This window comes from Pseudomonas alloputida, assembly GCF_021283545.2.
Classification (GTDB): domain Bacteria; phylum Pseudomonadota; class Gammaproteobacteria; order Pseudomonadales; family Pseudomonadaceae; genus Aquipseudomonas; species Aquipseudomonas alloputida.
Genome location: NZ_CP128540.1, coordinates 3,925,899 through 4,030,358, shown reverse-complemented (window position 1 = coordinate 4,030,358; position 104,460 = coordinate 3,925,899). Strand labels below are relative to the sequence as shown.

General features: G+C 60.7%; 144 protein-coding genes, 1 tRNA gene and 3 pseudogenes (2 of these 148 running past the window's edge). 88 read left to right on the top strand and 60 right to left on the bottom strand.

The window, feature by feature from the left end; genetic code table 11:
- The 6 genes from LU682_RS18675 to LU682_RS18650 all read left to right on the top strand — a co-directional run.
- Positions 1-286, top strand: the final stretch of a protein-coding gene (locus LU682_RS18675) for a sugar ABC transporter ATP-binding protein (protein ID WP_049587670.1). 1,268 nt of this gene lie to the left of the window's left edge; only the last 286 of its 1,554 coding nucleotides appear in the window; its start codon lies off the left edge, out of view; its stop codon occupies positions 284-286.
- The gene (locus tag LU682_RS18670; RefSeq protein ID WP_010953403.1) at positions 283-1,278 is read left to right on the top strand and encodes an ABC transporter permease; all 996 of its coding nucleotides are present in this window, start codon (positions 283-285) and stop codon (positions 1,276-1,278) included. Before LU682_RS18675 ends, LU682_RS18670 begins: the two co-directional genes overlap by 4 nt.
- Positions 1,279-1,282: 4 nt before the next feature.
- Complete coding sequence (locus LU682_RS18665; RefSeq protein ID WP_010953404.1) at positions 1,283-2,305, top strand: LacI family DNA-binding transcriptional regulator; 1,023 nt, start codon at positions 1,283-1,285, stop codon at positions 2,303-2,305.
- Between the two features lie 15 nt (positions 2,306-2,320).
- A complete protein-coding gene (gene rbsK / locus LU682_RS18660) occupies positions 2,321-3,229 on the top strand; it encodes a ribokinase (RefSeq protein WP_010953405.1) in 909 nt (302 codons plus the stop codon).
- Positions 3,226-3,624, top strand: coding sequence for a D-ribose pyranase (rbsD, locus tag LU682_RS18655; RefSeq protein WP_003250646.1), 399 nt, complete (start codon positions 3,226-3,228; stop codon positions 3,622-3,624). Before rbsK ends, rbsD begins: the two co-directional genes overlap by 4 nt.
- Before the next feature lie 64 nt (positions 3,625-3,688).
- Positions 3,689-4,690 (top strand): nucleoside hydrolase, encoded by a 1,002-nt coding sequence (locus tag LU682_RS18650; protein WP_049587632.1) that lies wholly within the window; start codon positions 3,689-3,691, stop codon positions 4,688-4,690.
- Here the strand turns inward: LU682_RS18650 and LU682_RS18645 are convergent.
- A complete protein-coding gene (locus tag LU682_RS18645) occupies positions 4,662-4,874 on the bottom strand; it encodes a hypothetical protein (protein WP_003250649.1) in 213 nt (70 codons plus the stop codon). The genes LU682_RS18650 and LU682_RS18645 overlap by 29 nt on opposite strands.
- Positions 4,875-5,148: 274 nt before the next feature.
- On the opposite strand from LU682_RS18645, the gene LU682_RS18640 reads away from it, so the two are divergent.
- Entirely contained in the window at positions 5,149-5,469 is a 321-nt protein-coding gene (locus LU682_RS18640) for an I78 family peptidase inhibitor (RefSeq protein ID WP_049587634.1), read from the top strand.
- A 200-nt stretch (positions 5,470-5,669) separates the two neighbouring features.
- On the opposite strand, the gene LU682_RS18635 is transcribed toward LU682_RS18640, so the two are convergent.
- A complete protein-coding gene (locus LU682_RS18635; protein ID WP_003250656.1) occupies positions 5,670-5,882 on the bottom strand; it encodes a cold-shock protein in 213 nt (70 codons plus the stop codon).
- A gap of 162 nt (positions 5,883-6,044) precedes the next feature.
- Positions 6,045-6,350, bottom strand: a complete 306-nt coding sequence (locus tag LU682_RS18630; protein WP_012052881.1) for a hypothetical protein — start codon at positions 6,348-6,350, stop codon at positions 6,045-6,047.
- Positions 6,351-6,688: 338 nt separating this feature from the next.
- Between LU682_RS18630 and thrS the strand changes: the two genes are divergently transcribed.
- The 9 genes from thrS (at position 6,689) to LU682_RS18585 (ending at position 14,175) form a co-directional block, all read left to right on the top strand.
- Positions 6,689-8,611, top strand: a complete 1,923-nt coding sequence (gene thrS, locus LU682_RS18625; protein WP_010953409.1) for a threonine--tRNA ligase — start codon at positions 6,689-6,691, stop codon at positions 8,609-8,611.
- The gene (gene infC, locus LU682_RS18620) at positions 8,611-9,162 is read left to right on the top strand and encodes a translation initiation factor IF-3 (RefSeq protein ID WP_012052879.1); all 552 of its coding nucleotides are present in this window, start codon (positions 8,611-8,613) and stop codon (positions 9,160-9,162) included. The genes thrS and infC overlap by 1 nt, the downstream gene beginning before the upstream one ends.
- 60 nt (positions 9,163-9,222) lie before the next feature.
- Positions 9,223-9,417 carry a 50S ribosomal protein L35 gene (gene rpmI, locus LU682_RS18615; protein WP_003250667.1) on the top strand — a complete coding sequence of 65 codons (195 nt, stop codon included), beginning with the start codon at positions 9,223-9,225 and terminating at the stop codon, positions 9,415-9,417.
- Between the two features lie 27 nt (positions 9,418-9,444).
- Positions 9,445-9,801, top strand: a complete 357-nt coding sequence (rplT, locus tag LU682_RS18610; protein ID WP_003250671.1) for a 50S ribosomal protein L20 — start codon at positions 9,445-9,447, stop codon at positions 9,799-9,801.
- Between the two features lie 109 nt (positions 9,802-9,910).
- Positions 9,911-10,927 (top strand): phenylalanine--tRNA ligase subunit alpha, encoded by a 1,017-nt coding sequence (gene pheS, locus LU682_RS18605; protein ID WP_003250674.1) that lies wholly within the window; start codon positions 9,911-9,913, stop codon positions 10,925-10,927.
- Positions 10,928-10,958: 31 nt separating this feature from the next.
- Complete coding sequence (pheT, locus tag LU682_RS18600; protein WP_010953410.1) at positions 10,959-13,340, top strand: phenylalanine--tRNA ligase subunit beta; 2,382 nt, start codon at positions 10,959-10,961, stop codon at positions 13,338-13,340.
- A gap of 4 nt (positions 13,341-13,344) precedes the next feature.
- Entirely contained in the window at positions 13,345-13,647 is a 303-nt protein-coding gene (gene ihfA / locus LU682_RS18595; RefSeq protein WP_003250679.1) for an integration host factor subunit alpha, read from the top strand.
- Positions 13,628-13,984 carry a MerR family transcriptional regulator gene (locus LU682_RS18590; RefSeq protein WP_003250681.1) on the top strand — a complete coding sequence of 119 codons (357 nt, stop codon included), beginning with the start codon at positions 13,628-13,630 and terminating at the stop codon, positions 13,982-13,984. The genes ihfA and LU682_RS18590 overlap by 20 nt, the downstream gene beginning before the upstream one ends.
- 114 nt (positions 13,985-14,098) lie before the next feature.
- Positions 14,099-14,175, top strand: a tRNA-Pro gene (locus LU682_RS18585).
- Positions 14,176-14,257: 82 nt separating this feature from the next.
- On the opposite strand, the gene LU682_RS18580 is transcribed toward LU682_RS18585, so the two are convergent.
- The 10 genes from LU682_RS18580 to LU682_RS18535 are packed head-to-tail and all read right to left on the bottom strand — an operon-like array spanning position 14,258 to position 18,481.
- Complete coding sequence (locus tag LU682_RS18580; RefSeq protein WP_232857009.1) at positions 14,258-15,406, bottom strand: tyrosine-type recombinase/integrase; 1,149 nt, start codon at positions 15,404-15,406, stop codon at positions 14,258-14,260.
- Positions 15,307-15,723: a Ku family protein gene (locus tag LU682_RS18575; protein WP_232856985.1), complete on the bottom strand. Its 417-nt coding sequence runs from the start codon at positions 15,721-15,723 to the stop codon at positions 15,307-15,309. The genes LU682_RS18580 and LU682_RS18575 overlap by 100 nt, the downstream gene beginning before the upstream one ends.
- A gap of 10 nt (positions 15,724-15,733) precedes the next feature.
- A complete protein-coding gene (locus tag LU682_RS18570) occupies positions 15,734-15,910 on the bottom strand; it encodes a hypothetical protein (protein WP_177332250.1) in 177 nt (58 codons plus the stop codon).
- Positions 15,911-15,924: 14 nt separating this feature from the next.
- Entirely contained in the window at positions 15,925-16,662 is a 738-nt protein-coding gene (locus LU682_RS18565; RefSeq protein ID WP_060489006.1) for a metallophosphoesterase, read from the bottom strand.
- Positions 16,663-16,712: 50 nt separating this feature from the next.
- Positions 16,713-16,913 (bottom strand): hypothetical protein, encoded by a 201-nt coding sequence (locus LU682_RS18560; RefSeq protein WP_060489008.1) that lies wholly within the window; start codon positions 16,911-16,913, stop codon positions 16,713-16,715.
- A gap of 43 nt (positions 16,914-16,956) precedes the next feature.
- Complete coding sequence (locus LU682_RS18555) at positions 16,957-17,175, bottom strand: hypothetical protein (RefSeq protein WP_060489010.1); 219 nt, start codon at positions 17,173-17,175, stop codon at positions 16,957-16,959.
- On the bottom strand, positions 17,165-17,503 hold the full coding sequence (locus LU682_RS18550; protein WP_060489012.1) for a DUF2591 family protein: 339 nt from the start codon (positions 17,501-17,503) through the stop codon (positions 17,165-17,167). The genes LU682_RS18555 and LU682_RS18550 overlap by 11 nt, the downstream gene beginning before the upstream one ends.
- A gap of 56 nt (positions 17,504-17,559) precedes the next feature.
- Positions 17,560-17,895: a hypothetical protein gene (locus LU682_RS18545; RefSeq protein WP_232856978.1), complete on the bottom strand. Its 336-nt coding sequence runs from the start codon at positions 17,893-17,895 to the stop codon at positions 17,560-17,562.
- Positions 17,892-18,155, bottom strand: a complete 264-nt coding sequence (locus tag LU682_RS18540; protein ID WP_232856969.1) for a hypothetical protein — start codon at positions 18,153-18,155, stop codon at positions 17,892-17,894. Before LU682_RS18540 ends, LU682_RS18545 begins: the two co-directional genes overlap by 4 nt.
- Positions 18,152-18,481 (bottom strand): hypothetical protein, encoded by a 330-nt coding sequence (locus tag LU682_RS18535; protein ID WP_013971285.1) that lies wholly within the window; start codon positions 18,479-18,481, stop codon positions 18,152-18,154. Before LU682_RS18535 ends, LU682_RS18540 begins: the two co-directional genes overlap by 4 nt.
- Before the next feature lie 182 nt (positions 18,482-18,663).
- On the opposite strand from LU682_RS18535, the gene LU682_RS18530 reads away from it, so the two are divergent.
- The gene (locus LU682_RS18530; protein ID WP_232856967.1) at positions 18,664-18,963 is read left to right on the top strand and encodes a hypothetical protein; all 300 of its coding nucleotides are present in this window, start codon (positions 18,664-18,666) and stop codon (positions 18,961-18,963) included.
- A 12-nt stretch (positions 18,964-18,975) separates the two neighbouring features.
- Here LU682_RS18530 and LU682_RS18525 read toward each other — a convergent pair whose 3' ends face one another.
- The 5 genes from LU682_RS18525 to LU682_RS18505 all read right to left on the bottom strand — a co-directional run bounded on the left by LU682_RS18525 (position 18,976) and on the right by LU682_RS18505 (position 21,193).
- On the bottom strand, positions 18,976-19,518 hold the full coding sequence (locus LU682_RS18525; RefSeq protein WP_050592038.1) for an NUMOD4 motif-containing HNH endonuclease: 543 nt from the start codon (positions 19,516-19,518) through the stop codon (positions 18,976-18,978).
- Positions 19,515-20,141: a hypothetical protein gene (locus LU682_RS18520; protein WP_232856965.1), complete on the bottom strand. Its 627-nt coding sequence runs from the start codon at positions 20,139-20,141 to the stop codon at positions 19,515-19,517. The genes LU682_RS18525 and LU682_RS18520 overlap by 4 nt, the downstream gene beginning before the upstream one ends.
- A 29-nt stretch (positions 20,142-20,170) precedes the next feature.
- Complete coding sequence (locus tag LU682_RS18515) at positions 20,171-20,347, bottom strand: hypothetical protein (RefSeq protein WP_160320187.1); 177 nt, start codon at positions 20,345-20,347, stop codon at positions 20,171-20,173.
- Between the two features lie 4 nt (positions 20,348-20,351).
- Positions 20,352-20,537, bottom strand: a complete 186-nt coding sequence (locus LU682_RS18510; protein ID WP_054572430.1) for a hypothetical protein — start codon at positions 20,535-20,537, stop codon at positions 20,352-20,354.
- Between the two features lie 74 nt (positions 20,538-20,611).
- A complete protein-coding gene (locus LU682_RS18505) occupies positions 20,612-21,193 on the bottom strand; it encodes a phiTE_072 family protein (RefSeq protein WP_100413188.1) in 582 nt (193 codons plus the stop codon).
- Here LU682_RS18505 and LU682_RS18500 point away from each other — a divergent pair.
- Positions 21,192-21,626, top strand: a complete 435-nt coding sequence (locus LU682_RS18500) for a hypothetical protein (RefSeq protein WP_232856963.1) — start codon at positions 21,192-21,194, stop codon at positions 21,624-21,626. The two genes, LU682_RS18505 and LU682_RS18500, sit on opposite strands and share 2 nt — an antisense overlap.
- Here LU682_RS18500 and LU682_RS18495 read toward each other — a convergent pair whose 3' ends face one another.
- From LU682_RS18495 to LU682_RS18390, 21 genes are all read right to left on the bottom strand, one after another.
- A complete protein-coding gene (locus tag LU682_RS18495) occupies positions 21,627-22,142 on the bottom strand; it encodes a hypothetical protein (RefSeq protein ID WP_232856954.1) in 516 nt (171 codons plus the stop codon).
- On the bottom strand, positions 22,117-22,482 hold the full coding sequence (locus tag LU682_RS18490) for a DUF7740 domain-containing protein (protein WP_232856929.1): 366 nt from the start codon (positions 22,480-22,482) through the stop codon (positions 22,117-22,119). The genes LU682_RS18495 and LU682_RS18490 overlap by 26 nt, the downstream gene beginning before the upstream one ends.
- An 81-nt stretch (positions 22,483-22,563) precedes the next feature.
- Positions 22,564-22,752 (bottom strand): hypothetical protein, encoded by a 189-nt coding sequence (locus LU682_RS18485; RefSeq protein ID WP_232856917.1) that lies wholly within the window; start codon positions 22,750-22,752, stop codon positions 22,564-22,566.
- A gap of 2 nt (positions 22,753-22,754) precedes the next feature.
- Complete coding sequence (locus tag LU682_RS18480; protein WP_232856915.1) at positions 22,755-23,291, bottom strand: single-stranded DNA-binding protein; 537 nt, start codon at positions 23,289-23,291, stop codon at positions 22,755-22,757.
- Complete coding sequence (locus tag LU682_RS18475) at positions 23,288-24,055, bottom strand: lambda exonuclease family protein (protein WP_232856914.1); 768 nt, start codon at positions 24,053-24,055, stop codon at positions 23,288-23,290. Before LU682_RS18475 ends, LU682_RS18480 begins: the two co-directional genes overlap by 4 nt.
- Positions 24,052-24,813 carry an ERF family protein gene (locus LU682_RS18470; protein WP_232856912.1) on the bottom strand — a complete coding sequence of 254 codons (762 nt, stop codon included), beginning with the start codon at positions 24,811-24,813 and terminating at the stop codon, positions 24,052-24,054. The genes LU682_RS18475 and LU682_RS18470 overlap by 4 nt, the downstream gene beginning before the upstream one ends.
- Before the next feature lie 10 nt (positions 24,814-24,823).
- Positions 24,824-25,948 (bottom strand): coiled-coil domain-containing protein, encoded by a 1,125-nt coding sequence (locus tag LU682_RS18465; RefSeq protein WP_232856901.1) that lies wholly within the window; start codon positions 25,946-25,948, stop codon positions 24,824-24,826.
- Between the two features lie 52 nt (positions 25,949-26,000).
- Positions 26,001-26,540: an HNH endonuclease signature motif containing protein gene (locus tag LU682_RS18460; protein WP_232856899.1), complete on the bottom strand. Its 540-nt coding sequence runs from the start codon at positions 26,538-26,540 to the stop codon at positions 26,001-26,003.
- A gap of 27 nt (positions 26,541-26,567) precedes the next feature.
- Positions 26,568-26,699: a hypothetical protein gene (locus tag LU682_RS18455; protein WP_256245962.1), complete on the bottom strand. Its 132-nt coding sequence runs from the start codon at positions 26,697-26,699 to the stop codon at positions 26,568-26,570.
- Positions 26,700-27,033: 334 nt separating this feature from the next.
- A complete protein-coding gene (locus LU682_RS18445) occupies positions 27,034-27,255 on the bottom strand; it encodes a hypothetical protein (protein WP_232856897.1) in 222 nt (73 codons plus the stop codon).
- Positions 27,252-27,455, bottom strand: coding sequence for a hypothetical protein (locus LU682_RS18440; protein WP_060489037.1), 204 nt, complete (start codon positions 27,453-27,455; stop codon positions 27,252-27,254). The genes LU682_RS18445 and LU682_RS18440 overlap by 4 nt, the downstream gene beginning before the upstream one ends.
- Complete coding sequence (locus LU682_RS18435; protein ID WP_060489039.1) at positions 27,452-27,871, bottom strand: hypothetical protein; 420 nt, start codon at positions 27,869-27,871, stop codon at positions 27,452-27,454. The genes LU682_RS18440 and LU682_RS18435 overlap by 4 nt, the downstream gene beginning before the upstream one ends.
- Positions 27,872-27,883: 12 nt before the next feature.
- Complete coding sequence (locus LU682_RS18430) at positions 27,884-28,132, bottom strand: hypothetical protein (protein ID WP_060489040.1); 249 nt, start codon at positions 28,130-28,132, stop codon at positions 27,884-27,886.
- A gap of 20 nt (positions 28,133-28,152) precedes the next feature.
- Positions 28,153-28,374, bottom strand: coding sequence for a DUF551 domain-containing protein (locus LU682_RS18425; RefSeq protein WP_060489042.1), 222 nt, complete (start codon positions 28,372-28,374; stop codon positions 28,153-28,155).
- Positions 28,371-28,622, bottom strand: a complete 252-nt coding sequence (locus tag LU682_RS18420) for a hypothetical protein (protein WP_232856888.1) — start codon at positions 28,620-28,622, stop codon at positions 28,371-28,373. Before LU682_RS18420 ends, LU682_RS18425 begins: the two co-directional genes overlap by 4 nt.
- A gap of 441 nt (positions 28,623-29,063) precedes the next feature.
- A complete protein-coding gene (locus LU682_RS18415) occupies positions 29,064-29,708 on the bottom strand; it encodes a DUF1281 family ferredoxin-like fold protein (protein ID WP_060489051.1) in 645 nt (214 codons plus the stop codon).
- A gap of 63 nt (positions 29,709-29,771) precedes the next feature.
- Complete coding sequence (locus LU682_RS18410) at positions 29,772-30,224, bottom strand: hypothetical protein (RefSeq protein WP_232856886.1); 453 nt, start codon at positions 30,222-30,224, stop codon at positions 29,772-29,774.
- Between the two features lie 1,182 nt (positions 30,225-31,406).
- A complete protein-coding gene (locus tag LU682_RS18405; protein WP_049696245.1) occupies positions 31,407-31,943 on the bottom strand; it encodes a type II toxin-antitoxin system VapC family toxin in 537 nt (178 codons plus the stop codon).
- A 2-nt stretch (positions 31,944-31,945) separates the two neighbouring features.
- Positions 31,946-32,656: a hypothetical protein gene (locus LU682_RS18400; RefSeq protein WP_049696244.1), complete on the bottom strand. Its 711-nt coding sequence runs from the start codon at positions 32,654-32,656 to the stop codon at positions 31,946-31,948.
- Between the two features lie 64 nt (positions 32,657-32,720).
- Positions 32,721-32,960 carry a hypothetical protein gene (locus LU682_RS18395; RefSeq protein WP_198748549.1) on the bottom strand — a complete coding sequence of 80 codons (240 nt, stop codon included), beginning with the start codon at positions 32,958-32,960 and terminating at the stop codon, positions 32,721-32,723.
- A gap of 2 nt (positions 32,961-32,962) precedes the next feature.
- On the bottom strand, positions 32,963-33,703 hold the full coding sequence (locus LU682_RS18390) for a S24 family peptidase (protein ID WP_198748550.1): 741 nt from the start codon (positions 33,701-33,703) through the stop codon (positions 32,963-32,965).
- Positions 33,704-33,805: 102 nt separating this feature from the next.
- Between LU682_RS18390 and LU682_RS18385 the strand changes: the two genes are divergently transcribed.
- The 12 genes from LU682_RS18385 (at position 33,806) to LU682_RS18330 (ending at position 39,031) form a co-directional block, all read left to right on the top strand.
- Positions 33,806-34,039: a helix-turn-helix domain-containing protein gene (locus LU682_RS18385; protein WP_049696242.1), complete on the top strand. Its 234-nt coding sequence runs from the start codon at positions 33,806-33,808 to the stop codon at positions 34,037-34,039.
- Positions 34,027-34,353, top strand: coding sequence for a CII family transcriptional regulator (locus LU682_RS18380; protein ID WP_230852950.1), 327 nt, complete (start codon positions 34,027-34,029; stop codon positions 34,351-34,353). The genes LU682_RS18385 and LU682_RS18380 overlap by 13 nt, the downstream gene beginning before the upstream one ends.
- Before the next feature lies 1 nt (position 34,354).
- Entirely contained in the window at positions 34,355-35,338 is a 984-nt protein-coding gene (locus tag LU682_RS18375) for a phage replication protein (protein ID WP_198748551.1), read from the top strand.
- Positions 35,328-36,131, top strand: coding sequence for a hypothetical protein (locus LU682_RS18370; protein WP_198748552.1), 804 nt, complete (start codon positions 35,328-35,330; stop codon positions 36,129-36,131). Before LU682_RS18375 ends, LU682_RS18370 begins: the two co-directional genes overlap by 11 nt.
- Complete coding sequence (locus tag LU682_RS18365) at positions 36,128-36,361, top strand: hypothetical protein (RefSeq protein WP_232856884.1); 234 nt, start codon at positions 36,128-36,130, stop codon at positions 36,359-36,361. Before LU682_RS18370 ends, LU682_RS18365 begins: the two co-directional genes overlap by 4 nt.
- Entirely contained in the window at positions 36,361-36,666 is a 306-nt protein-coding gene (locus tag LU682_RS18360) for a hypothetical protein (RefSeq protein ID WP_232856882.1), read from the top strand. The genes LU682_RS18365 and LU682_RS18360 overlap by 1 nt, the downstream gene beginning before the upstream one ends.
- Positions 36,663-36,956, top strand: coding sequence for a hypothetical protein (locus LU682_RS18355; RefSeq protein ID WP_232856880.1), 294 nt, complete (start codon positions 36,663-36,665; stop codon positions 36,954-36,956). Before LU682_RS18360 ends, LU682_RS18355 begins: the two co-directional genes overlap by 4 nt.
- Entirely contained in the window at positions 36,949-37,365 is a 417-nt protein-coding gene (locus LU682_RS18350) for a recombination protein NinB (RefSeq protein WP_232856878.1), read from the top strand. Before LU682_RS18355 ends, LU682_RS18350 begins: the two co-directional genes overlap by 8 nt.
- Positions 37,365-37,943 (top strand): recombination protein NinG, encoded by a 579-nt coding sequence (locus LU682_RS18345; protein WP_232856876.1) that lies wholly within the window; start codon positions 37,365-37,367, stop codon positions 37,941-37,943. The genes LU682_RS18350 and LU682_RS18345 overlap by 1 nt, the downstream gene beginning before the upstream one ends.
- Positions 37,940-38,071, top strand: coding sequence for a hypothetical protein (locus LU682_RS18340; RefSeq protein ID WP_269805820.1), 132 nt, complete (start codon positions 37,940-37,942; stop codon positions 38,069-38,071). Before LU682_RS18345 ends, LU682_RS18340 begins: the two co-directional genes overlap by 4 nt.
- The gene (locus tag LU682_RS18335; protein ID WP_232856874.1) at positions 38,062-38,652 is read left to right on the top strand and encodes a hypothetical protein; all 591 of its coding nucleotides are present in this window, start codon (positions 38,062-38,064) and stop codon (positions 38,650-38,652) included. The genes LU682_RS18340 and LU682_RS18335 overlap by 10 nt, the downstream gene beginning before the upstream one ends.
- A 166-nt stretch (positions 38,653-38,818) precedes the next feature.
- A complete protein-coding gene (locus tag LU682_RS18330; RefSeq protein ID WP_232856872.1) occupies positions 38,819-39,031 on the top strand; it encodes a hypothetical protein in 213 nt (70 codons plus the stop codon).
- On the opposite strand, the gene LU682_RS18325 is transcribed toward LU682_RS18330, so the two are convergent.
- Positions 39,008-39,310, bottom strand: a complete 303-nt coding sequence (locus LU682_RS18325) for a hypothetical protein (RefSeq protein WP_103462644.1) — start codon at positions 39,308-39,310, stop codon at positions 39,008-39,010. The two genes, LU682_RS18330 and LU682_RS18325, sit on opposite strands and share 24 nt — an antisense overlap.
- 139 nt (positions 39,311-39,449) lie before the next feature.
- On the opposite strand from LU682_RS18325, the gene LU682_RS18320 reads away from it, so the two are divergent.
- The 23 genes from LU682_RS18320 (at position 39,450) to LU682_RS18210 (ending at position 56,252) form a co-directional block, all read left to right on the top strand.
- Entirely contained in the window at positions 39,450-39,782 is a 333-nt protein-coding gene (locus tag LU682_RS18320) for a phage holin, lambda family (RefSeq protein ID WP_054904549.1), read from the top strand.
- 57 nt (positions 39,783-39,839) lie between these two features.
- Positions 39,840-40,070, top strand: a complete 231-nt coding sequence (locus LU682_RS18315) for an Acb2/Tad1 domain-containing protein (RefSeq protein WP_019751353.1) — start codon at positions 39,840-39,842, stop codon at positions 40,068-40,070.
- A gap of 14 nt (positions 40,071-40,084) precedes the next feature.
- Positions 40,085-40,342 carry a hypothetical protein gene (locus LU682_RS18310; protein WP_232856871.1) on the top strand — a complete coding sequence of 86 codons (258 nt, stop codon included), beginning with the start codon at positions 40,085-40,087 and terminating at the stop codon, positions 40,340-40,342.
- Positions 40,339-40,773 (top strand): Ntn hydrolase family protein, encoded by a 435-nt coding sequence (locus tag LU682_RS18305; protein WP_023661589.1) that lies wholly within the window; start codon positions 40,339-40,341, stop codon positions 40,771-40,773. The genes LU682_RS18310 and LU682_RS18305 overlap by 4 nt, the downstream gene beginning before the upstream one ends.
- A 9-nt stretch (positions 40,774-40,782) precedes the next feature.
- A complete protein-coding gene (locus LU682_RS18300) occupies positions 40,783-41,400 on the top strand; it encodes a hypothetical protein (protein WP_103444635.1) in 618 nt (205 codons plus the stop codon).
- Positions 41,401-41,402: 2 nt separating this feature from the next.
- A complete protein-coding gene (locus tag LU682_RS18295) occupies positions 41,403-42,890 on the top strand; it encodes a terminase large subunit (protein ID WP_232856869.1) in 1,488 nt (495 codons plus the stop codon).
- Positions 42,891-42,895: 5 nt separating this feature from the next.
- The gene (locus LU682_RS18290; RefSeq protein WP_232856866.1) at positions 42,896-44,269 is read left to right on the top strand and encodes a DUF4055 domain-containing protein; all 1,374 of its coding nucleotides are present in this window, start codon (positions 42,896-42,898) and stop codon (positions 44,267-44,269) included.
- A 1-nt stretch (position 44,270) separates the two neighbouring features.
- The gene (locus LU682_RS18285) at positions 44,271-45,386 is read left to right on the top strand and encodes a structural protein (RefSeq protein WP_232856864.1); all 1,116 of its coding nucleotides are present in this window, start codon (positions 44,271-44,273) and stop codon (positions 45,384-45,386) included.
- Between the two features lie 99 nt (positions 45,387-45,485).
- Positions 45,486-46,232, top strand: a complete 747-nt coding sequence (locus LU682_RS18280) for a DUF6651 domain-containing protein (protein WP_232856856.1) — start codon at positions 45,486-45,488, stop codon at positions 46,230-46,232.
- 13 nt (positions 46,233-46,245) lie between these two features.
- Complete coding sequence (locus tag LU682_RS18275; RefSeq protein WP_232856854.1) at positions 46,246-47,214, top strand: major capsid protein; 969 nt, start codon at positions 46,246-46,248, stop codon at positions 47,212-47,214.
- A gap of 42 nt (positions 47,215-47,256) precedes the next feature.
- Entirely contained in the window at positions 47,257-47,526 is a 270-nt protein-coding gene (locus LU682_RS18270; RefSeq protein WP_232856852.1) for a hypothetical protein, read from the top strand.
- 3 nt (positions 47,527-47,529) lie between these two features.
- Positions 47,530-47,907, top strand: coding sequence for a hypothetical protein (locus tag LU682_RS18265; protein WP_232856850.1), 378 nt, complete (start codon positions 47,530-47,532; stop codon positions 47,905-47,907).
- A gap of 1 nt (position 47,908) precedes the next feature.
- Positions 47,909-48,292 carry a glutamate 5-kinase gene (locus LU682_RS18260; RefSeq protein ID WP_232856848.1) on the top strand — a complete coding sequence of 128 codons (384 nt, stop codon included), beginning with the start codon at positions 47,909-47,911 and terminating at the stop codon, positions 48,290-48,292.
- On the top strand, positions 48,292-48,843 hold the full coding sequence (locus LU682_RS18255; protein WP_232856846.1) for a hypothetical protein: 552 nt from the start codon (positions 48,292-48,294) through the stop codon (positions 48,841-48,843). Before LU682_RS18260 ends, LU682_RS18255 begins: the two co-directional genes overlap by 1 nt.
- Positions 48,843-49,265 (top strand): DUF4128 domain-containing protein, encoded by a 423-nt coding sequence (locus LU682_RS18250; protein ID WP_232856844.1) that lies wholly within the window; start codon positions 48,843-48,845, stop codon positions 49,263-49,265. The genes LU682_RS18255 and LU682_RS18250 overlap by 1 nt, the downstream gene beginning before the upstream one ends.
- Positions 49,266-49,386: 121 nt before the next feature.
- Positions 49,387-49,908 (top strand): KilA-N domain-containing protein, encoded by a 522-nt coding sequence (locus tag LU682_RS18245; protein WP_232856842.1) that lies wholly within the window; start codon positions 49,387-49,389, stop codon positions 49,906-49,908.
- A 64-nt stretch (positions 49,909-49,972) separates the two neighbouring features.
- Positions 49,973-51,133: a phage tail tube protein gene (locus LU682_RS18240; RefSeq protein ID WP_232856839.1), complete on the top strand. Its 1,161-nt coding sequence runs from the start codon at positions 49,973-49,975 to the stop codon at positions 51,131-51,133.
- An 81-nt stretch (positions 51,134-51,214) separates the two neighbouring features.
- On the top strand, positions 51,215-51,628 hold the full coding sequence (locus LU682_RS18235; RefSeq protein WP_232856837.1) for a phage-derived protein YdaY family protein: 414 nt from the start codon (positions 51,215-51,217) through the stop codon (positions 51,626-51,628).
- 74 nt (positions 51,629-51,702) lie between these two features.
- A complete protein-coding gene (locus LU682_RS18230; RefSeq protein WP_232856835.1) occupies positions 51,703-51,942 on the top strand; it encodes a hypothetical protein in 240 nt (79 codons plus the stop codon).
- Positions 51,943-51,992: 50 nt separating this feature from the next.
- On the top strand, positions 51,993-52,451 hold the full coding sequence (locus tag LU682_RS18225) for a hypothetical protein (RefSeq protein ID WP_232856833.1): 459 nt from the start codon (positions 51,993-51,995) through the stop codon (positions 52,449-52,451).
- A gap of 57 nt (positions 52,452-52,508) precedes the next feature.
- Positions 52,509-55,652, top strand: a complete 3,144-nt coding sequence (locus LU682_RS18220; RefSeq protein WP_232856831.1) for a phage tail length tape measure family protein — start codon at positions 52,509-52,511, stop codon at positions 55,650-55,652.
- 29 nt (positions 55,653-55,681) lie between these two features.
- On the top strand, positions 55,682-55,813 hold the full coding sequence (locus tag LU682_RS18215; protein WP_269805819.1) for a hypothetical protein: 132 nt from the start codon (positions 55,682-55,684) through the stop codon (positions 55,811-55,813).
- Positions 55,814-55,829: 16 nt separating this feature from the next.
- A complete protein-coding gene (locus LU682_RS18210) occupies positions 55,830-56,252 on the top strand; it encodes a hypothetical protein (RefSeq protein ID WP_232856829.1) in 423 nt (140 codons plus the stop codon).
- On the opposite strand, the gene LU682_RS18205 is transcribed toward LU682_RS18210, so the two are convergent.
- Positions 56,240-56,455, bottom strand: a complete 216-nt coding sequence (locus LU682_RS18205; RefSeq protein ID WP_064614191.1) for a hypothetical protein — start codon at positions 56,453-56,455, stop codon at positions 56,240-56,242. The two genes, LU682_RS18210 and LU682_RS18205, sit on opposite strands and share 13 nt — an antisense overlap.
- 134 nt (positions 56,456-56,589) lie before the next feature.
- On the opposite strand from LU682_RS18205, the gene LU682_RS18200 reads away from it, so the two are divergent.
- The 5 genes from LU682_RS18200 to LU682_RS18180 are packed head-to-tail and all read left to right on the top strand — an operon-like array spanning position 56,590 to position 63,692.
- Positions 56,590-57,042: a transposase gene (locus tag LU682_RS18200; protein WP_223625695.1), complete on the top strand. Its 453-nt coding sequence runs from the start codon at positions 56,590-56,592 to the stop codon at positions 57,040-57,042.
- A complete protein-coding gene (locus LU682_RS18195; protein WP_029885997.1) occupies positions 57,039-57,524 on the top strand; it encodes a DUF1833 family protein in 486 nt (161 codons plus the stop codon). Before LU682_RS18200 ends, LU682_RS18195 begins: the two co-directional genes overlap by 4 nt.
- 2 nt (positions 57,525-57,526) lie before the next feature.
- Entirely contained in the window at positions 57,527-57,904 is a 378-nt protein-coding gene (locus LU682_RS18190) for a hypothetical protein (protein ID WP_232856827.1), read from the top strand.
- On the top strand, positions 57,901-60,957 hold the full coding sequence (locus LU682_RS18185; protein WP_232856825.1) for a host specificity factor TipJ family phage tail protein: 3,057 nt from the start codon (positions 57,901-57,903) through the stop codon (positions 60,955-60,957). Before LU682_RS18190 ends, LU682_RS18185 begins: the two co-directional genes overlap by 4 nt.
- Positions 60,958-61,013: 56 nt before the next feature.
- The gene (locus LU682_RS18180; RefSeq protein WP_232856814.1) at positions 61,014-63,692 is read left to right on the top strand and encodes a hypothetical protein; all 2,679 of its coding nucleotides are present in this window, start codon (positions 61,014-61,016) and stop codon (positions 63,690-63,692) included.
- A 78-nt stretch (positions 63,693-63,770) separates the two neighbouring features.
- Here LU682_RS18180 and LU682_RS18175 read toward each other — a convergent pair whose 3' ends face one another.
- Positions 63,771-64,130: a YceK/YidQ family lipoprotein gene (locus LU682_RS18175; RefSeq protein ID WP_060495491.1), complete on the bottom strand. Its 360-nt coding sequence runs from the start codon at positions 64,128-64,130 to the stop codon at positions 63,771-63,773.
- Between the two features lie 365 nt (positions 64,131-64,495).
- On the opposite strand from LU682_RS18175, the gene LU682_RS18170 reads away from it, so the two are divergent.
- The 6 genes from LU682_RS18170 (at position 64,496) to LU682_RS18145 (ending at position 68,200) form a co-directional block, all read left to right on the top strand.
- The gene (locus LU682_RS18170) at positions 64,496-64,984 is read left to right on the top strand and encodes a glycoside hydrolase family 24 protein (RefSeq protein ID WP_054830735.1); all 489 of its coding nucleotides are present in this window, start codon (positions 64,496-64,498) and stop codon (positions 64,982-64,984) included.
- Complete coding sequence (locus LU682_RS18165; RefSeq protein WP_060495490.1) at positions 64,981-65,517, top strand: DUF2514 family protein; 537 nt, start codon at positions 64,981-64,983, stop codon at positions 65,515-65,517. Before LU682_RS18170 ends, LU682_RS18165 begins: the two co-directional genes overlap by 4 nt.
- A 144-nt stretch (positions 65,518-65,661) precedes the next feature.
- On the top strand, positions 65,662-67,110 hold the full coding sequence (locus LU682_RS18160; RefSeq protein WP_177342815.1) for a sialidase family protein: 1,449 nt from the start codon (positions 65,662-65,664) through the stop codon (positions 67,108-67,110).
- Between the two features lie 202 nt (positions 67,111-67,312).
- A complete protein-coding gene (locus LU682_RS18155) occupies positions 67,313-67,537 on the top strand; it encodes a hypothetical protein (RefSeq protein ID WP_060495495.1) in 225 nt (74 codons plus the stop codon).
- Positions 67,538-67,610: 73 nt separating this feature from the next.
- Positions 67,611-67,904, top strand: coding sequence for a hypothetical protein (locus LU682_RS18150; RefSeq protein ID WP_060495488.1), 294 nt, complete (start codon positions 67,611-67,613; stop codon positions 67,902-67,904).
- Positions 67,901-68,200: a hypothetical protein gene (locus LU682_RS18145; protein ID WP_020193597.1), complete on the top strand. Its 300-nt coding sequence runs from the start codon at positions 67,901-67,903 to the stop codon at positions 68,198-68,200. Before LU682_RS18150 ends, LU682_RS18145 begins: the two co-directional genes overlap by 4 nt.
- Positions 68,201-68,699: 499 nt before the next feature.
- Here the strand turns inward: LU682_RS18145 and LU682_RS18140 are convergent, their stop codons facing one another.
- Positions 68,700-69,626 carry a LysR family transcriptional regulator gene (locus LU682_RS18140; protein ID WP_010953436.1) on the bottom strand — a complete coding sequence of 309 codons (927 nt, stop codon included), beginning with the start codon at positions 69,624-69,626 and terminating at the stop codon, positions 68,700-68,702.
- 113 nt (positions 69,627-69,739) lie between these two features.
- Here LU682_RS18140 and LU682_RS18135 point away from each other — a divergent pair, with 113 nt between their 5' ends.
- The 4 genes from LU682_RS18135 to LU682_RS18120 all read left to right on the top strand — a co-directional run bounded on the left by LU682_RS18135 (position 69,740) and on the right by LU682_RS18120 (position 71,620).
- Complete coding sequence (locus tag LU682_RS18135; RefSeq protein ID WP_060495487.1) at positions 69,740-70,471, top strand: SDR family NAD(P)-dependent oxidoreductase; 732 nt, start codon at positions 69,740-69,742, stop codon at positions 70,469-70,471.
- Between the two features lie 69 nt (positions 70,472-70,540).
- Positions 70,541-70,750: a tautomerase family protein gene (locus LU682_RS18130; protein ID WP_010953438.1), complete on the top strand. Its 210-nt coding sequence runs from the start codon at positions 70,541-70,543 to the stop codon at positions 70,748-70,750.
- On the top strand, positions 70,747-70,959 hold the full coding sequence (locus LU682_RS18125) for a hypothetical protein (RefSeq protein ID WP_061405625.1): 213 nt from the start codon (positions 70,747-70,749) through the stop codon (positions 70,957-70,959). Before LU682_RS18130 ends, LU682_RS18125 begins: the two co-directional genes overlap by 4 nt.
- 142 nt (positions 70,960-71,101) lie before the next feature.
- Positions 71,102-71,620: a DUF1993 domain-containing protein gene (locus tag LU682_RS18120; protein ID WP_049587643.1), complete on the top strand. Its 519-nt coding sequence runs from the start codon at positions 71,102-71,104 to the stop codon at positions 71,618-71,620.
- A gap of 204 nt (positions 71,621-71,824) precedes the next feature.
- Here LU682_RS18120 and LU682_RS18115 read toward each other — a convergent pair whose 3' ends face one another.
- Complete coding sequence (locus tag LU682_RS18115; RefSeq protein ID WP_010953439.1) at positions 71,825-72,862, bottom strand: sensor domain-containing diguanylate cyclase; 1,038 nt, start codon at positions 72,860-72,862, stop codon at positions 71,825-71,827.
- Between the two features lie 371 nt (positions 72,863-73,233).
- On the opposite strand from LU682_RS18115, the gene LU682_RS18110 reads away from it, so the two are divergent.
- Both LU682_RS18110 and LU682_RS18105 read left to right on the top strand, forming a co-directional pair.
- Positions 73,234-73,719 carry a DUF2165 domain-containing protein gene (locus LU682_RS18110; RefSeq protein ID WP_049587645.1) on the top strand — a complete coding sequence of 162 codons (486 nt, stop codon included), beginning with the start codon at positions 73,234-73,236 and terminating at the stop codon, positions 73,717-73,719.
- 45 nt (positions 73,720-73,764) lie between these two features.
- A complete protein-coding gene (locus LU682_RS18105) occupies positions 73,765-74,481 on the top strand; it encodes an SDR family NAD(P)-dependent oxidoreductase (RefSeq protein WP_010953441.1) in 717 nt (238 codons plus the stop codon).
- A 171-nt stretch (positions 74,482-74,652) separates the two neighbouring features.
- Here the strand turns inward: LU682_RS18105 and LU682_RS18100 are convergent, their stop codons facing one another.
- Together LU682_RS18100 and LU682_RS18095 are read right to left on the bottom strand one after the other, a co-directional pair.
- Complete coding sequence (locus LU682_RS18100) at positions 74,653-74,916, bottom strand: DUF3077 domain-containing protein (protein ID WP_049587647.1); 264 nt, start codon at positions 74,914-74,916, stop codon at positions 74,653-74,655.
- A gap of 149 nt (positions 74,917-75,065) precedes the next feature.
- A complete protein-coding gene (locus LU682_RS18095) occupies positions 75,066-75,308 on the bottom strand; it encodes a hypothetical protein (protein ID WP_060495175.1) in 243 nt (80 codons plus the stop codon).
- Positions 75,309-75,607: 299 nt separating this feature from the next.
- On the opposite strand from LU682_RS18095, the gene LU682_RS18090 reads away from it, so the two are divergent.
- The 3 genes from LU682_RS18090 to LU682_RS18080 all read left to right on the top strand — a co-directional run bounded on the left by LU682_RS18090 (position 75,608) and on the right by LU682_RS18080 (position 78,423).
- The gene (locus LU682_RS18090; RefSeq protein ID WP_180689090.1) at positions 75,608-76,591 is read left to right on the top strand and encodes an IS5-like element IS2000 family transposase; all 984 of its coding nucleotides are present in this window, start codon (positions 75,608-75,610) and stop codon (positions 76,589-76,591) included.
- Positions 76,592-76,896: 305 nt separating this feature from the next.
- Entirely contained in the window at positions 76,897-77,064 is a 168-nt protein-coding gene (locus LU682_RS18085; protein WP_061405626.1) for a hypothetical protein, read from the top strand.
- A 900-nt stretch (positions 77,065-77,964) separates the two neighbouring features.
- On the top strand, positions 77,965-78,423 hold the full coding sequence (locus LU682_RS18080; protein WP_082412209.1) for an HIT family protein: 459 nt from the start codon (positions 77,965-77,967) through the stop codon (positions 78,421-78,423).
- A gap of 687 nt (positions 78,424-79,110) precedes the next feature.
- Here LU682_RS18080 and LU682_RS18075 read toward each other — a convergent pair.
- Positions 79,111-79,290 carry a hypothetical protein gene (locus LU682_RS18075; RefSeq protein WP_049587653.1) on the bottom strand — a complete coding sequence of 60 codons (180 nt, stop codon included), beginning with the start codon at positions 79,288-79,290 and terminating at the stop codon, positions 79,111-79,113.
- A 200-nt stretch (positions 79,291-79,490) separates the two neighbouring features.
- Between LU682_RS18075 and LU682_RS18070 the strand changes: the two genes are divergently transcribed.
- From LU682_RS18070 to LU682_RS18060, 3 genes are read left to right on the top strand one after another with little or no spacing between them, the layout of a single operon-like run.
- Positions 79,491-79,904 (top strand): thiol-disulfide oxidoreductase DCC family protein, encoded by a 414-nt coding sequence (locus tag LU682_RS18070; RefSeq protein WP_010953445.1) that lies wholly within the window; start codon positions 79,491-79,493, stop codon positions 79,902-79,904.
- Positions 79,889-80,449, top strand: a complete 561-nt coding sequence (gene folE, locus LU682_RS18065) for a GTP cyclohydrolase I FolE (RefSeq protein ID WP_010953446.1) — start codon at positions 79,889-79,891, stop codon at positions 80,447-80,449. Before LU682_RS18070 ends, folE begins: the two co-directional genes overlap by 16 nt.
- 35 nt (positions 80,450-80,484) lie before the next feature.
- The gene (locus LU682_RS18060) at positions 80,485-80,943 is read left to right on the top strand and encodes a DUF3429 domain-containing protein (protein WP_049587655.1); all 459 of its coding nucleotides are present in this window, start codon (positions 80,485-80,487) and stop codon (positions 80,941-80,943) included.
- A 23-nt stretch (positions 80,944-80,966) separates the two neighbouring features.
- On the opposite strand, the gene LU682_RS18055 is transcribed toward LU682_RS18060, so the two are convergent.
- Genes LU682_RS18055 through galB form a run of 3 tightly spaced genes read right to left on the bottom strand, consistent with a single transcriptional unit; the run spans position 80,967 to position 83,544 of the window.
- Positions 80,967-82,052, bottom strand: coding sequence for a 4-oxalomesaconate tautomerase (locus LU682_RS18055; protein WP_010953447.1), 1,086 nt, complete (start codon positions 82,050-82,052; stop codon positions 80,967-80,969).
- Between the two features lie 2 nt (positions 82,053-82,054).
- A complete protein-coding gene (locus LU682_RS18050) occupies positions 82,055-82,771 on the bottom strand; it encodes a 4-carboxy-4-hydroxy-2-oxoadipate aldolase/oxaloacetate decarboxylase (RefSeq protein WP_010953448.1) in 717 nt (238 codons plus the stop codon).
- Complete coding sequence (gene galB, locus LU682_RS18045) at positions 82,768-83,544, bottom strand: 4-oxalmesaconate hydratase (protein WP_010953449.1); 777 nt, start codon at positions 83,542-83,544, stop codon at positions 82,768-82,770. Before galB ends, LU682_RS18050 begins: the two co-directional genes overlap by 4 nt.
- Before the next feature lie 117 nt (positions 83,545-83,661).
- Here galB and LU682_RS18040 point away from each other — a divergent pair, with 117 nt between their 5' ends.
- On the top strand, positions 83,662-84,855 hold the full coding sequence (locus LU682_RS18040) for a LysR family transcriptional regulator (RefSeq protein WP_232914934.1): 1,194 nt from the start codon (positions 83,662-83,664) through the stop codon (positions 84,853-84,855).
- Between the two features lie 15 nt (positions 84,856-84,870).
- Here the strand turns inward: LU682_RS18040 and LU682_RS18035 are convergent, their stop codons facing one another.
- The 3 genes and pseudogenes from LU682_RS18035 to LU682_RS18025 form a co-directional block, all read right to left on the bottom strand.
- Positions 84,871-86,103, bottom strand: coding sequence for an OprD family porin (locus LU682_RS18035; RefSeq protein WP_010953451.1), 1,233 nt, complete (start codon positions 86,101-86,103; stop codon positions 84,871-84,873).
- 131 nt (positions 86,104-86,234) lie between these two features.
- Positions 86,235-87,497, bottom strand: coding sequence for a gallate dioxygenase (locus LU682_RS18030; RefSeq protein ID WP_004575382.1), 1,263 nt, complete (start codon positions 87,495-87,497; stop codon positions 86,235-86,237).
- A 21-nt stretch (positions 87,498-87,518) separates the two neighbouring features.
- Positions 87,519-88,869, bottom strand: a pseudogene (locus LU682_RS18025) (MFS transporter).
- A 391-nt stretch (positions 88,870-89,260) separates the two neighbouring features.
- Between LU682_RS18025 and glsB the strand changes: the two are divergent.
- The 4 genes and pseudogenes from glsB to LU682_RS18005 form a co-directional block, all read left to right on the top strand.
- Positions 89,261-90,004 (top strand): annotated as a pseudogene (glsB, locus tag LU682_RS18020) (glutaminase B); the annotation flags it as partial.
- A 108-nt stretch (positions 90,005-90,112) separates the two neighbouring features.
- Entirely contained in the window at positions 90,113-91,414 is a 1,302-nt protein-coding gene (locus tag LU682_RS18015; RefSeq protein ID WP_010952894.1) for an IS4-like element ISPpu8 family transposase, read from the top strand.
- Between the two features lie 8 nt (positions 91,415-91,422).
- Positions 91,423-91,599 (top strand): annotated as a pseudogene (locus LU682_RS18010) (glutaminase); the annotation flags it as partial.
- 344 nt (positions 91,600-91,943) lie between these two features.
- Entirely contained in the window at positions 91,944-92,600 is a 657-nt protein-coding gene (locus LU682_RS18005; RefSeq protein ID WP_010953454.1) for an HD domain-containing protein, read from the top strand.
- Between the two features lie 31 nt (positions 92,601-92,631).
- On the opposite strand, the gene LU682_RS18000 is transcribed toward LU682_RS18005, so the two are convergent.
- The gene (locus tag LU682_RS18000; RefSeq protein WP_010953455.1) at positions 92,632-93,795 is read right to left on the bottom strand and encodes an AAA family ATPase; all 1,164 of its coding nucleotides are present in this window, start codon (positions 93,793-93,795) and stop codon (positions 92,632-92,634) included.
- Between the two features lie 146 nt (positions 93,796-93,941).
- Between LU682_RS18000 and LU682_RS17995 the strand changes: the two genes are divergently transcribed.
- Complete coding sequence (locus LU682_RS17995) at positions 93,942-94,415, top strand: anti-virulence regulator CigR family protein (protein ID WP_010953456.1); 474 nt, start codon at positions 93,942-93,944, stop codon at positions 94,413-94,415.
- An 81-nt stretch (positions 94,416-94,496) separates the two neighbouring features.
- Here LU682_RS17995 and LU682_RS17990 read toward each other — a convergent pair whose 3' ends face one another.
- Both LU682_RS17990 and LU682_RS17985 read right to left on the bottom strand, forming a co-directional pair.
- The gene (locus tag LU682_RS17990) at positions 94,497-95,261 is read right to left on the bottom strand and encodes a hypothetical protein (RefSeq protein WP_049587162.1); all 765 of its coding nucleotides are present in this window, start codon (positions 95,259-95,261) and stop codon (positions 94,497-94,499) included.
- 64 nt (positions 95,262-95,325) lie between these two features.
- Complete coding sequence (locus LU682_RS17985) at positions 95,326-96,603, bottom strand: bifunctional O-acetylhomoserine aminocarboxypropyltransferase/cysteine synthase (protein WP_010953458.1); 1,278 nt, start codon at positions 96,601-96,603, stop codon at positions 95,326-95,328.
- A 223-nt stretch (positions 96,604-96,826) separates the two neighbouring features.
- On the opposite strand from LU682_RS17985, the gene LU682_RS17980 reads away from it, so the two are divergent.
- Positions 96,827-96,985 (top strand): hypothetical protein, encoded by a 159-nt coding sequence (locus LU682_RS17980; RefSeq protein ID WP_004575389.1) that lies wholly within the window; start codon positions 96,827-96,829, stop codon positions 96,983-96,985.
- A gap of 114 nt (positions 96,986-97,099) precedes the next feature.
- Here the strand turns inward: LU682_RS17980 and LU682_RS17975 are convergent, their stop codons facing one another.
- Positions 97,100-98,095, bottom strand: a complete 996-nt coding sequence (locus LU682_RS17975) for a 5'-nucleotidase (protein WP_010953461.1) — start codon at positions 98,093-98,095, stop codon at positions 97,100-97,102.
- Positions 98,096-98,237: 142 nt separating this feature from the next.
- On the opposite strand from LU682_RS17975, the gene LU682_RS17970 reads away from it, so the two are divergent.
- On the top strand, positions 98,238-98,723 hold the full coding sequence (locus tag LU682_RS17970) for a hypothetical protein (RefSeq protein ID WP_049587164.1): 486 nt from the start codon (positions 98,238-98,240) through the stop codon (positions 98,721-98,723).
- Positions 98,724-98,730: 7 nt separating this feature from the next.
- On the opposite strand, the gene LU682_RS17965 is transcribed toward LU682_RS17970, so the two are convergent.
- The gene (locus tag LU682_RS17965; protein WP_010953463.1) at positions 98,731-99,726 is read right to left on the bottom strand and encodes a D-2-hydroxyacid dehydrogenase family protein; all 996 of its coding nucleotides are present in this window, start codon (positions 99,724-99,726) and stop codon (positions 98,731-98,733) included.
- A 159-nt stretch (positions 99,727-99,885) separates the two neighbouring features.
- Positions 99,886-100,785 (bottom strand): LysR family transcriptional regulator, encoded by a 900-nt coding sequence (locus tag LU682_RS17960; protein ID WP_060489578.1) that lies wholly within the window; start codon positions 100,783-100,785, stop codon positions 99,886-99,888.
- A gap of 94 nt (positions 100,786-100,879) precedes the next feature.
- On the opposite strand from LU682_RS17960, the gene LU682_RS17955 reads away from it, so the two are divergent.
- A complete protein-coding gene (locus LU682_RS17955; protein WP_010953465.1) occupies positions 100,880-102,055 on the top strand; it encodes an MFS transporter in 1,176 nt (391 codons plus the stop codon).
- Positions 102,056-102,108: 53 nt separating this feature from the next.
- Here LU682_RS17955 and LU682_RS17950 read toward each other — a convergent pair whose 3' ends face one another.
- Positions 102,109-102,732, bottom strand: coding sequence for a glutathione S-transferase family protein (locus LU682_RS17950; RefSeq protein ID WP_010953466.1), 624 nt, complete (start codon positions 102,730-102,732; stop codon positions 102,109-102,111).
- A 198-nt stretch (positions 102,733-102,930) separates the two neighbouring features.
- On the opposite strand from LU682_RS17950, the gene LU682_RS17945 reads away from it, so the two are divergent.
- The 3 genes from LU682_RS17945 to LU682_RS17935 all read left to right on the top strand — a co-directional run.
- Positions 102,931-103,233: a DUF3077 domain-containing protein gene (locus LU682_RS17945; protein ID WP_003250754.1), complete on the top strand. Its 303-nt coding sequence runs from the start codon at positions 102,931-102,933 to the stop codon at positions 103,231-103,233.
- A 79-nt stretch (positions 103,234-103,312) separates the two neighbouring features.
- A complete protein-coding gene (locus tag LU682_RS17940) occupies positions 103,313-104,035 on the top strand; it encodes a hypothetical protein (RefSeq protein WP_010953468.1) in 723 nt (240 codons plus the stop codon).
- A gap of 126 nt (positions 104,036-104,161) precedes the next feature.
- Positions 104,162-104,460, top strand: the start of a protein-coding gene (locus LU682_RS17935) for a LysR family transcriptional regulator (RefSeq protein ID WP_010953469.1). Its footprint extends 628 nt past the window's final position; 299 of the gene's 927 nt are visible here — the first part of the coding sequence; the start codon lies at positions 104,162-104,164; its stop codon lies off the right edge, out of view.

Sequence of the window (104,460 nt, the reverse complement as noted above, 5' to 3'; positions counted from 1 at the left end):
GCTGTTCGACGAACCCACGCGTGGCATCGATGTGGGCGCCAAGTTCGACATTTATGGCCTGCTGGCCGAGCTGGCGCGCCAAGGCAAGGCCTTGGTGGTGGTGTCCAGTGACCTGCGCGAACTGATGCTGATTTGCGACCGCATCGCCGTGCTGTCCGCTGGCCGCCTGATCGACACCTTCGCGCGTGATCATTGGAGCCAGGACCAGTTGCTTGCCGCCGCCTTCGCCGGTTATCAGAAACGTGACGCGCTGCTGCATGATGCAGCCCCCAGGATGGATGCATGAAAACCACCCCGCTCAACAACCAGGACGCCGCCCCCGTGCGCCGCAGCGGTACGTACTTTGGCCTGGGCACCTACCTGGGCCTGGCTGGCGCCTTGCTGGCGATGATCGTGCTGTTCTCGTTCCTCAGCAGCCACTTCTGGTCGTATGGCACCTTCAGCACGCTGGCCAACCAGATCCCGGACCTGATGGTGCTGGCGGTGGGCATGACCTTCGTGCTGATCATCGGCGGCATCGACCTGTCGGTGGGCTCGGTGCTGGCGCTGGCCGCCTCGACGGTGAGCGTGGCGATACTCGGCTGGGGCTGGGGCGTGCTGCCCTCGGCGCTGCTGGGCATGGCCGTGGCCGCCCTGGCCGGCAGCATTACCGGTGGCGTCACCGTGGCCTGGCGCATCCCGTCGTTCATCGTCTCGCTTGGTGTGTTGGAGATGGCCCGTGGCCTGGCCTATCAGTTCACCGACTCGCGCACCGCCTATATCGGCGACGCCTATGCCTGGTTCTCCAACCCGGTCGCCTTTGGTGTTTCGCCAGCGTTCATCATCGCCTTGCTGGTGATCGTGCTCGCCCAGTTGGTACTGACGCGCACGGTGTTCGGCCGTTACCTGATCGGTATCGGCACCAACGAAGAGGCCGTGCGCCTGGCCGGTATCGATCCGCGCCCTTACAAAGTGCTGGTGTTCGCCCTGATGGGCCTGCTCGCCGGCCTGGCCGCACTGTTCCAGATCTCGCGGCTGGAAGCCGCCGACCCCAATGCCGGCTCTGGCCTGGAGCTGCAGGTCATTGCCGCCGTCGTGATCGGCGGCACCAGCCTGATGGGTGGGCGTGGCTCGGTCATCAGCACCTTCTTTGGCGTACTGATCATTTCCGTATTGGCCGCCGGGCTGGCGCAGATCGGTGCCAGCGAGCCGACCAAACGCATCATCACCGGGGCGGTGATCGTCATCGCCGTGGTGCTCGACACTTACCGTAGCCGGCGCGCAGGCCGGCGGAACTGACAACATGGCAACCATCAAAGACGTCGCGGCACTGGCGGGTATTTCCTACACCACCGTGTCCCATGTACTCAACAAGACCCGTCCGGTCAGCGAGCAGGTGCGGCTGAAAGTGGAAGCCGCCATCATCGAACTGGATTACGTGCCCAGTGCGGTGGCGCGCTCGCTGAAAGCGCGCAGCACGGCCACCATCGGCCTGTTGGTGCCCAACAGCGTCAACCCGTACTTCGCCGAGCTGGCGCGGGGTATCGAAGACGCCTGCGAGCGCAACGGCTATTGCGTGATCCTGTGCAACTCCGACGACAACCCGCAGAAGCAGCGCAGCTACCTGCGCGTGCTGCTGGAAAAGCGCATCGACGGCCTGGTAGTGGCCTCGGTGGGCCAGGACGACGACTTGCTGCAAAGCCTGGCCAGTGTGCGCACGCCAATGGTCATCGTCGACCGTGAGCTGGAAGGCGTCGATGCCGACCTGGTGCGCATTGACCACGAGCAGGGGGCGTACCTGGCCACCCGGCATCTGCTGGAGCTTGGCCATCGCGACGTCGCCTATATCGGCGGCCCCGCCGAAACCGGGGTTACCCAGCTGCGCCTGAGCGGCTTCCGCCGTGCCATGGCCGAAGCCGGTGCGCCCGTGCCGGGCAGCCGTGTACTGCACTGCGACTTCACCAGCCCGGGTGGCCATGCAGCGGCGGCGCAGGTGCTGGAAGGCAAGCGGCCCTCGGCGATTTTTGCCGGCAACGACATGATCGGCTTTGGTGTGCTGCGCGCTGCAGCCGAACGCAATATCAGCGTACCCGGCGAGCTGTCGGTGATCGGCTTCGATGACATCGAACTGAGCCGCTACGTGTACCCATCACTGACCACCGTGGGCCAGTCGATCCGCGAACTGGGCGAGAGCGCTGCCTCGTTGCTGCTGACGCGTATCGCTACGCCCCGGCAAGGCGCGGCGGAGCAGCGCATTGTCGCCCCGCGTATCGTCTTGCGTGAGTCCACCGGGCCGCGCCCGGACCTGTTCAATGATTACCGCTAACGCTAAGGAAACGTCATGAATGCCAAGGTTGTGGTGGTTGGCAGCCTCAACATGGACCTGGTGGTCCGCGCCCAGCGCCTGCCGCGGGCCGGCGAAACACTCCCCGGCGATAGCTTTTTCACGGTGCCGGGCGGCAAGGGTGCCAACCAGGCGGTGGCAGTGGCGCGGCTGGGCGGCAGCGTGGCTATGATCGGCAATGTGGGGGATGACGACTACGGGCGGCAACTGCACCGGGCCTTGTATGTCGAGGGGATCGACTGTCAGGGCGTCAGCACCTGTCCAGCCATGTCCAGCGGTGTGGCGCTGATCACGGTGGATGCTGCCAGCCAGAACTGTATTGTCATCATTCCCGGCGCCAACGGCCTGCTGACGCCGCAGTCGGTGCGGCGCTTCGATGCGTTGCTGCAGGCTGCCGAGGTAATCATCTGCCAGTTGGAAGTGCCAGCCAGCACCGTGGCCTGGACACTGGCCAGAGGGCACGAGCTGGGCAAGCAGGTGATCCTGAACCCAGCACCCGCTACCGGCCCCTTGCCAGCGGACTGGTTTGCGCATATCGATTACCTTACCCCTAACGAAAGTGAGGCCGAAGCCTTGACCGGTGTGGTGGTGACCGACCAGGACAGTGCCCGGCGCGCGGGCGAGCGCTTGCTGCAGCTGGGGGCAGGCAAAGTGATCATCACCTTGGGTGCGCAAGGTGCCTTGCTGGTTACTGCCCAAGGTCATCAGCACTATCCGGCGCCGCACGTGCAACCGCTGGACACCACCGCTGCCGGCGATACCTTCATCGGTGGCTTTGCTGCCGGCCTGGTGCGTGGGCTGGAGGAGGGGGAGGCGATCGCCTTTGGCCAGCGTGCTGCAGCATTGTCGGTTACCCGTGCCGGTGCCCAACCGTCGATTCCCTACCTGGCAGAGCTGACGCCATGAAGAAAACCCCGCTGTTGAATGTTGCCCTGTCGCGGGTCATTGCCGGCATGGGGCATGGCGATATCCTGGTGATTGGCGATGCCGGGCTGCCGGTGCCGCCGGGTGTGGAACTGATCGACCTGGCCATTACGCCTGGCCTGCCGGACTTCGCCAGCGTGCTGCGGGTGGTGCTGAGCGAATTGCAGGTTGAGCGGCATGTGCTGGCTGAAGAAATGCAAAAAGTGGTGCCACCCGCGCTGGTCGAAATCGAGCGACTGAAGGGCAAGCTGGGCAAGCGCGAATGGCTGACCCACGAGGATTTCAAAGTGCTGTCGCGCAGTGCCCGTGCGGTGGTGCGTACAGGCGAGTGCCAGCCCTACAGCAACATTGCCCTCATCTCCGGCGTCACCTTCTAGCCGCTTCCGCAAAGGACGCCGGGCTGTGTAAACGCATGATTCATAGGCAACAGGAGTGCCACCCATGCTCAAGTCCCTGCTACAAGGAGTCGTCTTCATGGCCGCAGCCTCCACCCTCCAGGCCGCACCCATCGATCTGATCATCGACACCGATCCCGGCGCCGACGATGTGGTGGCGCTGTTTCTGGCCATGGCTTCGCCCCACGAACTCAGTATCCGCGCCATCACCACCGTGGCCGGCAACGTTCGCCTGGACAAGACCTCGCGCAATGCCCGCCTGGCCCGCGAATGGGCGGGGCGTGAAGACATCCCGGTGTACGCTGGTGCCGGCCGCCCATTGGTGCGCACGCCGATCTACGCCGCCGACGTTCATGGCGAAGAAGGCCTCACCGGCGTACAGGTGCACGAGCCGAAAGCGCCCCTGGCCCAGGGCAATGCCGTGCAATACCTGGTCGATACCCTCGGCGCAGCCGAACCACACAGCATCACCGTCGCCATGCTCGGCCCGCAGACCAACCTGGCCCTGGCGCTGATCCAGCGCCCGAGCATCGTCAAAGGCATCAAGGAGGTGGTGGTCATGGGGGGAGCGCATTTCAACGGCGGCAACATCACCCCGGTGGCGGAGTTCAACCTCTACGCCGACCCGCACGCCGCCGAAGTGGTGCTGGCCAGCGGCGTGCAGCTGACCTACCTGCCGCTGGATGTCACGCACAAGCTGCTGACCAGTAACGCCCGCCTGAAGCAGTTGGCAGCCGTGAACAACCAGGCGAGCAAGCGCGTGGTGGATATCCTCAATGCCTACATCACCCACGACATGGACGTGTATGGCATACCTGGCGGCCCTGTGCACGACGCCAGCGTCATCGCCTACCTGTTAAAGCCCGAGCTGTTCAGCGGCCGGCGTATCCACATGAGCATCGACAGCCGCGAAGGACCCACTTTCGGCCAGACAATTGCAGACTGGTACGGTGTGCTCAAGCGGCCGGCGAATGTGCTGTGGGTGGAGCAGGGTGATGCCCAGGGGCTGTTCGACCTGCTCAGTGCCCGTCTGGCGCGATTGGAATAGCCGCGTGCGGCGCGTAGCGCTCGAACACCTGGTCGATGAAGCTGCGTGCCGCCTCGGCACCGTTGTCGCGCACCAACAGGTCGATGGCGATCAGCAGCAACTCTTCCGGTGTGCCAGGGCTGTACGCGCTCTGGCCCTCGGCCCATTTGACCTTGATGTCGGCATCGATGCTGTGGGTGCTCATGAAAAGCTCTCGCTAGGGGCCCGGAACGAAGGAGGAACACCTGACCCTGGTGTTCGATGGAGGCGGGATGCGCTCCACTTCTTGCAGCAAATCATGGCTTTGCGCCGGTGACCGTGCGGGCTAAGCATATGGCAAACACAGTACGTTGTGCAAAATCCGGTCACGATTGCTTTTCGCCTCGCTGCTGCAGTTCAGGCAGACTTGACCGGTTTTGCAACAAATGATGAGCGGAGCTGTCGGATCAGGCAGTTCCCGGACCGATTTAGGAGGCTTCATGTTCCGTACCCGTGCTTACCTGGCAACTCTGGCTGTGGCTGCTGTCCTGGCGGGTTGCAGCACTGGTGGCAATGCTGATGGCGGTGGTGCGCCGGCCGCGTCAGCGGGCAACGATGGCCGCTGCGAAGCCAGTGGTGCCGACTTTGCCATGGGCAAGCAGGCCAGCGCCGAATTGCTGGAGCAGGCACGCAAGGCCAGCGGCTCGCAGATGGCGCGCATTCTCAAGCCGCACGACGTGGTCACCCTGGAGTACCGCTCCGAGCGCCTGAACCTGAACGTGGACGAGCAGGGCAGGGTAACCCGCGTCAACTGCGGTTGATGCACGCGGGGGCAACTGCCTTGCGCAAAATGTGAAAAGCCTGCGCGGTCGCCTTGTAGGAGCGGGTTCACCCGCGAACACGGGCAAAGCCCGTGCCATTCACCCTACAGTCGGTTTCGCAGGCAATCCCGCCCCTTCAGATGATGCATCACCCATAAAAAAACCCGCCACAAGGGCGGGTTTTTTTACAGCTATCCGAATTACTCCGGACGAACCTGTGCAGCCTGCATGCCCTTCTGGCCGCGCTCGGCGACGAAGGAAACAGTCTGGCCTTCTTTCAGGCTCTTGAAGCCGTCAGATTCGATGGCTTTGAAGTGTACGAACAGGTCGTCGCCGCCGCCTGCTGGGGTGATGAAGCCGTAGCCTTTCTCATCATTGAACCATTTGACGGTGCCTTGTTGGCGATTGGACATGGGTGAATCTCCAGAACATTTAGTTTTTTCAGTGGTGCAATGCGGCCGAGGCTACGGAGCACGGGATACATCATAGTCTAATTCTGCGCATCTAGCGCCTTTTACCTTCGCAGGATATTGATCCAGCTCAAAGAATGGCTGGCCATCACCGGCTTTAAGGTTTCAGCTCTTCGGTGCGCAGGCCTGTTTCACCACCGACTGCGCCTTCTGCATCAGTTTGGCGTCAACGCCGTCCTTGCTGTCGAGGTCGGCAATCTCGGCGTCGGTGAAATTCTTTTTGATGGCTTGCGCGCCGCAGTCGCAGTGTTTTTTCGCGGTGGCAGCGTCAACGCCCTGGCCGCTGGCCACTTGCGTGCACTGGGTCATGTAGGCGGCCTCCTTCCCGGCTGGGAAGTTGCCGGCGTTCGCAGCCACGGGCAGCAGCAGGGCGCCAGCGGCCGCCAGGGCCAGAAGAGACGGAACTCGCATCACCAGTTACTCCTTGGGTTAAGGTCTCATCAAGAGTAGGTTGCTTCCCAAAGTCTGAGCGGTATTTTTCCGCGTTAGTTCACCGCTGCGGTGCAATTTCCAAATATTTCTGCCTGGGGTGCAACCCGCGTGCTAGCATGCTCGGCTTGCAGTCGCGCTGTTGCCGGCTGCAGCTATCTTTTTTCTTTCCAGTCACTCTGGTTCGTCCCTGACAAGCCGAAAGGCTTCTGCCACTGTGGGGCAGGCTTCCTTTTACCGGAAGGCAGGTCGGATCTTGTACTGGCTCATCCCAACCCACGTGACCTTTGGTAGGGGTCACCACTAGGAGAGGAGGCGCCATGCCCGTTATTACTCTTCCCGATGGCAGTCAACGTTCGTTCGATCACGCCGTATCCGTAGCCGAAGTAGCCGCTTCCATCGGCGCTGGCCTGGCCAAGGCCACCGTTGCCGGCAAGGTCGACGGCAAGCTGGTCGATGCGTGTGACCTGATCAGCAACGACGCCACCCTGCAGATCATCACCCCTAAAGATGAAGAGGGACTGGAGATCATTCGTCACTCGTGCGCCCACTTGGTTGGCCACGCCGTGAAGCAGCTGTACCCGACCGCCAAGATGGTGATCGGCCCGGTCATTGACGAAGGCTTCTATTACGACATCGCCTACGAGCGCCCCTTCACCCCAGAAGACATGGCCGCCATCGAAAAGCGCATGATGGAGCTGATTGAAAAAGACTACGACGTGGTCAAGAAAATGACCCCGCGCGCCGAAGTCATCGATGTGTTCAAGGCCCGTGGCGAAGACTACAAGCTGCGTCTGGTCGAAGACATGCCGGATGAACAGGCCATGGGCCTGTACTACCACGAAGAATACGTCGACATGTGCCGTGGCCCGCACGTGCCGAACACCCGCTTCCTCAAGGCATTCAAGCTGACCAAGCTGTCCGGCGCCTACTGGCGTGGCGATGCCAAGAACGAGCAGCTTCAGCGCGTGTACGGCACGGCCTGGGCTGACAAGAAGCAGCTGGCTGCGTACATCCAGCGCATCGAAGAAGCCGAAAAACGCGACCACCGCAAGATCGGCAAGCAGCTCGACCTGTTCCACCTGCAGGAAGAAGCCCCGGGCATGGTGTTCTGGCACGCCAACGGCTGGACCGTCTACCAGGTACTCGAGCAGTACATGCGTGGCGTGCAGCGCGAAAACGGCTACCAGGAAATCAAGACCCCGCAGGTTGTCGACCGCATCCTGTGGGAGCGTTCCGGCCACTGGTCCAACTATGCCGAAAACATGTTCACCACTTCGTCGGAAAGCCGTGACTACGCGGTAAAACCGATGAACTGCCCGTGCCACGTGCAGGTGTTCAACCAGGGCCTGAAAAGCTACCGCGACCTGCCGCTGCGTCTCGCCGAGTTCGGTGCCTGCCACCGTAACGAGCCGTCCGGCGCCCTGCACGGCATCATGCGCGTGCGTGGCTTCGTACAGGACGATGCGCACATTTTCTGCACCGAAGATCAGGTGAAGAAAGAGGCCGCCGACTTCATCAAGCTGACCCTGGACGTGTACAAGGACTTCGGTTTCAGCGACATCGCCATGAAACTGTCCACTCGTCCGGCCAAGCGTGTCGGTTCCGAAGAGCTGTGGGATCGTGCTGAAACAGCGCTGGCCGACGCCCTGAACGAATCCGGCCTTGAGTGGGAATACCAGCCGGGCGAGGGTGCCTTCTACGGCCCGAAAATCGAGTTTACCCTGCGCGACTGCCTCGGCCGTAACTGGCAGTGCGGTACCCTGCAGTACGACCCGAACCTGCCAGAGCGTCTGGATGCCAGCTATATCGCCGAAGATAACAGCCGAGTTCGCCCGGTCATGCTGCACCGCGCCATCCTCGGTTCGTTCGAGCGCTTCATCGGCATGCTGATCGAGCACTACGCGGGCGTGTTCCCGGCGTGGCTGGCCCCAACTCAGGCGGTGATCATGAATATCACCGACAAGCAGGCCGATTTCGCCCTCGAGGTTGAGAAATCTCTGAACGGAAGCGGTTTCCGTGCCAAGTCGGACTTGAGAAATGAGAAGATCGGCTTTAAAATCCGCGAGCATACTTTGCTCAAGGTCCCGTACCTTTTGGTTATAGGGGACCGCGAAGTCGAAACGCAAACCGTCGCTGTGCGTACTCGCGAAGGCGCAGACCTGGGCTCCATGCCCGTCGCCCAATTCGTTGAGTTGCTGACACAAGCGGTTTCCCGGCGTGGTCGCCAAGAATCGGAGTAATGACTATTAAGCGTGAAATGAGAAACGATAAGCGTGCTGTACCGAAGGCCCCGATCAACGAGAATATCTCGGCCCGCGAGGTTCGGTTAATTGGCGCAGACGGCGAGCAGGTTGGCATCGTCTCGATTGATGAAGCGCTGCGTATCGCTGATGAAGCGAAGCTGGACCTGGTAGAAATCTCTGCAGACGCGGTACCACCCGTCTGCAAGGTCATGGACTACGGTAAGCACCTCTTCGAGAAGAAGAAGCAGGCTAACGAAGCCAAGAAAAACCAGAAACAGATCCAGATCAAAGAAATCAAGTTTCGTCCAGGGACGGAGGATGGGGATTACCAGGTAAAACTACGCAACCTGGTACGTTTCCTTACCGATGGGGACAAGGCCAAGATCTCTCTGAGATTCCGTGGTCGTGAGATGGCCCACCAGGAGCTGGGCATGGAGCTGTTGAAGCGGGTCGAAGCCGACCTCGCCGAATACGGCACCGTTGAGCAGCATCCGAAGATGGAAGGACGCCAGCTTATGATGGTCATCGCCCCCAAGAAAAAGAAGTAATCTCCCGGGCACGGCAGGCCTGATGATTATGTGTAATTTTATCGAATGCGGAGTTCCAACATGCCAAAAATGAAAACCAAGAGCGGTGCTGCGAAGCGCTTCCTGAAGACAGCTTCGGGCTTCAAGCACAAGCACGCTTTCAAGAGCCACATCCTGACCAAAATGTCGACCAAGCGTAAGCGTCAACTGCGCGGTGCCAGCTTGCTGCACCCGTCCGACGTCGCAAAAGTCGAGCGCATGCTGCGCGTTCGTTAATTCTGGTTAAGATAGAGGAAGTTACTCATGGCTCGTGTTAAGCGCGGCGTTATCGCTCGTAAGCGTCACAAAAAAATTCTGAAACTGGCTAAAGGTTACTACGGTGCACGTTCGCGCGTATTCCGTGTAGCCAAGCAAGCGGTCATCAAGGCAGGCCAATACGCCTACCGCGACCGTCGCCAGAAGAAGCGTCAGTTCCGCGCACTGTGGATCGCTCGTATCAACGCCGGTGCCCGCACCAACGGTCTGTCCTACAGCCGTCTGATTGCTGGCCTGAAAAAGGCTTCGATCGAAATCGACCGTAAGGTTCTGGCTGATCTGGCAGTGAACGAAAAAGCGGCGTTTGCTGCGATTGTCGAGAAAGCTAAAGCCGTTCTGGCTTAAGTACCCGCGACAATCACCCGGCGGTGCTAGCGCTGCCGGGCATTGAACGTCATCGATAGGGGAAGAGCCTTCAAAGCTCTTCCCCTATTTTCGTATCTGGAGTCTGTACATGGAAAACCTGGATGCGCTGGTCTCCCAAGCCCTAGAGGCCGTGGAACGCGCTGAAGACATCAACGCCCTGGAACAGATCCGGGTTAATTATCTCGGCAAGAAGGGCGAGCTGACCCAGGTGATGAAGACCCTGGGCAACCTGCCAGCCGAAGAGCGGCCGAAAGTCGGCGCGCTGATCAACGACGCCAAAGAGCGCGTCACCGTTGTGCTCAATGCCCGCAAGGCTGCCTTTGAAGAAGCCGAGCTCAGCGCTCGCCTGGCTGCCGAATGCATTGACGTCACCCTGCCAGGTCGCGGCCAGGCCACCGGTGGCCTGCACCCGATCACCCGTACACTCGAGCGCATCGAGCAGTTCTTCACCCACATTGGCTACGGCATTGCCGAAGGCCCAGAAGTGGAAGACGACTACCACAACTTCGAAGCGCTCAACATCCCTGGCCACCACCCGGCGCGGGCGATGCACGACACCTTCTACTTCAATGCCAACATGCTGCTGCGCACCCACACCTCGCCGGTGCAGGTGCGGACCATGGAGTCCACCCAGCCGCCCATTCGCATTGTGTGCCCGGGCCGCGTATACCGCTGCGACTCGGATATCACCCACTCGCCGATGTTCCACCAGGTCGAAGGCCTGCTGATCGATCGCGATATCAACTTCGCCGACCTCAAGGGCACCATCGAAGAATTCCTGCGCGTATTCTTCGAGAAAGAACTGGCGGTCCGTTTCCGCCCATCGTTCTTCCCCTTCACCGAGCCGTCTGCAGAAGTCGACATTCAGTGCGTGATGTGTTCCGGCAACGGCTGCCGCGTGTGCAAGCAAACCGGCTGGCTGGAAGTGATGGGCTGCGGCATGGTGCACCCGAATGTGTTGCGCATGTCCGGCATCGACCCAGAAGAGTTCCAGGGCTTCGCCTTCGGCATGGGTGCCGAGCGCCTGGCCATGCTGCGCTATGGCGTCAACGATTTGCGTCTGTTCTTCGACAACGACCTGCGGTTCCTAGCCCAATTCCGCTAGGCCCAATCGACGCAACTTTCAGGAGAACAGCATGAAATTCAGTGAACAGTGGCTGCGCGGTTGGGTCAACCCGCAAGTCTCCCGTGACGAACTGGTCGCCCGCCTGTCCATGGCCGGCCTCGAAGTTGACAGTGTTACCCCCGCTGCCGGCCAGTTCAGCGGCATCGTCGTGGGCGAAATTCTCGCCACCGAACAACACCCGGACGCCGACAAGCTGCGCGTGTGCCAGGTAAGCAGCGGCCAGGAAACCTTCCAGGTTGTGTGCGGCGCCCCTAACGCCCGCCCAGGCATCAAGATCCCGTTCGCCATGATCGGTGCCGAACTGCCAGGCGACTTCAAGATCAAGAAGGCCAAGCTGCGCGGTGTCGAGTCCTTCGGCATGCTGTGCTCGGCTGCCGAGCTGCAGATCAGCGAAGAAAACGACGGCCTGCTGGAGCTGGCTGCCGACGCTCCGGTTGGCGAAGACATTCGCACGTACCTGAGCCTGGATGATGCCAGCATCGAAATCGGCCTGACCCCGAACCGCGGCGACTGCCTGTCCATCGCCGGCCTGGCCCGCGACGTCAGCGCCCTGTACGACACCCCGGTCACCCGCCCGGTGGTGCCAGCCGTAGCGGCCGCCCATGACGAAGTGCGCCCGGTCGAAGTCAGCGCCCCGGCTGCCTGCCCGCGCTACCTGGGCCGCGTTATCCGTAACGTCGACCTGAGCAAGCCAACCCCACTGTGGATGGTCGAGCGCCTGCGCCGCAGCGACGTTCGCAGCATCGACGCCGCCGTCGACATCACCAACTACGTGATGCTCGAACTCGGCCAGCCGATGCACGCCTTCGACCTGGCAGAAATCAACGGCGGCATCCGCGTGCGCATGGCCGAAGAGGGCGAAAAGCTCGTCCTGCTCGACGGCCAGGAAGTGGCCCTGCGCGCCGACACCCTGGTCATCGCCGACCACACCCGCGCCTTGGCCATCGCCGGCGTCATGGGTGGCGAGCACAGTGGTGTGAACACCGAAAAAACCCGCGACCTGTTCCTGGAAAGCGCCTTCTTCGAGCCGATTTCCGTCGCCGGTAAAGCCCGTTCCTACGGCCTGCACACCGATGCATCGCACCGCTACGAGCGCGGCGTCGACTCGCAACTGGCCCGCGAAGCCATGGAGCGCGCCACCCAGTTGCTGCTGGACATCGTTGGCGGCGAAGCCGGCCCTGTGGTCGAAGCGGTCAGCGAACAGCACCTGCCACAAGTAGCCCCGGTCACCCTGCGCGCCGAACGCATCACCCAGATGCTTGGCATGGAAATGGACCCAGCCCAGGTCGAGCAGTTGCTCAACGCCCTCGAGCTGACCACGACCAAGAGCGGGGAAGGGCAGTGGACCGTCAGCGTACCAAGCCACCGCTTCGACATCAGCCTGGAAGTGGACCTGATCGAAGAGCTGGCCCGCCTGTACGGCTACAACAACCTGCCGGTTCGTTACCCGCAAGCCCGCCTGGCCCCACAGGGCAAGCCAGAAACCCGCGGTGACCTGCCGACCCTGCGCCGCCTGCTGGTTGCCCGCGGCTACCAGGAAGCCATCACCTACAGCTTCATCGACCCGAAACTGTTCGAACTGTTCAGCCCGGGCGTAGAGCCGCTGCTGCTGGCCAACCCCATCTCCAGCGACATGGCCGCCATGCGCGCCTCGCTGTGGCCGGGCCTGGTCAAGGCTCTGCAGCACAACCTGAACCGCCAGCAAGACCGCGTGCGCCTGTTCGAAAGCGGCCTGCGTTTTGTCGGCCAACTGGGTGATCTGCAGCAGCAGCCAATGATTGCCGGCGTCATCACCGGCAGCCGCCTGCCAGAAGGCTGGGCCAACGGCCGCGACGGCGTCGACTTCTTCGACGTGAAAGCCGACGTGGAAGCCCTGCTGGGTTACTCCGGCGCCCTGAGCGACTTCACCTTCAGCGCCGGCAAACACCCAGCCCTGCACCCAGGCCAGACCGCTGTCATCGAGCGTGACGGCAAGCTGGTCGGCTACCTCGGCGCCATCCACCCGGAGCTGGCCAAAGCCCTGGGCCTGGACCGCCCGGTGTTCCTGTTCGAGCTGGTGCTGGGCGACGTGGTCGAAGGCCGCCTGCCGAAATTCAGCGAACTGTCCAAGTTCCCGGAAACCCGTCGCGACCTGGCTTTGATCGCAGGACGTGATGTAGCTTCTAGCGCGGTGCTTGAATTAATTCGTGACAATGCAGGCGAATGGCTCACAGACCTCAGGCTGTTTGATGTGTACCAAGGTAAAGGCATTGATCCTGATAGAAAAAGCCTTGCCGTCGGCTTGACCTGGCAGCATCCATCGCGCACTCTTAACGACGATGAGGTGAACACTACCCTGCAAAACATCCTCACCTCGCTCGAACAAAGGTTGAACACCACGTTAAGGAAATAACGGCATGGGTGCTCTGACGAAAGCTGAGATGGCCGAAAGGCTGTACGAGGAGCTGGGGCTTAACAAGCGTGAGGCCAAGGAGCTGGTCGAGCTGTTTTTCGAAGAAATTCGGCACGCACTTGAAGAGAACGAGCAGGTCAAGCTGTCCGGTTTCGGCAACTTCGACCTTCGCGACAAACGCCAGCGGCCGGGCCGTAACCCCAAGACAGGGGAAGAGATCCCGATCACCGCACGGCGCGTCGTCACCTTTCGTCCAGGGCAGAAGTTGAAGGCCCGGGTTGAGGCCTATGCTGGAACCAAGCCATAACGACGAACTGCCCCCCATACCGGGCAAACGCTACTTCACCATTGGTGAAGTGAGCGAGTTGTGTGCCGTAAAGCCACACGTGCTGCGGTATTGGGAGCAGGAGTTCGACCAGCTGAACCCTGTGAAGCGGCGGGGGAACCGGCGGTATTACCAGCGCCAGGATGTGCTGATGATCCGCCAGATTCGTGCGCTGCTGTATGACCAGGGGTTCACCATTGGCGGGGCGCGGTTGAGGCTCTCCAGTGATGAGGCTAAAGATGAATCCAGCCAGTACAAGCAGCTGATTCGGCAGATGATTGTTGAGTTGGAGGATGTGTTGGTGGTTTTGAAGAAGTAAGCTGGGTTTCTGATGAGTGGAAAATTTTTTGAGAAAAAGCTTTCATTTATCAGAGGGTTAGGGTACATTCTTCAACGTTCTCGGCAAGATTGAGAACATGCTTCAAAGCCCAGTCGGGGCGTAGCGCAGCCCGGTAGCGCACTTGCATGGGGTGCAAGGGGTCGAGTGTTCGAATCACTCCGTCCCGACCAATATATTCAACAACTTAGCCACCTTCGGGTGGCTTCGTTGTTTCTGGGGCTAGTGACTTTTCGAGTGACTTCGCCTTTTTCCTCATCCGATCCTCCTCTTCAAAATTGTCAGTACCGGTCCCCGCGAGTCGGTGGCCGACACCTTGTTTGCTGCTTCTATCAGCTGACCGAGCTCCGCGCCGGAGTAGTGACTGGTCACGCTGCCGTTCTTGTGACCCAGAAGCGACTTGCGATCTTCTTCTGAAACACCGGCTGCCTTCAGGCGCCTGCCGAAGGTATGCTTAAGGTCGTGAATCCTGATAGAAGCGAACCCAGGATGTGCCGGCCGTAGATGCTGCTCCTGCCAGAGCTTTGCCGCGCGCACCCGCGCTTTCTTCCAGGCCGAATCGTTCATCCGGTGCATCGCGGTGCCGTTGTAGGGGAACACCCATTCCCGCGAAAGACCGCGCTGCTTCTCTATGATCGATCTGGCCACATCGTTCAGCACCACCAGACGCTCGTCCCGGTTCTTGACCCCAGAGTTCTCATGCCTGCCGCCGAACTCGGCCGGTATGAGAAACACGCTGGTGCCAAGCTCTGGCACAGAGATCTCCCAATCCCACCTCAGTTTGCAGACCTCCTGCTCGCGGCAGCCCGTGTTTACCTTGAACAGGGCCATCCGCTGCAAATGGTCTGGCAATTCCCCGAAGAGAACCGATTGCTCCTCCCATGACATGGGATAGGGCTTTCGGCTCGCCTTCTTCTCTTCCAGCTTGGTTAGCAGCGGCACGCTGTCCAGCCACGGCCGGCGCTCCTCGTCCCGCCATTTCCTGCACGCCAGCGATAGAACACGGACCGCTCGTTCGATTGCGATGTTAACTGTCCTGTTGCTCACTCCCTTTTTCACCTTCCCATCCGGTAGCACTACATCGGCCTTCCTGTCGCGAATGAACGGAGCCAGGGCCTCATCATCGATATGCGTCAGCGGCAGATGGCCGATATAGTCGTCCAGCTGGTTCAGGTACAGCGCAGTGATCCTGAATGAGGGCTGATCCTTGTGCTCGACCAAGTATTTGGCCGCTGCGGCGCTGAACGTCTTGACCTCGCGCACACCGTAGACTTTGCGCAGGCGCATCTTCTCTAGTAAATGGATCAGGTATTGCTCTGCTTCTTCCCGGTCACAAGTGCCAGTGCTTTCTTGAATTCGCTCTCCCCTGTAGATTTTGTCGATTTTCCAGATGCCGCTCGGCATTTTCTGGAGGCCTGTGATTGCCTTTTTGGCCATGGATTCTCCTTGGAGGTCACGGCCAGACTCTCGCTGCGAGGCCGATTGTTGTCTTGATCGGCGGCCTTTTCAACGGCCATCGCCTCGATGTACGCGTCGACCCAGGCATCCAGCTCAAGTCGATCAAACCCAATGCCTTGCTTTCCAATCGGAAATTCGCGCACGAATGGGCGGACGGTGTTCTTGAATTCGTCTCTGCACATGCCGAGATATCCGGGCGCATCACCGGCCCGGATGATTCTCGGCAATAAGCCTGGCTGCACTGCAGCGGTGGCGTTTGCCATGTGGGCCTCCTCAGGCCGTGAAGTGATATCCGACCTGCGCCGCCCGTGCGGCTTCCTCGGTACGGAACATGAGTTCTTTGGTTCCAGGCCAGCCCTCGGCCGTGTATTCCACGGATACCCACCAGGCGCCGAACTTGCGGTACGGCTCGCCGAGGATCTTCGTCACGTAGCAGTCGATCAGGTTCATGGATTCCTCCTGGCTCAGTCCCAGCTGAGCTTGGCGGGTGTGGGCGGGATGGTTTCGAGCGTGGCCAGGTTCAGCAGGGTGAAATACCCGCCGTCCTGCGGCCTCCAGCCCATGGTGTCGATATGGATGACGTTGCCGAGCGCCGCCGGCTTGTGCAGCGGGGTGTGGCCCACCACCAGCGCCAGGACGCCCGCAACGCCTTCGGTCTCGCCAAGTTCGATCCGGCTGCGCGACCACATGCAGGTGTTCTGGGTCAGCTTCAGCTGCTTGGCGGTTTCCGGCGCCTCAAGTGCGGCCCGCAGCTCATCCCATGACGGGAATGGGCAGTCGGCGTGCACGACACCGACCAGGCCGCCGGGCGTCTCTACCTCGATGGCGATCGGCAGCTCGCGGAACTGGGCGGCGAACTCACGTTGCTCATCCCAGGCCAGGCCGGCAAACCAGGCTCCGCCGTTGTAGACCCAGTTGTCCACGTCGCAGGTGTCGAACCGGCAGACGTAGTCGTCGTGGTTGCCGCGCACGGCATGGAACCATGGCTTGGCCAGCCAGGTGAGCACGTCGCGGCACTCAGGCCCGCGATCCACCAGGTCACCGACGCTGAACAGCCGGTCAACTGCTGTATCGAAGCCGGCTGCATCCAGGGCAGCCTTCAGCCGGGTGAAGTGCCCGTGAATGTCGCCGACCGCGAAATCGCGGCCAGCCGTGTTTGCGGCGAAGCGCTTGATGCGCATCACCTCGATATTTTCGAGCATGCAGGATCCTCGCCCGCGCATGTCGGCGGGCTTGAGTAGTTGGGTAGGATTTAGGCTTCAGTGATGGGCGCTGGGATGGCCTGGGCCTTCCACTCTGGGTCGATCTTCCAGGCTATGCAGGGTGGCTCTGTCTTGCTCTTGTAGCCGCCAAGCCAGTAGAAGCCGCTGTGCTTGGACGTTCCGCAGATGCTGCAGGTGTGCCAGCTACCGAAGCCTCGAGCAGAGAATGGCTGGTACTGGTGGTTGTTCACTGCGGACCTCGATAGATCAGGTAGGCCATGTAGGCGAGGGCGATCATAGAAGGTGTCCTCCGGCCTCGAGCAGGCTGTCTCGGTCTTCGCGCAAGCTATCGCGGTCCTTGCGCAGCGCCTCGTTCTGGGCGGCGAGCTTGCCCAGCAGGCCGTAGCACTCGGCAAGCAGGTTGTTGGCTTCCTCGATCGCCGCCCCTTTTCCAGCCACACCGCGCTGGCAGGCCTTCATCAGCCCCTGCACGTTGGTTATTTCAGTGCTCATTGATCAGCTCCTTGGGCACCTGGACGATATCGCCGAGCTTGGCTTTGACCAGTCCCCGGCAGAAGGAAATTAGCGCGGTCGGGCCGTAGCACCAGAATCCGGTCCTGCCCGGGCCAGAGCTGTAGCGAAAGTTTGCATCAGCCATATGGGCCTCGTAGTGGAGTCCGCCGTGATGCTTGTCTACTAGCGGACCGCCCTGGCTCCAATCTATCGATGGCGAGTAAATCGAGCGGATGCTTTCGACCAGCTTGATGCCACCGCGATCGTGAACTTTCACCAACTCCCGGCCATACCGCCAGCTCGTCTCGATTCCCTCAACTTGCGCCACGGCCTAGTCAAGCGGTGCGCCGAGGAGGGTGGATACCCTCACTTCGATCAGGTCGGTCATGGCATTTGCTCTCCGCGCTGAGCCGCAACGCTGACGATGGCAGTGCGTGCCGCCTTTCGGCGATCGCCTTGGGCATATTCGCTGTCCACCCAGACCATGGTGTCATCAGCCCAGACGGACTCAGACTCGCCAGACCCTTCAATGTGGATCTGAATGCCCAGGTCAATGGCCAGCTTGAATGCGTCGCCGTCGTTGATGTTGGGATTCCAGTGCGCCCGCGTGCCCGACTGGCCCTTGATGCGCAGAGGCCATTTCGGATCGCGGCAGGTGCAGGGTTCAACTTCAAGCCCGGCGGCTTTGGCAGCCAGCAGCAGCTCTTCAAGTTCGCTCACAGCTCATACCTCTCATCAATCCAGCGCCCAGGCGCCAGAGCGGGTGTAGGTTCGGGTTGGGTTTCGTGCGGGGAGAGCTGGCGCTCGTTGCCAGCCTGCAGCTGGCTGTCGGGGATGCAGCTGATGCCGACCCCATTCAGCAGGTAGCAGGTGACGCCGCGCTGGCTGTCGTGCTGCACGCCGATGATGTTCTCTTGGGGGTGAGGTGCTGCGCTGGCGCCGGTGGCCAGCAGCAGGAGGCAGAGGGCGAGGCGGGTCATGCCGCCACCTTGTGGCGGACCCACACGCAAACAGGGCCGTCTTCGGTGTCGTGGATCGAGAAGGTGAACCAGCCATCACCGACCGGCTTGCTTGGCTGCCAGGGCGTGCAGTCATAGTCGCCGCCGGCGTCGAGCCATTCCGCATTCAGTTCTTCCGGGCCGTCGTTTTCCATCTCGACCACGCAGTACTCCAGGCCGTGGTCGCCGAACCAGCTGAACGGAAGCGCGCATTCGTCGCCGTCGTCCGGCCAGGCCGGGTGGGTCCAGAAGCCGTATTCGTCGCGCTCAACCTGCAGCGGCTGGATCAGTTGCTTTTCTTCAGGCATGACTTCGTCCTTGGCCGCCATATCGCGGCAGTAAGTTGTACATGTGGTTGGGTTCGGTACAAGAAAATCGGCCGGCGGTCCGATTCAGTTATCAAGCTGCGATACCGAGATTGCGTCTCGCCTCGCTTTGGCTATGGTGAGAGTTCACCCGTGGCATACAACTAAAATCGTAGGAGGCCGACATGAGGATTCGCGGTGAAGTTTTCTGGGAGTGGGCTGATCCAACGCTTCACCACCGAACTCATGACGAAGAACTCAAGGATGGAACGGTCATTGATGTTCAGGTGCGATTGTCGCGGACGGGTACGACGCAGATGTTCATCGGCGTGTATTCGCCAAACGGGTTGGCGATCCACGAAGAAGCTTTCGATTCCCGACCTGGCGAGTCAATGACCAGGGCGCTGGCCTGGGGAGTGGGGCGGGCTCGCCGGATCGCCACCGATACCCAGCCGAAATTCGATAAAGTCGCCTGCTCGAAATAGAGGGGACAGGGGCTACAGCTGGGTGTTGATGCGGGAGAAGGTGAAGCCCTTGTGAGTTCGCCGCCGACCCTTCAGGCAGGATGTGACAACAGAAGGGTTCATGCCGATGGCGATCAGGTCTCGATGCCCGCGCAGCATGAGACCGAAGCCGCCGCGCTCTGCCTGAACCCAGCCCTTGTGGGTTCGGCTCTGCAGGCCGGTGCCGTAAACCCTCAATCCCGTTTCAATCGCGTGCCTGACGTTTTCAGATATCGTGCACCACTCAAGGTTCTCGATGCGGTTGTCCGACTTGACCCCATTGAGGTGATTAACCTGAGGAAGGTCAGACTCGCCAAGAAAGGCACAAGCCACCAGCCGATGAACTGTTCGCTGCTTTCGAGTCACGCATACGAGGAGGTATCCATCTTTGTTTGGCTTCTGCTTGAGGATTCGCGGCTGCTTAACCCCAGCAACAATCCGCGCACGAATGAATGATCGAATGCGACCGAGGCTGCTGGCCTCATAACCTGGGAAGCCTGGTATTGGCTCCCAGCGTTCAGCGCTGATAGCGTTCATGACTGGCGCTCCAGAGCAGCACGGGCAACGGTGCCATCTTCGATGAAATCCGGTTCCTCACCACACCAGAGAATGTTCAGCGGCTCGCCGCTCACTGTGTCCCAATTCCCGCTTTCGAAGTGGTAGTGCTCCCGGTCAGCGTAGAACTTCAAGGCAGCGCGCAGCCGCTCAACCTCAGCACGCAGATCGCAGATCTTCTTCCAGTGCTTGGATATGCCCTCCCGGTACCACTCAATTGAGTGTTGGAAATTGGGTTCGCCCATGAAGGTAGCGCCATCCGCTGCAACTGGCTCGCCCTGGTGCTCCTGGGCTGGCGCAGAGCCGGCCATCGGCCCCAGCCCAACAATCGGCAGCCCAGTCTCCGCCGCATCCCTCTCTGCCTCTTCTTTGGTCCACCAGAAGGCAGTACCAACCATCCAGGCAATTGGCTCGGGGTGGGGCTGTGGGGCTGGCGCTTGCTCGGCCATTTCTTCGTCATGCGATTCAAGGCAGTGCTCGCACAGGTTGTGTTCCAGCTCGCGGCGCGTCTCGCACCAGCCGCCGCAGTTGTTGTGGAACTGGCACTCGGTCATTTCGCTTTCGCTGACCATCTCTGTGTTGCTGGATCGGTTTTCTGTGGGCATGGGATACCTCGCCGGGGTGGCGTGACTGGTCAAAGGGTGATTTCGCCGGAGTCGATCTTGCGCAGCTCGACGACCTCGATCTTCTGGGTGCCATCGGTGATCACCCAGCAGGGCAAGTCCAAGTTCTGGAATGTGCCGCGGTAGTTCCGGTATGCGCCAAGTGCTGCCTTGCGGAAGCAACTCGACGCCACCTTACCGATCAGCATCGGCTTACCCCCCCCCTGTGAGCTGGAGGTCGAAAACCTCGATCTTGTCGATTCGCTTGGCCGCCGCTCGGACGGTGTTCGGCGAGAGCCTGAATTCCTCGGCGACCTCGGCCACGCGCTTGTATATCAGGGCGTCGTGTATCGCCTGATCGCGGGCGCCGTTCCGCAGGCCTGCGTAGATGACTTGCATGGGTAAGCCTCCTAGCCTGCGCGGCCTGGTGCGTTATCGTTGAATAGGGGAAGGCGCTGGCGGGCAGCGCGGGGTCAGGCAGCCGCGGATAACGGCTGGGCTAGCGCCTTCTGAACTGCCTCGACGATGCGAAGCAGGTAGGTGTATTCGTGGTTTTCCTCGACCGCCTCTTCCTGGAGGGTGTGCCACCACTCTTCTCCGAAGATATCGGTGAGCAGGTCGTTGTGGTGCCAAGTCTCGTTTGGCACCTCCAGGCCTCCGAGGATCTCTACCTGGTCGAACAGACGTCGCGCCTCGTCCTTGTCCATGGATAGGTCGCGACGCGCTTTAATCACAGTTCTCCTTGCCAGCGCCTCCAGAGCGCTGCCACTGAACCTGGTCGAACTGATGCCACGGTCAAGGCAATTCAGCACGTAGCTGGCATTGCAGTTGGTGACGAACTCGGCAACCGTGCGCGGACCCATGCCACCCCAGTAGGCATTCCAGCTCTTGTCCCAGCAGCTAATGGTGATCTTTCCCTGAGCTGTCTGATAATTCGGATCCTTCTCGGTCGGACAGTCGCGACGACCGAAGTCCTCCAGAAACACACTGATCGGATCAAGGCGCGGAACGTCACTGATGACGAGCTTGGTTACTGTCGAGGTTTCGACCTTCATGTCGATCTCCTGGGCATGCACCGCCCTCCGTGGCCGGATGCGGCATGGTGGCAATTTGGTTTGGGATGGGGTATTACGGGTGACCGGCATGGGGCCGGATCAAAGAGCGGAGTCAGGTATGTCGGTCAAAATCAACCGAAGCGGTTTAGACAAACTGATCAAAAATGCGAATGAGCTCCAAGCCACCAAGCAGGTGAAGCTTGTGGATTTGATGAATCCTTCTTTCCTAGCTGCCCACAGCAAGTTCGAAGATCTCGCCGCGCTGTTCGCAGCATCCGGATTCAAAGTCGATTCCGCTGAAGATTTCGCCGCGATCCCTGACGATGAGTGGGACGCCTTCATATCGGAAAACACCGACTTCGATAACTGGCTGGAAATGCAGAAGGCCGCGCATGCAGAATTCGCCAGGTCCATTCTCAACAAAGGACTTTGATCAAGCAACAGGCCTGATTACCTCGTCGCCCGGGTCCTGCTGAATTATCAGCATGCTCTTCCGGTCGAAGGCCAGGGCCAGGCGCGGCGAGATGCTGATCTCGTGCCGCGGCGGAGCGAGAAACTTCGCCGCGTGCAGCATGCCCAGGGCGTGGATGCCGTGGATCAGCGCCTCGACCATCTGGCTGTATGTGGCGTCTGCCCAGCCGCAGATCGCTCGCAGGTGCTGGCCGGTTCGCTTCCTGGCTGACAGCCGCAGCGGCTCAGTCCGCGCCACAGATCGGTGAGCTTCGATTTCGTGGCGCGCGATCCTGAACAAGGCGTGATGCCCGAGCGCTTCGACGTGATGAATCATCAACGTCATCGCCTCGCCCTGTTCCTCGATCCCAGCCCACTCCATCAGCTCCAGCAGGGCCTGCTTAGTCCCTGGTCGAACCTTCAAGCGCAGGTCTTCTTCCTGCAGGCGCTCGGCCTTGGCGCGGCGCTTCTCGTCACGCTGCTGCTGCGTCAGAGCCATCATCGCCTCCATTGCGCACAAAACTGGTGCCAGGGGCGTACTCCATCAGGTCGCACACCCGGTTGATGATCTTGAGCGCCGCGTCGAACACCTTGGCGTCGTCCGGCTCGCGGGCCAGGCGCTTCATGTTGGGCTGATGCTCCAGGCACACTTTGTCCACCAGGCGCCGGGCCAGCCTGCGCAGGTGGTCGGCGCTGTCGTGGAAGCGCAGGCTCAGCGCGAAAGCCATGGCCACATCATCAGGCCGGTACTGGCCGCCGCTGCGGGTGTTGTACAGTTTCTTGACCGGCCGATTCATCCAGGCCGGCAGGGTTACGACTCCAGAGGGTGCTTTCTGCATTTCGGTGCTCCGATAGGCCGCTGGGCGGCAGGTGGAACTGTTCTTGCCGCCGGCGCTGGCGGACCAGGTTGTTGATCCGCCTCATGCCGCGCGCGCCGCGTCGAGCTGATCGGTGACCTCGACCAGTTGCTGGGTCAGGTTCTCGATGGTGGCGGCGCCGCGCACACGTTCAGCGCGGCCCCACTGGCAGCTGCGGTTGAACAGCAGCTGCAGGTGATGCTCCAGTTCATTTTGGCGCTGGAGCATGTCGAGGATGGTTGCGAGTGGCATGGCTATGCACCTGCGAGATGGTGGAGCGGGGCGAACGGGATGTCGTCGTCGAAGTTATCCGGCGGCGCCGACTGCTGGCTCTGTTGTCCGTAGTTGTCGTTCTGGTTGTAGCTGTGCTGCTGCCGAGGCTGCTGGCGCTGTTGGCGCTGCTGTTGAGGCTGCCGCTGTTGCTGCTGCTGGCCACCGCCTTGGTTGTCAGGCCGGCCGCCCAGCAGCTGCATGGTGCCGTTGATGTCGACATGCACCTCAGTGCTGTACCGCTTGATGCCGTCCTTTTCCCATTCCCGGGTCTTGAGCTTGCCTTCGATGTAGCACTGGGATCCCTTGCGCAGATACTCGCCAGCGATCTCTGCAACCTTGCCGAACAGCACCACCCGGTGCCACTCGGTCTTCTCGATCTTCTGACCGGTCTGCTTATCAGTCCAGGCCTCGCTGGTGGCCAGGCTCAGGTTGGTGACCGCGTTGCCGTTGGGCAGGTAGCGGACCTCGGGATCCTGGCCGCAGGTGCCGACCAGGATGACTTTGTTGATGCCCCTCATGCTGCTTTGCTCCTAAGCTGCTTTTCAAAGCCATCTACCAACAGCTTGAACTCCCACAGGTCCTGCTCAAGCTGCTCGATGTAGTCGTCATCGCGCTTGAACTCACGCCACCAGAGCTGGCGCCCAACGGGCTTGAGGAGGGGGCAGTACATCCCGATGTGCCACCACTTCCGGCCGGTGATCCACATGCAGCCCTGCACCTGGTCGATGACATCACTCGCGTCGTTGTCGATGTGGAAGGCGCGTAGCTTGTCCGGCGCCAGGAAGCACTTGTACTCGCTGCCACCGTCCTCACCGATGAATCCGTCCGCGCTGGCGCCGAACTCTCCATCATCGGTCTTGACCAGACCGACCTGCGTAACGATCAGGCCTGTTTGAAGCTCGTGCTCCATCCGTGCGTCGGGCTCCATCTCGTGCCCTCGACGCATCTGCCAAGTCTCGAATCCCCCGTCGAGCGGAGCGCCGCCGATGCGCTCGACGGCAAGCTCGAAGGCGTAGGTGAGCGCGGCATTTGACGGCTCGCCGACTTTTTCCCCATCAAGTGCCTTCTGGACTACCTCTGCTTTCGGTGCAGCCTTGTAGCCGGCCAAGTCACGCGCCTTGGCTTCGCTGTGGCCCGCAAGAACTGCCTCGACGTAAGTTTTCTGCTGCGCGGTCAGCCCGTTCACTTTGGAGCGAGCAGTGCTGAACATGCTGGCGGTGATCACGCCGGCGCGGGCCTGCAGCCACTCGGGTGAGCCCTGGGTGCAATTGACGATAATCATGGGTTGGCCTCCAGTACTGTTTTCCGTTTGGTCACGGCGATCTTCACCGTGTCGTAACCTGCCTTGTCGCCGCTGGCCTGCAGGACCTTCAGCGAGGCTTGCCAGACATCCTTGAGCTCGTCGGGATTAGCAGCCGCTTCGACCTGAGCAAGAATGTCGGTGACCGCTTGGGCTCGCGCTTCTGCGGTATTGGAGCCATCCGAGGATTGCGCGTCGTCGTCCCTGACGTCGCCGGTTGTGATGTTCAGCAAGGCGCACATCACGTAGCGCTTGCCGTAGGTGGTGGACGAGCCGACCGCTTGAACATCGTTCCGGCCTTTGCCGATGTCGGCCGGCAAGGTCATGGTTGTCTGCTCGCGGTGTCCGTCGCGGTGCATCAGGATGCCGGTGACGCTGATCGACTTGTCCTGGTTCTCCACCTTGAAGGTGATCGCGAACCCGTGCCGCTGCATGATCGGCTTGACGACTCGGGTGATGTCGTCGAGCGTGGCGTAGGCGTTGCCGGTGTGCAGATTCACCGCCGCTTCGAACACGGTCGGGATCTCGCACTGCATCTGGGCCATACCTGCGTTGAAGGCTGCCTCAGCTGTCTTGGCCTGCATGCGTTCATGCATGGCCAGAAGCCGCTCCATCTTCTCGATGTCGCAGGTTGGATCGGCGGCTGCACGACTGATGACCGCCATGATGCTGTTGTCGACGGGCGCTACCGCAGCCACTGCCTGTCGGCGCTGCTCCGGCACGATAATGGTGCTGCTCATGGCGGCTACCTCAGAAGTTGATGGTGATGTTCGGGACTTCGCGGCGGGCGATCTTGAGAACGATGGCCCTGGCCAGCTCCTCGTTGATGTTCAGTGACATCAACGCGGTTTTGGCCTCGCCCATGACCTTTGCCTTGTGGGCCTGGTCGCGCTCGCGGGCTTCTTGCTGGCGGAGGATCTCGGCGGCAGCAGCATCAGCACGGCGGCGCTCGTCCTGGCGGGCTTTCTCGGCTGCCTCCTCAGCTTGGCGGGCGACTGCCTGGCGCTCTACCTCGGCTTGGCGCAGAGCTGCTTGGCGGTCGGCCTCGGCCTGAGCTCGGGCGCGCTCTGCTTGTTCGGCCTGCAACTTGAGCTGGAGGCGCTGGTTCTCGGCTTCGCGCTCTTGCGCAGCGGCCTGGTCAATCAGCTCCTGCTCTCGGCGGGCAGCGGCTTCGCGCTCCGCTTGCTGCTGCTGGGCCACGCGCTGGCGCTCGGCCTCGACGGCGGCCTCCTGTGCCAGACGGATGCGATCTTGCTCGGCGCGCTCTTCTGCTTCGCGGCGCAGGCGGGCCAGTTCTGCTTGCTCAGCCTCGAACTGCTCGCGTTTCTGTAGCGCTGCCCGCAAGGTGGTCAGCACCTTATCCTTGGTGTTGGCCGCTTCTGCCTCGAATTCCTCCCAGTGAGCCCCCAGCTGCATGCCTTCGGCTTCGGCAATCAGGCCTTTGAGTTGCAGGGAGTTCAGTTCGCCCAGGTCGTAGGCCAGAGTCTTCAGCCAGTTCAGGCGGTCGTTGTGGCGGTCGATCCGAGCATCCTCGGCGGCTTCCCACTCGGTGAGCGGCCGGCGCGTCTCGTCCCGTAGCGCGTCCATTTTGGTCACGAACTCGCGCAGCTCGGCCTCAACGACCTTCGGCATTTCCTTGAGCCGGCGCAGGTAGTCGCGGCCAGGCTTCTCGACAGCGGTCTTCGACTTGCTGACTTTGGCGGCCAGGCTGGCGATGCGCTCGCGGCCCTTGCGGGTTTTCAGGTCGGGCACTTCGCCCTCGACTTCACCCTTCACAAGGTCGATGAATTGCTGCAGGCCGCCGGCCACGTAGATGGCCGGGGCGTTCGCCTCGCTGATCTCTTCGATCGCGATCAGTTTCTGTTCTGCGGACATTAGAAAACCTCGCGCCAGGCCGGCGCCGTCAGTTGAATAGGGGAATGCCAGGTCACGCCGCTGGCAGGCGGCCATGGTTGGGATGGAAACCAAGCTCGCGCTCTGCAGCCTCCCTCGCAGCAATGGCGAGGTCTTTTGATTTGAAGCGGCCAAGGATCTTTTGCCGGCCATCAACCTTTATGTGCGCCACCCACTCGGACCTGGCTGAGTACCAGCTAACCCCTACACGGCCACTCTTATTGCTGGCCAAAAGGGGCATGTTCCGATTGTTCTCGAGACTGCTGACATCTCGGAGATTGGTGATTCGGTTGTCCAGCTTGTTGCCATTGATGTGATCGATATGCTGAGTCGGCCACTCACCGTGTGACGCAAGCCAGGCCAAGCGATGGGCCCTGTAGCTCTTTCCGTTGATCTGGATGAGCAGATATCCGTTGCTGTTCACCTTTCCCGCTCGCGAGCCGGCATATCTGGTGTTCCAGGCCTTCATTCGCTCCTCAGACACAAAGTCGCAAAGCGGGCGAGGTAGCCAGGTGAAGGATCCGGTATTTGCGCAGTAAGAAAGGCGAGCGGATAGATACTGTTGATCAATCATGGGTTCCGCCGTGCTCGGCTACGTGATTCAGGAAGTGATGCTGCCGGCCAGTGCGCTGGCGAGCATGAAGAAGGTGCAGGCGAAGAGCATGGAGAAGGAGCCGCGCCAAGCCGCGATGCGGCGGGCCCGCTGGTAGCGGTTCATGGTCTGGCTGCCCATGCGGCTAGCTCGCATTTAGCTGCCAGCTTCAGGAGATTCCGGGAGGTTGCACGGAATCCCTCAGTGTTGGGGAAAAGGGCCAGGTCATGACCGATGGGGTATTCCTCGAAGGGACCATGCCAGGCCCAGTTCAGGCGCCAGTCGCTCCACACTGTGTATGCCTCGCAGCCATCACCCCAGTAGTCCGTGCCGCCGCCTACGCTCAGAACGTGGCTCACGCATGTTCTCTGCTCATACGCCAGTTCCGAGCATTCCCGGTCGACCCATGCACGTCTGTAGATAGTCGGATGAAGCCGGGCAACCTTCTTGCTCAGCTTTTTTTCGATTCGCGCCTTCATGCCCGAACCTCATAGCCGACAGTCCACACGCCGCAGATGCAGGCCCGACACTTCCAAGCCTCTGGGTTCTCGATGCTGGCCAGCGCCGCCTCATTCACCGCGGCGGCGAATGTCGGCCCCTTGAACAGCATCAGCACCCGGTCGGACGGCATGGCCTGAGCCTCTGGCAGTTCGGCGATCTGCTCGTCGATGAGCGTGGTGATCAATGGCGTAGTCATGCAGCCTCCTTGCGCCGAACGGCAATACGCCGGATGCGCTCGCAGTAGTGTTTGAATTCCTCGGCGTCGATGACGAGGATGGAGAAGTAAGCGACGACCATCGTCTCAGCCTTCGCGTCTTCCACCGGGCCAGAGCCCGGCAGAAGCATCGTCTCGATTGCGGCCTCGATGGCGCGAACCGCCACGCTGTGAGGATTCATTCCGAGTCCTCGGCCTGGGCCAGCACTGCTTCCTTGGCGAAAGGAGTGAGTAGCTGCCGGGCGATCTCTTCAAGCTGGACCTCTGGGTTGGCCACGCTCAGGATCTCGTCGGCTGCGGCGGCCGCATCGCTGGTGACCTTGCAGCGCGCGGCCAGGACCAGGCGGCCCAGCACCGACTTGCTGATGTCAGACAGGCCGAGCTGGCCCATCACGAACTCGTCAACTGCGATGGCGAAGCGCTCGAAGGTCACGCCCCGCTGCCGGAAGTTGCGCTGGAACACGAAGTCGCGGCGCGCCATCAGCTCGGCAATGCCGTCGTCGATCCAGCGCGCCTCAGCTTCCTCAGCCGCGCTTTCGCTCACCGCCGGCGGCAACTGGTTGTCGTAGTGCCATTGTGCTGCTCGAAGTGCGCCCATGGTCGCCTCCAGTTACGGTTGGGATGCCCGATAGCGCCGCATGAGGCCTTTCGTCAGGCGCTGCATGATTCGCGGGTATCGGTCGGGGTGGTGAAGGCGGCAGTAGAGGTGCTCTCTGCCATAGCCTTCGTGATCGCAGTAGTCGCAATCGCAGTGCTTCTTGAGCATCGCCCGGGCCTCAGCAGCACAGGCGGCGCGCAGCGTGAACCAGCGACGACCGCCGCCACGGAAGACGGCAGCAGTCTCGACTGTGACGGCCATAGTCGCCTCCAGGTGGTGGGTTATTCGGTGGGTGGAGTGAGGTGTGGCTGCCAGTGGGTTACGCGATGCTCGAAGCGCGAGCCATCGCCGTAACGCCAGTCGATGCCATTCCAGTAGAGGAAGCGGGCGCCGTTGAAGGCGCTTTGCGCTTTTCGCGCTGGTGTGTAGGCGATTACCCAGGCCTTGCCGCCGCCCTTGGGCAGGTCAGGCATGCGCTCAGAGCAATTGATCCAGCCGCTCATGGCTCTTCACCAAGGCGACGGCGCTCGGTTGCCATTTCCATCTCCAAATCGTGCCGCTCCTCGCCGATCAGCTCGGCTACGGCCTTTTCGATTTGATCCATGGCCTGCTGCTCGTCAGCGGCGCGGCGAATCATCACCCGCAGCAGCTGGATGGCCGCATCAAGACGTGTTGGGTAGACCTGAGCCGAAAACCCGCTGGCTAAAGGCTCTTGAATCATGATCTGGCCGGAAATGCTCATTCCGCTCATTTAGTGATCCTCAGGACCGCATTGGTCAGGCGCAGGCGCGGGTGACCAAACCCACCGTGAAAGGTGGCCTGGCGCCTGCCAATGCAGTCGAAGTGAAGGGAAGGAGATGCAGATGCCGGGCGCTACCCCGGCAGCTGGCTTGGCGTGGACCCATCCAGCGGCGCAATTCGTTTACCCTCAGAGCGAGGGAAGGGACGTCCACAGGTGCTTCGGTAACCGCGCCCGGAGCTGGGCGCTTCTCTGCATCGGTGATGTGACTTGGCGGGGATTCGAACCCCAAAGACTTACGCCAGCTTCGGCAGCGCTACCTGACTGGCCGCACCAGCTTGGTGTGGCGCCCCTGATCCGCCGAGGCAAACTACAAGTCACATCACCGATGCAGCCTGCAATGGGGAGCAGGGCATCGGGCAGTTAACGTCAGGCGGACGTGGCGCTGGTTGTTCATTCTTCGTCGGGTTCAGGCTCCCGTCCCGTCACCTCATAAGCGAAAGCCTGCCATTTCTGCTGGTCGGCCTCGGACATCTCGCTCCACCCAGCCGACTCATCACGGGAGATCGCTTCGCCACCCTTGAAGGTGACCGTGCCGCAGTTGCTGCCTATGTCTTCATCGGCGTAGGCAATCTCGATTGTTGCCTCCGGAAACAACTGGCTCAGCTTGAGGAAAACCGGCTCAGGGAAGGACCAGGCGGTGTCGAACTTAGCCTGGCCAGGCTCTTCGATGCTCTGGTCGCAAGCGTTCCACTTGGTGCCCCAGGCGGATCGGGCGAAGTCCATGCTGTGCATGAAGCCGGTCTTCCGGTGGTTGCGCAGCATCTGCACGAACTGCTCGAAGCTTTCATCGCTCAGCTTGGAGATGTCGAAGCGGCTACGACTTTCGCGCTGCAGGCCGCCAACGAGCGGGTGATCGCTCAGCGGCAGCCGCAGCACAGCCTCAGCAGCAGTCTCGGCATCACCGAAGACGCCATTCCACGGAAACTCACCTTCAAACTTGAGGATCTTGCCGAAGTCGATGCGGCCTTCCTCGTTGACCATCGCCTGAATGACTTCCTGCGGCGCCTTGACCTTGTTGGTTACCCAATTTGGCATTTCGTGTTCCTCCAGTGGATTCCCAAAGCACCCGGTCGCCCAGGTGCTTCAGTGAATCGCCGGTCATTTGTGTGCTTCGGGGTCTTTGATGTGCTTGTCGAACAGCTTCTTGTGGCGCCGGGCGAAGCGGGCGACGAACGCAATGGCAAACAGGGAAACGACGAATAGGGCCAGCGCATAAAGCTTGAAGAGGAGGTAAATCGACAGAGGCGTAAAAAGCACCACTAAGAACAAGTCGATAAAGGGGTCCGTTTTTGTCTCCCCTTTTTTGTCTTTCCACCACAGATAAGTGCTTGTAGAGCCTTTCGTTTCGAAGGCTGTCCATCCGCGCAGTCGAGCTATCAGCTCAATAACAGGATTGCGCCCTGGCTCGCTGTCGTCGACCCATCCCCAGGCATGGCGCCATGCTTTTCCAAGCAGGATGATCAATCCGCAAGATACCGCTAGGGCAACCCCAGCGACCGCGCAGGCCAAGAGCTGCGCCGTTATAGACTCAAGAAATGGCGGGATACTCATAAGGTGTTCTCCGGTTGATTTCCCAATGCAGCCTGTCGCCAAGCTGCATCAGTGAAATCTCTTTTCTCCACCACCCACCGCTACCGAGTCGTCTCTCACCGGCGCCGCACATTTCGTGTTCGATGCATTGCCAGTTTGGGCGGGTGATTTCGCGTGCTTGCATGTGGAAGCACGGCAGCTATCCAGAGGCTGCATGGTCGACGGTTTAGCTTGGTTGCCACCGGCGGCTGCCGGTACGTCGAGTGGTTCACGTCAGGTTGTGTAAAGAGCGGTGAGGTTTGAGGGCCTCCCGAGGGGCTGTGTTGCTTGCCGTCTCGATGGACAAAAGATACCCGCAGGTAAAACATTCAGTCAATACCCCTGGGTAAATAATTTCTCGCGCCCACAAAAAAGCCCGCGCTAGGCGGGCTTCGGTAGGTGGTATTTCTATGCTTTATTGGCAGCCACTGAGGGCGAATTGGGTGATGAGGAGCATCAGGGCGGGCTGGTCCTTCGGCTTTAGGTAGACCTTTTCGCCAGCCAGGTCCATTCGGTAGTCCAGCGAAACCGCTCGATCAAATGCCCCGGAAATGTAGATGGATACGGATCCTGTTTTGGACAGAAACCCATCAGTTGATACCTGTACCGAATCGACCCTAGCGTGTTTTTTGCAACCTGTGCTTGATCGGGATAGCTCAGCCACTACCGCATCTCCCATTTCGCGCCCAAGCTTTTCACCGGTGGCCTTTAGGCTCCTGTCTGCCGCCCACATAGTCATGACGTACCAAATGCCGGCGATTATTAGAAGGACCACTAGAAGCCTTCTGATCAGGGCCAAGAAGGAAAACCGGGATCGCCTAACATAGGGCGCATCTACAAGTCGCTCGCTGGCCATTAATGCCATTGGCCTGCCGCATCCAGGGCAGGCCGGTGCTGAGTCTGAAATTTCGCGCTGACAATCAGGGCAGGTGATGAGCGGCATGGGATTCCTTTCGCGGATCTGCTGATGCGCCATCCTACCACTCTGGCCATGAGCCATCACGCAGGCAAAGAAAAGCCCGCACTGCTATGCGGGCTAACGTAGGGATTCGGATGATTCTTCACTGTGCAGGGTAGGGCGTGAAAAAAGCGTGAAGGCGTGAAAAAGCCCGCCGAGGCGGGCTGGTCAAGAGTCAGATTGAGGAGCCACGACCGTTATAGGTATCAGGCGATGGGAGACTGAATTTCGCTGTGGAAATTCAGCTGCTCGGGGTTGGCCTCAATGCTCGCAAGAGATCTGGCCAAAATGCCGACCGTGCCAGCCCTCTTGTAGATCTGCTTGTCGTGCGTCCATATTTCTTTGGCGCCGGCTGCCACTGAGATCGCGAGAATCTGTCGGTCGTACTTTAGCTTGGCCATCGTAGAGTCTGGATCGAGTTGCTTCATCTCCTGGTTGTTTACGAGCATGGCGCACTCAATAGCAGCCAGCTGATCAAATGGAGAGACTTCGATACATTTCACGCTGTTTATGATGTCGAGATGCTGCTGATAGCTGTCACGCCGAATGCCGATCAAGTACTCAGACAAAACCGGGGCGGGCAGCACAACGACGCCTTTTATCGCCTCGATTCGCTCAACCAGGGCTTGGGCCCGCATAAATGCATTGTCTACGACTCGCCCCGTCTCTGGATCATGAAGCTCCTTAGCTCCTTCGTTCTGCATGATCTGGACCAGGACGTTTGTATCAATGACGATCTTCAAGCCTAACCCCTTGTTTCCAAAATACCGGTATGGGCGTCAGACATGTCGTTCCAATCCACCCCTCCAACGGCCTTAAGCCGGGCTATAGCTTCCTTGAAGCCAATGTCTTCCAGCTTTTCGAAGGTGCTGACTTTCAGCTTCACGAGCTTCCATGCGCCGCCCTCGGAGCGAACCCATTCGCCCTTCCCGTGCAGACGCACGGGCTTGAAAAGCAGCTGCGCAAGTCGTTCTGCAACAGCCACATCAGCCTCGCAAAGAAGGCTCTCGTTGTCAGAGCCCTCGATCCTTACTGGCACTGTCTCATCCTTTCCGCCAACGCTATAAAGCCGACCCTGGATGCTGGAGGGCTTAACAAGCCTTAGTGGAGGTTCCTCCGGTTTGACGCGTGGGAACTGGAAGATCTGGGCGCCGCCGGATCGAATAGATGCACCGGTGCCGTCAGCTGCCATATAACCAGCAAGAGTTTTGTAGGCTGTTACTGCTGATTTTTTCCCAAGCCCGCCAGAGACCTCTCGCACCTGATTCATGATCAGTGGGAATGCCTTTTCTTCAACGAATGACTTGAGCTGGGCCGATCCGGTTTCTACGCGATCGAAATGAACGGAATCCTCACAACCATAGAGCGCAGCTAAGGCGCGCAAGTATTCCGCAAGCCGTTTCATTGACAGCTGGCCCGGGGTAAGGTCGTCGAGATAAAGCGTTAACTCTTTCATGCTCTGATTATAGTCACGCGTCCATTTCAATCACTATAGGCATTCGTCATCATCGGCGTGTCGCCTAGCCGGGTTTGGCGCGACGGATGTTGCCCGCCTTCACCTCATCCCCATACCCCACCAGCCGATCCTCCCCAGCCTGCATCACCTGGCAGATCCTAATCACTGCCTGGGCGTCGTGCTCGTTTCCGGCTTCGCTCAGGCGAACCGCGATCCGCATCAGCTCGACGGCTGACCATTTGAGGTCGCTGGCCAGGCCCTGAAGGTCGCGGCGCAGGTCTTGGTTGGGCTTGTTGAGGGGCATGGCTAGAAGCTCCGTCCCGTCCACCAGTAGATGATCTGGGCCAAGATCTTGATGTCATCTTCGCGCTCGCCCGGCACCTCAATTGGCGGGTACTGTCCGTTGTCCGAGATGATCGTCAGGCCGTCCAGCCCTCGCTGGATGCGCTTGATCTGGAGCTTCCCGCGCATGAGGAAGAAGTAGATGGCGTCATCCTCAACTGAGGTAATCCCGGCATCCACCAGCACTGCGTCCCCGCTGCGGATCGTCGGCGCCATGCTGTCTCCCCGGCCCGAGATCAGCTTGAGGTTCTCCAGCTTGGTGTAGGTCAGGTTCTGGCGCACCCAGTTCGCATCTAGGCTCATGTGCTCAACAACCATGTTGATGTCAGGCGGCTCCGAGCCTGGGCCCATGGAGCCCTCTACGTCATAGCGAGGCACGTCCACCAGGTTGCGGTAGCTTTTGATCTTCTGGGCCAGCGGTGCAGGCAGGCCTTCAATGTTGATCGTTTCTGATTCATCCAGGCCTAGCCCTGGCTTGTCCATCGAGTACTGCGGAATCTGAAATTCCTTCTCGATCTCTCTGGCGAAATCCTCACCCACCCCTTTTCCGCCCTTCTTGCCAGGCGGATAAAGGCAGCGCGAGATGTAGTCAGCTTGCTTATCTAGCCGCCTGGCAAACTCGGCCTTGGCGCCATGCTTACCAGGGCCGAATTGGCGGTCGATGAGAAGCTGAAGGTTGGCCTTTCTTACTAGGTTGATATCCATCGAGCAAATATGCTTTCCCGTTACTTGTGGGTAAATGGCCTGCGGGTATTGCTTTGTACTTACCTATGGGTAAGAATTGGCGCATCACAGAGGAGATTCGTGATGCGAACCAAGCACACCAAGTTGTTGGAGTGGCTGAAAACCGCCTCGGATGCGGACGTTGAGAAAACCGGCACGACCCGTGGCTACCTGAAGCAAATTGCATATGGCAACAAGCAGGCGTCGGCGATGCTGGCCTCTTCCCTTGAGCGCGTGAGTCACGGGCTTTTGACCCGTAAGTCGCTGCGCCCAGAGGACTGGGACGTGATCTGGCCTGAGTTGCAGTGGGTAGCCTGATCATGTCTGAGAGCCAATTAAGCCTCAGCGAAGGCGATATCGCCCGAGAGATCGAGACCCTGATCTTGCAGCGGATTGCACAGGTCAGCCAAAAGCGCATTGCCCTGGAAACGGGTTGCAGTGAGTCGACGGTTTCCCGCTGGAATGACGGCGAGTACCAGCGCTGGGCGAAAGTCCTGGCGATGCTGGGGCTTCGTGTTGTTCCGCAGACTGCCGTAGTCGTAACGGCAGAGTACCTGTCCGCATTGGAAACCATGGCCAGGATCGGGCTGAAGGCTGAGAAGAAGCGGCCTGGCCCGCTGGGGTGGGACTGACATGCAATTCACCGTCACGATCAACCAGGCGAAGGCGCTTGACTGGGGGCTGAATGCCCAGCAGGCGCTGCTATTCGCGTTCGTCTACGAGTGCCCAAGCTGGGCCAAGTTGGTCAAGACGGACAAAGGCGATTTCTACGCCTTGAGCAAGGCGAAGATCGTCGAGGAACTGCCGCTGCTCACTGATAAGCCGGACACCGCGTACCGCCTGTTGAAGGCGATTGCAGGGGCCGGCCTGATCAACCTCTCCAGCACCAACAACATCACGCTGGTGCAGCTCACTGCCAAGGGCAAGGAGTGGAACAAGAAGCTCGACGGGTCGGAAAAATATCCGACCAAGAAAGAGAAGGTCGGAAAAAAATCCGATCCCTTGCCTCGGAAAAAAATCCGATCAGGGTCGGAAAAATCTCCGAGCAAGGTCGGAAAAAAATCCGATCCAGGGTCGGAAAAATCTCCGACAAATCAGGATACCAGTAATCAGGATACCAATCAGGGTACCAGTCACAGTGTGCAGGAGGCCCCGGCTGCGCCGTCGCAACCTGCCGGCCAGGTCGTGGTTTCGTCCGCTGCGCCGCGCTGCGAAATCCCAGCCGACATGCCGGGTCCTAAAGACCCATCCTGCAAAACCTTCAAAGCCTGGGCCAACTACGCCATGGCCTACCGCAGCCGCCATGGCGCGTGGCCGGTGTGGAACGCCAAGGCCGGCGGCCAGATCGGCCAGCTAGTCGATCGCCTGGGTGTCGATGTTGCCCACCATGTCGCCGCCTATTTCGTCCGAATCAACGACAGCAAGCTGGTCAGCCGCATGCACAGCCTTGGCGACCTGCTCCAGAACGCCGAGGCATACCACACACAGTGGGTGACCAACCGCCAGATGACCGGCACCACTGCCCGCCAGATCGAGCAAACCCAAGCCAACGTCAGCGCCGCCGAGCAGGCCCTGGAAGCGCTGCGAGCCAAGAGGGCTGCAACCCATGCTGAATGATTCCCAGCAGGAGCAGTTGCTCCTGTCCCTGTTCGCGACTGCCGAGGTGATGGGGCAGCAGCTCACCCAAGGCGCTGCGCTGCTCATGGTCGAGGATCTGCGCGAGTACAGCGAATCCGTGCTGACCAATGCTCTACGCGCCTGCCGTCGTGAAGGTGGTCGTCTGACCGTAGCCGCGATCCTGAAGCACGCGCAGGCCGCTGATGGCAGGCCTGGCAAGGACGAGGCATGGGGTATCGCCATGGCAGGCTTCGACGAGCGCGAGACCGTGGTGCTGACTGACGAAATGCGGGGGGCCATGAACTCGGCTGCCGCTATCTTCGAAGCTGGCGACAAGGTTGGTGCTCGAATGGCCTTCATGAGCGCATACGAGCGTCTGGTGGCTCAGGCTCGTGCAGAGGCCCAGCCGGTCAACTGGGGCGTATCCCTCGGGTTTGATCCAAACAGTCGAACCCAGGCCATTGAGCGCGCCGTGCGCCTGCAATTGCTGCCCCCGGAGCGCGCAGCCTTGTACCTGGCTGATCTGCGCACAACCCCGATCACCGAGGACGGCCAGGCCATTGCAGGTCTGCTCACCGGTGAGGTTCGCGCCCAGGCCAGCCCCAAGGTGCGGGAGAAGATCGCTGAAGTGCGCTGCATCCTTGAAGCAGCCAAGGCCAAGAAAGACCGCCAGCGCGCCAAGGAAGCCCAGCGCCGCCGGGTCGACACCTACCTACGCAAGCGGCAGACACGGGTCGCCATTGCTCAGTTGAACATCAAGCGCGCCGGGCAGCCGGCCGGGGAGGGTGTATGACCGTACAACGCAAATTCCTGGGTCACCAGTACATCGCCCGTCGGGCCTGCGGAAAGGTCTCGGCCTCCTGCTGGGATGACAGGGGCCAGGAGAAGGACACCGCCAAATTCGTGGCCAAGTGCGTACGCCGGGGTGACACGGTTGAGCGCATCGAGCGCCACGAAGGTGATCCCCAGCTCGAATGGATCTGCCGCCCGGGCTGCAACGACTGCCGCAAGGAGAAGCACTGATGGACACCAACAAGATGACCGCGCTCAAGGCTCGCGACATCGCCCGGGCCAAGGATCCGGCATTCGCCGTGGACACCATCCTGGCCGGTGTCGCCAAGGCCGCCGAGGCGGGCAAGTACGAATATACGATCCGCGACTACGGGTTCGGCACCAGCTGCTACTGCAACGAGAAGGACTACCCGGAGCTGTGCAAGGCAATCCTCAAGGAGCTTCGCGGCCTGGGCTATCGCTGCACCGTGCGGGCGGTAGAACGCCAGTTCGTGGACATGTGGCTTGAGGTTCGCTGGGATGAGGTGAAGCCATGACCGAAGTCTACCGCTACAAAGTCGTCAAGATGCTTTCCGAGGGCGGCAATCGCATCAGCTACGACCCGCACGGCCCCGAGGTCGTGATGGCCGAGGCCTACGACCAGCTCAAGGCCGAGAACGAGGCCCTGCGCTTGGCGGCCGTGGCTGCGGGCGAGTTCATCATGCATGAAGCCGAGGTGCGCGGGCTGCTGGATGACAAGGGTCAGGTTTCACATCGCCATCCTCGGCGGCAGCAAGCCATCGCACGAATCGAGGCGGCCTTGGCCAAGGAGTCATCCCATGACTGACTTCGTGATGCACAGCATGGCCGACGTCAACCGCCTGCTGGGGCACCTGCAGGCCCAGGACTTCACCCGGCCCAAGAAGATCGTCATCAAGGACCAGGACCGCAGCGGCGAGCAGAACAAGAAGCTTCACGCCTGCCTGAGCGATATCGCCAAGCAGGTCGAGCACGCCGGCAAGAAGTGGGACGTCCTGATCTGGAAGCGCCTCCTGACGGCCGCCTGGCTGCGTGAGGCTGGCGAACAGCCTCAGCTGATACCAGCGCTCGACGGCAACGGCTTCGACGTCGTGTACGAGCGCACAAGCCAGCTCAGCGTGAAGCAGTGCGCAAGCCTGCTGGAGTGGATTCAGGCATTTGGTGCTGAGCACCAGGTGCGCTGGAGCCAGAAGGATTTGTGGGAGGGCCGGTACTGATGCGAACTGCCCTCAAGGAAGTGAAGCAGAAGACCTGCAAGGCCTGCGGCGAGAAGTTCCGGCCAAGCTTCAACAGCACGCAGGTGGTGTGCAGCGTCAAGTGCGCTCAGGCCCATGCCCCGGTCAACCAGCAGAAGGCCCGCAAGGCCATCGACCAGCGCGAGCGCCGCGAAATCAAAGTGCGCAAGGAGAAACTGAAGAGCAGGGCGGATCACCTCAAGGAGGCGCAGGTGGTGGTCAATCAGTACGTCCGCCTGCGTGACGCTGACCTGCCGTGCGTGAGTTGCGGCCGTTTCCATGACGGCCAATGGCACGCAGGGCATTTCAGATCGGCCGGCGGACACCCGGAGTTGCGTTTCGAGCCGCTCAATATCTGGCGCCAGTGCGCCCCATGCAATACCCACAAGTCAGGCGACCTGGTGAATTACCGGGCCGAGTTGGTGCGCCGCATAGGGGCTGAAAAGGTCGAGTGGTTGGAGGGGCCTCATGAGGCCCGGCGCTACACCATCGACGACCTCAAGGCCATCAAGGCCGAGTACCGGGCAAAGATCAAACAGATGAAGGAGCAAGCAGCATGAACTGGACACCACTCGACACCGCCCAGCTGCTTCTCCTGGGGATGGTGATGCTGGGCGCCTATTGCATCGTGCGGGGAATGGTCATCGCGGCCAAGCGCAAACGCGAGGAGGGTGGCCCATGCAACTGAACAGCGCTCGCCAAGCATGGCACGACTGCCAATACACGGCCTGGGACAGCCAGGGCGCTTTCATCGAGCAACTGGGCCTGCTGGGGGCGATGGTGCAGACCACGGATCGCCAACGCACTGCCAGCCACGCTGCCCACCAGGCATTGGCCGGCCAGGTGCAGTCGGCAATCGGCAAGCTGCACAGCCAAGTCCGTGCCTTCGGTAATTTCATGTACAGCCCACGGCTGGACGACGACACCCGCGAGACTGCGGAAGAGGTGATCTTCAACCTGGTGCAGACCAAGTCTCCACGCATGACCGCCGCCAAGCGCGAAAAGCTCGAGTACGTGGTCAAGGGGGTCATGGCCCGGTACCGGTACATGCACCAGGGCGGGCAGTCGGCCAACGAAGACCCGCTTGCCTCGCCTGAGGGCTTCCGGGCGTGGATGGATGCTCACTACGGGATCGTGCTGGAATCGCGCAACTGGGAGCGAGATTGGGGCGATGTCATCCGTGTTGCATTCGAGTGCTGCGAGGACTTGGACAGGGATGCGCTGAGTCCGGTGGCGGCCGCAATTTACGAAATGCGCAGGGCCGCTTGAGGCCCTATTGCGTTCCCGTGCGGCTAGTGGCATGATTTCGCCATCCTGATAATTTTGCCTTCGGCAAACATCACTCTAAACCCGGCCTAGCGCCGGGTTTTTGTTTCCCGAAAAGGGCCTCAAAAGTCCCGGCCAAGCGCCGGGATTTTCGTTCTTGGAGATCAGCATGAAGAGCAAGTACCGCTGCCTTGTCGAGGATATCCTCAGCTGCGAGCATAAGCTGCAAGAGGCGAAGGCCATTCAGCGCGATGCTCAGGAAAAGCTGACCCAGGCAAATGGCTTCGTTTCCTATCAAGAGGCCAGCCTCCGCGAGAACGAACGCAAACTGGCCGAGATCGAGGCGCTCTTGTTTGGTTCAGAAGCCCAGGCAGCGGTCTAGGGTTGCCTCGTACTTAACGACGCCTGCGGCGATTTTCCTCCTGTTGGTCAGGTCGATAATCACCATGGTGTCCTTGGTAGAGCTGAATTTGCTGTACAGATTCAGCCTGGTATGGACATCGTCCAGGCTTCCTGAGTACTCGAATGCCACGAAGGAAGATGTTTCCTCCCAGACCTTGGGGCTCGGGGCTATCGCATAAAGCTGCTCCAGCAACGAGTCGTATCGGTCTTGATATGTCTCGTCCGCTTTAATCCTGAACGTCAATATGAAGTTTGCCATGGTTCCATCCTGTGTCGCGGCTGTAGGGATTGCGACGATAGCACGGAGCCATCTTTTTCTTCTCCTCGCCGCTTGCCCGGTCCCTCAATAGGGTCTTGCCGGGCATTTTCTTCTTGCCGCCCCTCAGGGGATATCGAGTATGTCCAACATGCCAGACAAACCAGACACCTGGGCGATTGCTCTTGCGTGGTTGAGCCAGCATTCGCCCCTCCTGTACGCGGCAGGCCTTTCCTGCGCCATGGCTGTTCTGCGAATCACCTACGGAGGTGGAACCCGTCGCCAGATGCTGGTCGAGGGTGCGATCTGCGGCGGCCTGACCCTGACGATCATCAGCGGCCTGGAGTTCTTCGGCCTGCCGCAGAGCATGTCCACGTTCGTAGGTGGATGGGTCGGCTTCCTCGGTGTCGAGAAGGTGCGCAACATTGCCGACCGCGTTACCGATTTCAAGTTGCCCAGCCGCAAGGCTGAATAGCCAGCGCCACAAAATCTAGATGCGCCGTTTCGTGGCGCGACCACCATAGGATCCACCATGGACAACCAGCACAAGAAGATCACCGGCTACCGCGACCTCACCCAAAGCGAGATCGACGGCATGAACTCGATCAAGGCCCTGGAGGCCGACGCCGGCGAGCTGTTCAAGCAGATCGGTCAGATCGAAGGCGTTGACCAGCGCACCCTGGCCCTGGCCAAGACCAACCTGCAGCAGGGCTTCATGTGGTTTGTGCGCTCGATCGCCAAGCCTGCCGACCCATTCAGCTGAGACTGGAGGCATCCATGAAATTTCGCAAAAAGCCGGTAGTGGTCGAGGCCGTCCAGTTCACGGGCGAGAACGCCTTTGAGGTTTGGAGGTTCATGGGTGAGAGTCGCCTAGTCACCAACACTGAGCTACACCACACCGACAGCCCGGTCATCCACACCTTAGAGGGGCAGCTTGTTGCCTCGCCGGGTGATTGGGTCATCAAGGGTGTGATGGGTGAGTTCTATCCATGCAAGCCCGACATCTTCGCCGCCACATACGAGCAGGTAGCATGACGACCATCGCCTACAAGGACGGCGTAATCGCCTACGACTCCCGAGTCACCCGAGGCGACCTCATCACCGACGATGATTGCGACAAGTGCATTGAGCGCGATGGCGTGAAGTTCTTCCTGACAGGCGCCGTCTGTGACTATGACGCTCTGGTGGGGGCCTATTTCGGCACATCCCCATCGGGGAAGGTCGACGCTTCTGCAATCGTCCTTCACGACGGCAATCTGATGATGGTTGCCGTAGACGACGATACCGGCCTGTGGAAGTCGCCACTCAAGGCAGACCGGCCGTACGCCATTGGCAGCGGAACGCCATACGCATTCGCTGCGATGGACATGGGTGCATCTGCCGAGAAGGCCGTCGAGATGGCGGCAAGGCGCGATACAAGCACTGGTGGCAAGGTCCGCACGCTTCGTATCGACCGAGATCAATAAGGATTCGACATGAGTACCAAGCAACCCGACTGGGAGGCGATCGAACGAGCCTACCGGGCCGGCGTGCTTTCCGTGCGAGAGATCGCAGCCGCCCACGAGGTTTCCCATACCGCCATCAACAAGCGCGCCAAGCGCGATGGCTGGGACCGAGACCTGAAGGCGAAGATCAAGGCCAAGGCCGATGCACTGGTTTCCAGGCGAGAGGTTTCCACAGAGGTTTCCAGCAAACAGGCGGAAACCGAAAGGGAGATCATCGAGCTCAATGCTGAGGTCATCGCCAACATCAGGATGGCGCACCGGGGTGATATTTCCCGGAGCCGCCGGCTGACAAACAAGCTGCTGGATGAGCTGGAATCGCTGACGGACGAGCAGGGCACCATCAAGGAGCTGATCGACCAGCTCAAGGATGGCGACCACGAAGACGGCGAGGCGATGGCTGACGTGCTGGCTCTGGCCAAGAAGATGAGCGCGTTGCCTGCTCGCACCAAGACGATGAAGGAGCTAGCCGAAACGCTGAAGACGCTCGTCGCGCTGGAGCGCCAGGCCTATGACCTGGACGTCAAGCAAGGTGGCAGCGAGGAGGAGACCCTCTCCAAGCTTATGGATGAACTATCGAAGGATGCCTGACCATGAAGCCCGAGCACATGAAACTGCTCCGGGACAGGTTCTGGCGGCTGAACAATCTGTATTTCATCACGGACAAGCAGGGCAAGAAGGTCCGCTTCCGCATGACGCAGGAGCAGATCGACTACTTCCAGGGGATGCACACCCGCAACATCATCCTCAAGGCCCGGCAGCTGGGCTTCACTACCCTGGTCTGCATCGTCCAGCTGGATGCCGCGCTGTTTGAGGCTGCCAAGTGCGCCCTGATCGCTCACACACTGAACGACGCCAAGCGGCTATTCCGAGAGAAGGTCAAGTATGCGTATGACAACCTTCCCAAGGAGATACGCGCTGCTAACCCTGCTCGCAACGATGCTGCTGGCGAGCTTGTGTTCAGCAAAGGCGGATCGCTCTACGTGTCCACATCCTTTCGGGGCGGGACTCTACGGTATCTGCACGTTTCCGAGTTCGGGAAGATCTGCGCCAAGTTCCCGCACAAGGCGCGGGAGATCGTCACTGGTGCGTTCGAGGCCGTGGCTGCTGACTGCTTCGTCACCATCGAATCAACAGCTGAGGGTCGGGCCGGGTACTTCTTCGAATACAGCCAGTCTGCCGAGAAGCAGCAGCTATCCGGCGCGCCCCTTGGCCTGCTGGACTGGAAGTTCTTCTTCTTCAGCTGGTGGCGGAACCCGCTGTACTGGCTCGACCCGACAGAAGTGGTCATCCCTGGCCGCCTGACCCGCTACTTCGACGATCTGGCCGCCAAGCACGGCATCGTCACCAACCCAGGCCAGCGCGCCTGGTACACCGCCAAGGAAAAGACCCTCGGCGACGACATGAAGCGGGAATACCCGTCGATTCCGGTCGAGGCGTTCCAGCAGTCGGTCGAAGGCGCCTACTACGCGCAGCAGTTCACCCGTCTGTACGCCGCTGGGCGTATCGGCAAGCTTCCAGACAATTCGCACCTCCCTGTGATGACCATCTGGGATATCGGTATCGGCGACTCGACGGCCATCTGGTTCGTTCGCAAGGTCGGCACCGAGTACCACGTCATCGACTACTACGAGAACAGCGGCGAAGGCCTGCGGCACTACATGAAGGTGCTGAAGGATCGCGGTTACACGTACAGCGAGCACTGGGGGCCGCACGACATCGAAAACCGCGAGTTCGGCAGCGATGCCAAGACCCGCAAGGACATCGCCAAAGACGGCTACGAGATCGACGGGGTGAAGTACAGCCTGAAGTTCCAGGTGGTGCCCAAGATCGGCGTAGACGATGGCATTGAGGCGGCGCGGGAGATCCTGCCGCTATGCGCGTTCGATGAAGCCAAGTGCGACGAAGGCGTCACCCACCTGGAGAACTACCGAAAGGAATGGGACGACAAGCGCGGCTGCTGGAAGGATCGCCCGCTGCACGACAACACGTCGCACGGCGCTGACGCCTTCCGCTACTTCGCGGTGGCCATGACCAAGCGCAAGCCGACCCCAACCCAAACCCAAGACCTGAGAATCTGACCTGTATGAGCAACGACAACCCTGCCATCACGCTACCGGCAGTCGACCGCATGCGCGAGCACTGGGCTATTGTCGACCCGCTGATGGGTGGCACTCAGGCTATGCGAGCGGCCAAAACGGCCTTGCTGCCTCAGTACCCGGCAGAGAAGGACGACACCTACGCCGAGCGCCTGAAGCTGTCCACCTTGCTCCCGGCCTACGCCGAGACGGTGGGCAACAACACTTCCCGCGTATTTGCCGAGCCGTTACAGCTGGGCGAGGACGTGCCGGGGCAGATCAAGGCCCTTTGCACTGACATCGACCTGGGCGGAAACGACCTGAACTCGTGGTCGGTCGAGTGGTTCCGCGAGGCATTGGCGAAAGGCCTGTGCCACGCACTGATCGAGCACCAACCCACCCGCGATCCCGAAGGCAACAAGCTGTACAAGACCAAAGCCGAAGAAGAGGCTGCAGGGGTTCGCCCGTATGCGGTGATCATCAAGCCCGGCCAGGTGCTGGGATGGCGCTACGAAGGATCTCGCCTGGTCCAGTTTCGCTACCTGGAAGCGGTGGAAGAGCAGGATGGTGAGTTTGGCGTCAAGTGCGTGGATCAGGTGCGCGTGCTGGAGCCAGGCCACTGGCGCACCTACCGCAAGCCCGATGGTGGCGGCGAGTGGGTGCAGAGTGGTCAGGGCGCCACCAGCCTGACCTACATCCCCCTGGTGACGTTCTACACCGGCCGCACCGGCCCGCTGACGGCAAAACCGCCACTGCTGGAGCTGGCGCACCTGAACGTCAAGCACTGGCAGAGCCAGAGCGACCAAGACAACCTGCTGCACGTCGCCCGTGTGCCGCTGCTGTTCGTGTTCACCGACGACCAAGAGTTCCAGCTGACGATCAGTTCGGCCAGCGCGACCCGGATGCCGAAGGATGGCAATGCCAAGTACGTCGAGCACACCGGGGCGGCGATCACCGCCGGCCGCGACTCGCTCAACGACCTGGTCGAAGACATGCGCATGGCCGGGGCCAAGCTGCTGCAGAAAGACAAGCAGCAGACAAAGACGGCGGCTCAGGCCAACGAAGAGGCGGCGCAGGAGCTGTCCCCGCTGGCTCGCCTGGCTGGCCAGTTCGCTGACTGCCTGGCGCAGCTGCTGCAGATCATCGCCGACTACCAAGGCCAGCAGGATGGCGGGCACGTCGAGATGCGCGGCAACTTCGACTCGGACTTCGCGCCAGAGGTATCGCTGCCGAGCCTCATCAGCATGGCCAACGCCGGAAAGATCAGCGACGAGACGCTCTACTCGGAAATGCAGCGCCGGGGCGTCATCAGCGACGATCTCAACTGGGAGAAGGAGCGCGCCCGCCTGGAAGAGCAGGGGCCGGCATTAGGAGCCATCTGATATGCCAACGGTCAACGAGCAAATGCAGGCGGCCGCGATCAGCCATGCGGTCGACCTGCAGCACCTGAGCAACGCCGAGGCGCTCAAGATCATCAAGCTGCTGAACAGTGTCGACTCCGACCTGCGGGCGCAGCTGATCGCCGCCATCGAGCGCCTGGGGGCTGAGTCGTACACCGCCAGGCACCTAAACACGGTGCTGTCCTCGGTGCTGGCGCTGAACAAAGAGGTCTACGCCACCATTGGGGAGGCGCTGACGCAATCGGCGCTGGATATCGGCCAGTACGAAGTCGGCTATCAGGAGGCGCTGTTCCGCCAGGTCATCCCCGAGCAGGTCATCGTGCAGGTCGATCTGGCCTCAGTGAGCGCCAGTCAAGTGCGCGAGATTGTGCTGGCCAGGCCTTTCCAGGGGCGATTGCTCAAGGAGTGGACCAGCGACCTGGAGGCCAACCGCGCTGCCCGCATTCGCGACGGCATCCGCATGGGCATGGTCGAAGGCCAAACCACTGACCAGATCGTGCGCCGAGTGATGGGCGTCAAGGCCGAGGGCTACAAGGATGGCTTGCTGGAGCGTAGCCGGCGCGACATTGACTCGATGGTCCGCACGGCGATCAGCCACACGGCCCAGGGCGCACGCGACGCCTTCTACAAAGAAAACGTCGACATTGTCGGCGAGGTGCGCTGGCTCAGTACGCTGGACAATCGCACCTCGGCGCCATGCCGGCTGCGAGACCGCCTTGTCTACACGAACGACGCCAACCATGACCCTGTAGGCCACAAGGTGCCGTGGGGCGCAGGCCCTGGGCGCCTGCATTGGTGCTGCCGTAGCACATCATTGCCGATTATCAGGTCCTACGAAGAGTTGCGCCTGGCCAAGGGCCTTCCTGAAAGCACCCGGGCCAGCATGGACGGCCAAGTGCCTCAGTCCACCACCTACGGCGCCTGGCTCAAATCGCAGAGCGCGGAGCGCCAGGATGAAGTGCTCGGGCCGGTGCGCGGGAAGCTGTTCCGTGACGGCGGGCTAAGCATCGACTCGTTCTACAACGACAAGGGCAAGTACCTGACCCTTGAGCAGCTCAAAGAGCGTGACGCCGCCGCCTTCAGTCGCGCCGGCCTGTAACCACCAAATCATCAGCCTCGGCAATCGCCGGGGCTTTTTTCTGCCTGTCTGTTCGGATGAGCGGGGCGCACCGGGCTGGATGGCCTGCAAGGAGAAGCAATGAAGATCAAGACAGTTGAAGTGGATGGCAAGCAGTACGCTGAGATCCAGGATGGTAAGCCGGTCTACATCGAGGACGACGGCAAAGAAGTCGCTTTCGATGCGGTAGGCACGCGCAACACCATCACCCGCCTGAACGCCGAGGCCAAGAGCCACCGCGAGCGCGCCGAGAATGCCGAGAAGATCGCCAAGGCGTTCGAAGGTATCGAGGACGCTGGTGCGGCACGCAAGGCGCTGGAAACCGTCGCCAATCTCGACGCCAAGAAGCTCGTGGATGCGGGTGAGATCGAGAAGGTGAAGGGCGAAATCAGCAAGGCCTTCCAAACCCAGCTGGACGAAGCCAATGGCAAGGCAGCGACCTTCGAGCAGCAGCTGTACGCCGAGATGATCGGCGGCAACTTTGCCCGCTCCAAGTTCATCGCCGACAAGCTGGCGGTGCCGGCGGACATGGTGCAAGCCACCTTCGGCCGCAACCTGAAGATCGAAGACGGCAAGGTCGTCGCCTATGACGCCCAGGGCCAGAAGATTTTCAGCCGCGCCCGCCCGGGCGAACTGGCCGACTTCGATGAAGCGCTTGAGACCCTTGTTTCTCAGTACCCCCACCGTGACCACATCCTGAAAAGCTCCGATGCCAACGGCGGCGGTGCTCAGAACGGTGGCGGTGGCAATTCCGGCGCCAAGGGCAACTTTGGCGGCAGCAAAGCAGATCGCGTCGCGGCCATCAAAGCGATGACCGCGAACACCTAATCTAGGAGCGCCTATGTCTCTGTCCAACATGAAGGTATTCAACGAATACCTCAAGAAAACCACCATCGAAACCCTGGCGCAGGACGTTGAGAAGTTCAACGCTGCCTCCGCTGGCTCCATCCGCCTGACCACTCAAGGCATCGACGGCGACTTCCTGCAAGAGTCGTTCTGGGCTGGCCTGCATAGCGCTCAGCGCCGTGTTGACCGCTATGCCGCCAACGGCGCGCAGGCTGCAACCCCGCTGACTCAGAAGCAGTACGACTCGGTGAAGATCGCAGGCGGCTTCGGACCGATCCTGTGGGAGCCGTCGCAGCTGTCCTGGGTGCAGAAGAACCCGGAAGAAGCGCTTGAGGTGATCAGCCGCAACCTGTCCGAGGCCATCATGGCGGACCAGCTGAACACCGCCATCGCTGCCCTGGTCGCCGCTATCGGCAACCAGCCATCCGCCACCAACGATGTTTCCGCCACTGCTGGCGTGAACTACGTCGCTATCAACAACGCTCATGCGCTGTTCGGTGATGCTTCGCAGCGTCTCATTGCGCAGGTAATGACCGGCGCCATGTACCACAAGCTGATCGGCCAGAACCTGGTCAACGCCGAGAAGCTGTTCACCTTCAGCGGTGTGCAGGTGGTCGACATCCTGGGCAAGGCCGTGATCATCACTGACGCCGCGGCGCTGTATGAGGCCGGAACCCCGAACAAGCAGAAGGTGCTGAGCCTGGCTGACGGCGCTGCAATGGTGATGGATGGTTCCGACCTGATCACCAACATCGAGACCTCCAACGGCAAGGAGCGCATCGAGACCACCATGCAGGCCGACTACACCTTCGGCATGGGCCTCAAGGGTTACACCTGGGACACCGCCAACGGCGGCAAGTCGCCAACCAGCGCCGAGCTGGCCACGGGCTCCAACTGGGACCTGGTGGCGAACAGCATCAAGGCCTCGGCAGGCGTGCTGACCATCGGTGACGCCACCAAGTAACCGGTAGCGCGCCCTCCGGGGCGCATTCCCAAGGAGATCGCTATGAGCGAGAAAGTCGTTTACGAGAAACACCCGGTCACTGCTGAGCGCAAGGCTGAGCTGCGCCAGAAGGGTTACAAGATCATCGACGCCCAGTTCGCGCCGGATGACTACGAGCACCCTGAGCCGATCAAGGCTCGCGGCGATAAACCGTCCAAGGGCCTGAAGGTCGACGAGATCAAGGCGAAGCTGATCGAGAAAGGCATCCAATTCGACGCAGGGGCTGAACGGCCTGCGCTCGCTGAGTTGCTCGACAAGTCCGCCCAGGAATAACCCATGACCGACTTCATCACTGTTGCCGACGTGGACGCGCTGCTGGGGTCGGGCTGGGCCGGGGCCGGTGATCCGGTCCTTTCTGTGATGCAGGCCAATGCCTGGCTGACCAGCAAGATTAAGCGCCCGGTGCCCGATCCGGTGCCGGCCGAGATCAAGCAGGCCGGCGCCCAGGTGGCAAAGGTCGCCTCGACGGGCGATCTGTACAAGGCCACCGAGCGCGAAACGGTGAGCGAGACGGTATCGGCTGGCTCTGGCGTCTCCGTGAGCGAAACCTACGTGCAAGGCTCAGCGGCGCTGTCTGCGGGCGAGAACTTCGCCATGGCGCTGCTCTACCCGTGGATGACCGGCACCAACGCCATCCCGATGGTGAGGGGCTGATATGGGCATGCGCGACAAGATCCAAACCAAGCTCGGCAAGGCCTTCGACGGCAAGCTGGCTGACGCGGTGAATGCCTTCACTGGCACCTACATGGGCGAAGGCGAGTGGGATCCGGTGGCGGAGACCAGCACAGCCCAACCAGTGACCTACACCGGCCGCGGCGTCCTGGCCGGCTACGACAGCAAGCGCATCGACAACGTCAACATCAAGGTCGGCGACGTGAAGCTGATCGCCTTGGCCAACGAAGTGACTGACAACCCCATGGTCGGCCACCAGATCACCGCGCCGGACCTGGTGACGGGCGAGCAGGTGACCTACCGCGTCGAGTCTGTCAATGCCGACGCCGCGCAGGCGCATATCGAGCTTCAGCTCAGGAGGTCGTGATGGCCGGCAAAAGTGGATGGAGCACGCCCCCGACCAGGTTCAAGGAAACCATTGACGATGCCGTGGGCAACCGGGCGCGTGAGATGGCGCTGGCCATCCTCAGCGAGGTCGTGCAGCGCTCGCCGGTCGGCAACCCTGACCTGTGGAAGGCCAACATCGAGCTGAAGGCCAAGAACACCGCCATGGCCGATGCCTACGATGCCCGAGCGGCGGAGGCGGGGCGGAAGAAGCTGACCAAGCGCGAGCGCAACGAAAACTACTTCGTCGGCGCCAGGGCAGCCGGTCAAGGCTACGTCGGCGGCCGGTTCCGGGGTAACAACTTCGTCACCATCGATGAGCCTGGCTACTACGAAATCAACCGGATCGACCCGTCAGGATCGGCCACCATTCAGGCCGGCTCCGCGACCATCTATGCCGCGCCGCCGTACTCGACGATCTACATCCAGAACAACCTCCCGTACTCGGTGAGCCTAGAAACCGGGCATTCCACCCAGGCGCCAAACGGTGTCTACGGGCTGGCCTTTGCGTCCGTGGCCGAGGCGTACCGCTAATGACCTATGAACAGATCAGGCTGGCCATCGTCAGCCGCATGAAGGCTTTCACTGGCATCGCGCAGGACCGGATCTTCTACCCGAACGCCCAGGTTCCGGCACAGAACCTCGACACCTCGGGCGTCTTCAAGCCACCCGCTGACGGCCTGTGGTGCAGGCTGAGCATCGGCCACGCCACGGCCTTCATGGCCGGCATGGCTGATAAGCCGTACACCCGCAAGCCGGGCATCATCACCGTGCAGTGCTTCGCTCGCCTGCAGACCGGCATCGGCGGCCTGAACCAGCTGGCTGACGCCCTAGAGGCGCACTTCGCCTACTGGAGCAGTGGCGAGCTGGAGTGCCTGGAAACCAGCCAGATCGATACTGGCGAGTACGAAGGCTTCTACCAGATCAACGTAAACACCCGGTTCCGCGCCGGCTGACCATTTTCTGCCGCAAGGCAACGAAACACGCAGCCTAGGCCCGTACAGCCGAACGGTGGATGTTCGTTCATCCGTCCGCCCCGGCTGCGTATCTATTCGCCTGATGAACGAGGTGTTACCGATGAATGCAAGCAACGTCATTCCGTTTCACTACCAAGGCCAAGCCGTTCGCTTCAATAGCGACGGGTGGATCAATGCCACCGATGTGGCCAAGCGTTTCGGCAAGCGCCCGATCGACTGGCTGCGCCTGCCCGCAAGCATTAGCTACCTCAAGGCGCTGGCAAGAGCGCTGGGCCTGGACACCGAAGTGGGAAAATCTCACTTCGGTCTTGTCGAGGCAATAAAGGGCGGGAAGGGGCAGGGCACCTGGCTTCACCCAAAACTGGCTGTGGCATTCGCTCGTTGGCTCGACGATGACTTTGCCGTCTGGTGCGACCTGCACATTGACGCCCTGTTGCGTGGCGAGCTGAACGAAAAGCAGCAGTTCGACCGAGCTTGCCGGGCCTTGGATGACGCAAGGGAGGTCGCAAGCCTGAGCGGCCGTGAGCTCGCCCGGTGGCGCAACAAAAAGCCGGGACTGGAACATCAGGTCGAATACTGGCGCGATCAGCTCCAGATGACCTTGGGGCTCGATGCCGCGTGATTTAACTCTGTAACACCCGCCCCGCCTTGAGCGGGTTTTTTATGCCCGCAGAAAGGAGACTCCTATGAGTTCCGGCGCAAGACAGAACACCTACCTGATCCCGGAAGTCACTCCGGGTGTAACACCCCTCACCGGCGCGTGGGATACCCTGCGCCTGACCAGCAACACCCTGTCGCCGACCGTCAGCACTCAGGTCAGCGATGAGATCACCGAATCGCGCATCAGTCAGGGCTCTGTAGCCACTGGCGTCGAGATTGCTGGCGACCTGGTCGGCGAGCTGTCTTATGGCAGCTTCGACAAGCTGCTGGAGGCGGCCTTCTACGGAACTTGGGCTGCCAACGTGCTGACCGTAGGCGACACCCGGCGCACCTTCACCATTGCCAAGAACTTCGCGGATGTCGGCGTGTACACCCTGTTCAAGGGCATGCACGTTTCGACCTTCGCGCTGGATGTTCCGTCCGATGGCAAGGTGACAGCCACTTTCACCATGGCCGGTTTGGACTACGCCGATGGCGACACCAACACCGTCGCCACCGTCAACCCGCCGACCACCACTCCGTTCATGTCGAACATCAACGTCGGCACCCTGACGGTCGATGGTCAGTCGCTGGAAGGCGTGGCCTGCGTCTCAGCACTTACCGTCAACCTCGACAACGGCCTGCAAGCGCAGCGCTGCATCGGCACCGACAAACTCGGTCCCGGTGCGCAGATTGCCACCGAAGCCGCCGTCACCGGCAGCATCACCCTGGCCTGGTCGCAGCGCGCCTGGCAGATCTGGAAGAACAGCTTCACCCGGGGCACCGTCGCGGTGGCCTTCCCGATCACCGACAGCGAAGGAAACCGCTACACCCTGGACTTCCCGTCGCTGGAAGTGGACGGAGATCTGCCGAGCGGCGGCAAGCGTGACCTGATCGAAGTCACCCTGAACTACACCGTGGCCAAGGTGGCGCCGACCATCACCCGCGCGCCGTATGTGGCGCCGACCAGTGTGGCTGTGGCGCCACCTACCGCGACCATCGCAGTGGCCGGCACCCAGCAGCTCACCGCCACCGTGTCGCCGGCTGGCGCCCAGCAGGATGTTATCTGGACCAGCTCTGCGCCAGGCAAGGCGACGGTCAGCGGCACCGGTCTGGTCACCGGCGTGGCCTCTGGCTCGGCAACCATCACCGCGACCAGCAAATGGGACGGCACCAAGCTGGGCACCTCGACCATCACCGTGTCGTAACACCGCAACACTCTTTTGGCCGCATCGGGCACAACGCCACCCGGTGCGGTCCTTTTTGGGCGTGGCGTAAGGAATTCAAGCATGGCATTGCGACTGACCAAGAACGAGCAGAACACCTCGGATACCAAGTGGGTCGACTACGACGCCGACACCAAGGTGCGCCTGGCTCGCATCGACAACCCGCATTACGCGGTCGCCCTGGAGCGCGAGCGGCGCAAGCTGCGCAACGCTGATGCCCAGTTTGCCGCCGGCGTGGTCGGCATCGTTCCTGGTGAGACCACCGAGCACCAGACCCAGTGCAAGTTGCTGAGCCAGTTCATCGTCAAGGACTGGTCTGGCGTGCAGGATGAGGACGGCAACCCGCTGGCCTACAGCCCGCAGGCTGGCGAGCAGATGCTCGATACCCACCTGGATTTCTTCCTGTTCGTGCTGCGCGAAGCCTCCGCATCGACCCTGGAGGCGCAAGAAGCCATGGCGGAGACGGTGGGAAAGTAGTCGCCCGGTTCGAGTGGGAGAAGGAGTGGGGCGGCGGGGGCGAAAAGCGCCAGGTAATTTACCAGCGCCTGGGCATGGCCGTGCCGGATGAGCCGGAAAACGATCCTGTCACCGCCTACCTGCTGATCACGTTCCGCAACATCACTCGCGGCCGGAGATTCCTGACCACGACGGCCGGGGCGTTCCCGCTGCCATTGTCAGCTCGCGAGATCTCCGACTGGCTGGAGGCGCACCCTCCGGCAATGCCGCGCAGCGAGATAGACGAGGTGGTCTATACCCTCGATGCGCTGTGCTTGGCAGAGAAAGATGACTGAGAGGAGGACCAGGTGATGCTAAAATGACGGCCTCATTCAGGGGGAAACCTATGCGTATTGGGATCGTGATTGCCGCGGCAGTATTCATCAGTGGCTGCGCAGCCACATATCAAGCGCCAACCATTCAAAGCGTTAACGCAGTCAGCAACACGACGGCCAGCAAAGAGCAGGTCCTGATGGCTGCCAAGCGCGCCCTGGTTGCTGATGGCTACCAGATCACCAGCTTCGACGATGCGGCCGGCGTAATCTCGACAGCTCCCAAGCAAGTCAAGCTGACTCCTCGGGACGCAGACTGCGGCAAGACCCTTGGACTTGACTATCTGCTCGACAACAGAACTTCTACCAAGGTGACCATGGGCGTGATCGCCTATCAGGGCCGCTACGTGGTCAGGGCATCCATTGCCGGCGACTACCGCCCGGGCGAGGTGTCGCAGAACATGGATCTGACATGCGTATCTCGCGGCAACCTGGAGGCGCTGCTCATGGAGCAGATCACTGCCGGCATCTAATCGAATCAGATACACAAGACCCGCTCCGGCGGGTTTTTTATTGCCCGGAGAAACGCAATGAACCAGACCTCGCGCCTGTCCATCGAGATCGATAGCCGCAATGCTGAGCAGAAGGCGGTCGACGTCCAAAAGGCGCTGGAGGCGCTGGAAGATGCGGGGCTGAGCATCAAACCGGCGATGGAGAAGGCCGGGGCCGGCATGGAGTCGATGGGCAAGAGCGCAGACGGTGCGGCCAAGTCCGTATCGGCTGGTGCATCACGCATCGAGTCGTCATCGAAAAAGACCACGGCTGCCATCAAGGAGCAGGTGTCGATCTCGGATGCTGCCACAAAGTCGTTCCGCGACCTGTACGGCGGAACCTCCGCGCTTGAGGCGGGCATGTTCTCGCTCGGCAACTCGATCAAGAACGGCTCTTTCATCAGTTCGCTGAAGGCAACCAAGGAGGCCGAGGCTTGGCTTGAATCGCTGAACGCCACGACGAAGGGGTCTGGCAAGGTCTTTCTGGATACAGGGCAGAAATTCACCTACCTGTCTAACGGCATGAAGGGCCTTGGCGCCTGGAATGGCACCGGCTCTCCGGTGTTCGAGTCGATCAGTCGGCAGAGCAAGCAGGTATCGACTGGCCTGTCCGGCGTAACCAGCGACCTAAACAAGACCGGGATGTCGGCCAAGCAGACGGCGGCAGCCCTGCGCGGCGTTCCCGCCCAATTCACCGACATCGCAGTGTCGCTCCAGGGCGGGCAGGCGCCGCTCACCGTCTTCCTGCAACAGGGCGGCCAACTGAAAGACATGTTCGGCGGAGCAGCCCCGGCTGCCAAGGCGCTGGGCGGCTATGTCGCCGGGCTGATCACCCCGTTTACCTTGGCCGGAGCGGCCGTCGCTGGCTTCACCCTGGCAGCATACAAGGGCTACGAACAATCCGAGCAGTACCGCAAAGTGCTGACCCTGACCGGTGACGCGGCAGGCAAAACCGCTGACGACCTGATCGCTATGTCTACCGCCATCGCTGGCGGGCGAAACTTCGAGCAGGCCAGCCAAGCAGTGCTGGCCCTGGCCGGCAATGGCCGCCTTACCGGCGAAGCCTTTACCCAGGTGGCGCGTGCTGCCACCGAGATGGCCGTGGCCACTGGCAAGAGTTCGGCCGAGATCGCCGACCAGTTGTCCAGCACCAAGGGCAGCGTCACCGACCTGGCTGCTGAGTACAGCGAAAAGTACGGCGTCATCACCCAAGCCGTATTCGACCAGGTGCGCTCGCTGGAGCAGCAAGGCGAGCGCATGGAAGCTGTCAAGGTGCTGGCCGGCGCCGTGGCCGACGAGATGGGTGCGCGCAACAAGGAAATGGTCGAATCGACCCGTGGCCTCGCCCGGGCCTGGGACGACGTGACCACCAGTATTTCCGGGGCGTGGAATGAACTGAAGGAGCGCCTGTCGGCCAGCCCTGAGCTGTTCAAGCTGCAGCACCTTCAGAGCCAACTACAGAGGGCGCAGGAGATTGGCGATAAGGCCTTGATTGCCGGCCTGGAGAAGCAGGTGGCGCTGGCGCAGGCCGCTGTCGATGCGCAGCGGCAGAAGAAAGAGGCCGCCTCGACCGAACTGAATGAGCGCAAGGCCACCATCGCCGCTGACAAGCAATGGAATGAAGAAGGCCTGAAGTACCGCAGCAATCAGCAGAAGATGGAAGACGAGATCACCAAAGCGCGAGCCAAAGGCCTGGAAGCCAAGGTGTCCGAGGCTGAGATCGAGCAGCGCATCGCCAACATCCGCAAGGAATACGCCGATAAGGAAAAGAAGCCGCCGAAGCCCGCGGAATTCCGCGAGGACGCTGGCGCCAAGATGCTGGATGCGGCGCGGCAAACCAATGCCGTGTTGACCCAGCAGTTGGCATCGGTTAACGGCCAGGGAATTGCCGTTCAGCGTATCGGCACCCAAGCGCAGGCCTTGGTCAAGTGGGAGCAGCAGCTCGCCGACATCAAGAGCAAGCAAACCCTGACTGCCGATCAGAAATCGCTGCTGGCCAATCAGGACCTGATCACCGCCCAGCTCAAGCGCAACGCCGCACTGGAGCGAGAAGCCGAGATTCAGAAGGGCATCAAGCAGGCCAATGAGGATCAGGTCAAGCTGCTGACCCTGACTGGTCAGCTGCGTGAAGCCAATCAGCTCAAGTCCAGCCTGGAAGACGCCGCGCAACTGGCGGAGTACGAACGCCAAGGCAATGTCGAGGCCGCCAAGCGCCTGGAAACGCTGATCAAGATTCGCGACATCAACCTCAAGGCCGCCCAGAAACCCGGCACGGTGGAAGGCGTCAGTAAGGCGCCAACCACAACCGGACTTGATGCTGCTGTCGGCGGTGCCTACAGCGAGATAGACCGGCTTAATGATCAGCAGGCCGCTCTTGATGCGTGGCGAGCTACTGAGCTTGAGAAGCAAAGAGCCTACTTGGACCTGAAGGCTATCAACGAAGAGACCTACGCGGAGCGTGTCGAGAACATCGACAGGCAGGCGCAGGCCGGGCGCGAGCAGATCGAGAAAGCGAAAAACGCCGCAATCATGAGCGCAAGCGCTGACTTCTTCGGGAATATGGCCGTACTGAGTCGTTCTGGCAACAGTCGTCTTGGAGCTATCGGCAAGGCTGCGGCTATCGCCCAGACGACAATCAGCACCTACAAGTCGGCAACCGACTCCTATGCCGCGCTTGCTGCGATCCCCATCGTCGGACCGGCGCTTGGTTTTGCGGCTGCAGCCGCTGCTATCACAGCCGGCCTTGCCAACGTAGCAGCAATTAACGGCGTCGGATTCTCCACTGGCGGCTACACCGGCCCTGGCGGCGTCAATGACCCGGCCGGCATCGTCCACAAAGGCGAGGTGGTGTGGTCGCAGGCTGACATTCGCCGCTTTGGTGGCGTGTCGGCTGTGGAGGCGCTGCGAACTGGCAATGTCACGCCGATCACGTCGGCGCGCGTGACCGGGGGCTCTCAGTCCGGAACCGCCAGCGCGTCTGGAATCCAGCAAAACATCAACGTCCACAACTACTCCAGCGCCCGGGTGGAGCAGCGCCGCATGCCTAACGGAGACATAGATTTCATTATCCGAGAGGCAACCGACAGGGCTGTGCAAGAGGTTGCTGGGCAATTCGCCAACGGCTACGGAAACGTAGTTGACGCCGGCGAAGGTGCATATGGCTGGAAGCGATCTGGAAGCTGATTGACGGCAATCACATTGGAGCGATCACCGTGGCTGACACAGAAGATCAGGAAGAACAGCGGGGCGACCAGGCCCCAGAGCCTCTCGACGAGAAAGAGCAGCTGCTGCAACGCCGCCTGGCTCGACTCGAGGAAGCGCTGGGCCTAAGCCCTCTCACCTAAAAATCAGGAGATACACATGGAACAGCAAGCGGTTGCAGCAACCAAATTCCCGGCCGGCCGGGCGATGTCATTCCTCTTGGATGAAGACTGGGTCGAGATCACCGGCGGTGAACCGGTCGATTTGGCTGAGCTTGATTTGGGCGTGTGCTTCCAGTGGGGGCTGGCAACCATCACCCGAGATGGCGAGATCTTGCCAGCCACGTCCGAGGTCGAAGTAGAAACGTCTCAGAACGGTTCTGATTGGGCGCCTGCATTCAAGGGCTCGTGGACTCAACAGTCACTTGACAGCAGCGAGCACGGAATTCAGGTCGAAAGCAAAGGCCTCGTGCACGTTCGTGCTCGCAAGTCGATTCAGGAAAGCCGTGACGTGCGAGATGACGCGTCCATCAAGGTTCGGCGCAAGGCGGGGCCAAGCGCCGAGATTTGTCAGCCCTCCTGACCTCCTGATTGTGCGCAAGCACGTTCGTCATTGATGCGCTCGATGTCCTTCAGGATGAGATCGATCGCAAAGCCCAGGCGTCCAAGAGCCTGATGAAGGAAGGCGTTGCACCGCTCATCCTTGGAGTCAAGTTCCCCGTATTGGCCAAGTAGCGTTTTGAACTTGTTCAGTTCGTCTCTGGCGACGCTGTGTCGTCCGGTCATGTTTCTCTCCTTATTCACCTATGAAACCCCACTTCCCTTGCTGGGCCCTCACGCCCAGGAAGCGGAGGCGGTCGAGCATAGGTCAGATAGCCATCACATTGCTATCTAGGCCATGCCCTTGACGAGGAACGGCAATGATTCAATACCCGGCAGAATTGCCACTTCCTCTGCAGGAGGGGTATGGCCTGAGCACGGTTGATCCGATGCGGGCCACGCAAATGGTCACCGGGCGGACGCGGTACCGGGTTCGGCACCGCTACGTCCCGACCGAGGTGCGTTTCAACTTCAACTTCAGCCAGGAGGAGGCAGGCCTGTTCGAGGCCTGGTATGCCCGCACCATCAACAACGGGATGGAGTGGTTCGAGATCCAGTTGCAGACACCGGCTGGTTTCACGACCTACCAGGCCCACTTCAAAAGCATCCCTGCAGGGCCGGACCTGACGCAGATAACCCGCTGGCGCTACTCGGCAGTGGTCCAGCTGAAGGAGCGACCACTGATTCCAGATGGCTGGGAGCAGTTCCCGCAGTACTGGCTGGGCAAAGAAATCATCGACTTGGCGATCAATAGGGAGTGGCCTGAAGCATGAGCCTGATCGAGGAGTGCTACGCCTCGGGCAGAGGCGAACTGGTGGATACCGTGGAGGGCAGGGAGCTTGGGAGCGAAGTCTCCCATCTCTACTGTGCTGGTTACGAAGATCGGACCTGCACGACGGAAGACGGGCGGACGCTGACCTTCACGGCGATGGCCATGGACTATGCCCTGCCGAAGAACGACAACAGCGGATTCCAGAATATCGTCATGGGCCTGGATAACGTCACCGGCGAGGTTCAGGAGGTAATCGAGGCCAGCAAGGAAGGCGGTAAGCGATTCATCATCACTGTGCGCAGGTACTTGGCTGAAGACCTTTCGTTCCCCCACGAGCGATACCGAATGACACTGCTCAGTCGGGAGTACGACACCGACACCGATATCGCTCAGCTCACCGCCGGCTTTTTCGACCTGCTCAACACCAACGGTCTGCGCACCGTGCTGACCACTACCTTGGCTCCCGGCCTGAAGTACATCTGACCATGATCGAAAAATTCATGCGCGCCCCGTATCGCGAGGGTGCACGGGGGCCTTTTGCCTTCGATTGCTGGGGGATGTGCATCGCGGTGCGCCATGAGCTGTTCGGCCTGCCGCTGCTGCCAAGCCTCGGTGCCGTGGGCAAGAACAAGCTCAGGGCCAACACCGAGGCCTATCACGACCTGCGGCAGGGCATGGAGGAGTGCGCCCCGGAACCTGGCGCGATCGCCGCCGTGTTCCGCGGCGCGCTGTGCCTGCACGTAGGCGTGGTGGTTGAAAGCGAGGGCCGTCTGAAGGTGCTGGACACAAACCCCGGCGGCGCCTGCCTCCGGACGACTGGCGAGTTCGAGGCCGCTCACCCAAGGGTGGTGTATTACCGATGATCGAATTTTACCCGAACAAGCTGAGCAACACGGCGCCGCTGGGCACCTGGAAGACCGACCGCCGCATGTCGATCGAGGAGTGGCTGAAGTCGCTCGCTCCGTCGTACGAACGCCGGGAAAGCCCGCCTATAAGCGTAGTGCTCAATGACGAGGTGATCGAGCAGCACCTGTGGCACAAGGTGAAGTTCAAGCCCGCTGACCTGCTGCAGATCTACCGCGAGCCCAAGGGCACCGATCCATTCTCCATCACCTTTGCCCTGTTCAAGGGCGCCAAGGCAGTGCTGAAGTCGATCATGCCCAAGATGCCCGGCATGCCATCCAGCGCCGGCACCCAGCAGGGTGACCCCCTGACCGAAGCCAGCGCCAAGGGCAACAAGGTCAAGCTCGGCGAGCCGGTACGCCAGATCGCCGGCCACCAGCGGGTCTACCCGTCGTATCTGACCCAGCCGCGCCGATATCACGTAGCGCCGCGTGACCAGCGCGTTGAAATGCTGCTGTACATCGGTGAGGGCGAATACGAAGTTCCATTGACCAAGGTGAAGGTGGGCGAAACCCCGTTGATTTCCTTGGGCGCCGACGCTTCGTTCACGATCTACCCGCCAGGCGCTGACCTTTCGGCAGATCCGGCCCACATCAACTGGTTCAATGTGCCAGAGGTGGGGGCAAGCTCGAGCGGTTCGGCCGGCCTGGAGCTGACGATGGCTACCGAGCTAACCCGTTCGGCCACGGCCTCCGCCTACCAGTTCGTTGGCGACACCATCAGCGTGCCGGCCGGCTCAGGCCAGTTCCCGGCCGACTGGTCGAGCGGGATCATCATCCGCGTGCTTTCGCCATACACCTACACGGTGATCGACGGCGGCGCCGGGCGCGACATCATCCGTGGCCCGCTGGAAATGCTGAACCCAACGGCGGGCATGCTCATCGAGGTGGCCGGGGCGAATGCGGGCCTGTATGTGGTGAACAGCTACACGCCATACAGCCCGGGCGTTCCGGCAAACCCTGGTACCGCGTCCACGCTGACCGGATCGGTCGCGCCAACTCGGTATGACTTCAACGTAACGCCACTGACTTTCAGCCTGGTTCGTGGCGGTTCTTCGTACTCGATTACGCTCAATACGGCGACCACCGACCTCACCGGCCTGGTTTCTGAACTGAACACCCAGCTCAGCGGCAAGCCATTCCAGGCACAGCAAAGCAGCGGGCGCCTGCGCTTCGTCGAGCTGACCCCGTTTGCTGGCCAAGCCATCACTGCGACCGGTGCATCAACCATCCTGGGATCTTCTCCCGCGGGATCGACAGGGGCGGCCACGACCAGCGCAATCCCTGAGCAGCCAGCTGAAATGACGTTGGACTACGACGGCGGCGCGCCTGTGGTTGGGCTTGCGCTGGGTCAGGGCCTGGCTACCATCGGCCCGCGCGGGCTCCGGTATCGGATCACATCCTTCAGCACCAGCCTCATCGAGGTGGACCGGCTTACCTCGTCGGGCTCGACCGATGCAGGCTGGCCTGGCTTCAACAACATGCAGACGGTCAATGGCCTGATCACGCTGGACGCCTCGAACCTGCAGGGCGGGTACCGCGGCCCGTTCGCCTGCTGCCCTGAAAACGAGAAGGTGACCGAGCTGGAATGGACGGTCACCTACGCCAATGGCCTGGCGGGTATCGGCCGGGAAGGGCAGATTTACGAGATCCCGACCTACTACGTGTTCGAGTACCGCGACATGGATGTTGCAGGGGACTGGACGGTTATTGAGCTTGAGAAATTTGGCGGATCGCTCGATGCCCAAGGCTTCACCGAGCGGATTTTTCTTCCCTATGCCATGAGGCCCGAGGCTCGCGTGCGGAAGCTGTACAAAGATCGTCCTGGCAGAATCAACGATGAAGCCCGGGATGACGCTACTTGGACAGACCTGCGTGGGCGCATGCTGAACTCTCCAACACGCTATCCCGGCCTGACTGTGATGACTTGCAACATCAGGGGAGGGGATAGGTTATCAGCCCAGTCTGAAAGCCAGGTCAATGTGGAGGCCACCTGCATTATCCCATTGATGGACGCAAGCAAGGGCCCGACACGGGATATCGCCCCATGGTGCATCCACCAGCTGAAGCAGCGAGGCTATACCAATGACGACCTCGATCTTCCGGAGTGGCATGCATTCCATAATCTATGCGTGGCCAGGGGCGACACCTACGATGAGACGTTGGATTCGACGATCACTGTCAAGGACATGGTGAACAACGCTCTGGCCTGCGGCTTCGCGGAACTTGTGACTTTCCGGGGCCTGCTGCGCCCGGTTCGTGACAGTGCCCGCGCTGCGTTCGATGTGAGCTACGGCCCAAAGACGCAGACCTACTCACCACAGAACATGACCAAGATGCTGAAGATCAGCGGCGCCATGCCGTCGATCAACGACTTCGACGGGGTGGATGTGGAGTTCTTCTCTCGCACCACCTGGGCGTGGGAGACGGTCGAGTGCCGTTGGCCCGGTGACTTGGGTACCAAGGTCGAGAAGATCAAGATGCCGGGCGTCAGCGACAGGACCAGGGCCTGGAGGGTCGGCATGCGCCGGCGTGGCCACCAGAAGTTCCGGACCGACATCTACACCTGGGAAACCGAGATGGACGGCAGCAACAGCGGCTACCTGAGCTTCGCAGCCGTTGCAGACGATGCACCTAAGCGTTGCCAGAGTGCGATCCTGCTGGACTTCACTGTAACCGGGTCGGGCACTCTTCTGCACAGTTCGGAGCCAATGGACTTTAGCGCCGGAGGTGAGCACCGCGTCGGCGTGCGCAAGCTAGACGGCACGCTATCTGGTCCCTGGACCGCCACACAGGTGGACCAGTACACGTTGCGGGTGGACGCCCTAGATTTCACGCCAGTGGTGGATGGCCCGCTTGAGCCGCCACATATCCTGTTCGGACCCACCGCTCGCTGGGCTTACCCGACGTTGATCACCAGCTCAGATCCAGGGAAAGACGGCAACGTCGCGATGAAGGGCATGCCCTACGACGCCCGCGTTTATACCTATGACGATCAACTCCCGCCGGTCTGACCGGACCCTGTCGAGCAAGCCCGCCCAGTGCGGGCCTTTTTTTGCCCGGAGATCCCATGCGCCACAACACAAACAACCCGGCACCTAGCAATGACCCGCGGGACCTGAACGATAACGCACTCATCCTCGACGAGCTCATGAACAGCTTGGAGGAAACTGCCAAAGATCGTTTCGAGCGAGATCGATACACGGTTCAGGCATTTCACAATATTGTTATCGACGCTAAGGCCCAGATAGACCCCACTGTCGAGGCTGCCAAGGAGGCCGTTAACTCGACGGCGGATGCAGCCATAGAGGAGATGCAGGAAACCGCAGCCAACCTTGGCGACGATTTCAACACTTTGCACAAGGACACTCTGGCCGAGCTTCAGGCTGTCATTCCGAAGTACGACGGCATTGTCGGCATTGTTGGCAGCGACCCTGACACTACTAAGAACGGTTGGTATCAGTGGGATGCCGGAACCCACAGTTGGATGCGGCTAGCGGATCAGCCGGCCATGAGCGCCACTGTCGAGGCGCTCCGGAAGCAGGTCAGCGTGCAGGTTAGACCGCGCGGGAAAAGAACCGGTAATGCGCCTCTGATCTTTGGTGCCAACGGCGCCCAGGTCCTGTTTGGTATCGACCAGAAAGCCCCACGAGGCCCTCAAGATCGACGAGGCGCAAACGTAATGCTCGGAAGCACCCCGATTCTGCCCATGATTCCACTGCTGCGCCCTCGCAGCAAAAACTTCACCGCCGACACCTTGGTGATGTCTGGATCGTCGGTGATGATGCAATCTGGGGCGCAGTCCTCGGGTATCACGCCAAGCTCCAGCTATGACGCGAAGCTGATCGAAGAGCAGAACCAGAAGCCTTCGCCACAGGTTATGGCTGGCGTAGCTGATGGCCAGATTTGGAAATATGACCCGCTTGGCTCCACTCAGTTGACCTCGGTTGGCACCTGGCTGGCGGCCCAGGCCGTAGCCTTCGACATGGTGAAGGCGCTCAAGTCCACCGGCAGCGCCCCGCAACCTCACTCCATCACCAAAGATGGGCGAGTCCTCCGCGACGGCAATGTTCTGTTCCACAAGCTGGTCACCGGACAGTCTCTCGCCCGGGGCTCTCGTGGCGTCATACTTGACCCGAACGGCAACATCGTTATCGACGGAAAGACTGGCCGGCTGTTTACGCCATACACTTTGGCCGGTTATTCCGACAAGCTGTTCACCCTGCCGGGCGGTCCACGGCCAACGTCGTGGGTAGGCGCAACTGAGTTTGACCCCATCCGCGAATATGCTGCTGGTGTGGAAGCCGAGACCCCGGCGTCTTCCTACATGCTGGCTTACCGCCGCTGGCATGAACGCACATCATCCATCGATCCGCGGATGCTCTACAGCATCTCGGCTCTTGGTGGTACCGCGTATGCCGGCCTGAAGAAGGGGACGACCACCTACACCAACGCAATTGCCCACGTCACCGCAGCCAAGGCTATCGCGGACGCCAATGGGTGGGATTACCAAGTACCGAGCCTGTCGATCGTTCACGGCGAGAGCCAGGTCAGCACCACCCAGGCCGAGTACGTGGCGATGCTGGCCGAGTGGATCAGCGACTATCGTACCGACATCGTCGCGATTACTGGTCAGGCTGTTCCACCGGTCGCGTTCATATCCCAGATGCTGACCGGCGAAACCGGAACCATTCCGGCTATTCCGCTGGCTCAGCTGCAGGCCCATAACGATAACCCGAACATCGTTATGGTCGGGCCGAAGTATGCCTATGGCTATTTCGATACCTACCACATGCTTGCCGAAGGCTACGCCAAGATGGGCGAACTGGAGGCCCGCGCGGAACGACTGACCCAGGTCAGCGGCAAGTGGCAGCCGCTGAAGGTGCTTTCGGCTTCGGTGTCGGGCTCAACCATCACACTCAAAATGAACAACCTGCCCAATGGCAATGCCGGAACTCCCGGGCCGATTGGAGGACTGGTGATCGATACCGAGACGGTAAAGGACCCCGGAAATGCTGGGTTTCTGCTCTCTTCGGGAACCATCACCTCGATCGCAGTTGGCGCCGATGGAGCAACCTTGGTGATTGGAACCGCTGCCGCCGTCACCGCTGGGACCGTGTTGACCTACGCCCTACAGCCTTCCCTCAGCTCTCCACAAAACGGGTCTGGGCGTCGCGGCTGTATCCGAGACTTCGTGACGATGATCAACGGCAAGAAAGGCTACAAGGTGAATGCGCTGGCCCAAGCATTGACCATGGCCTCGTTCAACACTGCCGGCTCCTTTACCATCGGCCTGGTGTGCGACCTGCACATTGGGCTCGGGAGCATCACCCAGGGCCTGACCACTGACAACCCGGCACCGTGGGTTATCTACTCCAACGCCGGCGGATCAGGGGCGATTACGGTCAACATCGGGCCCATCACCGTTTCAGAGGTCACCTCTGCCGCTTGGCCGCAGAAGCTCAGCGCCGCGAAACTGACCGCATTCGTGCTCATCTACGACCGAGCCGCAGGGAAGATCAGCATCCGTTACAACGGGGCTGAAATGTGGTCGATCACCAACGAAACTGTGAAAACCCTTGGCCTGATGCCTGAGGTGAATATGGGCGCTATCCGAGTAGCCGGTGCCTCGACATCTGTCGTATCGCGGGCCATGTCGTCCAACGCCTTTGTCGCCTTCGAGTCTGCGCTGTCTGGCGACAACCTGATTGCACTCGAAAAAATGCTGATGGAAGCAGCTGCAGCCTGACAGGCCTGCTGATCGTTGAGCCCGCCAAGCAGATCTGCATAACTCAGGTTCTGAAGGATTGCAGCTGCGAGGCTACTGTCATTGTGAGTTGCCTGACTGAGCCGGTTCTTGAAGCATCTTCGGGCTGAAGCTCGGAATCACCATATTGCCGTGCTTGTATTGCTGATAACTGGTGTAGGGCAGCACAACGGTATCAGCAATGCCAGACGCTGCCATATCGATCAGGATTGCGTATGGATCTGAATGTACTCCCGTTCTTTCCGGCCCAGTTAAGTTGCAAAACTGATACGCAACGCCGCTATAAATCCGAGGGATCTCTGGGCAGTAGGAATCCCATTTCGCTAGGTCGTCCACGGCCTTTTCTTCATTAGACACAGTGCGCATCGTCCCGCACCCGCTCAGTGCTACCGCCAGCGCACATCCTATCCACAACCTCATATCAGCCTCCTGTCTCGCTGACCTCGAAGCCCATTACTGTGAAGGCTAGAGCAGCCATCAACGTCCGTCACGAATGGAATCCACCAGTTTGTTGAGAATGCCTTCTTGGTGCTGGCGGTTGTAACAGCCTGGTTGATTCGGCGGGGAGGCATCGCACGCGATCTTGTGAGGACTAGTAGGGCTCCCATAAGAGCTGTTGGAGAAGTGGGAGCATCCGGTAAGCAAGCAAGTCACTATTCCAACTGCAAAAAATCCGTTTTTCATAGCCAGCCTCGTGCATCGGTTAATACAGATTGGACGACTAAGTATCACAGAAGACACATCCATGCCCGCCTCGTGCGGGCTTCTTTTTGCCTGGAGAAAAAATGGCCAGACTCACCGAATCTCAGGCCGGAGGCGCGAACGTGCTCCGGTTTCTGGATCTGATCGCCTTCGCCGAAGGCACCCAAGCCGTGAAGGGTAGCGACGACGGGTACAACGTCCTGTTCGGCAAAGGCCTGTTTCATGGGTATGCCGATCACCCTCGCCAGAAGATCACCCGGCTCTCCAATGGCAAGTCGATCACCAGTAGCGCGGCAGGCCGCTACCAGTTTCTTGCCGGTACGTGGGACGAACTGGTGAAGCGCTACGGATTCAAGGGGCGCTTCACGCCAGAGGCGCAGGACTTGGCAGCCATCAAGCGATTGGGCGAGCGTGGTGCGCTGCAGTTGATCAAGGATGGAAAGATCCGCGAGGCAATAGCCAAGTGCGCTAACGAATGGGCCAGTTTCCCGGGCAACAACTATGACCAGAACCCCAAAGCCTTGGGCGCGCTGCTGGCTCAGTGGCAGAAGCTCGGAGGGGCGCTCGCATGAACTGGCTCAGCGTGGTACCGGCCTGGTGCTGGTGGCTGATCGCCCTGGTGCTTGTCACCGGCGGGCAGCAGTACCGGGTGGCGGTGGCTGATGGGGCTGCGTCTGATGCGCGTGCGGAAACCGCCAAGACAGAAAAGACCCTGGCCGATTACCGCCTGGAGGTTTCCGAGCGCGACCGCCGCGCCGCAGCCCAAGCCAGGCAGGAAGAACAACGACGCGCCGAGGCGCAGGAGGAGGCAAGAGCCCATGCCCAGAAAGCACGAAAGATTGCTGATAATGGCGCTGCTGGCGCCGATGCTGCTGGCCAGCGGTTGCAGCGCGACGCCGAAAATCTCGTCGCTTCCGTCAGTTGCGCCGGCACGGATACCGCCGCTGTCGCCAGAGGCGAGACAGCCACCCGCGCCGCCATGGTGCTCTCCGACCTGCTCGCACGGGCTGATGCTCGAGCGGGACAGTTGGCGAAGGCGTATGACCGAGCCAAGATAGCGGGAGACCAGTGCGCCAAGGAGTACGACTATCTGAGCGGGCGATAGTCGCGGAACCAGTCTGATTAAGCGGTGCCATAGAAGTACTACGACCTGTACTACGTCTTCATCAGCTTCCTAGCGCCAGTTTCCGCACGCGTATTAGGCAGGACGGTGATGTTCCGTAGTATCTTGAAATACTGGGATCCTAGGATGAGGAAGAAACTGATGGACGGACTGCCTATCACTCAGGTGTCGAAAGCGGTATTGGGAGCATCAGCTGTTATCGTGGGTGATAAGGAGCTTGCGCGATTCGATACCGAGCTCAGCCGCTGGGTCTTGAATGTGGAGCCTCGAAAGAACGCAGATGTTTTCGAAGGGGCTATAGGTCGTCCAGACCATCGGGATACCCTCGACGTCCATAGCTCGCCTGCCAGCGGGAGCGCTCCATTGTATTTAGCGAAAAATGACCCGCTTGCGCCGGGAGGGGATAGGGCCAAGAGTCAGGGCACGACAGAATCCGATATCCTTTCCAGCTTCGATCAGCGGCCGGCACGCGTCTTTGTGGATTCCCCGGCGCGTATCGAGCGAAACACGGACGACCCTTTCTACCGGCTAGCTGATCGTGCGTACCAGGCGACGGCCACAATCGCCAGAACCGGTCCTAGCCGATACTGGACCGCATGGCGTGCTGACAATACCCATGCAGCCGAAGGGCCAGGAAACTTCGCGGTGCTGGCCTACTCGGATAACGGCGGCGAGAGCGTTAAAGAGTACGGATACCTGACGTACTCGCCTAGCCATCCAGGAAACCAGATTGTAGATCCAATGCTCTGGACAGATCCCAAGGGCCGTCTTTGGCTCTTCTATGGCGTCCTGGGAGACAACAAGCTCTACGATGGTGTTGGTGGAGCATGGGTAGTTATTTGTGACGATCCCAATGCTGAGGACCCCAAATGGGGCGAGCCATTCCGTTTGTCTTACTACGGTGATCCGCGCCGGCCAGTCAAGATCGAAGATAAGTGGTACATAGCAATAGATGGCTGGCGCTTCTCTTCTGAATATCCTCCAGCATACATGGATCATGTAGGGCCGCATATTTACGAACTGGATTGGCAAAGCCAGAAAATTAAACATGTTTCTCAGCTTCCGCCTAACAACAACGGCCAGTACAGTGGTTTCTTTGAAACTGAGTTCGTGCAGCGGTCCGATGGAAGTGTTTTAGCTCTGCTAAGATCGTTGGGTTCCAACTCACAAATGCAGTATTCCGTCAGTCGCGACCTAATGAGGACCTGGACGCCTTGGCAGGATTACACGGTGACCGCTCCGAGCTCTTCGTCGCGTGCGTGGCTAGGCAGGACTCCCTCCGGACTCCTTCTACTTTGCTGGAACAATGATCTTGTGCGAGGAACACTGACAGTTGGTCTCTCCGATGACGATGGAGCTACATACCGGTATAAAAAAATTATCGAGCCAGATTCTTCTATTCAGGTTTCGTATCCGGTTGTCAGTTTCGGTGATGATGGTGAGATACTTATCATCTACGATAACGGTCGTGATTCTCACAAACAGATTCGCATCGCCAAGTTCAATGAGAATGAGATCATCTCTGGAAAAAGCACGCCTTCTGTCAGAGTTATCAGCGATCCAGAAAATCACTAAGGATCAGCAGTAAATCTATGCGGCCCGGATCGACTGGCCACACAAAAAACGAAGCCCTGGATGCTGGCGTCCAGGGCTTCTAGCTAGCTTGGTCCCTATGAATGGCAAGCTAGCGTGGCGAGATAATATCAGCCCGACATCCTCGAGTCACCAGCAGATCCGGTCCTATACTCAGCCCATCAACTGGACAGGGCATCGCATTTTGGACAAGCGCACCTTCATAGGGATGGTTGAGGCCGGCGAGCCGCTGATTCAGCAGGCTGTCGACGCTATGCGGGAGTATCACCAAGCCCAGAATCGTGGCGCGTCGGCGGAGGAGATCGAGCGCTTGCGTGTACTGGCTGAGTCGCTGTTCCAGGTGGTGTCCGATTACCAGCTCCGCGTCATCGCCAAGGCTCGGGGAAAGGATTTGCCGCCTCTTCACTGATCCGCTGATCGGCAATTGCCCGCGACCGATCCCGACTATACGATACTGTTTATCCATGCAGTATTGGTGCTCTATGTACTTCCTCCTCGTTCGCCGCCGCGTGAATGGCGTGGCCATCCCTACGAATCAGCTCGGCAAGATCACACCCATCCGGGCCGACATCCACATTGGTGACCACCACAGCGAGCCACTGGGCCGTGTATCGACACAGGCCTGGGTGTTCAACCCGTCGCCTGGGCCGGACATCATCCCGCGGCTGCACGATGCCAAGGTCAACGGCATGGCTCAGCTCGGCATCAACATCAACGGGGTAGAGGAGATCGATGGCGTTCTGTACGCCCAGTCTTGGTGGTGCAGGGCAGAATGATGGCCGGGATACCGAAAGCATGGCTGGATGAGCTGAACGACCAGTTCTCTTTGATAACCGATCCAGACGGCCGCGCCGCTGTGCTCGATGAAATGGCCTATGCCGCTCACCGCCGGCATGAAGTTAATTCGGAGAACCTGGTCGACATGCTCGAGCTTGCCGAGGCGGGCAGGGTATGGGCGCTGATGGAGCACGAAGAGGCTTGGGCTATCGGTCTCTTCGGGGGTTACGAGACTGACCACCATGCCGGGTACCAGGTGATCAAGGGTTCCGGAAAACCGGCCAGCTGTGAGTAGCCATATAAAGGAAGGGAATCGGTCGGCAGAACGCCGGATGCAGGCCGAAGCCCGTGGGGAGATTTTCGGGGGATGGTGAAATCTGGTATTGCACAGTGCGGCACCGTTTGCAGCGAGCGCCCGCTCAAGGCCTTGATCCGTAAGGCTTTAGGTGTGTCCTGCACGCATGGGGTGCAAGGGGTCGAGTGTTCGAATCACTCCGTCCCGACCATATATTTCAATGACTTAGGCCATTTCCGAAAGGAGTGGCCTTTTTCATGTGCGTGACTTTTGCGTCACTTCTCAGGGTTTTACCCCTGCCGGCACTGTGCTTGCAACAGCTCGACCCGTACCTGGGTGACCTAGCCCTTGCGCGTAGCAGCGTGAGTCCATCCATGCCACCGGCTCGGCCCGGTGCTGGGCCGACATGTGCTAAACCGCACATCGGCCCAAGGCCAACTACAGGCTGGCCCATCGGCGCCGCATCCACCATGGCACTGACACAGAGTGATACGCCCCCTCAGCTGCCAGCGGCCCAGTGGCGCCGCTTGTCCATGATGAAGTCGACGAAGGCCCGCAGGCGCAACGGCATGTGTCGGCCTTGGGGATACAGCAGGGTGAACGGCCGCGAGCGGCCAGCGAAGGGCCGCAGCACCTCGACCAGCGAGCCCTCGGCCAGCTCGCGCTCGACGATGAAGCGGTAGGTCTGGAACAGTCCCGCGCCGTGCTTGGCCAAGGTCACGCCACCGAGCACGTCGTCCGAGCAGACGTAGCCGCCCTCGGTGAGGACTTCCCGCTCGCGGCCCTCCTCGTCGAACAGCCAGGCGATGCGCCGACCGCTGCTGGGCAGTTCGAACTGGATGCAGTCATGCTGCGCCAGTTCTTCAAGGCTCTGCGGCGCGCCTGCGTGTTCCAAGTAATCTGGAGTGGCCACCACCACCAGCCGGGCGTCTTCCAGCGGCCGGGCGATCAGGGTCGAATCCGGCTGTGCACGCACGCGGATGGCCAGGTCGTAGCCCTCGCCGACAAAGTCGATGTTGCGGTTGCCCAGGTGGATGTCGACCTGCACCTTCGGGTAGCGCCGTCGAAACTCGGGCAGCAGCGGCAGGATGCGGTGGTGCCCGTAGGTCGTGGGCAGGCTGATGCGCAGTGTGCCCGAAGGCTCCTGCTGCTGCCCGGTCACCACCCGTTCGGCCTCCACCAGCTGGGTCAGCGCCTGACGACACTGTTCGTAGTAGCCTCGCCCGCCCTCGGTCAGACGGATGCTGCGGGTGGTACGGACGAACAGTCTGGAGCCCAAGCGCTCTTCCAGGCGGCTGATCGAGCGACTGACCGCTGCCGGCGTCACGCCCGCCGCGAGAGCGGCCGCGGTGAAGCTGCCCAGCTCCGCCGCCAGGCAGAACAGCTCGATGCTGCCGAGTAGGACGTCGTCGAAATGCCGCTGCATTGATTACACCATGTATCAACTGAAGTTCTCGCTGCCATATTTATCCTTATCTAAAGCAAAAATATAGTCCTCCCAACGGCGCTCTTCTGCGTCACCTGATTGGGAGAAACGACATGAGCAACAGCAAAACGGTAGTGATCACCGGCGCCTCCAGCGGCATCGGCTTCGGCCTGGCCAAGGCTTTCCTCGCCAGTGGCTTCAATGTGGTCGGCAATGCCCGCTCCGCCGGACGCCTCGCCGAGGGCAAGGCACAACTGGACAGCCCCGCCTTCATCGGCGTGGCCGGCGACATCGCCAAGCCTGAAACCGCCCGCCGCCTGATTCAGGCCAGCATCGACGCCTTCGGCCAGGTCGACGTGTTGGTCAACAACGCTGGCTTCTTCCTGCCCAAACCCTTCATCGAATACAGCCCGGAAGACATCCAAGGCATGCTGGAGACCAACCTCAAGGGCGTGGTCTACGCCTCCCAGGCCGCCGCCGCGCACATGATCGAGCGGCGCCAGGGTCACATCATCAACATCACTGCTGCCGTGGCGCTGCAACCCAACATCGCCGTGCCCGCCGCCCTGCCGGTGCTGATCAAGGGGGGCCTCAACCAGGTCACCCGCGCCCTGGCGCTGGAGCTGTCGTCGTACAACATCCAGGTTAACGCGGTGGCTCCCGGCATCATCGAGACGCCGATGCACGATCCGGCCAGCTTCGACTTCCTCAACGGTCTGCAACCGGCCGGACACATCGGCCGCGTCAGCGACATTGCCGACGCCGTGCTTTACCTGGCCAACGCCGGGTTCACCACGGGCGTGGTGTTGCCGGTCGACGGCGGTATGAGTGTCGGCAAATGGTAATAGGCTGAACGTAACGGGGAGGCATCCCGCCTCCTTGCCCTCATTTCCCCACCCCATAGGAGTAATACCATGCCCTTCGTCAGCGTCCGCATCACTCGCGACGGCGTCACCCGTGATCAGAAAGCCCAGGTCATCAAGGAAATCACAGAGACCTTGCAGCGAGTGCTCGGAAAGAAACCTGAGCTCACCCATATCGTGATCGAGGAGGTCGACACCGATAACTGGGGCTACGCCGGCATGACCACCACCGAGTACCGCAGCAAAGAAACTCAGGGATGAGTTCCGAACTGCCCCGGCGGCGCGAATCAGCGCCTCCAGGGCGGCCTTGGCTCGACACGCTTGCGAAGGAGAATCCACTTGAAGACCGCCATGAGCAATACATCCAGGCCCGTGACGAAGGCGGTATGGGTGATGCTGGTGTGTTGAAGTCCGACGGATTGGAAAATGTTACCCAAGCACAAGGCCACTGGCGTCGGTCGCTGGTTTAGATCGCTATCTGAAAGAACTTGGTCCAGAAAATATGCTGTTGGCGGGGGGAGATGCAGTTGTCTGCTAGGATTCAGCACGCTGGCCAGAGTATTGAATGTTGATCGCTTGTCTCCATGTCGAATAACTACTTAGGGAAGAGATATGTCCATCCATGCAATCACCATCCCCTGTTTCGCCCAAATGTTACGGACCCTATCGGCACTGTTGTCCAAGGGAGAGTCCTGCGCGCTTGAAGGGGGCTACGATCCGATAATCTTGCTTGAGTCTCGGCTAGCGCCTGACATGCACAATCTTGCTCGGCAGGTTCAATACGCGTGCGTCCAAGCACAGGAGGCGGTTCAGCGGCTTACACATCAGCCGCTTGAGACGCTCTCGCCGCCAGAGGACATTGCATCAGCGAAGGCTCTGATTGAGCGAACGTTACGACTACTGGATACTGCTGATGCCGCAGCGATAGATGCAGCAGCAGACCTCAAGCTCGCAATCGAGCTACCCAATAACATCACGTTCGATATGACTGGCAGTGAGTACGCAGTCAATTGGGTTACGCCACAGTTCTACTTTCATCTAGTCACGGCCTATAACATTCTGCGTCACAACGGCGTTCCGCTCGGAAAGGCCGATTACGTGCAGCACATGTTCGCCTATCTGCGACAGTGAATCCTGCACGAGGTGGGCGCTAAGCAACTGTGCCGCGCTCGCCACTCGGGGCGGTCGCAGTTTGTTTGTCCAGCGATGTGGACGCCATTCCCGCCCCTGGTTGCAATAAGGGGCGGCGATCAGTTGAAAGCGAGCTGATCAGGCAAATTGGTAACTCAGCCGAATGTGATGCGTACCCTCCCGGATCCGGAGATCTTAACTTCCTCAGGATAACGCTGGCACATAGACAACTTGGTCACGTCCACCATGTTTGGCCGCATAGAGACCGCCGTCAGCGCGCTTTATTGCATCATCAATCTGCTCACCCTGGGTGAGCAGGGCGCACCCAATGCTCATGGTCATCTTCCGAGGGCCGCCGGGTAACAGAAACGGCGCGCTGCCGATTGACTGACGCAAGCGCTCCGCAATCTGCGCCAATTCTTGGCTATCTTTAACCCGTAGCAAGGCTACGAATTCCTCTCCTCCCTGGCGTACCAGCAGGTCATCTGGCCGCAGCGTAGCCCGCAGGCGGCGGGCGCACTCGCAGAGCACTTTATCGCCGGCATCGTGGCCATGCTCGTCATTGACCGATTTGAAACGGTCGAGGTCTGCGTAGACGGCACCTAGCTGTAAACCTCGCTCCTCAGCCAAACGAAGTTCTCGGTTCTGAAATGCTGCCAACGCCCCGCGGTTCCATAGTTGTGTCAAAGGATCAAGCAAAGCCCTGCGCTGCCCGCGATCCATTTCAACACGCAGAGCGTGATTGACCTGAGCTAGGCTCCGCAGTTGCAAATAACCCTCGGTGAGCGTGGCTAAGTCCCGAAAATTAGCCTGTTGCGCGTCGCTGAGCTTCCGCGGCCGAGGATCGAACATGCACAGGGTGCCAATGGCTTTGCCATTTGAGGCACGTAACGGGTGGCCCGCATAGAACCGGATATAGGGTGGGTTCAGCACGAGGGGATTGTCCTCGAAGCGTGAATCGCACCTGGCGTCGGAAACCATCAAGGTATCTTCACCGAGAATCGCGTAGCCGCAAAAGGACACATTGCGCTTCGTCTCGCTTACCTCGATACCGATTCGAGCCTTGAACCACTGCCGATCCTGATCGATTAGGCTGATCAGAACGGTCTCCACCTGGGCTAGTTCTTGGGTGAGTCGTACCAAGGTATCAAGATAATGCTCGGCCGGCGTATCGACCAAGTCCATATCATCAAGTGTGCGCTGACGAAGTGCTTCATCAGCGGGTAGGGGACAAGCTGGCATGTCTGTTACTCCACTCCTTGGTTCTTTTTTTCACAAATGCGGATAGAAAATTCTCAAGCATCTTGACCAATGCCGCACACGCTCGGCGCCTTCAGGCCAGGCCAGCCGGAATAGAGAGCATAGCAAACCGGTTGGCTCTATCCCGGATCCTCCAGTGGGTATACCTGCGGCGTTGATCGGCGCGGCTCGGTCGGTCGCCCAAGACCTCGACAAACTTCTCAGACCTACAGACGGCTTGAACAAACGGCTGAGGTTGTCGCCCCTGCCTGCCTTATTGGAAATCCGGTATTGACCTCGAGTTAAGTCAAGGTTTTAGAGTGGCGTCCAGACGCTCTCGCTGCTTTCGGAAACGAACTCACAAAGGACCCGGAATGGACACTCCGACTTCACTGCTGATTTTCCAGATCACCTGCTGCATTGGCTTGAGCCTGTGGCTGAGTATCAGCCTGATCAACAACTTGCATGCCTTTGCCAGCTCAGCCGGGGCGATCGGGGAGACCATGTCGATGGCGCCGCTGGCCCAACCTCCCGCAATCAGCCTCCCTCTGCTGGTGCGAGCGATGACCTCTCACGCCATCCATCGCTTGGCCTTGTCGATCATAGTGCTGACACAGGCAGCCGCCGCTCTCGCGGCCTGGGTCGGGTGCTATGAACTGCTGCTTGGCGCTGGCCTGGAGGTGGCGCGGCCCTGGTTGAACCTGGCCTTGAGCGCAGCGCTCGGGTTCCTGTTCGCGATGCTGCTGGGCGGGATATGGTTCGGCTACTGGATCCGCCAGGAAGGGTTGCAACTGACCCATCTGCTGTTGATGGTCTGGATCCTGCTGCACTTCGTCGTACTGAATGTCCGCTGGAGTTGAACGGCCCAGGGAAGCTTGGAGCATTTCAGTTAAAAGGAGCAACGGATGAAAATGATGATCGTAGGCGCCGGCAGAGGGTTGGGCCGGGCTTTGCTCGAAGGGCTCGGCAAGCCAGGGGACACGCTGATCGGCGTATCACGCAAACAGCCGTCAGACTTGGCCCTTGCCCCGGGCATCGACCTGCAGTGGGTCGATGCCGACCTTGCCAAGCCAACGGCGGCTGTAGCACAGATCGCGGATCGGGCACCTGCCGATCTGGATGTCCTGATCTACAACGTTGGCATCTGGGAAGAACACGCCTTCAGCGAGCACTATGCATTCCTTGACGACAGCGACGAATCGATCACCAGGCTGGTCGAGGTGAACATCACGGCCACGCTGCTTCTGCTCAAGCGCCTGGTGCCCAAGTTGCTTGGTGCGCCCCGGCCGCAGTTGATCCTCACTGGTTCGACCTCAGCTCTTCGCCAGAGTGGGCGCCCGGAGGTAGCGTTCGGCGCCTCAAAGTTCGCCCTCAACGGCATGGCTGATGCGCTGCGCGAAGGTTTCAGGGATGACAACCTGGCCGTGACCGTGCTCCAACTGGGTTATCTGAATACCGACGACTCCCTGAACACGCCATTGGCACAAGCCGCAGCAAGTGGCGAGCGGCGCCAGGTACCGGTGCATGATGTGGTCACCATGGTCGACGCGCTGTTGCGCTTGTCCGGGGCTTCGTTCGTACGGGAGCTGATCTTGCCGGCCATCGGTGATGAGCGCTTCTGAGGCCAAAGCACCGGAGCCTTTGCGTGAGGGTTCGGCTTTGATGTCTCAGTCGATGGAACTGAATCTTGGACCGCGTCCAGCGAGAAAAGAGGCAAGGGGCTAGGTCGTTGGGTCGCCTTCAAAATCGGGAGACGCATAGGTCTTGAAGGCACCCAGTCGATGATGAGTCATTCAGCGCATCATGCCCAGTTCAGCATCATCCATCAGTGCCTTGGCTAACGTGCAAAGGTAGTGCGAAGCCCAGATCAACTGAGGTTTGTCCTCCATCAATCCATCCAGAGTCATGTCCCGTGCATAGCCCATCAGCTCCGAAGCCTGTTCACGGGCACTCTGGCAAGGTATGCCGGCTTCGATGCGGAAGAGGGGATGGGTCTGGTTTTCACCTTGGTAGAAGGTGGTTTTGCCGACGGTGAATTTGGTTTCTTCTGTGGACATTGTTCAGTTTCCCCAAGATTGCTTCAGCCTGTACGGGCCTATTCGCGGGTGAACCCGCTCCTACGGGAGCACGGCAGTCTTCAAGGCTGAGGGAGTGCCGGGGAGGGTATCCGCGAAGACGCCGGCCCAGGCAGTACATCAGCGACACGTCAATGCATAGTCCGAGGTTCACTGGGCATCTGCACTTGGGCTATTGCGGACTCGAGCAAAGCTCTCAAGGTCTCCAGTTCATGCATCGAGGTCATCATCAGAATCGACGCGGGTGACTTGGGCTGCAGCAGGATTGCCTGATGCACGACAGTTGCAGCGCAAAGCGCGTAATCCGTGGCCTGGATCAGGGTGTCTTCAAGGCAGAGGGACCGGTGGGGTGGGTCTGGAACGATCTTGAGCATGGCGTAACTCCAACGTCGGAAAGTGGAGCTACCTCAACCTTGCTGTCAAACAAGATGGTGGCAGCTGTACGCGGGTTGACAGACCGAGACGTTGGCACTCGGCGCACCACAGGGTGCCCACACGTACAGCCGCCATGAAAGCGAGCACATGAGGACAACGTCAGCGGTCTGTCAAAACCGGTCGCTGAATTGGCAGCGACAGGCCGAGACTAGGGATTCTCCGATCAAGTCAGCACAGGCCATCTGACCTGTGCTGAAATAGCCCTCCGTCCAACTGCCTTCTACAAGTCCGCCATCCCATGAGCCAGATGAGCTTTTCCGATTTCGAGTACGCCGGTAAGCGCAAGCAAACCCGTCGCGAGCGTTTCCTGGCCGAGATGGAACAGGTGGTTCCGTGGAGTGGACTGGTGGCGTTGATCGAGCCTCACTACCCAAAGGCTGGCGGTGGCCGCAAGCCTTATCCTCTGGAAACCATGCTGCGCATTCACCTGCTGCAGAATTGGTTCTCTTTGAGCGATCCCGCCATGGAAGAGGCGCTGTACGAGATCACTTCGATGCGCCAGTTCGCTCGTCTGACGCTCAGCGCTCCGATCCCCGAAGACACGACGATCATGAACTTCCGGCACCTGCTGGAGAAGCATCAGTTGGCGGCCGGCATTCTGGAAACCATCAACAATTACCTGCAAGACAAGGGCCTGTCGTTGCGCCAGGGCACCATTGTCGACGCTACCATCATCCACGCGCCCAGTTCGACCAAGAACAAGGAAGGCAAGCGCGATCCTGAAATGCATCAAACGAAGAAGGGCAACCAGTACTATTTCGGCATGAAGGCCCACATCGGCGCGGATGCTGAATCGGGTCTGGTGCATCACGTTCATGGTACCGCCGCGAACGTAGCTGACGTGACGGAGGTCGCTCAGCTATTGCATGGCGAAGAGAATGTCGTGTGTGCGGATGCGGGTTACACAGGCTTGGAAAAGCGGCCAGAACACGAGGGACGGCAGGTGATATGGCAGGTCGCTGCCCGCCGCAGCACCTACAAGCACTTGAGCAAACGCAGCGTGCTCTACCAAGCCAAGCGCAAGATCGAAAAGGCCAAGGCGCAAGTGCGTGCGAAGGTGGAGCACCCGTTCCGGGTGGTCAAACGCCAGTTCGGCTATGTGAAGACTCGTTTTCGTGGCTTGGCCAAGAACACGGCGCAACTGACCACGCTGTTTGCCCTGTCGAATCTGTGGATGGTGCGCCGGCAATTATTGCCTGCTGCGGGAGAGGTGCGCCCGTGAGTCCAGATAACCAAGGCTTTGCCTTGGTTATCCAATAATCAGCGACTGAAAATCGGGCTTTTCGGCATCCCTAAGCTGCCCATTTTCGACTGATGAGCAACTTGTTCGGAGTTTCCCTAGGGCTGACTATTTCCATGTGCAACGAAAATCAGGCGCGAGGAGTATCTTTGGGAAATGGCCTACAAGGAAGGGGTAATTTCTGATTTTTCGACCCGCTCCCGTTCCTCAAAACTTAAACAGGAAACAGGCGGGCAAAAGAAAGGTTGGGCTGCGGAATCAGGTCGATCAGTAGATTGTCGGTCTACATGACCCCACCGGTCACCGCCTGGCTTGCCCCAAAGCTTGAGCTTGCGGTCACCGATGATCTGCTGTGCGGGGTAGTGTTCGTACTCGGCCTCACCGCCATGAACATCATCCCCGCGCTCAAGGCTGCCATGGGGGTCGTTCGTCACGGCGCGAGGTGCCTGATATGAAAAACATCCTGATTTCAGCGCTGACTGCCCAAGACTTGTTCCTGCGTGTGATGGTCGTGCTCGCGGCCTGCGACTACCTACGCAAGGTCCGCCCGGTGGATCAGCCACTGCTGAGTGCCGCCCTCTACCTGGTGGCTATCAGCCAATGGCCTTCGCCCTCGGAGGGTCGAGCGGCTTCGCCTGATTGCAGAATCGCAGTGCCAGGCAATCACCGACTACCAGCTTAGAGCTCTAGGTCGCCTTGGCGGCTCTCCTCACTGACCGGTTTAATCAGTTCTGGCCCTTGGTTACGCACGTTGCCGACTGCTTTACCTACGGAGAACCAGCGAAAACCCAGAGCGGGCCGGCATCCAGCCTTGACGATCTCCGCCGCCCGCTCAGGCGCCATGGTGTGTGGTAACTCATAACCGGCTAACGGCTGTGCGCTACTTATTCCAAAGCCAGATTCGGCTCATACAGTTGACTCGTAGGCATCGAACGACTAAAGTCCGGATGCGTCATGATAATCACTCGCAATAAATAAAAGGATTTTATATGAAAGATGAAGCAAAAATGGGTCTCATGGGCTAGCTGCGGTGCTACTTGGTGCTTCTGCTGTTGCGCAAGCAAGTGTTGGCAGCAATACCACCGCATCTGACAACCCGCCGCTGACGACGATTCCTGCCGAAAAAAGTCTTAAGCCATTGACTGTTGCTTCCATCGGTCCTCACCCAGGCGGTCTCGTGCCGAGCTTTGGGCCGCTGAACTTTAACATTACCGCTGTTGTCATCAGGCGTCATCGCCTTTATAGCGTCTCGCGTCTTCGGCAGTCATCGCTAAAGTTATATAGAATGGGATGCCGCTAGTATATCTTGTAAATATGTAGCGAAATATTATTATGAATGATAAGTGGGTGATTGAGTGAGTTGCATTTTTTGCCAGATTGTAAGCGGTACTTCACCTTGCCATATTATATGGGAGGATGAAGGTCATATGTCATTTTTGTCAATTTTTCCTAATACGCCAGGCTTTGCTGTGGTTATTCCTAAATTGCACTATGGTAGTTATGCCTTTGAGCAGTCCGACTCGGTTATTCGGGACTTAGTGTTGGCTGCGAAAAAAACCGCGCTGTTGATTGATAGGGCGTTACCGGGCGTAGGTAGAACCGGTATGATCCTAGAAGGCTACGGTGTTGATCATCTACATGCGAAGTTGTTCCCCATGCACGGTACAGGCGTTGATAGTACGTTTAAAAAGATAAGCTCAAGTGTAGATAAGTATTTTGAGAAATATGAAGGATATATTTCTTCACATGATTCGGTTAGGGCGGATGATAAGATACTATCTGAACTTGCTGCCCATATAAAGTCTTGTAACTAATTGATTTGTTGCTCTAATGCGTTCAAGTCCCCCAATCCCATCATTGCGTGCAAAGAACCAAGGATTCTCCAATCAAGTCAGCACAGGCGATCTGACCTGTGCTGAAATAGCCCTGCGTTCAACTGCCCTCTACAAGCCCGCCATACCATAAGGTCTCCAGTACGAGAACCCGTGGATTTCGAGTTCTCACTGAAGCACTCAGGCAGAAACTGCCCGTAGGTGGGGTACATGAATCGAATACATGTTCAGCATAAACCCTCTCAGTGCAGCTGTTTGTGGGTTGACAGACCGGGGGCACTGAGAATCCCTGCACACACGAAGGTAACCCACGCACAGCTGCCATAACTGGCATCGCACATGCTCTCAGTGAACCACGGTCTGTCAAAACCGTGCCGCCAATGGGTGGCGACAGGCCGAGACTAGGGCTGACTATTTCCATGTGCAAAGAAAATCAGGCGCGAGGAGTATCTTTGGGAAATGGCCTACAAGGAAGGGGTTATTTCTGATTTTTCGACCCGCTCCCGTTCCTCAAAACTTAAACAGGAAACAGGCGGGCAAAAGAAAACCCGCCGAGGCGGGCTAAGTACTATCACGTAGGGATAGCTTCATCCTGCCCAAGCCACTGTGAAAATTGGGTGAAAGAAAGGTCCCCATAACGTGATCATCCAGAGGGCCCCGCGCCCCCCCTCAAAGCTCGGCTTTCTGCCGCTGGTGGCGCTGAAAGCGGGTAACCGCGATCTGGACGGCAGCTGCAACGATGCACAGTAGGCCGACTTTCCAGCTGCCCTCCAGGCCGTAATGCTCGGCGATCTTCCCTGTGATGATGACGCTAACGAAGATGGCGAAAGGCAGGATCAGTTTGTTCATCGGGTGTTCCAGCAGGCTGCAAAGGGCTCGGGTGAATACGCAGTTCACCCAGCGGAAAGGCCGCGATCTTAGCAAATCCGGGTGCGGCGCTCGATCTCACCGGCAACACAAATCCATCGGCGCGCCCCCAGCCCCCCATTGCGAATTTCCTGGTTTCAGCTAACTTATACAAAAACTTGTACAAGCATGAGAGGTTGTACATGTATTGCAAGTGGCCCTTCACCCTGTACTTCGACGGCGCCTGCCCATTGTGCGCTCGGGAGATAGCCTTCCTGCGCAGGCAATCGACCGGGGGAAAGCTCATCCTGGTTGACATCAGTGCTGATGATTTCGATGCAGGGGCGTTGGGCTTGACGGTTGAGCAACTGAGGTCATGCCTGCATGGAAGGTTCGCGAGCGGGCACTGGGTTACAGGCTTGGACGCCACCTTGTGGAGTTGGCGTGCTGCCGATGTGGGCCTGTGGGTCGCGCCACTGGCTTGGCGTCCGCTACGTCCCCTGTTTTCGGTTCTTTACAGGCTGTTCTGTCGATTGAGGCCACACTTGGCCTGGCTACCACATCCCGATGGCGGGCACCGTTGTAACGGTGAGGAGTCCAAATGTCACATTCGTTAGCCGAGCACTACCATGAAATCCTGGTCGGTATTGGTGAAAACCCGCAGCGCGAAGGGCTTCTGGACACCCCCCGGCGTGCGGCAAAAGCGATGCAGTACTTGTGCAACGGGTATGCCCAGGATCTTCACGAGGTCGTAAACGGTGCTCTGTTCGAGAGTGAAAACGATGAAATGATTGTGGTGCGTGACATTGAGCTCTACTCATTGTGCGAACACCACATGCTGCCGTTTATTGGCAAGGCGCATGTCGCGTACCTGCCAACAGGGCGTGTGTTAGGCCTTTCCAAGGTTGCACGCGTGGTGGATATGTTCGCCCGTCGTTTACAGATACAGGAAAACCTCACGCGGCAAATTGCGTATGCCGTGCAGGAAGTCACGGATGCTGCAGGGGTGGGGGTCGTGATCGAAGCCAAGCATATGTGCATGATGATGCGCGGTGTAGAGAAGCAGAACTCGGTGATGATTTCATCCGTGATGTTAGGTGCATTTCGCGACGCCCCCTCGACGCGACACGAATTCCTGAACCTCATTGGACGACACAATTGACATCCGATCTTGAACCGTTGCGAAGGGGCGCCCAGATGAGTTCCGTTGCTACTGCTTTATCTCCAAGCCGCTTCACTGTCCTGGGTTACGGCGGCCTGCTGCCGTTTATTGGTTTGACGCTGCTCATCCTTTTTTGGGCTGAATATCGAGCGTTTTTCTCGATGATGCTGGTCGGCTATGGCGCGGTGATATTGAGCTTCGTCGGTGCCCTTCACTGGGGGTTCGCCATGACGTTGCAGGATTTGCCCGCAAAGCAGCGTCAAGAGCGACTGGTGTGGAGCGTTATACCGGCCCTGATCGGTTGGGTTGGCACGTTGCTGCCTGTGCCGGTGGGGTGTCTGGTGTTGACCTCTGGTTTTGTCGGCCATCTTTGGCAGGATCGCAAGCTGGCGCAAGCCGTGCCTGGGTGGTATCTGCCGATGCGCGTGCATTTAACGGCTGTCGCGAGCCTCTGTTTGCTGGTCAGTGCACTTGCGGTGTCCATTCATTTTTGAAACCCCAAGCAACCATTGATGAGTCACTTCTCCGGCCCACCCCAAGTATCTCGCCCGATGCACACAACCCCGTCAAACAGCAAACGGGCCGTCCTCACCAACCCGCACCCCTTGATCACGCCATGTTCCAGGCTGATTTCCACCGTAAATTCCCCACTCGGATGCTCCACCGCCAAACGCTGACGATCACCGCCGGACGTGCTGGCAAGGCCCTGTGCAACCGACCCTTCAATCAAGCAGGCCGTAGCAACACTCACCGCACCAAACACCCCGATGGACGCATGGCAGCGGTGCGGGATGAACGAGCGCGTATTGACCGTGCCGCCGTTGCGCGGTGCCGACAGCAGGCACATCTTCGGCACATTGCGCTGGCTGACATCACCCAGGTTCATGCGTGGGCCCAGTTGCAGGCGGATGGCTTCCAGGCGTGTTTTCAGTGCGCTGTCGGCCTCCAGCGTTTCGCACGGCTCGTAACCGGTCACGCCAAGGTCCTCGGCACACAGCAGTACCACCGGCATGCCGTTGTCGATGCAGGTGACTTCCACACCCTCGACACAGTCGCGGCTGTTGCCGGTGGGCAACAGTGCTCCGCAGCTGGCGCCGGCCACGTCGGCAAACGTGACCACCAGCGCCGCCGCACGGCCCGGCACCCCATCAATACGGGTATCGCCGGCATACTCCACCTGGCCATCGGCGGTCGGCACCTGGGCGACGGCGATCTGCCCGGTGTTTTCCATGAAGATGCGCACCGGTGTGCTCGCGCCGCTGGCGGCCACCAGGCCGCGCTCAAGGGCGAACGGCCCTACGCCGGCCAGAATGTTGCCGCAGTTTTGCCCATAGTCCACCCGCGCCTCGTCCACCACCACCTGAGCGAACAGGTAGTCCACGTCGGCGTCATCGCGCTGCGAAGCGCGGATGATGGCGACTTTGCTGGTGAGCGAGTCGGCGCCGCCGATGCCGTCAATCTGCCGGGCATCGGGCGAGCCCATCACCGCCAGCAGCACCCGGTCACGCAGCGGGCCAGGGGCGGGCAGGTCGTCATGCAAAAAATAGGCGCCCTTGGAGGTGCCGCCGCGCATCAGCAGGCAGGGTATGCGGGTCTGGCCCATGTTCAGCCTTCCAGGTCGGTGAGGTGGTCGACATAACGCAGGCCCTTCGCCGCCAGGCGCGGGCGCATCTCGTAGATGTCCAGGCCAAGCTCTCCGGCGGCCAGGCGCAGGCGTTTGCGTTCTTCCAGGTCGGCGCGCTGGGTGGCGGCTTCGAGTACCGCCTGGGCTTCGCCATGGCGCACCACCACTACGCCGTCGTCATCGGCCACCACGATGTCACCGGCATTGACGAGCTGCCCGGCACACAGCAGCGGCAGGTTCACCGAGCCCAGCACCTCTTTCACCGTACCTTGGGCGTTGATGGCGCGGGACCACACGGCAAAGCCCATGTCGCGCAGTGTCTGGCTGTCGCGCACGCCCGCATCGATCACCAGGCCGAGCACGCCGCGGGCCTGGAGCGAGGTCGCCAGCAGGTCGCCGAAATAGCCATCGCTGCACGGCGAGCTGGGCGCCACCACCAGTACGTCGCCTGGGCGGCACTGCTCCACGGCAACATGGAACATCCAGTTGTCGCCTGGGGCCACCAGCACGGTTACCGCGCTGCCGGCCACCGCCACACCTTGCTGGATAGGGCGCACGGCAGTATTGAGCAGCCCCTTGCGACCTTGGGCCTCATGCACCGTGGCGACACCCAGCCGGCCCAGGGCATCGATCATGTGTGGCTCAACGCGTGGGATATTACGCACGACGATGCCGGTCTTGCCGATCAGCCCGCTCATGCCAGGTTCTCCGTCACGCGTGGGAACACGCTCTGCAGGCCTTCGGCGTAGACGATGTTGCGTGCGCTGGTTATGCCCACGTTACGCTTGGCCTGCACGCCGCGCTGCAGGGCTACACGGGTGTAGTACTCCCAGAGGTGTTCCTGGCCGGCCATGCACTGGATGGCGGCATACTTTTTGTCCCACACCGAGGTAATGTCCAGGAACGTGTCCGGGCGCCATTCGCACTGCTCGGGCTGGTGCGGCTCAAAGGCGTAGACCGGCGGTGCGCCAACGATCTTCTCGCCCGGCTTGTAGCCTTCAGCCTGCGCGATAATGCGGGCTTCCTGGGCCAGGTGCATGGCCAGCGGGTGGTCGTAGTTGTAAGGGTCTTTGAGGGAGTGGCTGAGTACGAACTCCGGTTGTACCCGGCGATACACATCGGCCAGGCGGAACAGGGTGTCCTTGTCGGCGCGCATCGGATAGTCGCCGATGTCGAAGAACTCCACGCTGGCACCGAGGATTTCGGCCGCCGCCATGGCCTCTTCACGGCGTGCGTCCTTGACCTTGGCTTCGGTCATTTCACCCTTGCGCCACAGCTTGGCAGACTCACCACGCTCACCGAAAGACAGGCAGACCACGTGCATGGCATAGCCTTGCTCAGCGTGCAGCGCAATGGCGCCACCGGCACGCCAGACAAAGTCGGCGGAATGTGCGCTGACCACCAGGGCGGATTTTTGTGGGGTATTCATGTTTCGTTGGCTCCTGCAGTGGGGGTGGGCGCAGGATGTCATTGGCCTGTGCAGGGCACTAATGCGTTCATTTGCAACGGCTATGCGTTTTATTTATTGCCGGGCAAGCGGGGTAGAGGCATAGTCGCCGCAGTCACGAGCCGAGCGCCGGGAGCCCTTATGATCGATGTCGAACTGCCCAACCTGATGCAAGTCCGCGCGTTCATCCGGGTAGCCGAGCTGGGCAGCGTTTCGCGGGCGACGGAGGTGCTGTTCCGTGCTCAGTCCGTAGTCACCCGCGCCATCGCCGAATTGGAGGCGCGCTTTGCCGTGCCCCTGTTCGAGCGCCATGCCAATGGCATGCGCCTGACCGACTATGGCGAGTGCCTGCTGCCGCGTGCACAGCGCGTGCTGGCGGAACTGGACGGCGTGCCGAGTTTGCTGGGCACCGCGCAGGGCGAGCCCCTCTACCTGTTTCAGGCGCGGCGCCTGCAGGTGTTCGTGAAGCTCTGTGAAACACGGCACATGCAAACCGTGGCGCGGCACTTCGGCCTTAGCCAGCCGGCGGTCAGTGCTGCTTTGAAAGTGCTCGAAGGCGGGTGCGGACAGCCCTTGTTCGTGCGCACGTCGCGTGGCCTGCAGCCCACTGTGGCCAGCCGGGACATTCTGTTCCCCATCCGCCGGGCGCTGAACGAGTTGCGCCTGCTGGACAGTGACCTGAGCGCGATGCAAGGCACCCTGCGCGGGGTGGTGCATGTCGGCGCGTTGCCGTTGGGCCGCTCGCGCATTCTGCCGGATGCCATTTTACGCTTCACGGCCCAGCACCCACAGGTTCGTGTGGTGACCAACGAAAGCCCGTTCGACCTGCTGGCAACCGAGCTGCGGGTAGGGGATGTGGATTTCGTCTTGGGCGCGTTGCGGCCTCACGACTATGCCAGCGACCTGGTGGGCGAGCCGCTCATCAACGAGGAAATGGTGGTGCTGGCCCGTCGGGGGCACCCGCTGTTGCACACTCGCCTGACGCTCAAGGGCGTGCACCAGGCGCGCTGGGTGTTGCCGCGGGCCGGCTCGCCGGCCCGTCAGCTGCTCGACAACTGCTTCGCCGCCGCGGGCCTGACAGCGCCGTGGCCGGTGGTGGAAAGCGCTGATCTGGCGGTTATCCGTGGCCTACTGGTGCGTTCGGACATGCTGGCGGCGGTGTCTGCGCACCAGTTGGCTTACGAGATTGCCAGCGGCGAACTGCAACGCCTGCCGCTGGCACTGCCCGGCACTGCCCGCGCCATCGGCCTCATGCAGCGCAGTGGCTGCCTGCAGTCACCGGCGGCAGTCGCGCTGATGGCCTGTATCCGCCAGGTCATCACCGAGCAGGCGTGAGCCCAGGAGGGTGCCTTAAAGTAGGCTCAGCGGGTAGCTGACGATCAGCCTGTTCTCATCGAAACTGTTGGTGCTGCCCCAGTCCCGGCGCTGGCTGGAGTTGCGCCACTTGAGGTTCAGGGCCTTGAACGGCCCGGACTGGACCACATAGGCCAGCTCGCTTTCGCGGCCCTGGGTGCTGGCGTTGTGCACGTTGTAGCCGTGGATGTAGCGGTTCATCAGGGTCAGGCCGGGTATGCCAAGCACCACGAAGTTGAAGTCGTGGCGCACCTGCCAGGAGCGTTCGCGGGCGCTTTCGTAGCTGGAGCCGAAGGCGTCGTTGGCCAGCGTGCCGCCGCTGGCGCCGTTGACCCGGAACCATTCATCATCGCCCATGACCTTCTGCAAGCCGACGTAGAACGTGTTGCCACCCAGCTTCGCCGAGAACAGGCCCGAAGCGGTGCGGTTGTTCAGTTCGCCTGCCTTGGCGCCACCGTCGTCCTTGCCCCAGAAGTAGCCCAGGTTGGCGCCCAGTACCCAGTTGCCCAGCGGCTGTTGATGCTGCACCTGGAAGTAGCGCTGCTGGTAGATGTCTTCCAGCTGGGCATACCAGGCGCCGACCAGGGTGCGCTCCTGGTTGAAGCGGTATTCGCCGCCGGCGAAGTTGAAACGGTCCGAGGTGAAGGCTGTGCGCGTGAACAGGCTCATGTCCTGCATGCTGGCGTCGTTGCGCGGGCTGTTCTGGCGGAACTGGCCGCCATACAGGCTCAGGCCGGCCAGCTCGTTGGAGGTGACCTGCGCGCCCTGCAAGGTTTGTGGCAGCGAGCGGCCGTCATCGGCGCGCAGGATGGGCAGGGTGGGTGACCACTCGCCGACCTTGAGTTCGGTCCTGGAAACCCGCATCTTGCCCGCCAGCGCCGTGCGGCCAAAGTCGTCCGCCGGGCGCCCGTCGTCGTGAACAGGCAGCAATTGCGTGCCGGCGGTGCCCTTGCCGCCATCGAGTTTGATGCTGTAAAGGCCCAGCACGTCAACGCCGAAACCGACCACGCCGGGGGTGTAGCCGGACTTGAAGTCGAAGATGAAACTTTGCGTCCATTCCTCGGCTTTGCCTTGGCTTGCCGTGCCCGTGTAGTCGCGGTTCATGTAGAAGTTACGCAACGTCAGGCTTGCCTTGGCATCGTCGACGAAGCCTTCGGCCAGGGCTTGCAGTGGCAGGCTGGCTGCCAGTGCGAATGTGGGGACGAGCGGGTACAGGGTGCGGCATTTCATTATTTTTATTCTCCAGGGATGGGCAAAGCGCTGCCCGCCAGCGGCGCATCGGCGCTGGGCAGGTTGAATCAGGGGGCGGTGGGGGTGGCGGCGCGGGACGCGCCGTCACACGATCAAGCGGGTTGCATCGGTCAGTTGGGCGCTTTGCCAGCCACCGAGTAGCGAACCTGCTGGTTACGGGTCTTCATGAAGTCCTCGATGCTCTGCCCGCGCATGGCGGCGTAAATGTCCAGGTTGGACACACCCAGTACGGCGCCTAGCTTCTCCAGTACAAAGAAGATCACCCCATAGTGGATCAGCCCACGCCAGTCGCGGCGGCGCAGCAGGTCGCTTTCCTCTTCGCTCAGGCCCGCCTCGCGGTACAGCGCTTCGGGTTCGCTCAGGAAACGCTGGCGCCACTGCGGCTCAATCATGCGATGCAAGAACTTGTTCAGGCGGTAGCCCTTGGCACTGCGCTCCAGGGTGTAGGGGTAGGTGCCTTCAAGCTGCTCAGCCCCTGCCAGCTGATGCTGCATGTGCTGGCGGTGACGTTCGTTGACCGGCGCCGGCAGTGCCTGGTCACGGTTTTCCAGCAGCAGGGTGGCGATGCCGGTCATCGACGGCAGGTAGTAGCTTTGGTGCTTGCGCTCAACGTTGGCAGACAACGCGCCACGCATGATCAGCCAGGTAATCACCTCGGCACCTTCCATGCCGCCGAGCGTGGCGTACTCGGCCAGTGTCATCTCGGTAAGGCGCTGCGGGTCGTTCACCAGCAGGTCAAGGAACTGCGCGTCCCACTCTGGGTTGTTGAAGCCGCAACGCTCGCCGTGCACCTGGTGTGACACCCCGCCGGTGGCGACGATCGCCACCTTGAGGTCTTCGGGGTAGCTCTCGATGGCGCGGCGCAATGCCTGGCCCAGTTTGTAGCAGCGCCGCGCCGTGGGTATCGGCAGCTGCAGTACGCCGACCTGCAGCGGCACGATCTGTACGGGCCAGCTTTCATCGCAGGGCAGCAGCGCCGACATGGGCGAGAAGAAGCCGTGGTCCAGCGGCTTGTCGCGGAAAAAGCTCATGTCGAACTCATCGGCCATCAGGCTCTGGCCGATGTGTCGCGACAGCGCTGCGTGGCCGCCCACTGGCGGCAGGTCCCGCGGGTTGCCCCCTTCATCGGCCACGCCATATTGCTCGTCTACGCCCAGGGTGAAGGCGCTGTAATGGTCAAAGAAGAACGAGGTGATGTGGTCGTTGAAGATATAGAAGAGTACGTCCGGCTGGCGCTGCTGCAGCCACGTGCGGATCGGCTCGAAGCTTTCGAAGATCGGCGCCCAGGCGGCTTCTTCCTGTTTGTCGTGGTCGACTGCGAAGCCGATGGTTGGGGTGTGGGAGACGGCCAGGCCACCAATGATACGAGCCATGCGAAAGTCCTCTGTTACAGGTTACGGCGCGGTTACTGCGGGGGTCGCGCGCAGCCGGGCGTGGCCGTTGGCCAGGATCGCCAGGGCAGCGGCGAATGCCGGCAGGCCGAGGAGGGTGAACAGCAGCGGCAGGCCCAGCCCCAGGCTGAGCACGGCACCACCGATGAGGGAGCCGAAAATGGCCCCGAAGCGCCCGATACCGAGCATCCAGCTTACGCCTGTGGCGCGGAACTCGGTCGGGTAATAGCCAGGGGCGAAGGCGTTCAGGCGCGGTCTGCGCACCGCTCATGCAGAACCCGGCAGCCGCCACGCCCACCACCAGCAGGCTCGACTCCAGGCTCAGGGCGCCCAGTGAGACGATGCACAGGCCGCCGAGGGCGTAGGCGATGGCGATGACCCGGTTAGGGTTGCGTCGGTCCATGATCCAGCCGACCACGATTGCGCCCACTGCGCCGCCGATCTGGAACAGCCCCGTGATGGTGGCGGCGCGCTCGATGGACAGCCCGCCATCACGCAGCAGGGTCGGCAACCAGCCCATGGTCAGGTAGATCACCAGCAGGCCCATGAAGTAGGTCAGCCACAGGGCCAGTGTGCCAAACCGGTAGCGCTCGCTGAACAGCTGCCGGGCCGGTGCCTTGTGCTGCGTGGTTGGCTCACTGACGGTAAAGCGGGTGCCGGCAGCGAAGCGGCCGCCAAGCTTGGCCAAGGCTGCCGCAATCTGGCTGGCCGGTGCCTGGCGTGCGGCGAGGAAGCGAGCGGACTCTGGCAGCAGCCACCACAGCAGTGGCAGCAAGGCCAGTGGCAGCAGGCCGCCGGCCAGCAGTACCGACTTCCAGCCGTGATGAGGTATCAGCCAGGCGGACAGGAAGCCGCCCAGGCCCGAGCCCATGTTGAAGCCGGTGAACATGATGGTGATCATCAGCGAGCGGTTGCGTGTGGGCAGGTATTCGGCAAGCAGGGTGGTGCAGTTGGGCATGGCCGCACCCAGGGCAATGCCGGTCAGCAGCCGTAACACAGCCAGCTCATAGGGGTTGCGGGCGAAGGCGCAGGCCAGGCTCAGCAGGCTGAAACCGCTGACCGCGATCAGCAGCACTTTCTTGCGGCCCAACCGGTCGGCGTACGGGCCGGCGGTCAGCGCGCCGATGGCAAGGCCGACCATGCCGGCACTCATCACCGGGCCAAAGGCGGCGCGCGACAGGCCCCAGTCCTGCATCAGCGAAGGCGCGATGAAACCCATGACGGCGACATCGAAGCCATCGAACAGCACGATCAGGAAGCACAGCACCAGGATCAGCCACTGGTAGGCAGCAATGGGGCGGTTATCGATCCAGTCTTTGACATCGATGGGGGCATCGACAGGAGGCTTAAGCATGCGTGGTCACCTTTGTTCTTGTATTGGTGTGAATTGCGCCGGGTTCCGGTAAGGCTTCGAACGCGTAATGGCCCAGCAGCAACCACCCCGCCGGACGACGGCGTGAGGCGGACTGTAATCCCATGGTCCAGGGCAGCGCCTGCGGGATTTCTTTAATGAGATATCCAATTTTTTTATCGCAGACTTCGCGGCGCTAATGTCGCGTCAAGCTGTGCCGCTCGGCAGCAAGCTGTTGGCCTGTAAAAGACCTCATGCGCTGCTGGCGTTGTCAGGCTTCCTGGTGATGATGACGCTTATGGTGATTTGTTTCTGAATGTGTGATCTCTCCCGCTCAGTCTTCGTCAAGAAGACTGCCCCTCGCCGTCGTCTGGGGATTGATACAGGGCCTTCCATGCAAACGCTGTTGAACGAGATTCTCGAAGAAGTACGTCCCTTGATCGGCAAGGGCAAAGTCGCTGACTACATTCCCGCGCTGGCTGACGTGCCGGCGAACCAGCTGGGCATCGCTGTCTATGGCAACGATGGCAGTTACCACTGCGCAGGCGACGCGCAGGTGCCATTCTCGGTGCAGAGCATTTCAAAGGTGTTCAGCCTAGTTCAGGCCATTGGCCATTCGGGTGAAGCCATTTGGGAGCGGCTGGGGCATGAGCCTTCGGGGCAGCCGTTCAACTCGTTGGTGCAGCTGGAGTTCGAGCGCGGGCGGCCGCGTAACCCGTTCATCAATGCCGGGGCATTGGTGATCTGCGATATCAATCAGTCGCGCTTCGCGGCCCCCACGTTGTCGATGCGCGATTTTGTCCGACGGCTTTCAGGCAACCCTCACATCTCGATCAATACCCGGGTCGCTGATTCGGAATATCAGTTTCGCGCGCGCAACGCTGCCATGGCGTACCTGATGCAGTCATTTGGCAACTTCCATAACGAGGTCGAGACGGTGCTGCGCAGTTACTTCAGTTACTGCGCACTGCAAATGAACTGCCTGGACCTGGCGCGGGCATTCTGCTTCCTGGCCAATGATGGGTTCTGCAAGCACAGCGGTGAGCAGATCCTGACGCGGCGCCAGACCCAACAAGTGAACTCGATCATGGCCACCAGCGGGCTGTATGATGAGGCGGGGAATTTCGCCTTCAGGGTCATCCCTTTCAAGGTCTTCGGTAGAATTCGCTGAAATCCAGTCAGGAAGACCCGAGCGATGTGGGCTGATGTACTAGCGCGATTCGAGAAAAAAGCACCCGCCAGCGTAATGGCCAAACTTGCCTTGGAGCAGGCCATTGCGCCGGAGTGGGTCGATCAGGTTTTCGAGGAGCACCGCCAACGGCAGTATTCTCGCGAGCTGCTGTTCTCGACCATTATCAAGTTGATGTCGCTTGTTTCATTGGGCTTGAAGCCATCGCTGCATGCTGCGGCAAGACAACTGGACGACCTTCCCGTCAGCCTGGCAGCTCTGTACGACAAGATCAGTCGAACCGAACCTGCCCTGTTGCGTGCTCTGGTGACAGGCTGCGCGCAGCGCTTGGCGCCGACAATCCATGAGTTGGGCTGCTCAGCCATGCTTCCTGATTGGCAAGTTCGGGTGGTCGATGGCAGCCACTTGGCCTCTACCGAAAAGCGTCTTGGCGCGTTGCGCCAAGAGCGCGGAGCGGCTCGCCCCGGGTTTTCGGTGGTGGTTTACGACCCCGACCTGGATCAGGTAATTGACCTCCAGCCGTGCGAGGACGCCTACGCAAGCGAACGAGTTTGTGTTTTGCCGTTGCTGGCTGAAGCAAAGACCAATCAGGTTTGGATCGCTGACCGTCTCTACTGCACGCTGCCTGTAATGGAGGCGTGCGAACAGGTGAAGACATCATTTGTCATTCGCCAGCAGGCCAAGCATCCACGCTTGATCCAGGAAGGTGAGTGGCAAGCACCGATGCCCGTCGCCACAGGCACTGTGCGCGAGCAATCCATCGAAGTAAAAGGCGGGCACCGCTGGCGACGTGTCGAGTTAACGCTTCATTCACCAAACGACTCAGGTGATAACAGCTTGATGTTCTGGAGCAACCTGCCCGAGAGCATCAGTGCGCAACAGATCGCAGACTTCTATCGGCGCCGCTGGAGCATTGAAGGGATGTTCCAGCGGTTGGAAGCAATTCTGGAAAGTGAAATTGAAACCCTCGGCAGTCCGCGAGCCGCCTTGCTTGGATTCACCACTGCCGTGCTGGCATACAACGTTCTGGCCTTGCTCAAGCGAAGTGTTGAACAGGCTCACCGCGATGCCTTGCCCGAGAATTGGGAAGCCTCGATCTATCACTTGGCGGTGCAGATCAGAGGGGGTTACGAAGGCATGCAGATTGCCCTGCCATCCGAGTACATGCCCGTTGTTCCGATGGAAAACCTGGCTCAGCGCCTGCTGGAGCTGGCCAGAAACATCCAGCCCAGACAGGTTGCGAAAAGCCCACGAGGCCCCAAGGTGCTCAAAGCGAAGGCCTGGGTGCAAGGGACGGCTGTACATGCTCATGTTTCGACGGATCGGGTCATCAAAGCCGCCAAAACCAAAAGACCTTGAAAGGGATGGCCTTCAGGGTGGGTTTGCCTGGCAAGAGTGGCGTGGGTGGCGGGATCGTGGCGATCGTACCGGGGCAATTTACCGTATGCGTGTGGTCGCCAGAGCTGAATGCTGCGGGCAACTCCCTGGCCGGGATGGCGGCGCTTGAGCTGCTCAGTTCGCGGATCGGATGGTCGGTGTTCTGATCAGCGAACTCAGGGGCAATCAGGCGTCGCCTTGGCGGGTCAGAACGCGTATACCAACGTGGCCGTGGCGCTGCGTGGGCTGCCATACCAGCGGGTATCCGGCGTTGTCCATTTTCTGATATCTCGCACCTGCTGTCAGCAAGGTGCTGTCGGTGATGTCTCACCCCAGCACCCCATAGGCTGAAGACATGCCTTGGCAGTAACATCCCCATCGCACACAAGGCTGCTCCTGCCAGTGCTGTACAGGCGTTGAAACCGACATGCAGGCTCTCTGTACTTGCCCAGGCAGTGTCCGGACGGCGCCCGTGAACCCGCGCATTCACCGGAAATGGAACCTACCGAAGATGACCCGCGAAGCGTTTGCTCCTTATCAGTGCCTTGCCACTGACTTGCTGAAGTATCTGCCGTCTGACCAGAATGATGGCTCCCACGACTTGGCCCATATTCATCGTGTGTGGGTCAATGCGCACCGGATCCAGCGGGTGGAGGGTGGCGACCTTGAAATCTTGCTTGCGGCGACGGTGCTGCACGACTGTGTGGCGGTGGAAAAGCATTCGCCGTTACGTGGGCAGGCCTCGACGTTGTCGGCGAACAAGGCTGCATCAGTCCTTGCTGAGATGGGCTGGCCGAGTGGGCGTGTTGAGCAGGTAGTGCATGCGATCAAAACACACAGTTACTCGGCGGGGTTCGAACCGCTGACACGTGAGGCCTGCATCCTTCAGGACAGTGACCGGCTTGACGCCATAGGCGCGGTGGGTATTGCCCGGTGTTTTTACGTCGCCGGGCGAATGGGGTCGGCGCTCTATGACTTCGAGAATCCTTTCGCGCAGCAGAGGGCGTACCAGGACGGGGCGTATGCCATCGAGCACTTCCAGACCAAACTGCTCAAGCTCGCCTCGGGCTTTAAAACCCAAGAAGGGGCGCGCCTTGCTGCCGAGCGTCATACCCGGCTTGAAACCTTTCTTACCCAGTTCATGGACGAGATTACCGGGGCAGGTTAGTCATGCCGGGCTTGTACCGTCGTGCTTGAGCTCAGTCAGCCCAACGCCACAGCGGCTCATCCAGCAACCCAACCCCCCGCAGCTGGGTTTGCCCTTGTATTTTTTCCAGCTCTAGCACATTGCACCCGTCACAGGCTGCCAGCGCGTTGATTAATGGCGCACTGTGCGATACCACCCAAACCTGGCTACGGCGTGATGCACGAATGATCAGCCGCGCCAAGGCCGGGAGCAGGTCCGCGTGCAGACTGGTTTCCGGTTCGTTCAACACCATCAGCGATGGCGGCCGTGGTGTGAGCAGGGCGGCCATCAGCAGAAGATAACGCAGGGTGCCGTCCGACAATTCAGCACCCTCGAGCGGGCGCAAAAGACCGTGCTGGTGCAGCCGTACACTGAACAGCCCGCCAGGTGGCGCATTGATCTCCAGACGGCTGCCGGGAAACGCGTCATTCAGCGCTTCCTCCAGATCCTCCACATCGCCAATTTCGATAATGGTCTGCAACGCCGAGGCCAGGTTGCGCCCGTCGTGATGCAGCACCGGCGAGCGAGTGCCCAGTTGGGGTTGACGGCAAGGCGCGTCACGGTCAATCCGGAAGTGATCGTAAAACCGCCAGCTGTTGATGAACGCGCGCAGGTCACCGATCTCCGGTGCCTGGCGTGGCCGGCCGACGATGTTGAAAAAGCTCTCGCCGCTGTCAGCATGCTGATCGAGCACTGCCCAGCGGTTGCCCTCGCGGGCCCGCACCAGGGCATTCTTGCGCTCGACCAGCAAGGAAGAGGGGCGATAGGCGCCAGCGCCCCAGATGGCCTCGCACTTTATTTCAGGGTCGAGCATGAACGCGCTCGGATACGGCAGGGGAATTGGCAGGCCGAGGGTGATGGCAAAACCGAGGTCTTCGGTGGCAAAGCCCAGGCGCAGGCGCCTGACTTCGCTCGGATGCTGGCCTTGGATGGGCACTTCGCCGCGCCGCATTCGTGCGCTGGTTTCTGGGCCAGCCCACCAGGTCGAATCCAGCCCGCCTTCACGGGCGAGGGCTTCGACCACACCGCCCTGTGCGGTTTCGGCCAGCAGGCGCAGCGCCTTGTACAGGTTGGATTTGCCGCTGCCGTTGGCACCGGTCACCAGGTTGAGTTGGCTCAGCGGCAGCACCAGGTGGTTGATCGAGCGGTAGTTGCCGATGGCAAGGGTAGTGAGCATGCAGTGCTTCCCAGCGTGGACCAGGCGACCGATTGTGGCCGAAGCGTGCCTGCCTTGTCAGCCATCCCTGCTGAGGCTGCTGCAAGTGAAGCAGGCGTGCGCACCGTCTATAGTGTGGGGCAACCTCTCGCGCAAAGGATGCTCACATGGCCAGATCACCAATCATGACAGCCGTTGTCACCTCATTGGCGGTGGCCTTGGCCTCTGGTCCGGTGCTCGCCGACCCGGGTAATGGCAAAGGCCAGGGCCAAGGTCAGGGGCACGGCAAGGGCCAGGCGCCGCACGCCCAGGGCCAGGGCAATTCGGGCGGCCACAAGCAGAGCGCCGGCGGCAATGACTGGCACGGCGGCCCGTCCATCGACCGTGGCGATGTACTGGGCATCCTCGGTGGCCACCGCAGCTACTGGAGCCCGGGCCCGGCATTGCCTCCAGGCATTCAGAAGAACCTGGCCCGCGGCAAGCCCCTGCCACCTGGTATCGCCAAGAAGCTGGATGGTCGTCTGTTGGGGCAGCTGCCTCACTACGACGGGTATGAGTGGATGCAAGCGGGCGCAGACCTGATTCTGGTCGCCGTGGCGACCGGGATCATCTATGAGGTGTTGAACGGGGCATTCGACTAAGGCCGCAGGTGCGAGCAGTCCGCTCGGTCCCTGCAGGCGCTGGCGTGCCTGCGATGGGCTGCGCAGCAGCCCAACGGCCTATCAACGCTGCCGTAACACCGCGGCCAGCCCAAGGGTCAGCACCACAGCGCACAGCATGGCCAGCCCGATGGTCACGCCAACGCCCCACGTTTCCAGCAGCCCTGCCAATACCAGATAGAACGCAATCACCCCCACCGCGCCGATCGCATTCCCCCGCACCATCGCTGCCATCCCGGCTCGCCCGCCCTGCACATGGGCGAACACTACCAGCGGCCAGGCAATCACCGGAATCGGCGCCAGCATCCCGCTGGTCGCCGGGCCCAGCCAACTGGCCAGGCTGGTGGTGATCATCAGCAGGGAAGTGGCAGATACCATGCGCAACGGGATTTCCCAGTGCCGGTGCCGGGGGCGGGCCAAGGTATCAGGTTTGGGCTCGCGGCCGCTGGCGCGGATCAGCATGCCAATCAGCACCAACGCCACTGCAATCGACAGATACAGGCTGCCCCAGTGGGTGAAGGCATAGGCGGCCAGGCCATAGAACAGCAACGCCAGCAGTACGGCCACGGCGATGCCGAGTGTGCGTGTGGCCAGCAGGTAGACGGTGTAGGTGGCCTGCACCGCCGCCAGGCCGCCCAGTGCGCCGGGCAATGCGCCCAGGGCGAAGGCCGTGCCCTGTTCCAGGCACAGGAAGGTCATCACCAGCGCCGAGGTGATCGGCAGGCCGGACAGCAATCCGCCTAACAGGCCGCCCCAGCGCCGGGAGGCGAGGGAGATGGCCCACATCAGCAGGGGGGTGATGGTCAGTTTCAGGTAAAACAGGGTCATTGCGGGTGCATCCAGGCTTGATGAAGGTGCGCCCGCCTTCGACATTGGGTAGGGCGCGGGTGAATCAGCCGCGGCTGGCCTCCAAGGCCTGGGCCAGGTCGGCGATGATGTCGTCACTGTGTTCGATGCCGATCGACAGGCGCACCATGTCCCGTGGCACACCGGCCTTCTCCAGTTCGTCGTCGTTGAGCTGACGGTGGGTAGTGGAAGCGGGGTGACAGGCCAGTGACTTGGCGTCGCCGATGTTCACCAGGCGTACCACCAACTGCAACGCGTCGATGAAACGCGCGCCAGCCGCCTGGCCACCCTTGATGCCGAACGACAGGATCGATGCCGGCTTGCCGCCGGTGTAGCGCTGGGCCAGTGCATGTTCGGGGTGGTCGGGCAGCCCGGCGAACTTCACCCAGGCCACTTGCTCGTGGGCTTGCAGGTAATGGGCGACCTTTAGCGCGTTCTCGGTATGGCGCTCCATGCGCAGGGCCAGGGTTTCCAGGCCTTGCAGGATCAGGAAGGCGTTGAACGGCGACAGCGCGGCGCCGGTGTTGCGCAAGGGCACCACACGGCAGCGGCCGATGAAGGCGGCAGGCCCGAAAGCTTCGGTGTAGGTGACGCCGTGGTAGGACGGGTCGGGGGTGTTGAGCAGGGCGAAGCGTTCCTTGTTTTCGGCCCAGGGGAATTTGCCGGAGTCGATGACGATGCCGCCGATGCTGGTGCCGTGACCGCCGATGTACTTGGTCAGCGAGTGCACGACGATATCGGCGCCGTGCTCGAACGGCCGGCACAGCACCGGGGTGGCCACGGTGTTGTCGACGATCAGCGGCACCCCGTGGCGGTGGGCGGCCTCGGCCAGCGCAGCGATATCAACGATATTGCCGGCGGGGTTGCCGATGGACTCGCAGAATACCGCTTTGGTACGCGCATCGATCAGCGCTTCGAGGGCGGCGATATCGTCATGGGCCGCGAAGCGGGTGTGGATACCCATGCGTGGCAGGGTGTGCGCCAGCAGGTTGTAGGTGCCGCCGTACAGCTTGGCCACCGAGACGATATTGTCGCCGGCTTCGGCGACGGTCTGGATGGCGTAGGTGATAGCCGCCATGCCCGAGGCTACGGCCAGCGCGCCAACCCCGCCTTCCAGGGCGGCCATGCGCTGCTCGAGCACGTCGTTGGTGGGGTTCATGATGCGCGAATAGATGTTGCCGGCAACCTTCAGGTCAAACAGGTCGGCGCCGTGCTGGGTGTCGTCGAAGGCGAAGGAGGTGGTCTGGTAGATCGGTACGGCCACCGCCTTGGTGGTCGGGTCGGGGCTGAAGCCCGCATGGATGGCAAGCGTTTCCAGCTTCATGCAATCGTTCCTTGAGCGTGGGTGGAAGCGTTCGAGCATGCGGCGGCGAGTGGGCATGGGTCAAGGAGGATCATTCTGGCGGTCCCTGCATGGCGTTTGCAGCCACTGGGTTGACAGTAAAGATATGCAAAGTTTCCCTGTGCCATCACACCGCAGCTCTAGAATCCTGCCGCTGCCCAATCAGCTAAGGCAGGCAGCAGATCTAGCCTTGTGGAGCGTTTCAATGAAGTCGAAAAACCTTTTGCGCGCAGCCTTGGTGGCGGCGCTGGTATCCGCCTTGTCGGGTTGCTGGATGTTCATGCCGCCGGGAGGTGGCGGTGGTCATGGTGGGGGTGGCCACGGCGGTGGTTTTGGTGGCCATCAGGGTGGCGGCCCGCGCTAAGCTGACCCCGCGATGGACCGCGCCCTCTCGGCCGGGTTGCAAGCGCGTACCCGGCACGGGCGCATGCACATTGGTCGCCCGAACCGCGCGTGGCACAGCGCCGGTGTTTGCGCCTTAGGGCATGCAGGATGATGCGCTGATCGGCAGTTGATCCTGCTTCACGTCGGGTGCCTGAGGCGAGCGCACTCTGTTCGCCACCCCAAACGGTACATGCACCATCGGCAGGTTTCCCGCTGGCGATTGCAGGTGCGTGCGCTGGTCGTCGAAAAACACATGCGGCTTCAATATCGACAACACCCTGGGCTTATCCATGCCGCCTAGAAAAAAGCACTCATCCGGGGATACGCCCCAATCCTTCAAGGTCGTCACCACCCGCTCATGCGAAGGCGCGTTGCGCGCCGTGACGATGGCAATGCGCAGAATCCGCTGGTACGTCGGGTCCTCGGCCAGCTTGCGGTCCTCCAGCATGCGTATCCGCGATAGTTTGCGGTAAAGGTCTGCCAGTGGCCCCGGCGAATGCGGGGTGCTCTTGTGCATGCGCTCGTGTTCCTGAAAGTCGTCCAGGTTGTCGTTGCGCTTGTAAACACTCTCTGCCTCGTCGTCGGCAATCACGCCATCGAAGTCGAAGGCCACCCGCAGCTCAGTGTCGATTTCATCATCGTAGATGCGCGTAGGCAGTACACGCCCGGCAGGATAGTTGGCGTCGATGGCCTTTTGCACATCTTCCTCGTTGGCGCTGAGAAACAGCGAGGCATTGAACGCCGGGATGTATTCGTAGGGCGAGCGGCCCGACATGAATGCCGCGCGGGTGATGTCCAGCTGATAGTGGCTGATGGAGCGGAACACCCGCAGGCCGGTTTCCGGTGAGTTGCGCGAGAGCAGCACCACTTCCACCGGCAACTGGTCGGGGAACGCCTTGTTGATGCTCAGGAAGCGGCGAATGAACGGGAGCGCCACCCCCCTGGGGAACGGCTCGTCCAGGTTCTGTTCCTGGTGCTGGCGGTAAGCCTCGACACCTTGTGTCTGGTAGATGTCATCGGAAACGGAGAGGTCGAACAGCGCACTCGAGGCAACGCCGATGACCAGTTTTTCTTCAATGGGGTAAGGCATGCAGCGGCTCCTGCGAGTGGCATGAAGGCAAGTGTACGCGCACGTTGTGACGAAAGCCGTCAATTGCGCGACTGATCAGTGGATCCGGTAGTGTCATTTTGATAGCTTCTCGCCCCTTACCGCAGTATCCGGACAGTGATTGATGAACCAGCTACATGAACACGGCACCCTGACTCCGCTTGCCGAGGCGAATGGGAACACGATGCACGAAAGCCACCTTGAGGCAGACGCGTCGGCCCAGCAGGCCACCGAGCACGAAGCACTGCAGGCCAGTATCGAGGCGCTGAACAAAAAGCTCGTGGCAACTACCCTGGCCCGTGTGCAGAAGGAAGGGGCGATTCGCAAGCACCTTGAGCAGTGCCAGCAGCAACTGGCCGCCAGCAATCAGGCTCGGGAGAGGCTGTCCATCACGGTGACAACGGCGCTGAAGAAGCTCGCGCTGGCAGCGAGCACCCAGGCAGACCGTGTGGACAGTGTGGAGGCGCGCTTGACCGGCCTGGCTGAGCGCCAATGTAAATGCGTCGCGCAGTCAGCAGCCGGTTGGCCCGCGTACCTGGAACGTCATGGAGTGTCGTTGGTCGCCTTGGCCGTGGCTGTGTTTACGCTGGGGCTGCACCTGCTTGGGTAGTGCAACCTCAAGGCCGCACTGGGTTCAAGCGTTGAAGTGCCAAAGCTTGCGGGTTGGCGACGTTCTTCGGCACCCCGTCGAAAAACGCCAGCACATTGTCGAAGGCGTCACCGAAGTACAGCTCGTAGCCGCTCTTCTCCACATACCCCAGGTGGGGCGTACTGAGTACACGTGGGTGGCGCAGCAGTGGATGGGCCGGGTCGAGTAACGGCTCTTCCTCATAAACATCCACCGCCGCGTAGCCCGGCCGCCCGGCATCCAATGCCTGCAGTAATGCGCCTGGTGCGATCAGTTCCGCGCGGCTGACGTTCACCAGCAAGGCGTCGGGCTTCATGTGGGACAGGTCGTCGAAGGTCACCCCATGGCGTGTCTGATCCGAAAGGCGCAGGTTCAGGCTGACAATATCCGCCTCGGCAAAAAACGCCTCACGCGAGGCGGCAGCAGCGTGCCCATCGGCTTTGGCTGCGGCGCGGCTGTTGTCGCTGCCCCACACCAGCACGGGCATGTCGAAGGCCTGTGCATAACGCGCCAGGCGCTGGCCGATCTTGCCATAGCCCCAGATGCCCAGCGTCTGCCCGGCCAGCGCCTGGCCCAGGTTGACCTGCCATTGGCCTTGGCGGAAGGCATCGATGGCCGGCACCAATTGCCGGCGGGCATTGAGGATCAGCGCCCAGGCCAGTTCGGCAGGCGCTACCGGCGATCCGCGCCCCTCGGTCACGGCAATGCCGCGCGCGGTGCAGGCAGCCAGGTCAAGGTGGCTGGACACCTTGCCGGTCTGGCTGATCAGCTTGAGGTTGGGCAGGCGGTCGAGCAAGGCGGCGTCGATGCGTGTGCGTTCGCGGGTGAGTACCAGGGCATCGGCATCGGCAAAACTTGCGGCAAGTTGTTCCAGCGTGGCAGGCGGGAGCTCATGAAGGACGCTGACAGCATGCCCGCTCAGCTTGCCGAAGCAATCGAGGGTACGGATTACATTTTGGTAGTCGTCGGGAATGACAATGCGCATGGTGGTCTGGCCCGGGCGGTACAGTGAAGCGTCGAAGATAACCTAACGGGGGGAATCGGTGTCAGATCAGGCTGCAGTCGCTGCACATCAGCACCGGCTCTGCCGCCCAGTGATGCAACCGCCATGCGTTGGCGGCCCTGTCGCGACACGAGGCCGCCCCTACTGGCCACCAGATAGCTGCTCCACCAGAAAATCCACAAACACCCGCACCCGTGCCGGCATCGCCGGGCCGCCGACGAACACCGCATGAATCGGTTCCCGATCACCCGGGTTGTAAGCCTCCAGCAACGGCACCAGTTGCCCGTTGGCCAGGTCATCGGCCACGGTAAAGGTGCCGATACGCGCCACGCCGGCGCCCAGCCTGGCCAGCTGCGCCAGCGCCTCACCACTGCTGCATTCGATATTCCCTTTCACCTTCAGTGAGAATGTATGCCCGTCGCGGTGAAACGGCCAGTCAGGCATCGCGCGGCGGAAGTTGAAGCGCAGGCAGTTGTGCCTGGCAAGGTCTTCAGGTTCAAGCGGGGTACCGTAGCGTTGCAGGTATTCTGGCGAGGCCACCACTACCTGGCCGGTCTCGCCAATGGCGCGCGCGCTCAACGAGCTGTCCGGCAGGTGACCGAAGCGCAGCGCCACGTCGGCCTGGCCGCCGAGTATATCGGCCACCTCGTCGCTGAGGGTCAGGTCAACCAGCACTTGCGGGTAGCGTGCGCTGAAGGCCGCCAGCAGCGGCACTACGGTCAACCGGGCATGGCCCAGCGCAGCGCTGACCCGCAAGCGCCCGCGTGGCACGCCTTGGTCAGTGATGGCTTCTTCCACTTCGAGCATGTCCGCCAGCACCCGCCGTGCACCGCGCAGGTAGGCCTCTCCCTCGGGGGTAAGGGTGAGCGCCCGGGTCGTGCGCAGCAGCAGGCGGGTACCCAGGCGCTGTTCGGTGCGGGCGAGAATGCGGCTGACCGCCGAGGGCGTCAGGCCTAGCGCTCGGGCGGCAGCAGACAGGCTGCCCGCTTGCGCCACCTTGGCAAAAATCTCCATCTCGCCGGATCTGCCACTGAAGTCCATTTGTGCCTCTCAAGCAAAGGTGGTTCGCAAAAATGCAGTCTAGTGCGCGTTTTAAACGGATCGTAGCATTTGCGGCATAGATAAGGAGCTTGCCATGCGTATCAATCCACCGCTTGTCGCACTCGCCATCGGTGCCTTCGGCATCGGCGTTACAGAGTTTGCCCCCATGGGCATGTTGCCCAGTATCGCTACCGACCTCGGTGTTTCCATTCCTGCTGCGGGGCTGCTGGTCAGTGCCTATGCCATCGGCGTGCTGATCGGCGCGCCGCTGATGACCCTGGCCACGGTGAAGATCCCGCGCCGTTACCTGTTGATCGGGCTGATGGCCATTTTCACCTTGGGCAACCTGATGTCGGCCCTGGCCAGCGACTACGCCAGCCTGCTGGTGGCCCGCGTGGTCACTTCACTCAACCACGGCGCCTTCTTTGGCATCGGCTCGATCGTCGCGGCCAGTGTGGTGCCGCCCGAGAAGCGCGCCGGGGCCGTGGCTGCAATGTTCATGGGTTTGACCCTGGCCACCATCGGCGGCGTGCCGTTGGCGACCTGGTTGGGTGAAATGCTGGGTTGGCGCACGGCGTTCTGGGGTATTGCCGGGCTTGGCCTGGTGGCGATGACCACACTCTGGTACGCACTGCCCAATGTTGCGTCGCCCAAGGGCGAGGGTGCCATGGCCGAGATCCGTGTGCTGGGCCGCAGGCCGGTACTGGCGGCCTTGTTGCTGACCGTGGTGGGCTCCAGCGCCATGTTCACGGTGTTCACCTACATTGCGCCGATCCTGCAGCATGAAGCGGCGGCGTCCACCCCCTTCGTGACGGCCATGCTGGTGCTGTTCGGTGTCGGCCTGACCTTGGGCAACGTGTGGGGTGGCAAGGCGGCGGACCGCTCGATCGATCGCACTCTGATCCTGTCACTGGCTGGGCTGATTGCCGTGCTGCTGGTGTTTCCGCTGGTACTGGACTGGCCGCTGCCGACCGCCTTGGCGATCCTGGTCTGGGGTGCGGCCAGCTTTGCCCTGGTGCCGCCGCTGCAAATGCGGGTCATGGAAGCGGCCAAGGATGCCCCCAACCTGGCCTCTGCGGTGAACATTGGCGCGTTCAACCTGGGCAATGCGATCGGTGCGGCGCTGGGCGGCGCAGTGATCAATGCGGGGCTGGGCTACCCGGCAATTTCCCTGGCGGGGGCTGCGATGGCTGCCCTGGGGCTGGTACTGGTGCTGCTGTTTGCCTGGCGTGGGCGAGGGGTGGTAGCAGGGGGGCAGGTTGCGCTGTAGCAGGCCTGAACCTTGGGGCGCCTTGCGCCCCTCGATACACTTCCTTGCGGGTACTATGGGGTACCGTTTCGGCCATGCAAGTGATAGGCAGGGCGCTCGCTCAGGCGCTCGTAATAATCGCGCACCGCGGGCAGGTGCGGGTGCTCGAACGGCGTTTCGAACCAGCGGTTGACTGACAGGCCGATCGGGATGTCGGCCAGGGTGAACTGGCTGCCGGCCACATAGGCACCGGTGCTGGCCAGCTGGCGGTCGAGGATGCGCATGTAGCGTGACCACTCGGCACAACCGGCAGCCAGTGCTTGCGGGTCCTGGTGAGCGGGCGAATGCCTGACCAGCGACATGAACGCGTAGCTCCATGAGCGGTTCAGGTCCGAGGCCTGCCAGTCGATCCACTGGTCGATCCGCGCCCGCGCCTGGGCCTCGCCGGGATAGAACGCGGTGGCGCCGTAGCGGCTGGCCAGGTAACGGATGATGCTATTGGATTCCCACAAGGTGAAGTCGCCGTCCTGGATCACCGGAATCATGGCGTTGGGGTTCAGCGCGAGGAACTCGGTGCTGTCAGTGGCCTTGAAGCCAGAACCCCAGTCTTCGCGCTCGAACGCGATCTCGAATTCGGCGCAGGCCCATAGGACTTTTCGCACATTGATGGAAGAGGCTCTTCCCAGTATCCGCAGCATGGTGTTCGTCCTTGTGTGGGGGAGGTTGATCGTCCGCCACTGCCCGGGGGCGGGTCAAGGGGCTGAGCGGTGGCTCGGCGCTCCCTGTGCTGGGTTCTTGTAGTCCATTTCCTAAAGTGACCCTTTCCACCCCTTTGTCGTTGTAATGGGGTAGTAAGCGGCCTAGCCTCGGCAAGCGCCTAACCTTGAGGAATGGACATGGACAGCGAAACCCCGAAAAACAGCAGCAAGCCCTATGTCGTGCAAGCCGCGAGCCGCTTTGGCAACAGCGATGCCGAACTGGTGCAAATGAAACCGCAACTGCCAATACGCACCGCACTGATGGAAGCTTCGGGCATCATGGGCTGCATCACCGAGATCACCCGCAAGGCCATCGACAGGCCTGACGACCGCCAGGTGATGATGAAGGCCACGTACTACCTGGCCGGGATGGCCAAGTCACTGATCGACGGCCAGCTGCTGCAGATACGTCAGGCGCGCGAAGGCGGGGGCGAAGCCTAGCCAGGCTTGCCTGGGGGGCGCGAACTTGGCACCCTTGGGCGGTTTTAATCGTCTGTAACACGACAGAAGGAAACATGCATTGAGCTGGGACAAGGTGGGGAAGCTTCTCGTCGCCGTGCTGATCGGCCTGATGGTCCTGTTGGCCGCCTACGCGTTGCTCAGGGGCAATCCGCGCCTTGAGGCGTCACTGACCTATGCCTACCTCACTTACCCCAGCCAGTTCAGCGAGCGGATCAGCAAGGCCAGCGAGCAGCTCAAGTACGAGCAGTTGCAGGGGCGAATCAACGGTATCGTTCAAGGCCAGCTGGCCCATGATCAGGTCGAGCGGCTCATCGAAATGGCGCAGGCTCCTTATGCCCAGCTGTTCGCCAAGCCTTTCGAGGCCGGGCTGGTGGACCACCGTACCGGCCTGCTGATCGAACTGCACAACAGTGGTGATGCGCAGGTCCGGCAGGTGAAAATCCGCCTGCCAGCCAAGGGCCTGGTGCAGGTGCGCGATGCTGCCGGCAACGACACGCTGCTGGAAACCGCCATCGCCCAGGTTGATATCCCTGCCATCGAGCCAGGTGGCACCTGCAAGGTGTGGGTGTATTTCGATGCCGACTACTCGCAGATCCGCCATGGCGGGGTCAGTATCAGCCACGCTGACGGTGAGGCCCATGTGCAGGTGTACCGCGAGGTCATCGGTTTTCCGGCCATGGTAGCCCGTTACAGCCGTGAGCTGATGATACTGCTTGGCATACTGGCGGCCAGTGTACTGGCCTTGGCCTATGCCTGCCTGGCACGTCGTGCGCCGCGGTAAAACAGCCTGCAGAAAGGTGCGTGCATTCGTTCTGCAATCAAGGGTCATTTGCGCAAAACTCAACACGCCCCCGCAGACGACGCTCTATAGTGCTCGGCATGACGAAACCCCTGCCGAGCCTGCCTGATGATCCCTTCTCTGGACGCCATTTTTTCTCGCCTGCGCCTTCGCCAGTTGCGCTTGCTGATCGAGCTGGACCGCTGTGGCTCGCTGCATAAGGCAGCTGAAGCCATGGCCATTTCCCAGCCCGGTGCCACCAAGGCCCTGCGCGAGGTCGAGGAGGTGCTGGGCGTACCGTTGTTCCAGCGAATGCCCAGCGGCCTGGTTGCCAACGACGTGGGCCGCTGCGTGGTGCGCTACGCGCGGCTGATCCACAGCGACCTGGGGCATCTGCGCGAAGAAGTGTTGGGCATCGTCCAAGGCCA

Coding starts and splice junctions, on each gene's coding strand:
- LU682_RS18670 (WP_010953403.1), top strand. CDS start 283: ATGAAAACCACCCCGCTCAACAACCAGGACGCCGCCCCCGTGCGCCGC.
- LU682_RS18665 (WP_010953404.1), top strand. CDS start 1,283: ATGGCAACCATCAAAGACGTCGCGGCACTGGCGGGTATTTCCTACACC.
- rbsK (WP_010953405.1), top strand. CDS start 2,321: ATGAATGCCAAGGTTGTGGTGGTTGGCAGCCTCAACATGGACCTGGTG.
- rbsD (WP_003250646.1), top strand. CDS start 3,226: ATGAAGAAAACCCCGCTGTTGAATGTTGCCCTGTCGCGGGTCATTGCC.
- LU682_RS18650 (WP_049587632.1), top strand. CDS start 3,689: ATGCTCAAGTCCCTGCTACAAGGAGTCGTCTTCATGGCCGCAGCCTCC.
- LU682_RS18645 (WP_003250649.1), bottom strand. CDS start 4,874: ATGAGCACCCACAGCATCGATGCCGACATCAAGGTCAAATGGGCCGAG.
- LU682_RS18640 (WP_049587634.1), top strand. CDS start 5,149: ATGTTCCGTACCCGTGCTTACCTGGCAACTCTGGCTGTGGCTGCTGTC.
- LU682_RS18635 (WP_003250656.1), bottom strand. CDS start 5,882: ATGTCCAATCGCCAACAAGGCACCGTCAAATGGTTCAATGATGAGAAA.
- LU682_RS18630 (WP_012052881.1), bottom strand. CDS start 6,350: ATGCGAGTTCCGTCTCTTCTGGCCCTGGCGGCCGCTGGCGCCCTGCTG.
- thrS (WP_010953409.1), top strand. CDS start 6,689: ATGCCCGTTATTACTCTTCCCGATGGCAGTCAACGTTCGTTCGATCAC.
- infC (WP_012052879.1), top strand. CDS start 8,611: ATGACTATTAAGCGTGAAATGAGAAACGATAAGCGTGCTGTACCGAAG.
- rpmI (WP_003250667.1), top strand. CDS start 9,223: ATGCCAAAAATGAAAACCAAGAGCGGTGCTGCGAAGCGCTTCCTGAAG.
- rplT (WP_003250671.1), top strand. CDS start 9,445: ATGGCTCGTGTTAAGCGCGGCGTTATCGCTCGTAAGCGTCACAAAAAA.
- pheS (WP_003250674.1), top strand. CDS start 9,911: ATGGAAAACCTGGATGCGCTGGTCTCCCAAGCCCTAGAGGCCGTGGAA.
- pheT (WP_010953410.1), top strand. CDS start 10,959: ATGAAATTCAGTGAACAGTGGCTGCGCGGTTGGGTCAACCCGCAAGTC.
- ihfA (WP_003250679.1), top strand. CDS start 13,345: ATGGGTGCTCTGACGAAAGCTGAGATGGCCGAAAGGCTGTACGAGGAG.
- LU682_RS18590 (WP_003250681.1), top strand. CDS start 13,628: ATGCTGGAACCAAGCCATAACGACGAACTGCCCCCCATACCGGGCAAA.
- LU682_RS18580 (WP_232857009.1), bottom strand. CDS start 15,406: ATGCCGAGCGGCATCTGGAAAATCGACAAAATCTACAGGGGAGAGCGA.
- LU682_RS18575 (WP_232856985.1), bottom strand. CDS start 15,723: ATGGCAAACGCCACCGCTGCAGTGCAGCCAGGCTTATTGCCGAGAATC.
- LU682_RS18570 (WP_177332250.1), bottom strand. CDS start 15,910: ATGAACCTGATCGACTGCTACGTGACGAAGATCCTCGGCGAGCCGTAC.
- LU682_RS18565 (WP_060489006.1), bottom strand. CDS start 16,662: ATGCTCGAAAATATCGAGGTGATGCGCATCAAGCGCTTCGCCGCAAAC.
- LU682_RS18555 (WP_060489010.1), bottom strand. CDS start 17,175: ATGAGCACTGAAATAACCAACGTGCAGGGGCTGATGAAGGCCTGCCAG.
- LU682_RS18540 (WP_232856969.1), bottom strand. CDS start 18,155: ATGACCCGCCTCGCCCTCTGCCTCCTGCTGCTGGCCACCGGCGCCAGC.
- LU682_RS18535 (WP_013971285.1), bottom strand. CDS start 18,481: ATGCCTGAAGAAAAGCAACTGATCCAGCCGCTGCAGGTTGAGCGCGAC.
- LU682_RS18530 (WP_232856967.1), top strand. CDS start 18,664: ATGAGGATTCGCGGTGAAGTTTTCTGGGAGTGGGCTGATCCAACGCTT.
- LU682_RS18525 (WP_050592038.1), bottom strand. CDS start 19,518: ATGAACGCTATCAGCGCTGAACGCTGGGAGCCAATACCAGGCTTCCCA.
- LU682_RS18520 (WP_232856965.1), bottom strand. CDS start 20,141: ATGCCCACAGAAAACCGATCCAGCAACACAGAGATGGTCAGCGAAAGC.
- LU682_RS18515 (WP_160320187.1), bottom strand. CDS start 20,347: ATGCTGATCGGTAAGGTGGCGTCGAGTTGCTTCCGCAAGGCAGCACTT.
- LU682_RS18510 (WP_054572430.1), bottom strand. CDS start 20,537: ATGCAAGTCATCTACGCAGGCCTGCGGAACGGCGCCCGCGATCAGGCG.
- LU682_RS18500 (WP_232856963.1), top strand. CDS start 21,192: ATGTCGATCTCCTGGGCATGCACCGCCCTCCGTGGCCGGATGCGGCAT.
- LU682_RS18505 (WP_100413188.1), bottom strand. CDS start 21,193: ATGAAGGTCGAAACCTCGACAGTAACCAAGCTCGTCATCAGTGACGTT.
- LU682_RS18495 (WP_232856954.1), bottom strand. CDS start 22,142: ATGGCTCTGACGCAGCAGCAGCGTGACGAGAAGCGCCGCGCCAAGGCC.
- LU682_RS18490 (WP_232856929.1), bottom strand. CDS start 22,482: ATGCAGAAAGCACCCTCTGGAGTCGTAACCCTGCCGGCCTGGATGAAT.
- LU682_RS18485 (WP_232856917.1), bottom strand. CDS start 22,752: ATGCCACTCGCAACCATCCTCGACATGCTCCAGCGCCAAAATGAACTG.
- LU682_RS18480 (WP_232856915.1), bottom strand. CDS start 23,291: ATGAGGGGCATCAACAAAGTCATCCTGGTCGGCACCTGCGGCCAGGAT.
- LU682_RS18475 (WP_232856914.1), bottom strand. CDS start 24,055: ATGATTATCGTCAATTGCACCCAGGGCTCACCCGAGTGGCTGCAGGCC.
- LU682_RS18470 (WP_232856912.1), bottom strand. CDS start 24,813: ATGAGCAGCACCATTATCGTGCCGGAGCAGCGCCGACAGGCAGTGGCT.
- LU682_RS18465 (WP_232856901.1), bottom strand. CDS start 25,948: ATGTCCGCAGAACAGAAACTGATCGCGATCGAAGAGATCAGCGAGGCG.
- LU682_RS18460 (WP_232856899.1), bottom strand. CDS start 26,540: ATGATTGATCAACAGTATCTATCCGCTCGCCTTTCTTACTGCGCAAAT.
- LU682_RS18455 (WP_256245962.1), bottom strand. CDS start 26,699: ATGGGCAGCCAGACCATGAACCGCTACCAGCGGGCCCGCCGCATCGCG.
- LU682_RS18445 (WP_232856897.1), bottom strand. CDS start 27,255: ATGACTACGCCATTGATCACCACGCTCATCGACGAGCAGATCGCCGAA.
- LU682_RS18440 (WP_060489037.1), bottom strand. CDS start 27,455: ATGAATCCTCACAGCGTGGCGGTTCGCGCCATCGAGGCCGCAATCGAG.
- LU682_RS18435 (WP_060489039.1), bottom strand. CDS start 27,871: ATGGGCGCACTTCGAGCAGCACAATGGCACTACGACAACCAGTTGCCG.
- LU682_RS18430 (WP_060489040.1), bottom strand. CDS start 28,132: ATGGCCGTCACAGTCGAGACTGCTGCCGTCTTCCGTGGCGGCGGTCGT.
- LU682_RS18425 (WP_060489042.1), bottom strand. CDS start 28,374: ATGAGCGGCTGGATCAATTGCTCTGAGCGCATGCCTGACCTGCCCAAG.
- LU682_RS18420 (WP_232856888.1), bottom strand. CDS start 28,622: ATGAGCGGAATGAGCATTTCCGGCCAGATCATGATTCAAGAGCCTTTA.
- LU682_RS18415 (WP_060489051.1), bottom strand. CDS start 29,708: ATGCCAAATTGGGTAACCAACAAGGTCAAGGCGCCGCAGGAAGTCATT.
- LU682_RS18410 (WP_232856886.1), bottom strand. CDS start 30,224: ATGAGTATCCCGCCATTTCTTGAGTCTATAACGGCGCAGCTCTTGGCC.
- LU682_RS18400 (WP_049696244.1), bottom strand. CDS start 32,656: ATGAAAGAGTTAACGCTTTATCTCGACGACCTTACCCCGGGCCAGCTG.
- LU682_RS18395 (WP_198748549.1), bottom strand. CDS start 32,960: ATGCCCCTCAACAAGCCCAACCAAGACCTGCGCCGCGACCTTCAGGGC.
- LU682_RS18390 (WP_198748550.1), bottom strand. CDS start 33,703: ATGGATATCAACCTAGTAAGAAAGGCCAACCTTCAGCTTCTCATCGAC.
- LU682_RS18385 (WP_049696242.1), top strand. CDS start 33,806: ATGCGAACCAAGCACACCAAGTTGTTGGAGTGGCTGAAAACCGCCTCG.
- LU682_RS18375 (WP_198748551.1), top strand. CDS start 34,355: ATGCAATTCACCGTCACGATCAACCAGGCGAAGGCGCTTGACTGGGGG.
- LU682_RS18370 (WP_198748552.1), top strand. CDS start 35,328: ATGCTGAATGATTCCCAGCAGGAGCAGTTGCTCCTGTCCCTGTTCGCG.
- LU682_RS18365 (WP_232856884.1), top strand. CDS start 36,128: ATGACCGTACAACGCAAATTCCTGGGTCACCAGTACATCGCCCGTCGG.
- LU682_RS18360 (WP_232856882.1), top strand. CDS start 36,361: ATGGACACCAACAAGATGACCGCGCTCAAGGCTCGCGACATCGCCCGG.
- LU682_RS18355 (WP_232856880.1), top strand. CDS start 36,663: ATGACCGAAGTCTACCGCTACAAAGTCGTCAAGATGCTTTCCGAGGGC.
- LU682_RS18350 (WP_232856878.1), top strand. CDS start 36,949: ATGACTGACTTCGTGATGCACAGCATGGCCGACGTCAACCGCCTGCTG.
- LU682_RS18345 (WP_232856876.1), top strand. CDS start 37,365: ATGCGAACTGCCCTCAAGGAAGTGAAGCAGAAGACCTGCAAGGCCTGC.
- LU682_RS18340 (WP_269805820.1), top strand. CDS start 37,940: ATGAACTGGACACCACTCGACACCGCCCAGCTGCTTCTCCTGGGGATG.
- LU682_RS18335 (WP_232856874.1), top strand. CDS start 38,062: ATGCAACTGAACAGCGCTCGCCAAGCATGGCACGACTGCCAATACACG.
- LU682_RS18330 (WP_232856872.1), top strand. CDS start 38,819: ATGAAGAGCAAGTACCGCTGCCTTGTCGAGGATATCCTCAGCTGCGAG.
- LU682_RS18325 (WP_103462644.1), bottom strand. CDS start 39,310: ATGGCAAACTTCATATTGACGTTCAGGATTAAAGCGGACGAGACATAT.
- LU682_RS18320 (WP_054904549.1), top strand. CDS start 39,450: ATGTCCAACATGCCAGACAAACCAGACACCTGGGCGATTGCTCTTGCG.
- LU682_RS18315 (WP_019751353.1), top strand. CDS start 39,840: ATGGACAACCAGCACAAGAAGATCACCGGCTACCGCGACCTCACCCAA.
- LU682_RS18310 (WP_232856871.1), top strand. CDS start 40,085: ATGAAATTTCGCAAAAAGCCGGTAGTGGTCGAGGCCGTCCAGTTCACG.
- LU682_RS18305 (WP_023661589.1), top strand. CDS start 40,339: ATGACGACCATCGCCTACAAGGACGGCGTAATCGCCTACGACTCCCGA.
- LU682_RS18300 (WP_103444635.1), top strand. CDS start 40,783: ATGAGTACCAAGCAACCCGACTGGGAGGCGATCGAACGAGCCTACCGG.
- LU682_RS18295 (WP_232856869.1), top strand. CDS start 41,403: ATGAAGCCCGAGCACATGAAACTGCTCCGGGACAGGTTCTGGCGGCTG.
- LU682_RS18290 (WP_232856866.1), top strand. CDS start 42,896: ATGAGCAACGACAACCCTGCCATCACGCTACCGGCAGTCGACCGCATG.
- LU682_RS18285 (WP_232856864.1), top strand. CDS start 44,271: ATGCCAACGGTCAACGAGCAAATGCAGGCGGCCGCGATCAGCCATGCG.
- LU682_RS18280 (WP_232856856.1), top strand. CDS start 45,486: ATGAAGATCAAGACAGTTGAAGTGGATGGCAAGCAGTACGCTGAGATC.
- LU682_RS18275 (WP_232856854.1), top strand. CDS start 46,246: ATGTCTCTGTCCAACATGAAGGTATTCAACGAATACCTCAAGAAAACC.
- LU682_RS18270 (WP_232856852.1), top strand. CDS start 47,257: ATGAGCGAGAAAGTCGTTTACGAGAAACACCCGGTCACTGCTGAGCGC.
- LU682_RS18265 (WP_232856850.1), top strand. CDS start 47,530: ATGACCGACTTCATCACTGTTGCCGACGTGGACGCGCTGCTGGGGTCG.
- LU682_RS18260 (WP_232856848.1), top strand. CDS start 47,909: ATGGGCATGCGCGACAAGATCCAAACCAAGCTCGGCAAGGCCTTCGAC.
- LU682_RS18255 (WP_232856846.1), top strand. CDS start 48,292: ATGGCCGGCAAAAGTGGATGGAGCACGCCCCCGACCAGGTTCAAGGAA.
- LU682_RS18250 (WP_232856844.1), top strand. CDS start 48,843: ATGACCTATGAACAGATCAGGCTGGCCATCGTCAGCCGCATGAAGGCT.
- LU682_RS18245 (WP_232856842.1), top strand. CDS start 49,387: ATGAATGCAAGCAACGTCATTCCGTTTCACTACCAAGGCCAAGCCGTT.
- LU682_RS18240 (WP_232856839.1), top strand. CDS start 49,973: ATGAGTTCCGGCGCAAGACAGAACACCTACCTGATCCCGGAAGTCACT.
- LU682_RS18235 (WP_232856837.1), top strand. CDS start 51,215: ATGGCATTGCGACTGACCAAGAACGAGCAGAACACCTCGGATACCAAG.
- LU682_RS18230 (WP_232856835.1), top strand. CDS start 51,703: ATGGCCGTGCCGGATGAGCCGGAAAACGATCCTGTCACCGCCTACCTG.
- LU682_RS18225 (WP_232856833.1), top strand. CDS start 51,993: ATGCGTATTGGGATCGTGATTGCCGCGGCAGTATTCATCAGTGGCTGC.
- LU682_RS18220 (WP_232856831.1), top strand. CDS start 52,509: ATGAACCAGACCTCGCGCCTGTCCATCGAGATCGATAGCCGCAATGCT.
- LU682_RS18210 (WP_232856829.1), top strand. CDS start 55,830: ATGGAACAGCAAGCGGTTGCAGCAACCAAATTCCCGGCCGGCCGGGCG.
- LU682_RS18205 (WP_064614191.1), bottom strand. CDS start 56,455: ATGACCGGACGACACAGCGTCGCCAGAGACGAACTGAACAAGTTCAAA.
- LU682_RS18200 (WP_223625695.1), top strand. CDS start 56,590: ATGATTCAATACCCGGCAGAATTGCCACTTCCTCTGCAGGAGGGGTAT.
- LU682_RS18195 (WP_029885997.1), top strand. CDS start 57,039: ATGAGCCTGATCGAGGAGTGCTACGCCTCGGGCAGAGGCGAACTGGTG.
- LU682_RS18190 (WP_232856827.1), top strand. CDS start 57,527: ATGATCGAAAAATTCATGCGCGCCCCGTATCGCGAGGGTGCACGGGGG.
- LU682_RS18185 (WP_232856825.1), top strand. CDS start 57,901: ATGATCGAATTTTACCCGAACAAGCTGAGCAACACGGCGCCGCTGGGC.
- LU682_RS18180 (WP_232856814.1), top strand. CDS start 61,014: ATGCGCCACAACACAAACAACCCGGCACCTAGCAATGACCCGCGGGAC.
- LU682_RS18175 (WP_060495491.1), bottom strand. CDS start 64,130: ATGAGGTTGTGGATAGGATGTGCGCTGGCGGTAGCACTGAGCGGGTGC.
- LU682_RS18170 (WP_054830735.1), top strand. CDS start 64,496: ATGGCCAGACTCACCGAATCTCAGGCCGGAGGCGCGAACGTGCTCCGG.
- LU682_RS18165 (WP_060495490.1), top strand. CDS start 64,981: ATGAACTGGCTCAGCGTGGTACCGGCCTGGTGCTGGTGGCTGATCGCC.
- LU682_RS18160 (WP_177342815.1), top strand. CDS start 65,662: ATGAGGAAGAAACTGATGGACGGACTGCCTATCACTCAGGTGTCGAAA.
- LU682_RS18150 (WP_060495488.1), top strand. CDS start 67,611: ATGTACTTCCTCCTCGTTCGCCGCCGCGTGAATGGCGTGGCCATCCCT.
- LU682_RS18145 (WP_020193597.1), top strand. CDS start 67,901: ATGATGGCCGGGATACCGAAAGCATGGCTGGATGAGCTGAACGACCAG.
- LU682_RS18140 (WP_010953436.1), bottom strand. CDS start 69,626: ATGCAGCGGCATTTCGACGACGTCCTACTCGGCAGCATCGAGCTGTTC.
- LU682_RS18135 (WP_060495487.1), top strand. CDS start 69,740: ATGAGCAACAGCAAAACGGTAGTGATCACCGGCGCCTCCAGCGGCATC.
- LU682_RS18130 (WP_010953438.1), top strand. CDS start 70,541: ATGCCCTTCGTCAGCGTCCGCATCACTCGCGACGGCGTCACCCGTGAT.
- LU682_RS18125 (WP_061405625.1), top strand. CDS start 70,747: ATGAGTTCCGAACTGCCCCGGCGGCGCGAATCAGCGCCTCCAGGGCGG.
- LU682_RS18120 (WP_049587643.1), top strand. CDS start 71,102: ATGTCCATCCATGCAATCACCATCCCCTGTTTCGCCCAAATGTTACGG.
- LU682_RS18115 (WP_010953439.1), bottom strand. CDS start 72,862: ATGCCAGCTTGTCCCCTACCCGCTGATGAAGCACTTCGTCAGCGCACA.
- LU682_RS18110 (WP_049587645.1), top strand. CDS start 73,234: ATGGACACTCCGACTTCACTGCTGATTTTCCAGATCACCTGCTGCATT.
- LU682_RS18105 (WP_010953441.1), top strand. CDS start 73,765: ATGAAAATGATGATCGTAGGCGCCGGCAGAGGGTTGGGCCGGGCTTTG.
- LU682_RS18100 (WP_049587647.1), bottom strand. CDS start 74,916: ATGTCCACAGAAGAAACCAAATTCACCGTCGGCAAAACCACCTTCTAC.
- LU682_RS18095 (WP_060495175.1), bottom strand. CDS start 75,308: ATGCTCAAGATCGTTCCAGACCCACCCCACCGGTCCCTCTGCCTTGAA.
- LU682_RS18090 (WP_180689090.1), top strand. CDS start 75,608: ATGAGCCAGATGAGCTTTTCCGATTTCGAGTACGCCGGTAAGCGCAAG.
- LU682_RS18085 (WP_061405626.1), top strand. CDS start 76,897: ATGACCCCACCGGTCACCGCCTGGCTTGCCCCAAAGCTTGAGCTTGCG.
- LU682_RS18075 (WP_049587653.1), bottom strand. CDS start 79,290: ATGAACAAACTGATCCTGCCTTTCGCCATCTTCGTTAGCGTCATCATC.
- LU682_RS18070 (WP_010953445.1), top strand. CDS start 79,491: ATGTATTGCAAGTGGCCCTTCACCCTGTACTTCGACGGCGCCTGCCCA.
- folE (WP_010953446.1), top strand. CDS start 79,889: ATGTCACATTCGTTAGCCGAGCACTACCATGAAATCCTGGTCGGTATT.
- LU682_RS18060 (WP_049587655.1), top strand. CDS start 80,485: ATGAGTTCCGTTGCTACTGCTTTATCTCCAAGCCGCTTCACTGTCCTG.
- LU682_RS18055 (WP_010953447.1), bottom strand. CDS start 82,052: ATGGGCCAGACCCGCATACCCTGCCTGCTGATGCGCGGCGGCACCTCC.
- LU682_RS18050 (WP_010953448.1), bottom strand. CDS start 82,771: ATGAGCGGGCTGATCGGCAAGACCGGCATCGTCGTGCGTAATATCCCA.
- galB (WP_010953449.1), bottom strand. CDS start 83,544: ATGACATCCTGCGCCCACCCCCACTGCAGGAGCCAACGAAACATGAAT.
- LU682_RS18040 (WP_232914934.1), top strand. CDS start 83,662: ATGATCGATGTCGAACTGCCCAACCTGATGCAAGTCCGCGCGTTCATC.
- LU682_RS18035 (WP_010953451.1), bottom strand. CDS start 86,103: ATGAAATGCCGCACCCTGTACCCGCTCGTCCCCACATTCGCACTGGCA.
- LU682_RS18030 (WP_004575382.1), bottom strand. CDS start 87,497: ATGGCTCGTATCATTGGTGGCCTGGCCGTCTCCCACACCCCAACCATC.
- LU682_RS18015 (WP_010952894.1), top strand. CDS start 90,113: ATGGCCAAACTTGCCTTGGAGCAGGCCATTGCGCCGGAGTGGGTCGAT.
- LU682_RS18005 (WP_010953454.1), top strand. CDS start 91,944: ATGACCCGCGAAGCGTTTGCTCCTTATCAGTGCCTTGCCACTGACTTG.
- LU682_RS18000 (WP_010953455.1), bottom strand. CDS start 93,795: ATGCTCACTACCCTTGCCATCGGCAACTACCGCTCGATCAACCACCTG.
- LU682_RS17995 (WP_010953456.1), top strand. CDS start 93,942: ATGGCCAGATCACCAATCATGACAGCCGTTGTCACCTCATTGGCGGTG.
- LU682_RS17990 (WP_049587162.1), bottom strand. CDS start 95,261: ATGACCCTGTTTTACCTGAAACTGACCATCACCCCCCTGCTGATGTGG.
- LU682_RS17985 (WP_010953458.1), bottom strand. CDS start 96,603: ATGAAGCTGGAAACGCTTGCCATCCATGCGGGCTTCAGCCCCGACCCG.
- LU682_RS17980 (WP_004575389.1), top strand. CDS start 96,827: ATGAAGTCGAAAAACCTTTTGCGCGCAGCCTTGGTGGCGGCGCTGGTA.
- LU682_RS17975 (WP_010953461.1), bottom strand. CDS start 98,095: ATGCCTTACCCCATTGAAGAAAAACTGGTCATCGGCGTTGCCTCGAGT.
- LU682_RS17970 (WP_049587164.1), top strand. CDS start 98,238: ATGAACCAGCTACATGAACACGGCACCCTGACTCCGCTTGCCGAGGCG.
- LU682_RS17965 (WP_010953463.1), bottom strand. CDS start 99,726: ATGCGCATTGTCATTCCCGACGACTACCAAAATGTAATCCGTACCCTC.
- LU682_RS17960 (WP_060489578.1), bottom strand. CDS start 100,785: ATGGACTTCAGTGGCAGATCCGGCGAGATGGAGATTTTTGCCAAGGTG.
- LU682_RS17955 (WP_010953465.1), top strand. CDS start 100,880: ATGCGTATCAATCCACCGCTTGTCGCACTCGCCATCGGTGCCTTCGGC.
- LU682_RS17950 (WP_010953466.1), bottom strand. CDS start 102,732: ATGCTGCGGATACTGGGAAGAGCCTCTTCCATCAATGTGCGAAAAGTC.
- LU682_RS17945 (WP_003250754.1), top strand. CDS start 102,931: ATGGACAGCGAAACCCCGAAAAACAGCAGCAAGCCCTATGTCGTGCAA.